We start from the raw sequence: 115,343 nt of genomic DNA on the forward strand, positions 1-115,343 counted from the left end.
TGCTAGCTGGGTTTTATCGCCAAGTTCAGCCAAAAAGACTGTGGTGAATGTCGTTAACAACACCGTTGTGAAACCCATTGCTCCGTTCTCAGGAGCGGGTTTTGCAATTGTGTCCTTAGAAGTTGGTGCCTTAACCATCTTTTTGAAGTGGCAGGCGCAGGCTACGTTCAAAGGTTCGTAGCTCTCGGCTTCTACCGCCATAGACAGATCGAATCTGCTGGCGGCAGCAGTGGATTGCAAATGATTCTGATTTGTCCTGCGGCAGATTGAAAAGTGATGCCAGTAAACCAACCCTGCAGAAATCAGGGCGGGAGTTATAGATGCGACAACGACGTCCACCAGTGTCGTAATGCTTGCACCAGCCGTCGGGGTTGACCATCCCGAAATAAATCTCTTGCTGCCTTTCATTCAGTACTGCGATCGCTTCTCCTCGATCAGTGGGATCTAGACGGCAGCAGGCTCCGCAATTTTGTATGCATTGCCACTTCGTCCAGGCATCGCTCATCCTTCATGCTGTGACAAGGCATCACAGAGTCGGTAATCAGTCACACTTTATGTGAGGGCAATCTCGTATTCTCTACCAGTCAAAAGGGATCATCTCTAAGTCGCTATGGACACTGCCATCCGCATTCTCGAGATCTTTGGGCCACTTGGCGCAGTCGCCCTAGCCGGTCCAGCAATTATATTTCTATGCTTCTATCAAAATCGATTAGGTCTTTGAAGTTCGGCAAGAGCGTGATAGACGGGCTTACGTGCCACCAACCGTCCTATGTAGGCGGCCAGCACTGAACAAAGAATCACACCTGCAAAAAGTTGCTGATCGCCAACTAGTCTCCAGGCGAACACAATCGAGACAAGGGGAAGCTGTGTGGCACCAGCCAAACCAGCAGCCATTCCAAGCGCTAGGCCGAGATGAGTGCTTGAACCAACCAATCCACAGAACGTGTAACCGAGGAGGCCTCCAAACGCAAGTGAAGGGTCAATAAGGCCTCCAGGTACACCAGGTGAAAGTGCAATCATCGGAGCCAAGACGCGAACCAAGGTGATCCATATAGACGTTATTCCTTGTGAAATAGAGCCACCATCAGGGAAATGGTTCGGCATGCCTTCTTGAATCAACAATTGCAGAAGTCCCTCTCCATCACCTGTGCTTGTCCCCCAGCTGGTTAGAGCCAAGGCGCTTAGGCATATTCCAAGCAAAAGCCCAGTGCGGACTGGTCGTTGACGCACCCATGGTTCAAGAAATGAAGAGCACCAGACAAGGCCTCGATTAAAGAATCCCCCCACAAGCCCAGCCAAAATCCCAATTGGAATAGCAATTAAGAGCTGCTCGGATTCTGGAGCCATTACATTGATCATGCCAAGACCGAAGATTGTTTCTCCGCCAACGCTGCTAAACCATGCCGCGGAGATTCCAATCACAAGAGCAGGCCAAATCAAAGTGAGGGAATATTCAGTTGTGAGTTCCTCAATCATGAATATTGGTGCTAGTAGAGGCGTATTGAAGCCTCCTGCAAGTCCGGCACCGCCACCAATAGCGACAATCTGACGCTCATTCAGTGAAGGGAGCCAACGCTTAAAACGTTTGTGAATTGCACGTGCAACAGCTGCTCCTACATGCACCACTGGCCCTTCCCGTCCAAGAGGGAAAAGGGCAACCGTTGCAATAGTCCAGAGAAGGCCACGTTGAATCGTTCTAGGTGCAGCGAGAGCAGGTGCTAGCTGTGAGTGATCTTCAAGAGCATTCATCGTCTGGGGTATCCCAGAGCCAGCTGCATCTCGCCATGGCCCCCGCTGCAGTAACAAGAGGATTGGCATCACTCCTATCGGCAAAAGTGCCAATGTCAGACCAATGGGCCGCCATGCACTTCCTGTTGTTGCTGGTAACTGCTGAAATAGAGACTTTTGAATTCCATCAATCAGGTTGAGTGGCAGGCATGCAAGGCCGATTAGAAGGCCAATAATCAAAAGACATAAAAGATGTTGAAAGAGCTGAATAATCTCAGATTGTTTTCTTCCAATCACTCCTGGGATTAATTGTTCGAGCCGTCGTAGATCAAAACTCATGGGCGAAGTCCCAGACCTATTAATCCCTCTTCGATCAGATTATTAATGTAAGGATGTCTAGCTCGACTGTCAGTGCATTTAAGCTTTCCATTGCTTGTCAAGATGGCTTTTAGAACCTCACCTTTAGGATTAACTAGTACCATTTCACCTTCTTTGTCGATAAGGCAGCGATAGGTTTTATCTTTGCGATGGAGGTTGATTTCAGGGCAATATGCCCGTAGGGCGACAACCTCCATCTGCAGGCGTTCCTCCCCTTGCCAGTGGTTCATGTTGATTCGAAATGCTACGTCAATCCGTTCAGGAACTTGGGCTTCGCTTATCCATCGCCACGCAATTGCCCTTCTCTGGCAGTCACCTTGGGCCAAAATTAGTTGCAGGTGACCACCACGCATTCTGTGCTGGTCAACAACAAGACAATTCCGTGCCCAGAACAGTGGAGCTGGGTGACCAATGCCAAAGGGCTCTAGTTGTTGAAGGCTATTCCATAGATCCAAGTTGATCTCATGAAGCTTTAAAAGTGTTTCTGGTGAAATAGAGACCCCACCACCAACAGTTGCATGCCAATTGCTAGCCAGCTTATTTAATGCTTCATGCAGCGCTCCTACTTTTTCAGCTCGAATCGTAAAACCACCTGCTGCTGAATGGCCACCAAAGCGATCAAGATGAACAGCACAGGCCTTGAGAGAATCATTCACAGCGAACCCAGATGGTGCACGTACAGAGGCACGTAGACGTCCGTCTCCCTCACCAGCAAGTAATGCAGTTGGGCGAAAATATCTTTCCATTAGACGAGCTGCCACGATTCCGATCACGCCATGGTGCCAATGATTCTGAGCAAGCATCAAAAATGGTGGAGGTGTTGCACCCTCGGCCTCAACCAGGGCAATAGCTTCTGCCTCAATGGCATTACAGAGATCCTTACGCTGCCGGTTGAGTTGGTCACATTGACGAGCAAGGGTCATGGCCTCGTCTTCGTTATCGACAGTCAAAAGTTTCACCACGAGCTGCGGATCACCTAGACGCCCTACCGCATTGATCCTTGGGGCTAGCTGGAAGCCAATGTCTTCGGCTTTAAGGGGACGTTCTTCTAAACCAGCCAGCCGTTGGAGAGCTCTAAGGCCTTTACATCGGGTTCGATGCAGATTGGTCAGACCTTCTCTCAAGAAGGCTCGATTTGCACCAGTGAGCGGTGCCATATCCGCTACTGTTCCAATACAGAATAAATCTCTTGCAGGCCCTATAGCTTCTTTGCAATCCATCGCTTCAGCAAGAGATGAAGCAAGCAGGTATGCCAGACCTACGCCTGCCAGGCATCGGTAGGGTGAGTCTTGAGGTGTTACTGATGGATGGAGCAGGCAGAGCACATTAAGAGGTGAGTCTGGGAGCGTGTGGTGGTCGGTGAGGATCACCTCCATAGAGAGGTTTTCTGCCTCTTGCAGTGCCTCTTGGGCTGTTACACCGTTGTCGACGGTGACAATCAGTCGAGTTCCCTGTTCATGAAGCCTTGTCACCATGTCGCGATTGAGACCGTAGCCTTCACTTTTTCGGTTCGGGATCGCAGCTATTGGTTGAGCGCCAAGACACTTCAACGTCACCATTAGCAAGGCTGTGCTGGTCATCCCATCGGCGTCGTAGTCGCCACAGATGGCGACTGATTCTGCTATTTGACAGGCTCCCTGCAGACGCACAATCGCCTTCGCTAGATCAGGAAAGTGATCGCAAGGATCTGGTGGTTTGGGTGGTTCCAGGATCGTTGTAGCTGTAGAGGAATCCAGCACGCCTCTGCGAACCAGCACGGCCCTTAGAGGCAAAGGAAGAGGAACTTCTGGCAGAGGATCAGAGGGGATGGGCCTCGGCAGCTGCCAGCTCCAGGTGGGATGTTCGGATGATGACAATGGTCCTAGGCAACCTTTTGCATTTTTAGCGTTGCTTCAAGCTGTCAGGGAGTTGTATCGCCGCTAGACATGAACAAGCTTTGTTCAGTGTTCTGGGACGTTGATGGCACCCTTGCTGACACAGAAATGGAAGGCCATCGCGTGGCCTTTAATGCAGCGTTTGCCGAGGCGGAACTTGCTTGGTTTTGGGATCGCCACCTCTACGCTGAACTTCTACGAATACCAGGTGGGAGACAACGTGTTGAGACCTATGCTGGGCGCCTGGGAGAAGAGTTCAATGAAGAGTTTTTGGCTCAGTTGCGTAGACGTAAACAACACCACTACATCGAAAGAATACGTTCTGGATACGTCCCTTGGAGACCGGGTGTGCGGCGTCTTCTCACGGAACTCCAACTGAATGGAGTGGAGCAATGGGTGGTAACCACAAGCGGTCGCGACTCTGTAAACGCCTTGCTTGAGGTGAATTTCCCTCATGGTGATTCACCATTCCAGGGATGCATCACCGCTGAGGATGTTTGCCTTGGCAAGCCACATCCAGAGGGCTATCTGCAGGCACTTTGCGCCAGTGGTTTCAACAAGAATGAGGTGATAGTGATCGAAGATTCTGCAGCTGGACTTGCTGCCGCTAGAGCTGCAAATCTGCCATGCCTGCTCACCCCATCCCCATGGGATCAGGAGCTGAAATCACAGTTCCAACAAGCCAATGCGGTGTTCGACCATCTTGGTGACAAAGGGTTGCCCTGCAAAGTGCTCGTAGGCCCCCCTTGTCTTCAAGAGCAGGTCAAGCTGGAGTACTTACAAAGACTCATCGATATGGCTCCTTCATGAGCCTACAAAACACGCGCTTTGCACGATTCCAGCGTCAGCTGTGGGGGCATTTTGCTCAAGCTTGGCTTGGATCATGGCGGCGGCGCAGCATTGCTCTGATCGCTTTGTTGCTTGGTTTTTATCTCGGTAGCAACCTCACTGTCTATTACCTGCAGAAGATTGATATGAGACCGCTTGTTGTCATTGTGATGGTTTTGATCATTGAGCTATTGGTCTTCTTGCGCAGCCGTGTTGAGATTGAGCCTTGGCCGTTGCACTGGTTGGCTTTGGACAACCTGAGGATTGGCGCTGTTTATGCAGTTGTCCTCGAGGCCTTCAAGCTTGGTTCTTGATCATCATCAAAATAATTTTTTAACGCCTTGGTCTGACCCTGCCGACCCCCAGATTCTCTTTCCAATTCAACCTCTTGAACAGTTACTCGTTCAATTGGGTTGGCCTGATCCACAAGCTTGGCTTATCCATTGGCAAAAGCGAGGCGGCATCTCGCTAAAAAGGCCTTTCTGGCACCCATCTACCCGCACCGATTGGATTTGGGGGCTTGGTTTGCCGTTACTCACACTTGTGGAAGGGTGTCTTGGCAAAAGCGATCGATCATTGCTTGGTATAACAGGCCTTCCGGGTTGCGGAAAGACGAGCCTTGGTTGTTGGCTCGAAGCCGCTGCTGGAGAACTTGGTTGGCCGATCAAGGTGATTTCATTGGATGATTTTTATTGGCCATTCCCTGAGCTCGATCGAAGCATGAGCGGTAATCCCTGGAGAGTGCCTAGAGCGCTTCCAGGCAGCCATGATCTCGATTTGTTGGCCAGTGTGCTGGATACATGGCAGTCAACTGGTCACTTAAAAGCACCGATGTTCGACAAAGCGCTCCGCCATGGTCGAGGTGATCGAGATGGCTGGCACCTTTCTGATCCAAAGGTACTTGTCATAGAAGGATGGATCCTTGGTTGCTTGCCTTGCAAATTTGCAGAGGCAGGCCAATTTTCGGATCAGCTCGTACCACCGCTGAACAAGCTTGAGCATGATTATCGCCTTGTTGTCCAAGAGGCGTTGAACGGCTATGTGCCGATATGGGACCGTTTAGATACTCTCTGGCACCTGAAAGCAATCGACCCAAGCTCTACACGAATTTGGAAAGCTAACCAGGAGAGCTTGATGCAACGAAATCGTGGTGTTTGCCTTGATCAAGAATCGTTTGAGGGTTTTGTGCGCATGATCCTTGCCTCTATTCCCTTAACTTGTCTCGATGGGATAGAGGCTGATGTCGTCGCTACCCTTACGCCTGCACGCCAGTTGATGTGGGTCGGTCAGAGGGGATATCAAGACTCATCATCATCAGACTCTTGCATTGGATAAACAAATCCTTGTGCTCGACCACTTAGAACCGATTTGCCGATTGATAGAGCGCGTTGAGCCGCTGTGGCGGCTTTACCTTTCCAGATGGCATGACGCTGATTACGTTTGCCTTTGGAGGTTTTTTTCTTCGGTACAGCCATCTCAGGCAGGAACAGCCAAACGATAATCCTCCCCTTTAGTAAGGCCTTGCGTCAAATAGCTAGGCTCTGGACACCGCAACGTTGCTGTGAGTTCAGGTCCATCGGCACTGCAGGGGTCGCCATCTCTGAAGCGTTCATCTCTGGAAGCAGATCAGTCTCAGCATTCATCTGAAGCTGTATCCTTTGCGCCCTTCAAGCAGAAACCCACAATCAGCTATAGCCAGCTGCTCAATCAGATCAAAGAGAAAAAGGTTAAGTCGTTGGAGTTGATACCAGCTCGGCGAGAAGTCGTGGTGGTTTTCAAGGATGGACACCAGGAGAAGGTGGCGATCTTCGATAATTACCAACAAATCCTACGAGTCTCCGAGGCTGCTGATACCTCTCTGACGGTGAAGGACATTCGTCAGGAACAGGCATTTGCAGGAATGGCCGGCAATCTTGTATTGATCTTGATGGTTGTTGTTGGCTTGACGTTTCTTTTTCGTCGTTCTGCTCAAGTGGCAAACAGAGCAATGGGATTTGGACGTAGTCAACCTCGGTTGAAACCGCAAGAGGATCTACCTATTCGCTTTGATGATGTAGCGGGGATTAAAGAAGCGAAAGAGGAGCTGCAAGAGGTGGTTACTTTCTTGCGGCAACCTGAGAGTTTCATCAAGCTTGGCGCCCTGATCCCAAGGGGTGTTCTTCTAGTGGGTGCTCCTGGAACAGGGAAAACCCTCTTGGCCAAGGCAATTGCTGGTGAGGCAGACGTGCCTTTTTTCTCTATGGCGGCCTCTGAATTTGTGGAATTATTTGTTGGCGTGGGTGCTAGTCGAGTAAGGGACCTATTCCGCAAAGCTAAAGAGAAAGCCCCATGCATCGTGTTTATAGATGAAATTGATGCTGTGGGGAGACAGCGAGGGGCTGGCATCGGTGGTGGAAATGATGAACGAGAACAGACTCTGAATCAACTTCTGACAGAAATGGATGGGTTTGCAGATAATTCTGGCGTCATTCTTCTTGCAGCTACCAATCGTCCAGATGTGCTTGATGCGGCACTGATGCGGCCTGGACGCTTTGATCGTCGTATTGAAGTTTCCCTTCCTGATCGTCGGGGTCGTAAGGAAATCCTGGCTGTTCATGCTCGAACTCGACCCCTTGCTGAGGAGGTATGTTTGCAGGATTGGGCACGTCGAACGCCTGGTTTCTCAGGGGCAGATCTTGCCAACTTATTAAACGAAGCTGCCATCCTCACAGCAAGGCAGGAGAAAGCATTCATTGGCACTGAACAGCTTGAAGCGGCGCTTGAAAGGATCACGATGGGACTCTCTGCAGCACCTCTACAAGACAGTGCAAAAAAGAGGTTGATTGCCTATCACGAGATTGGACATGCCTTGGTTGCAGCTTTAACCCCTCATGCCGACCGTATAGATAAGGTCACACTTTTGCCTCGTAGCGGAGGCGTTGGCGGATTTACTCGTTTCTGGCCAGATGAGGAAATCCTTGATTCAGGCCTGGTCACAAAGGGATATCTCTTCGCAAGGCTTGTGGTTGCCCTTGGCGGCAGGGCAGCAGAGTTGGTTGTTTTTGGACTTGATGAAATCACCCAGGGTGCAAGTGGCGACTTGCAGAGCGTTGCGCATCTGGCTCGAGAGATGGTGACGCGGTTCGGCTTTTCGAGCCTTGGTCCTATCGCTTTGGAGACAGAGGGCTCAGAGGTTTTCCTAGGACGTGATTTGATCCATACACGCCCGAGCTACGCGGAATCGACTGGCAAAGTCATAGACGAGCAGATACGAGCGTTAGCGGTTGAAGCCTTAGAGCAGGCAATTAACTTGCTTTCTCCCAGAAGGGAAGTGATGGATCTGTTGGTTGATGCTCTGATGCAGGAGGAAACTCTCCATACTGATCGTTTTCTGCAATTGGCTGGATTGACTGTTGATCAGTCACAGCCAGTGGGCGTGTAACTAGAACGACTTAGCCTGTGTTGATTGAGTCGATGGGCTTGGCTGGTTTCGCCCGACCCTTGCAATGGTGCAAGAGCCAATGGCTTTGGCTCTTGGTCTCTATTGCAGCTTTCTGGTTCTTGATGCGGGTCCAAGTCGAATGGTTGTGGTTTGGTCAATTTGATTGGCAAGGGATGCTTCTCCGCCGTTGGCTCTGGCAACTGGGAGGACTTGTCCTCGCCCTTCTGGTTGTCGCGACTTGTCAGCTTTGGCAGCGCAACTGGATCAAACTCGAAGGTGCAAGCAACTTGGGAGAGTCATCCCTTTCCCTGCATGGATGGCGTTATGGCTTGGGGCTACTTGGCTGCTTCGTGGTGGTGGTCGGTGATCTTGTATTACTCAGTCGATTGGCGTGGTTAGCTTGTTTCAAGCCATTTGACCTTGGGCATTGGTGGAGTGAACCTTTTGAAGACATTTGGGCGCTGGTGATTCCGCTGTCCTGTGTATTCATCTCAATTTGCGTGATGCTTGGCAATGCCCGAGGGGGAAGGATTGCTCATTTAATGGGTTGTTTTTGCTTCAGTATCTCGATTGCTAGAGGCTGGGGGCTATGGGCACTCGCCCTTGCCATACCTCCTACAGGTATTAAAGAACCACTACTGGGTGGAGATGTAAGTTTTGGGCTCGGCCAATTTCCAGCACTAGCCTTTGCTTTGGTTGTTCTGTTGGCCCAGCTAATCTTAACAACATGTACGACTATATGGATGAAGTTAGCCCAGCCTGAATCGCTTTCGGATTTGGTTTTCAAAGGTTTATCTCCTAGACAGTGCAATTTTTTAAGGCCACTAATCGGCATCATACTTTTAACACTTTCAGCACTTTTATGGTTATCACGTCATGAACTTCTGTGGACGCAGAACGGTACGGTGGCCGGAGCTGGTTGGTTGGATGCTCATCTGATACTTCCTCTACGAAGTTTGGCAAGCTTGGCCATTTTGGTTTTCGCATTTCTGGTAATTCCATTTCCATGGATACAACAAAGGAGTCTGTTGAGATTAATTGCTTCAATTATTGGCGTAGGAGCAATTCTTCTCGAAATAATTTTAGCTCCGTTTGTCCAGTGGATGGTCGTAAAACCTAGAGAACTGAAACTAGAAACCCCTTACATCATTCGAGCAATTAAAGCCACAAGGAAAGCATTTCAGCTTGACTCGATAACAACCACACTTATTAATCCTCAACCTCAGTTAACTCAACTTGATCTTGAACAAGGTGCTAGCACACTAAGGAATATTCGTCTATGGGACAGTCAGCCTCTATTGGCAACCAATCGTCAATTACAGCAATTGAGGGTTTACTATCGCTTTTCAAATGCAGCAGTCGATCGTTATCGCTTTGTGCCTGACGTAGCGAACCGTCAACAGGTCATGATCACAGCACGCGAACTTGATCAGGCTGCACTTCCAAAGCGTTCACGTACTTGGTTGAATCGTCATTTTGTATTCACGCATGGATATGGCTTTACTCTCAGTCCAGTCAATACAAGAGCACCCGATGGTCTACCTGACTATTTCATCAGTGATCTAGGAACCTCAACACGTCTTGAAGGTAGTTCTGAGCTAGGCATTACTCGTGATGAGGTCAAAGAGGCTGTCCCTATTGGGAGAGCAGCTCTCTATTTTGGAATGCTACCCTCTCCTTATGCTCTTGCTCCGAGCAAACTAAAAGAACTGGATTATCCAGTAGGTGATAAGAATATCTACAACCACTATTTGGGATCAGGAGGTGTGCCGGTGGGGCATCCCTGGCAACAACTAGCAGCAGCTATGTACCTTTTTGAACCTCGTCTTCTTAATACAGGGTCGCTAACGATTAATTCCAAACTTCTTATTAGGCGCGAAGTAAGACAAAGAGTGAGGGCAATAGCGCCATTCCTTGAAGTCATTGGTGACCCATATCTGGTTTCTACTTCAGTTGATTCTAAATATCTTGATTATGAAGCTAAGCAAAACCAATACTGGATTGTTGAAGCTTATACAAGCTCACGCACATACCCATACGCAGCAAACCTACCAGATGGTCGCCCGCTGCGATATTTACGTAACTCAGTCAAAGCTATTGTCGATGCATACAGTGGTCGTGTTCACTTGTATGTGAGTGAACCGCGGGATCCGATAATATTGGGTTGGAGGCGATTGTTTCCAGATCTTTTCAAACCTCTTGAGGAGATGCCTTCAAGCTTGCGAGAGCATCTCAAGGTGCCTACAGATTTGTTTAATGTACAGGTACAGCAATTACTTAGATACCACGTTACTGATCCTCGTATATTCTATAGCGGTGATGATGTTTGGCAGGTTCCAAAGGAACTCTATGGTAGGCGGCAGGTTCCTGTTGATCCCTATCACATCACTGCACAATTAGGTACTCAAGAAAGTTCAGAATTTCTATTATTACAACCACTAACACCATTGGCGCGTCCCAATCTTTCTGCGTGGCTCGCTGCTCGCAGTGATGGTGAGCATTATGGAAAATTAGTCTTGCTACGTTTCCCAAGTCAAACGCCAATCTTCGGTCCTGAACAGATTCAGGCCCTTATCAATCAGGACCCACAGATCAGTCAACAGTTTGGTCTTTGGGATCGTGCTGGATCTGAAGTTGTACAAGGGAACCTTCTTGTTGTACCCCTAGGCAAGGCACTTCTTTATGTAGAACCAGTTTACCTAAGGGCACGTCAAGGTGGTTTACCAACACTTACCAGGGTTGTGGTTAGTGATGGCAAAAGGATTGCCATGGCTGATGATCTCGGCGAAGGTCTAAGGGCCTTGGTTGACGGATCAAGCAAAAAAGCAGTGTATTTAAATAGAAATGATCTGCCACCGATTATGGCAGCAGATCAATCAAATTAATGATGTATTGATAGATTAATGATTAGTTTATTGAGGCGAAGAACTCCTTACTTCCAACTGGGTCAGGTTTCATTGTTTTCTCTCCTGGTGTCCAATTAGCTGGGCATACCTCATCTGGATGTGACTGTACATACTGAAAGGCCTGCAGCACACGCAATGTCTCATCCACGTTCCTTCCTACTGGTAAGTTGTTAATTGTTGAATGCATTATGACTCCATCTGGGTCAATGATAAACAAACCACGTAGGGCTACTCCAGCATCATCATCTAAAACGTTATAGGATGTCGAAATCTCTTTCTTGAGATCAGCTATCAGTGGATAGTTGATGTCACCAAGACCTCCTTCCTTACGTGATGTCTGGATCCATGCAAGATGGCTGAACTGACTATCAACTGAAACACCTAATACCTCTGTATTTCGGCTTGAGAAATCAGTGTAACGATCACTAAATGCTGTAATTTCGGTTGGGCATACAAAAGTGAAATCTAGAGGATAAAAGAATAAAACCACATACTTCCCCCTGTACTGGGAAAGGCTTATTTCCTTAAACTCTTGATCAACAACAGCTGTAGCGTTGAAGTCTGGGGCCTGCTGACCCACCCGTAGGCATTCGTTGGTCGTCATGATGGAGAGTTAAGAGTTGATGGCTCTGCAAGAGATGTGCTTAATCAGAGCTAAAATGAAGTCGGTATGACTTCTAGTTGGCTACTCAAATTTATCATGCCATGCCTGTTTTGATCGCTAGCGCTAAGCGTAATCAATATGGCTGAAACGGGAATCATCTAAACTTCTTACATGCTCAAACAAACAACAGCCTGGGACCATGCCTTACTACGTAAGTTCAGTAACACAGGCCATTTTCGACTTCTCAATCAGCTTAGGGCTGAACTTAAGCTCCAACCACTAATTCGCGATCCCAACACTAGAAAGCTAACCCTTCAGGCGATGCCGATTCGATCTGGGAGCCACCGAGGCAATAGGCGCCCCTACACGCCTGAGGTCTCCCAAAGCGATAAAACACAGGTTGTAGAAGCTAAGGAGAACCAGAGTTCATTTCGACAAAGACTTAATGCAATTGAAATGCGTTAGAGTTTTGACTATAAACTATTTAAATTGACTGAGACAAATGCCAATATAAATTGATTCATTCATGATAACCTTATTGAAAAAGCAATTGCCGTCCTCGGATCATGTCAATTATGATTATGGTTTGAGCTAGAATCTGGATCGTCCCCTTATGGTGATCGAATAATGAGAACAGGTATAGTTGTTAAAGTCGGAAAATAATCCTACGAAATATCTTTCACTGTCTGATCAGTATTATGTGCACTTATCTGCTGCTTGAATACAGATTAACAATAGAGACTTGTAAGTGTTAGTTTCCCTATATTTTCCTGATGAAGATAGGATAAGCGCTCTGATTAAAGCATTATATATCTAATCATGCATGATGTTCGTGGAAGGATTTGTGATGATAGCAATAGTGAAGATTGGGCGCTATCGTTACTATTTTGGAGGGTAGGAGTGTTGCTGGATTGATTGCTGTTCCACTCTTCTTCCTTATCTCAAAGTGTAGGTGAGGACCGGTGCTACGTCCTGTGCTCCCCATTGTAGCGATTGTGACTCCTTGGGGTAAGATCTGCCCCTTTTTAACAAGTAGTCGATTGTTGTGAGCATAAAGAGTTGAATCTCCGTTTACATGTGCTATTTCTACAAGATATCCGTAAGCTCCTTTCCAGCCCGCATAGGAAACAATGCCGCCTTTGGCCGAAAGGATAGGTGTATTGACCTTATTCGCGATATCAATACCTTGATGCATTCTTCCCCAACGCCAGCCATACCCTGACGTGATTACACCCTTTGTCGGCCAAATATAAGAGTTCGTGTCACCTAGATCTATCCATCCAACTCCATTACTGATTAGAGATAGGGATTCAAGGTTGTTACTGCCAAGACTTGTAGTTAATGTCCTTTTCTGAGGACGTTTTGCCTTGGCAACTCGAATATTCCCACCCACTTTGAGTTGATTGAATTCAAGACCTGGATTTAGCTGTAGAATCCTCTGATGTGTTTGTCCATGCTGCTTGGCAATTGATGCAATCGAGTCTCCGCTTTGTATTTTGACCACGCTTGAAGGTGGAGCGGGGGCGGTCACTGGCGGTGGGTTGGGGCTCACTGATGCTATGTCTAGATTCTGAGACCGCTTCAGGCGAGATTTGGCTGATACAGGTAAGACAATCCAACTGCCAGGCTTTAGGCTGTTTCCTGATGGCTGATCATTGATTTTTGAAATCTCAGATAAGGAGATGCCAAGCTGACGAGCAATGAATTTAATCGTTGCTGGTTTGTTGATTTTGACCCATATCTGTCCATCAGGCTGAGGGAGAACAGGTGGTGGTAATGGATGGGAGGAGGGATGATGATATTTGCTGGCTTCACCAGGCAGGTGGTTGAGTGTCCCCAGTGCAAGTACTGGCGCGGCGATGGTTGAGATCAGCAACGGCAGCGAGTTCATGGTGGCCAATCAACGTGATGCACCCCTTAGACATTCAGCCTTGAGGAGTTCGCGCGAAAATTAACGTCTGAATTAGAGATCCGCAAGGGGTGCTTGATTGGCTATTGATGATTTGATCTCATAGGGAAGCTAGACAATTTCCCGCAAGGGCAAAACTGAGCGAAACGCGGTTAACCCCTGGAGCTAATCAATGCTTTATAGGAGTTTATACTCACAGGCAGTCGTGGTTGATTTGGCCTGCTTCCCCTTGTCAGGATAAAGCCCTTGATGTTTCATTTAAGGTGAGGGTGCTTCTGAATCTCTTGTAGAGGCTGACACAATGGACATGAGCCTCATGCCTGGCTAATCATCTCTCTCCGGAGGTTGATATCTTTTTTCACTCGACGTCAGTTCGATCTCGATATTTTCGATGATCTTGCCGACATTTACCTGTATTCAATTTCTAATTACCCTTGATTTCCGCTTAGGCCTTGTGGAATGAAATTCCGTTTATTATTTGGTCTTATTTGATTTGTTGTGTGATGAAGGCTCATTGGTTTCTTTGAACAAGGTATAAGTCCTATTCGTCAGCCGTTTACATTTTTGTTATATGAAATCATTGAGATTGAGATTGAGATTTCGTCTCAAGCTATACTTGTTATTTAGATTAAATAACACAAAAATCAACACAATAAATAAATTAGCAGAAGGTTGACTATTTGAGAAGATAAAATGGCTCGGGGGAGACTTGAACTCCCGACCTTGGGGTTATGAATCCCACGCTCTAACCAGCTGAGCTACCGAGCCTTGTCGTTAACAACAATAAACGATGGACCTTCTCTGGTCAGACATTATTCGATGGAAGCAACGTGACTGGATTCATTGCTAAGCCACCCTTCTTTCTGATCTCAAAATGGAGATGTGGACCAGTGCTGCGACCAGTGCTGCCCATCTTAGAGATCGTTGCTCCTTGCGGTATGAACTGACCGGTGTGCACCAAAATCTTATTGTTATGGGCATAGCGGGTTGTGGAGCCACCACCATGTGCAATTTCTACGAGGTAACCGTAGGCCCCTTTCCATCCGGCATAGGTGACGATTCCGTCTTTTGCTGCAAAAACGGGAGTGCCAACTTTATTGGCGATATCAATGCCTTGATGCATTCTCCCCCACCTCCATCCGAAACCAGATGTGAACACACCTTTAGTAGGCCATATGTATGAATCAGAATCAATGCTTCCTAGATGAAGCATATCATTACCTCTGGTGTATAGATCTGCTGGGTTCACTGGTGATTCAACATCTAAGCAGGTGGGGCAGTTGCATGGAGACTCAAGTGAACACTCCTTTTTAAGGATGTTGTTGCTAGTTATTTTTGTTTGGATCTGTACTTGATTTTTATTCGTATTTAGATCATTGAACGAGTAAAACGAATTTTTATTCTTAGTTTCATCAAGTAGTCTATTCAAGCGATTGGTTTTTTTATTTGAGTTGTCGAGCCTTTTACTAGGGTCATGCAGCAGTACCTCATCTGAATCCAGGTAACTGATTCGACCCAAGCGGCCATGAACAGATCTTGGTAAAACAAGCCAACGGCCTTTGTTCAGTTCTGTATCTGATGAATTTTTATTGAGTTTTGACAGTTCAGTCGCTTTAAGTCCGAGCTTGCCTGCAAGTTCCTCTATGGTTATAGGCAGTGCAACTTTGATCCATATCATTTGCTGTGAGGTTGTGCTTGAGACCTTGACCTTCTCCCCTACAGCACTATCTGCATAGCCAGGTAAGGACCCAAGGTTTCCTAAAGCAAGCACTGGTGCTGCAAAGGAAGAGATAAGCAACAACAGGGGCTTCATTCAATAAAGTCGATGTTCAAAACCCCTATCAAGCCGAACTTGGCCGGAGTCCGGGAGAAGTTAGCTGATCTCCCCTCGATTAGGCAAGGGGTCGCAGAAGCAAGCTTGGTTCGGTTTACTCACCACAGCCCCAGTTGCCAGCCAGCCTCAAAGCTCACGATGGCGCAAGCCACAGACAGGTTTAGGCTCCTTACTCCGCCCTGCCCCTGTTCACTTGCTGCTCCAGGCATGGGAATTGTCGTGATCTGATCACACTGCTGACGGATCTTGCTAGGAAGACCGATGTCCTCACGGCCGAAAAGCAAAACATCTCCGGTTTGGAAACGCATCGAACGGAGGGGGATTCCTCCAAATCTGCTGCAACCGATCAGTCGATGATTCAATGGCAGCCACCTGCGAAATGTATCCAGGTCAGAATGAACTGATAAATCGACGTGAGGCCAGTAATCAAGTCCTGCTCTACGTAGATAGCGATCATCAAGGCTGAACCCAAGAGGTTCAATCAGAGCTAGTGGAATGCGGAAGGCTGCACAGGTCCTGGCGATATTTCCTGTATTTGGTGGAATACGTGGCTCGTATAGAGCTACGCGTAATGGTGAGCGTTTATTTGGATCGTTCATGGCACCGCAATACCAAGATGTTTGAGATTCAATGCTCGACCCTGTATGACAAGCCAGCTGTTTGATGCCAACGGTTCCAGTTCCTGAGATAGCTTCCCAAGACGATCTCTAAATAGACCTCCATTGGATGTACTGGGTACAACACCCCAGCCAGTTTCCTCAATGACAATCACGATGGATGCATCATGTTGTTTAATCGTTTGCAGGAGATCGTTCTTCAGGGCTCTCCATTTGCTCGAAGGTTGGTCGAGATGCCATGCAACAAAACCACCCAAGGCTTCAATTAAAACAACATCTGATCTTGGCATTTGAATGATTGCCTTTTTAAGGTCTGGGCCAGATTCAATTACTGACCAGTGCTTTGGTCGACGATTACGATGTTTTTCAAGCCTTTGCTCCCAATTCTGGTCACTAGCTCTTGTCGGCGAGGTGGCGATATAAGTTACATACTTGAATTGTTTGACCAAGTGTTCAGCCCATCGACTCTTTCCACCTCTGCTTGGGCCTGAAACTAGGGTAAGTCCACTAAGTATAGGAATAGTGTTAGCCACTACCATTCATTCCGCGTAGGGTTGCAACAGAAGATGGAGAGACGCGATTGAGATAACGGAAAATCCAGTACTTAAAGATGGTTGCAAGTATCACAGGGAAGGTGGCAATGAATAAAAGTATAAAATTTTCTCGAGCTGGAAATCCAAAATGATTTGCAATTCCCTGCAATAATACCTGCCATCCTTCGGGACTATGGAAGCCTACAAACATATCTGTAAAAAGAATGATTGCGAATGCCTTTGCAGAGTCACTTAAGCCGTAAATTGCTTCGTCTAGGAACCCTCGGAGAACTCTCAACTCTTCCCGATTAATTATACAAACAAAAGCAAAAGCAATCAGTGCTGCGAGATCCGCTAGGACATTTTTTATTGCATGTGTGCTTTCTTTATCAGCTTCATCCTTAAGTTGAATAGCTTTTATTGCCAGAGCCTTCTGTAGTTCGTCTTGACTTGGGATTGAATCACCTTTGAGTAGGGCATCAAACTCTATCTCTGCCTTAAATACTCTAAGTTTTTCAACAGCTTGTTCTTCAAGTTGGGGTTTGGGATAACTCAGAAATGGCAGCTCTAGGGCTAAGTAGTCAATCGCCGGGGTGATGAGATAAGTTCGGCTGATCTGTTGCACCAGTAACGGCACCAGAATTAGCAGCAAGATGATCTTTAGTGAGATCAGAGTGGAATCGCGACGGCGGCGAAAACCTGCAACCAATGTCGCCTCGGATGTTGGATCAAGCTGTCGTCGCACCTTATCAACTAAACCAAGAAGTGATCTGGGAAGAGGGTCGGGTGCCCTGCTTATAGATGTTGATCTTGAAGAACGCTTCGGGGCATAGCGATTAACAATCGTCTCAATTAACTGAAATTTTCGATATTCCTGACTGTCAAGTTGGCTGACATTAGGTTTAATAGCCTCAAACGTTAAACGACAGATATTTACGGCAGTATGAAATTTGCGCAATATGGTTGACTGTAATGATCGAGGAACAGAAAGTTGCAGGTTGGGTCTTATAGGCCGATCGCCGTAGTATTCAAGCTCAAGTGTCTGGATCAGAAGTGCTGCTTCGTAACCATGTTCAAGGTCATTATTGATGTCTATCGATCGAGCTTCCCCAAATGTTCTCATCCAGTCCCTAAGCGTCATGGTGATTGAGTCAGCGAGAGAACACCCACCAAGTGGCCATCGGAACGATGGTGCCTACAACCATCAAGACAACGACAACTAGTGTTGCATTACTGCTTTGTGTTTGTTCTTGTGATGGGATATTGGTTTCCTTAATTGCACTAAACGTTTCGATAGGAGGTCCTGGGTCCTCCCCTCCATCCAATACAACTTGTAAGCGAGCAATTGCATCAAAGGATGCTTGCTGGTAGCGCTCGCCTCCCACCACTGGCTTATTCATTGTCGTACGGCCAGTGCTCTGCAAAAGGGCGTCCGGTAATATGCTTCTTAAACTTGTATCCGCCAAGACAACAGTTTGCTTGGTTTGTGCATCTATCAACATCACTAGCAGGGGCAGCTCTTTTTCACCAGCGTTTGTGGACCATCGATCGATCAGCGAACTACCGAAGTTGGAAAGGGAAACACCATAATCAAGTTTACGAAGTGTAATCAAGCGAGCATCAAGTCTTTCGTTTCCGAGCTCAACAAGACGTCCTTCAATCTGAGAACGAGACACTCTGCTGAGGACATCAGCAGAATCCACAACATGGCCTTCAGGCCTTGCAACAGGAAAATCTTCTGTTGTTATGGCAAAGGCTCCTGGTACAAGGAGAATCAGACCCAGGAGGATGCTGATCAGAACACCGAGAAAGCGGCTTGATCTCAGCACAGGCATCGGTTCAACAACAGCTCATATTGCAGTCTGACGTCAGCTGAGCAAGCTGTCTCGATTCAGAGCAGAAATTGCTTGAATCACAATCCTTGCTCGATCAGAAGGTAAGTCAAGTTTGCAAGCTAGATCCTCCAGGAAAGCAGCTTCCTCCTTTGAGACCTCGCGATCAGAATGGACTAGTTGGGCGGCAACTGCCAAGGCACTTTCCTGTTGAGGCAAAGACAGGGCAGGTAAGGCTTTGCTAATCAGTCCATCTACACCCTCCTGGCGCAACAGGCTTAGGAGTTGATTAAAAAGCTCGCCCATAGCGGCTTCCGAGCTCTCCCGATAGGGGTATCTGAATTCGAGTAGGCGACGAAGGGCATGGGCTTCGTCGCGACCGAGAACCCCGTCACAAGAAACGGCAGCGAGGGCCACTGCTGCAAAGGCTTCAGCGTCGGTCATGAAAGCTGGAACAACACAACCCATTTGAGCAAGAGTGCGTGCATCTGACATCGCTTTTGTTTCGTTCGATGCGACCAGTTGCGCTTATTTCCCTGATTGCTGGGCTGTTGACCCTGTCTTTGGCAGTATTTAATGCTTTGACAGTGGACCTTGTTACGCCGAGCTTTCAGCGTGCTGAGGTCCTGGCTGGCGTTGCCGCCGTGGGGTTGATGCTTATGGCAGTGTTATGGACACAAGCGAGCCCGATGGCTCCCAGTAAGCAGATCCTTGAGGGAAATCAGAGATTCGAATTAGTAGATGGATTGAACGATGGATTACAAAAAGAACTTGCCTGGGGAAGTCATTTATTACTTACAGCAACCCCAGCGGCAGTGATCCTAGTGTATTGGAATAATCAGGTTCTTTTACGTCGAGGAATAAGTGGTAATGGTAAATTCGTTCCAGGTGAAATCTGTCGACAGGCTAGAGATCGAGGCGAATTGATTTCATTAGTTAACACATCATTGTTTCCTGGGAGAATCGAATTTAATCCAATTGTTGAGAACTTGCCTGCTGTTATGGTCTATCCATTAGCATCTAATGGTTGGGTTGTTCTGGGGGGATGTTCCGAGCGATGTTTTAGTCGTTCAGATGAACTCTGGTTGATTGGATGGTCGCAACGTCTTAGAACTGAATTGGAGGAGAGGACTTAGAGGAAAAGATCGATTTTCCTTTGCCTCCTTCAATTGTTAGTTGAGATCTCACTTTAGAATCAGATGACGAGAAAGACACTGTTCCCTCTTCTCCAATTCGTCCTTCTAGTTTATCACTTCGAGTAATATGATTATTTGCTTCTCGCTTTAAGATTACATCGCCAATTGCCTGAACCTCCTCCGTGCTCCAATTCCAAATACATTTTTCAGCCTTGAGTTGTTCGCCAGGTTGACTAAGTTCACACTTCTGAGGAATTTCTACTTCTGTACGGGCAAGATCAACTTTGAAACTGTTTCCGCGATAGGTTGATCTTTCCTGAGTTGCGGTGAATGGTTGATTGCTTTCAATCTTTTCGCTATTGAATTTCCAACGCGTTGTCTGTGCAAGTAAACTTGCTTTTTGTTCTGGAATCGTAAGCGTAACAGGTGTGATTAGATCGAGGTAACCTTTTTTCGTGTTTCCTTGCAAGCTTGTGGCTGTAAGTTGCTGTGGAATATCCCTTTTATTTACAATTCGGTGGCCAAGGATTGGCCCCATAGCATTAAGCTTGCCGCTGTCTAAATTCCAACGGCCATTGCGTCCGCGGATCACAATGGAGGGTTCATGATTGTCATTGCGTTGTTTTTTCCAACGTTCAAATTTTGTTGGCCCTTTAAATTCTATTTCTTGGGTTAGCTGTTGAAACAATAATGTCTTGGCACTAATTCTTGAAAGATTATCAAGAGCTTGGGGTCGTTGCTCAATCACCATCTTCGATTCATTAGGTGTCCAACGCAAACGATCACCAGTGATCAACACTTTTTCTCCTTTAAGCTGCTGAACCTTTACATTTCCTTCAAGCAGCACTGTCTCACCATCTTTTAAAACTGTGGCGGCCTGAGCACTAACTTCAAATGATGGTTTGTTTTCTTTGTAAAGAACACCCTCTGGGTTGCGAGCCCTTACAACTCTGCTACCTAATTCATAGCGAGCTAAGGGGCTGTTTAGGTCCCAGTCTCGTGATCCATCAGCTTGCTTGTGGCGAAGCTCTAGAGATTTAAATACGAAAGGAACTGATGATTTCTTCTGTGGTGATGGGGACTCCTGACATCCCACCATCGTTAAGATCAGCAGCAGACTGCCAAGATGACGTAATGGTAGAAGGTTGAATCGCATTAGAGGGAAGAAGAGAGTTCTAGTCTTTGCATTACGGGTTGAGGTGGTGGCAATAAAGCTCCACTTTGCAATTGTCCCCAAGCTAAACCTTTAGACCAATCGTTGCCATCAATACTTAGTCCCAATTGGTTGAGCAAGCGTTCGCTTAGAGAAGGTAGAAGAGGATTAATTAATAGTCCTACAAGTCGGCATGCCTCCAAAACTGAGTAAAGATCATCAGCAACTTCGGCTTCATTACCAGGCGTCTTCATTCGACTCCAAGGAGAAGTTTCATTGAGGTAGACGTTGGCCGCAATAGCCAATTTAAGGATCGCCTCAGCTGCATCATGAAAAGCCATGGATGGCATTGATTGACGTACGATGGTAATAGTTGTTTCAGCAGTGGTCACTAAGGGATGAGCATAATCTATTTCATTGCAATGTGAAGGTACAGATCCTTCAAACCATTTTCTTGCCATAGTCGAAGTTCGGTTCAGCAGATTTCCGATTGTATTTGCTAAGTCGTTATTGACTAAATCAATAAATCTTTTCTGTTGAAAATCACCATCATGACCGAACTGGATGTCACGCAATAAATACCATCGAACAGCATCTTCACCACACTCTTCAAGCAGTTTCTCTGGATCAAGTACATTCCCTAGTGATTTACCCATCTTTTGACCTTCACGAGTGAGAAAGCCGTGGCCAAAAACTTGTTTTGGCAAGGGTAAGCCAGCTGATATCAGCATTGCGGGCCAGTAGACTGCATGAAAACGGAGGATATCCTTGCCAATTAAATGTACTGATGCAGGCCACCCACACTCTTCAAGACGTTCTATTCGAACCTGGCCACCATCATCTAAAAGAGCACTCAAATAGCCTACAAGCGCATCAAACCAGACATAAAAGGTGTGTTTTGGATAACCAGGTACTGGTAAGCCCCAATCAACATCAACTCTTGAAATTGAAAAATCTCTAAGACCCTGAGCTACAAAATTCTGTATTTCATTCCGGCGACTGACTGGCCCGATGAAATCTGGCTGTGAAATGAGATCTTCGATTTGTGATTGGAAACGAGAAAGTCTGAAAAAAAGGTTCTCCTCATCCCTCCATTCAAGAGGCTTCTGATGAATAGGGCAGGAGGGTGACTGGGCTTGCGGAGGTTCGTCCTTGTATTCTTCACAATCGACGCAATACCAACCCTGCTGCCGACCAAGATACACATCGCCGGAGGTCTCGACACGTTGAAAAAAAGCCTCGACCAGTAACTGATGGCGGTGGCTGGTTGTACGAATAAAGCGATCATTTGAAATATCCCAGCGAGACCATAGATTTTGATAACTGCTTGTGATCTGATCACAATGTTGTTGGGGGCTGATGTTATTAACTTCTGCTGTGCGTTGAATTTTCTGGCCGTGTTCATCGACACCTGTAACAAACATCACCTGCTTACCTTCTAGTCTCTGGAAACGAGCCAGTGCATCACTGGCCATGGTCGTGTAAAGGCTGCCTAGATGGGGCTTGTCATTGACGTAGTAAAGAGGGGTCGTAATGGTATAGGTCATCATTGTGGGGAGTTTCTGCTGCTGCGCAGAGCGGCCGGATCCTAACCAGAACAACTCATTTCAGCTTATTGATCGGCTGCCGTCATCTCTGAGACCAAGCCACGCCTCCCTAGCGTTGTGTTTATCTGCAGCTAGAGCAAGCCGACGGAAATTTTGCCCTCCTCAAGCCTCAACGACTTGCTGAAAACCTAGCTGAGATGCAGCCGGAGGAACCCCTTGCCTGGGATTCTCAAGCAGCACACGATACAAAAAACTCCTCAAGCACTTTGCGGCAGCACCGATTCATTCCGCAGAGATTCTGCGTACAACGATTGTGGGAGCCAATGGTAGATATGGCCATATCAGAACAGAAGAACTGACTATGGTTAAGGTTTTGGCAGCAGCGCTTGATATTCAGATGTTCTCAGTCTTGGCCTGGTGAAAGTGATCAAGACCTTCGACCTTTAGCTTCCATCTGGCACTGGCTTGATAATTTGATCCTGATGACCCCCTTATATCGCCAAATTCATCGTGCACATGAGAGTGGGGCAATGTTCTTTTGAGAGTGACAGCACAATGCTGGGCTGGAGATTTTTCTTATTTCGACGATGATCAAGTCAAATCGCCTCTATCAACAATTTGTTGCGCCTCGCCAGCGTTGTTTAAACAACCTTTGTTATGAAGCTCAATTGCTTTTTGGCAAAGATGATTATGTTTTGGGATGACAGTGTCTGCGAACAAAATTTTTTCCACTTCGCAGGTGCCCTTGGTGGTCTGGGGTGGAGGTACAGGAGGCGTCGCCTCAGCCGTACAAGCTGCTCGACAAGGAATTAGAACTCTGCTGTTAACACCAGGCGCGTGGCTTGGTGGAATGGTCAGTGCAGCAGGCGTTTCGGCTCCAGACGGCCATGAACTCAGTTGCTGGCAGACAGGCTTGTGGGGGGCCTTCCTTCAAGACATCGCCAAAGTTGAACAGGATGGACTGGATCAGAACTGGGTGAGTTGCTTTGGTTTTAATCCCTCTCGCGCAGAAGAGGTTTTGCGGAGCTGGGTTGTAGATCTCCCCAATCTCGAATGGTGGTCTGACGTTCAGCTCAAATCACTGTTACGTGAGGGAGATCGCCTTGTTTTGCTTGAGCTGGAGCTTGAAGGGCGACAGCATCAACTGCGCTTTGACTTATTCATTGATGGAAGTGATTTAGGCGACAGCTTTTCACTCGCAGACATTTCTCATCGCTGGGGTTGGGAATCCCAAGAACTCTGGAATGAGCCAAGCGCCCCTTCGGCAAAACAATTGAATTCCGATCCATTCTTTGCCAGCCAGCCTGTTCAATCCCCTACTTGGGTTGTGATGGGTCAACTCGATCAACATGCACAATCACCTTCATCACCAGGGTGCTTGCCTCGACCATTCGAAGCTGCAACTCAGGCGTTTGGTTTTGAGCGCACCGTTACCTATGGCCGCCTTCCAGGCGGTTTAGTAATGCTCAACTGGCCCCTTCATGGAAACGACTGGCATAAAGGCTTGGAGCGTATTCGCAGCTCAGACGTCAAAATTAAAAACCAGCTTGCTGTTGAAATGCAGCTGTATAGCTTGTCATTCCTACAGGCTCTTCAAACAGTTAGTGAGGGTTGGCTTAATCCTGGCAAGGTGTTTCCAGGGATCAATCAAAGCCTGGCATTGATGCCCTACTGGCGTGAAGGTCGACGCCTTAAAGGTCAATACACATTAGTGGAAAGAGATCTTCTGCCATTAGCCTCTGGTACAGCCCGAGGACCAATCCCCTTAGATAAACAGGGACGTTGCACCAGTATTGCTGTAGGGACTTACGCTAATGATCATCATTATCCTGGTAAAGATTGGCCGTTAGCCTCAAAAAGTTGTAGATGGGGTGGGAGATGGACAGGTACTCCATTCTGCATTCCTTACGGGGCTCTACTTAGTAGCGAAGTGGAGAATATTCTGATAGCTGATAAGGCCTTTAGTGTGAGTCATATAGCCAATGGTGCAACTCGATTACAGCCAATGATTTTCAATCTTGGCCAGGCTGCTGGAATGGCAGCAGCTATAGCCTTGAAAAAGAGGCTTCAACCAGCAGAAGTTGATATTTCAGAACTACAGCATGAACTATTGCATGATATTTATGCCCCAGCCGCTATTGTTCCGATTTGGGATTGGCCTGCATGGCATCCTCACTGGCGTAATGCTCAGAAATTTGTTTTGGCGCAACCAGATTGCCTCAGCAACCATAGCGTGATAGAAGGCTTTAATCTTAAAGCAAATGTAGGAGAAATGCCACTGCCAGATCAAACACCACTCAATAAACATGTGAAAAAGTTTTCAGGTTCCCTTCGTGTTCATTCTGATCAGACATTCTCTCTAGATACCAAGTTTAAATCCTGGCGATTAATAACACTGGAGCCGGCATTAAAGCGGTGGCTAGAATCATGTGAAGACCAGCAGAATGTACACCTTCTAGCAGTTGCTAATCCATGGGGACCATGGCTGAGGTTGATTCGCGTTTTAGATTAATAACAGCTTTTGGTAGTTTGTTTGTTTCTATGATTTGAGAAGCTACGTGGCGACCAGCTCAATCTGATCAGTCAATGGATCAATAACATGAACTCTCATGATCAATGCAAGACCTGGACTAGGGTCGATCAAACCATGGATCTTGCAGGCAAGATCCATAGCCAGGCATTCCACATGCACAAGTGCAATCTGGTCTTGAGGCCTCAACCAGCGCAGAAATAGGGCAGGCCATTGTTCATGGCGATGTTTTAAAAACCACACCTTTTGCCAGTGTCGCTGGTCTTCGCGTTGAATTTGCTGTGCTTGGCGAAGAGGGTCTTCAAGTACATCCAACTGCTCCATGAGAGCGTGCTCGCTTAATGGAACTGAGCCTCCTAAGTGAGCCACCACCTGTCGATGGGCAAGTAAATCTGCATAGCGACGGATCGGCGAACTGGCTTGTACGTAGGCAGAGAGGCCAAGACTGAAATGGGCCATCGGACGAGTACCAAGGACACCTCGGCTAAGGCAACGCTTGATCGCAGCATGTCTTACAGGTCCTTCAATCAACTGTGATAAGTCAGTTGCACTGGGTAGTTGAGTCGGAGGTTGGCTGCGATAGGGCAGAGCAATGTTTTGACGCTTTCCAAATTCAGCAATAACAGTACCCATCAGAATCATGGCTTCGCTGACTAGCCGTCTGGCTGGACTTGACTCAACAACATGAAGTTCAGGCTGATCATCCTTGACTTTGAATCGCCCTTCAGATTGTTCAAGCAGCAGTGCACCTTGTCGCTCACGCCATAATTGGCGTTTTGTGAGCAGGCTTGCGAGTGTTGAAAGATCTTCATCACCATGAGGCGCAAGCTCTATCAATTCATCCCCATCTTCATAAGTGAGCCGATAGCAGGGGCGAATCCAAGTACGACAAACACGAGTGCCGGCAATACACCCTGATTCGTCTAGAACCACAGCAACACTCAACGCTGCACAGCGACGGCCAGCTCTAAGACTGAGAACGTCTGCTGCAACACTCAATGGCAGCATTGGTCTTAGGCCATCAGCCAAGTAGAGGCTGGTTGCTCTTGCACGAGCCTCAAGATCTAAGGGACTGTCCGCAGGAATAAGTCTTGCCGGATCGGCAATATGGATCCAAATCCAGTTTTCTTGATCAACACACTGCAAAGAGATTGCATCATCAATTTCCTGAGTTTGATGATCGTCGAGGGTGTAGGTCCTTAAATCACTCAAATCAATACGATTATCATCGCTTGCGAAGGATAGTTGCTCAAACTTGTTGAGTAATTGGTCCGCTTGAGCTTGTACACTCCCATCAAAAGATTTTGTCCAGATACTGCCTTTGAGAGTTGTTAGATCGTGTGGATCGCGCCAGCCTTTCTTGATCAACCAATAACGGAGGTCGCTCAGCGATCTGCCCAATTTTAAATCTTTAATCAGCTCAAGAGCTTGTTCATCTGCCAAAAAAGCATCCTCTGGACCGTCAGCCAGTTCGATTAAACGGTTGATAGTGAACTGAAGATCCGAGGGTAAATCCTGCCACTGATCTTTGCTCAGAGGTGAATCTGCTATCAGTAATGCAAGAGACTCTAGGCGTTGCTGCGCTCGAGATTGTTGCTTACGGCGCAGCTGGCGGATGCGGCGTAGGTCAATAAGTTGACGTGCTTCAACCATGTGGTCACGTCGAACTCGAAATAAAGGTTGGTCGCTATTAAGCCAAAACCAAAATGCTGCGAGATGGATAGGATCATCATTAGTAAGTAGTAAATCAGCTAGTTCTGTAATTTTGAGTGCTGTTGGTGAAGTCTTACTTTTACGCCTTTCGCCTTCGAGCAATCGCCAACCAGCAATTAAATCGCGTGAATTAAGACTAAGTTTGCGAACTTCACTGATGGTGGGTAGAGATGTCTCCACCTCTACCATGTTGTGATTTTGCTTGAGAACGCACAGCTCTCGACTGGCTAGCTGTTGTTCTCGCCGTGTTCCTGCAACTCTTAGGATTGCTCGGCTGCCCTTCAGTGAAGTTAGCAGTCCAATTTGTGGTTGACCTTTTAAAATAAAGCCAACTAAATCACCTTGCTTTAGAGAAGGTGTCAAAGCTGTTGCAATCAGCCTTCTGGATTAACAAATGGCAAAAGTGCAATAATACGTGCACGTTTTACAGCATTAGTGAGGTCACGTTGTTGCTTAGACGTTAGACCTGTAAGGCGTCTAGGCAGGATCTTGCCACGGTCAGTAATGAACTTCTTGAGAAGATCAACATCCTTGTAGTCGATGGGATCGCCTGGCTTAATTGGCGAAAGACGCTTTTTAAAAAAGGAACTGGACATGATTTAAGAACGCTGGGATGCTTTTCGAAACTGCAAAGTCATTTGATCTCCTTGTGAGTTGTTGACTTGTTGCAGTAACGGCAGAATTTCTTGATTTCCAGCCGTTCGGTGGTGTTTCGACGGTTCTTTTCAGTGGTGTATCGGGACACCCCGTGAGACCGCTTGTCGATGGCGGGATTGGACCGGCATTCGTTGCACTCAAGAGTGATCACGATCCGGACGCCCTTGTTTTTGGCCATAAAGGACGTTGCGCCGCAGATGCGAAGCGTAGTGAAGAACTAAGATCCTACAGGGCAGCCTCACATGACTTGACGCCGTCGTTCACTTGCTTCGTAAGATCTTTGGCTGCATCTAGCTGATCCATGCGGGTTCCTCTCTCCTGGCTGCAGGATCTAGTACAGCTGAATGAGAGCGTCGAGATCCTCGCCGAAGGCCTATCGATGGCTGGATTTGAGGTTGAGGCTATTGATGATTTAGCTAGTCGTGCACAAGGCGTGGTCGTTGGGTTGGTGAAAGACCATCAACCCCACCCCAATGCCGATAAACTCAGTGTCTGTCAGGTGGATGTAGGGTCGGGCGAAGGTCTTCAGATCGTCTGTGGGGCTCCAAATGTGCGGATTGGTATACACGTACCTGTTGCCATGGTTGGAGCAACCCTGCCTGCTGTCGGAATCAAGATCAAGGCCAGTGAGCTTCGGGGGGTTCCTAGTCAAGGAATGATCTGCTCACTAGCGGAATTAGGGCTGGAATCAAATGGTGATGGAATAGCCATCCTTGAAGAGATCGCTGTAAACGTTCCAGACCTCGGCCAGCCTGTAGGCCCTCTGCTCGGACTCGATGACACAGTGCTTGAGTTGGCAATCACAGCCAATCGCCCCGATGGAATGTCGATGGTTGGTATCGCAAGGGAAGTTGCTGCTTTAACAGGCGCAAGCCTGCAGCTTCCGCAACTTGATATGGCACCAATCCATAAGTCTTTTGAGCCTGATTCCACCAGCTCTGCGTCCATGCTGAAGGGTGGTCTTTATGGCTTAACCGCCTTAGAGAATGTGGATGGTGAATTAACTTCGCCAGCCTGGTTAAAGCAACGCTTGGAGCGTTCAGGATGCAAATCAGTGAATGGTGTCGTCGATATTACAAATCTGGTGATGTTGGAGCAAGGTCAGCCATTGCATGCTTTTGATATTGATGCTCTTGAAATGATCACAGGTCAAACAGTTTCCGCAGAATCTTTTGGCCTTCGACAAGCAAGAAATAATGAACTTTTTAATGGCCTAAATGGACATCAACTTGAACTTAACGAAAATTGCCAGATCGTCACCTGCCATGACATTCCAATAGCGCTTGCGGGTGTTATGGGTAGTGCTGAAAGCGGTGTCTCTGCCAAGACAAGGCGAGTATGGCTGGAATCCGCAATGTTTACCCCAACGGCCGTGAGAACTACGTGCCGAGCTGTTGGCTTAAGGACTGATGCAAGCAGTCGCTTTGAGAAAGGGTTGCCTGTTGAAATGACTTTGGCATCAGCCCGTCGAGCTGTGACACTAATGGAGGAACATTTAGGTATTAAATCAAATGGATGTTGGGTATATGGTGAGTCCCCAAAATCAGCTGAGCCTGTAAAACTTCGCCGCGAAGCTATCCATCGCTTACTCGGACCAATAGCTGATGAGAATGCCAACAGGTACCTAGAAGACGACATTATCGAGACTTCGCTGCTCGCTCTCGGATGCGAGTTGTCTCCTTATAACGAAGGGTGGTTGGTCATAGTTCCACCATCACGACGTAGAGATCTCTCGCGAGAGGTTGATTTGATCGAAGAGGTATCTCGCCTTGTTGGCTTTGATCGTTTTAAGGCCAACCTGCCAGATCCGCTTGAACCTGGTGGGCTAACGACTGCTCAAACAGCTGAACGCCTATTGAGGCAGATGTTGTGCGGAGCAGGGTTGCAGGAAGTCACGACCTTGTCGTTAGTTGGTGCTGATAGTGATGAACCACAACGAATTGCAATTAGCAACCCTTTATTGGCTGAGACCAGCCACCTGCGTACCAATCTTTGGAAGGAGCATCTACGTATTTGCCAACGCAACCTCCAGTCATCGCAGCCTGGTTGTTGGTTATATGAAATAGGCAATGTCTATACAGTCACTGACGAGCTCATCAACCAACGCGCTGTTCTTGGTGGCGTGATCTGTGCAGAGCGAAGCTTTGAACGATGGAGTACAAGCGGCAAGATCAAGTCAATGACATATCACCAGGCACGCGGTCAGCTTTCCCAAGTCTTTCATGGGTTGAAGTTGGACATTAACGACCGTCCACTCAAGGACAATCCTTCACTTCATCCTGGGCGGTCTGCAGAGTTATTTGTCGAAGGCAAACTGCTCGGGGATTTTGGGCAGCTTCATCCAGCACTATCGGAACGTCTTGATCTACCTGAAGCAACCTATCTATTCGCTTTGGACTTGCAGTGCATCATCCAAGCTTCGACACGATCTAATCGATGGAACCCTACCTTCCGACCATTCCCGACAGTTCCAGCAATGGAACTTGATTTAGCTGTGATCGTTTCAAAGGAATGTAGTTGTTCAGATTTGATCCAGGCCATCAGAAAAGCTGGTAAACCGCTTCTAGAGCATGTAGAGCTGATTGATCGTTTTGAGGGTGGACAGCTTGATCCTTACTCTTGCAGTCAAGCGTTCAGGTTGCGCTATCGTAGTAAAGACAGGACTCTTAGTGAAGACAAGGTCAACCCGATTCACGAGAAGGTACGTCAAGCACTTGTAAAGCAGTTTTCTGCAGAGCTTAGGAGCTAATACGAATTAACAGTGCCAGACATTCGATATGCATTGTTTGTGGGAAGAAATCAATGGGTTGTAGTTCATCAATCTGATAGGGTCCATTTGGTACGATCAATTGCTTGAGGTCACGAGCTAATGTGGCAGGATCACAACTAAGATATGCCACTCTTTCAGGTTGAATTGAAAGGATTGTTTTAATCACCATTTGATCTAAACCTTTACGCGGTGGATCTAGCACTAACACATCATTACGTTGAAGTTTCTTGGCCAATAATAAGGAAACATCACCGCATAGAAATGAAACATTATCAAGACTATTCCGTAAGGCATTTTTATTTGCTTGAGCAATAGCTTCTGCATGAAGTTCAAGACCTATTACACGATAGCCAGTTGCTGCAATGGGGAGAGAAATTGTACCAATTCCACAATATGCGTCAATTATATTGATGTCGAGCGAAGCAGTGGATAGCCATTCAATTAATTTTGAGACAATCCTTTCTGCCTGAAGAGTGTTTACTTGAAAAAATGTTGTGGTGGACAGCAATAAGGAGAGATTGTAAAAATGCTCCTCAATTTCAAGATCACCAGCAAGCAATATAGTTTCTTGACCAAGAACAAGATTGTTCCTCTGTCGTTGGATGTTTAAAGTTATTCCTCTTACTTCCGGCCACCGACTATACCATTCCTTGGCTTGTTGATGGAGGCCAGAGAGTTGAGTGGTACTACTTACCAGTGTGATCAGCACTTGTTTTGTTTTTTGGCCAATACGAATGCCTAGATGCCGGAGTCCTTCGCCAGAAGATAGGTCAGAATCTGCAGGCCAATTCTGCTGTTGAAGATCATCCTTGATCGAGGCCAGATATTGATCGATTCCTCGATCCAAAACCGGACATCGATTGAGATCAATAATTTGGTGACTGCCTCGTCGGTAATAACCCATATGTAACTGTCCTTCACTATTGCGATATAGAGGAATTAATGCTCTATTTCGATACCCGAGAGCTCTATTATAATCAGTCATGATTGGTTCTATCTTATGATCTATTTGACCTAAACGTAGAAGTATTTCCCTCAGATGACCTTGCTTTAATAAAGTTTGTCCATGATCACTAAGATGTTGTATGGAGCAACCTCCACATTCCTTAGCGATTTTGCATGGGGGCGGTCTGCGACTTGCAACTGTCTCAATTGTTTGAACCTTGCGGGCTAAATACTGGTTTCGATGGCGCCTTACAAATTCTATTTGTGCACGTTCACCAGGTAGAAGGTCATTGACTATCACAACCCAATTGTTCCATCGTGCCAGACCATTACCATGACGATCTAAATCTAAGCATGTGATCTCAACCTTATCACCTGGGGAAGGTATTAATGTCAAATTTGAGTCTGTAGAGCTAGTCATAGCAAGTCTTCCTATTTATTAGGCATAACAATAAAGTCAATGCTGTCTATAAATAAATCATAAGTATCAAAATATGTGGTGTTGGGTTTGTTAAATATAATCTTAGACAGATCCGGAGCCTTTCAAGTGCTCGGATGTAGATTCATTATAGATTGCTAAGAGTGATCTCCATGATTATGAGTCTGAACACCAATTAATAAATTCAACCGAAACAATGGTGGAATATTCAGGAGAAGACTCTCAAGTCTTATTTTTGATGTTCACCTGTAAAAAAAGTGACACTTCACAACAAAGAGTTTTGTTTAGCCAGGATTGTGGCATTGAAATAGTGGATTTCATAAGCACTGTTCACGATTTCAATTGAGATTTTGCATTTTGAGCTTATCGCCACATGCTGGATTATTGGAGCAAATCATTGTGGATCGGGCCTGGCATCCCACTCAATAGGGCATGCAAGCCTGATGGCGCGCTGAATAGATCTGACCATTAGATCTTTAATCTTCGCCTCTTTAGTCTTAGATTAGACTCGTTTATAGTCTGGTAATAAGTCTATAAAAGGATGAATGAGCCATGTTCCGTGTCTTGTGTGTATATTATGCGACTCTCTACTAGTCTCATTCCTAGACCTATTTGATCAGAAGGAGGTGTGGTGTCGTGAAGTCGCCCCCTGTTGCGAGATCGCTGCATGGTTAGTTTTCTTGCCCCCCTCCGCCCCACCACACATACCCCCCATGGGCGGGAGTGCAATACAGGAAAATCCTGCGTACCTGTGTAAAATGCAGTTACGCAGGCTTACAAAGTCTTTGATAGCAGGCTTTTATAAAGAGTAGTACTGTCTTTGGACGCTGCGTGGACCGATGAACAAGGTCACCTTGAGCACAAGTAAACCGGGGTTTTTCCAATAAACTCGTCGCACCGTTCGAGTTATTAGCGAATATTGAATCTGAGAATATTATTTTTTTCACTGATAACAACAGCAATAACCCATCCTTTCTCTACTTCGTCTTTTATGAGTCTTATTGGTAGTCTCGCTGTAAGTCTTTAAGAAAACATATGAGAGTTGCTTGCTTATGGCTTTGCCGTGGCTCATTGGCAGATGGAACTTTTCCCTATAGAGATATTTCAGACCATTTTTTGTATTCGATGTTTGAAGTTGGCTTAACCACAAAAGATTCTCCAAGTCTATCTACTATGTATATACATAGTCCCGCAATTAGACTAATACTGAGTCATAGAGTAGATTGTTGAGACTAATTGGGTTTCTCACGGTAGAGCTCTTTAAGCAATTGATATGCTTCATTTAGCCTTCTCATTGCCTCTGTTGAACCTCCAGCGTCCGGATGGATGGTTATCGCCTGAAATTTGTAGGCCTCTCGAATGGTAGAAAGTGTCATTGGTGCACCAGCATGCGATGGCAGCTTGAGTAGTTTGAGTGCTCCATGAAGTGTCATTGTTGATTCAAGTGTTTGGAACGAGGTGACCTGACGACTTCGTTTAAAGCGATTGACAAATCTGCGGATTAGTGTGGGCATTCTCTCTGAAAGGCTTTTGCAGGCAAACGGATCCTCCAAAATCCCCGCAACCACCATCACCAGCTCAAAGGTCGCCGGTTTAACCTGCCAACTTGAACAGAGTTCTGTCATCAGACGATTTGCTGCACTCCATGTGAACGGCCTTCCATCAGTGCCATCGACATGAAGCCATATGTCCCTTGCTAACCAGATCATTGCAGCTTCAACAACTGTCTCCCCTGGGGGATTTCCATAAAGTGATATCCAGTGTCGATTTGCGGCATTAAGACTTTCAATCACATCAGTCTCAGCAACTGTTGTAACTAAGGGCAAGTCCCTCGAATTCTCACCTGATTTGTTTTTTCCAAGACTTTCTCTAAGATTATCCGTTTGTTTACGCACAAAGCCTGGTAAATCAATCCCAACTGGATGTGTTGTCTTAACTTCATAACTACTTTCTACTTTGTTTCCCTCTGGCTTAACGCCAGGTCTACCTCTATCATTCGCCCCCCGCCCTATTAAAACCAGTGCTTTTGTCTCATCGTATTCGCTAGCTAAAGATCTAGACAATGACCCACTATCATCATTTTCGAGTGGAGCTTGCTCATTTATTTGATATAGTTCTCCAAACTTTTGATCATCTTGACCATTCTCTTGAGGGGTAAAAAGTTCTTCAAGTAAACGTACTAATAGATCCCCTCTAGCTCTTAACCCCCATTCCCTTTTAAGTTCATCAAGTCTTGCGATTAGATGATTTGGTAGTTCAACGGTAATCCGTCGCCTCGAATTGTCTTCGGACGCTTTCACTTGAACCCGATCAGCTGTTGGTAGCCTATTAGTTTTGCAGTTGATGCAACCATTGCTGTTGTGCCTTTATGGCTTCGTTGTAGTGTTTTCTAAGGCTCGAATTGACTCTTTGCGGATTGATAATTGCTGATGGCATAGTATTATTTGTACTAGGATTGGAAATGAGTATTGGTGGCATGTTGACCGGAGAATTGTGACCAATGGATTCATTCGTTAATAATTGCTTTTTGTTTGTGCTCAATTTGTAATTGTCTTGATGTCTTTGTTTCATCGAATTCCTGTTCATCTCAACAACCTTTGTTTTCACTATACGCTTTGGATCTAATGGTTGGGCATAATAATTATTACTTGCTGTCACAGGCAGCTTTACTTTCTTTGCCTTTCCTTCTTTCTGCATAGCCTGAGTATACTGTTCAACTGGAACAACACTTAGCAGATGCCCCGGTGTATTGTCTGCAGGATAGACTAAACTAATAGTAACAGGATTATCCTTTTTTGCTGTCAACTCTAGGTCAGATATAGGAAGACTTTGTCCTGAGCGTAGTCCTACATGAACTTCTTTGTATTTATTCTCAGTCTTGATTCCGATTGAACCACGAAATGCCGTGAATGGTTTCTTTTTTTCTGTTGCTGCAGGGTGGCTTAAAACTAATTGATGAGTGCCTGAGCCTTTTAGATTAAGGGTGATATCAAAACGTACCCCGTAAGTGCCTACATTATTGACGGCAGAATCAATCATGCGAGTTTCCAGTCGGTTGACCTGGATCTCTCTTGTGCCAAAATGATGTTTACGAGTACTGGTAAGAGGTACATGAAGAGCACCATGTTTAAGGTCATGATTTAGTTTAGCGGTATAGTGATCACCAATTGCTACTCCTGCTACACGCGAAAAAACCTTGCCCGTTTCAATTTCACCGATTCTACTGAGATAAGTACGCCCAGGCGCCAATCGCCTTGAATTAAGAATAGCGATCAGATTCTTTTCTGATGTGGCCCCTTCTGCTGCAACCACAGCTAATTGAAAAGGTCCGTTGCTAGTTCCACTAAGCAGTCCGTTGGCAATCCCTCTTGCAGGTATTTGTGTTGTGAATACAATTTTTTTAGTATGAGGTGGAATGACAATATTATCTGCTAACTTTCTGTCCAATTTACCTCGCAGCATCTGTACAGCTGTTGCATCCCCCGGACCTGTATTCCAGGGACGAGGTCCCAGGGGCTTCACACCCATAAGTTTATTCGAATGATAAGGAGCCTCAAAACTATTTTTAACTGAACCTCGATCAAATTTAAGTTCAATTGATGAATCTGTTGGATTGTTTGCTATTGCTGCAACAGTAAGCAATCCACGTTTTCGGCTGTTGCCAAGTTTACGTCTGTCGCGAGGATAATACTTATGATGAATGTGAATCCCGAACTTGCCGTCAAAGGTAAATTCTGCATTTCTTAATTGTTGCCCTGTACGGACGACTACTGCTGAGCCCGGAGCTGTATTAACAAGTATTCCTGAACCAACAACTGTCTCCGGCTGGTTGGAGTGGAGAACGGGAACTTTATTAAAGCTTCCATTGAGTGGACGTGCTGGCTGTCCAGCCATTAAGGGCACGTATGACCATGATGGTTTTGCGAAACCAATCTCACAGGCAAGAGTCGAGAGACTTAATGAGACTAGTAATGAGATCTTCTGTGACACCTTTAAGCCGGATGGATTTGTTACGTTGAGCGGCGAGAGCCTAGAGCAACTCGTCAATTCAAACCTAGTCACACCAGCCAACACCGCAAAGAAAGAAATTTCGCACTCTTGGCAGAATTTCGCGAAGATTCACCCAACTGTAGGAACGGCATGTTCTCTCCCTTTTGCCTCAGCTCAAATGTTGACTCGGCAGACCGTCGTCGTCACTATCAGAACAGGAAGCTTGAAATGCTTCTTTTCCTGCGTGATGGTCTAGAGCGTCGCCTGTCTGCAGTGAAAGCAGCTATAGAGACCTTGGAGCAACAGATCCAGAGGGATCAAAATCCTGCTTCCTGAGAGGGGAATCAGCGTCAGGAGACAACTCAGAGCAATCAACAGCCAGTCGCCGAAGCGCTCGCTTCACACGTCTTTGTACGGTCATGCAGCTGATCCCCAGGTAACTGGCTGTACTGCGAAGGCTTTCTCCTCTTAGTACTACGTGATCAACCACCGCAGACTCTTGGCAATCGAGCTTCTCTAGAGCATTCATAAGCATTCGTTTACGTTCCCTGTTGACCAGTTCACTCCACTGATCTTTATCAGCTGTTAGGAATTGATGATCGAGAGGGTACCAGCGTCCTTTCTGCTTGTAGCTCTCTATGGCTGTTCTATCGACTGCACTGAGCTTTTCAAAAAAACTGGCTCTGTCGATCAAGGTTGAATCTCTGAGAAGTGCCTGAGCTCGCTCCTCAACTCGTCTAGGTAATTTAACTGGTCCTACACTATCCCTGAGGTAGTGAAGGATGGCACCACGTATATGCGGTTTTGCAAAGGCTGAAAATGGTACTGATTTACTGGTTTGAAAGAATTGTGCTGCTCGGATAAGGCCTAGCATTCCGACCTGAGTGAGGTCCTCTTTGTCCTGTCCAGTACGAAAAGCGTAGTGGAGTGCTATTGGCCTAACGAGTTGCAGATGTTCTTCGATCTGCTTATTTCGACGTTTGAGTTTGGGATTCATCATTTGAACCGGAAGTGAAAAGCGGTCTCTTAGCGATAGCCTGTCCCTCTAGAGATCCATGTAATTGCCCTGCAGCACAACCGTAAAATCACTGAATCGTCTTGACCACGCCTTCTAGCAAGGCCTCAGGCCCATGATGATTAAGCCAGTCCAGATCAGATGTTTCTGTGGCTAGAAGGTAACCGGCAAATCCAAGTGCATTAATGCTGAAGCCTGCAATTCCCTCTCGGCTTCGAAGTATCAGTGCCATCCATTCCTTCGTGAGCAGCAAATTGTATGGTTGTCTTGGATGTTGATTCTCTGCCGGATTACCAAGTCCAATCTTTTCGCAAAGGGTTAGATAAGCTTGATAATGAATTTGAGCATCATGATTCTGTGCTCTAGCTGTTGCAGCACAGCATTGAGTAAGTTGACAGCTTTCCCTGGGTGAGGAGTTTACCAATGATTGAAACCATTCCTGTCGAGGACAACTGCGATCGTCGTCGCATCGTCTTAGCAATTGCAAGTGTCTGTGAGGTTGACTAGCTCCAGCCGTTGGAGAACTATTAAAAAACCAAAGCCCCTTGGTGTCCTGATCAACACTTAGCAGTGCCTCCCAGTCATCATAACTAAGCCAACCATGCTGAGGGGCCCATTCACGTGTGATCAACAACATGTGTCCCTTTTGAACCGGATATTTGTTGAGAATTAGCACATGTCTCATGCCAATTTCACTAACCTCCAAGCTTGGGTTCCAAGGTAAAAACGGGTTAGGTTTTGGACCTCTGGCTAGGAGATGAGATGGCGGGTGGCCTTTTAGCTTGCGCAGTTCAAAGGGTTCTCCTTGTCGTGCTCGAATTCTTGTGAGCTCGGTGCTGAGAGGTACCAGTGCACCATTGAGTTGTGCTGCAGTGCTGCGTTCAAGCGCCTGATCCCAGTAATGCTCAATTGCCACGGCTTTGTAGTTTGGCTAGGGAAGCACCTGTGTAATACCTAGCAAGAATTTCATTGAACTTCAAACCACTCCGTGCCAATTTCTGGGCCCCATGCTGGCTCATGCTGGCTCCTAGGTGGCCATGAGCTTGCAAACTGATGTCTGCCGTTGACGCATAAAGGCTTTCAACAATTCCTCCCTTGTAGCGAAGAACAATTCCCTTGGTGGCTTGAGTTGCTTGCGTAGAGCGTGATGTTTGGCTTGCTATCCCTCGGTATGCCTGCCAACGGGTGGTGTCACCGAGATGGAAATCCTTGTTCGCAGGTCTTGCGATATGGGCAAGCGCATAAGAACGTGCAGCAACCGCCTGAGCTTTAAGAGCCTCCATATTCCAAAGACTGGGCATTTCAGCACCAACAACAGAAGCGACATAATCCTCAAGCGAGAGTTGGTTAACCGCAATCCAGCCATTGCTCCGGTTAACTAAATAAACTTTAGATCTATAAGGCTGATTGTTGACTAGGATGCCGCTACTGGTTGTGGCAAAACATTTGATATCAGCAATCTGAGTATTCTTTATCTTCAACATATTATTTAGAGTATGCTCGTTAATAAGCCTCCCAGAGGGAAGTTTACAAAACCCTGAATCCTTTATTTTTATTTGTATTGGTGGATTTTGGCTAATCAGACCAACTTTTAACTCTAAAGACAATGAATCATCATCCTTAGAAGAGTGAAGTGTAGAATAGGTTGGTGTTTGCGAAGAAACGTTCTTCGAATTTTTTGAGAGTGATTTGTCTTCTTTTATGGCTTGCATACCCTCCAGAAATAGGTTCATAAGTTGATTTCTTGCTGTTCTTTGATGGTAACTATGAATTGAGATTAGAAGGATATTAATGACAGCCACGATCAGACCACAAGGTAGTATTACTTTTGAAAAATTGAGAAGATTATGACCTTGATTTTTCACGGAAAATTTAAAATCCTAGAATTTGCCCTGATTGGTAAATTAAAAATAAATTAATAAGATCACTTTTGCAGTTGAATGCGCAACTGTCAATCCTTTTAACAGTTTGATTCCATGATTTGCAGATCAAGCATTGAACACAGCCTAAAGATTGTATTAAAAAATCCATAAAAACTTAGAATTGGAGAAATCTGCCAATATTGTAATGATATTACAGATTAACTGCAAATCAATTCTTTGCCTATGCGAATGATAGCAGAATCTAGCTATTTTAGAGATCATTTTATGTTAAGATCAGAATCTATTTTCCGAAAGAGCATCTGACTATACGAATGCTTTGTTGGATCCACTTAAAAATTACAATAGACCGGATGTTTGAAATCTTTCACGAGCATCTAGTCTGGTATTCCTTAAAGCCAAATAAACTATAGCCGTAATACAACCTCTTTTGATTAGTGAACATTACATATATCTATAATTTATCAATAAAGATAATTTTTTGTATCTAACATGATGATAAGCCTATGCCTGGTTTATATCGGTTAATGTTTAGAGTAATTCACAAGCTGCGCTATTGTTAGTGCCTTTATTGAATATCTCTGCAAAGAAAAACTTTGCTTATGCAGTGCTTGCCTAGTAAATCTTTTTATTTCTGAAAGCCTTTAGAAAGGTTTAGTACAGCACTTAAATTGATCGAAAGGCAATGCTGCATCCAAAAGCCAGATCGAAATTGATTATTTACAGATATTTTTGCGGTTAGTGAGACGTGCTTAAACCAATCATTCAGCAAATGGTCAGAACCATGGTAATCAACGATGAGGCCAATGGTCATCGATGCGCCGCCAACGCCTTCACAAGCGTGTCAGTAGGCATCTATGGGGAATTTGCCGCAACCCCCCTTGAATAGCCTCCCTAGAGGCTCCCAGGGCCAATCTTGCTTAATGGCTATGAGATGTTGCAGGGAGGTCGCAAGCGCAGCTAATGGAACAAATGCCAATAATGCGTCTTGATCCGATGTGACCAAGCTTCACCAAAGATTCCTTGGCAAACAGTGTCAGAAAGATCGCATTGCCTTGCAGATCAATTGCTATCACTGACTTTATCGAGCTACAGCTCCTCCTTTTGAGCATAGGAGTCTGCCGAAGTAGTGGCACATTTTTCTTCGAGATGGTTGACGGATGACGGGGGGCAGGCGTTAAAGGTCAATCAGATATGCCTCCTCAATGGATTGGGAGTTCACAGAAGACGCCGCCTTCCTTGCTCTTTGCGATGCCTTTCGCGAAAGTGGTGAATCGTCGGCTATCGAGTTCCTCGCTAATGGGGAAGGTGCTTTTCACTTCCATGAACTGACCCAAAACGCTGCAGGCGAAGGACTTGACCTCAGCGACTCAGGTTCTCTAGACGATTTTCAACAGGAAGTGATCGATACAATGGAGGCGCTTTGCCAGGATTAGACCAGGCAAAAAGCTCACTTCTCATGGGATATATGATTGTCCTGAAATTGAAAAGCAGGATTCTTTTTTCAAATTGCTGAATAAAGGCTTTGCAGTTTAGGCACTGAAATATCTAGCCTTGCTGTGAAGAGTAACCAGAGCCGTTGTGCTCTGCTCAGGGTGTAGCTGATCATTTGGATCCATTGTCAAACCGATTAAGTCGGCTTTTAACCAATTCAATTGTTGGCGAGAATCGCCAACGTTTGGGCAGGCAGGGTAGCCGAATGAAAAGCGACTGCCTCTGTAGCGCTGTGCAAGTATATCTTGCAAAGTTTTAGGCTCGTCTGATTTAAATCCACACTCACAACGTATTAGTGAATGCGTCCATTCGGCGAGAGCCTCAGCCAGTTGAACTGCAAGTCCATGAAAAAAGAGATAGTCAGTATATGCATCTGATTCAAATAACTTCTGCGCAAAAATACTCGCATTCTCGCCCATTGTTACAGCTTGCATAGGTAAAATATCCTTAGGCAAGCCGCCTTCAAGGTCTCTATAGAAATCAGCAATACAATATCTATTACCACCTTTTTGGCGTGGAAGATTAAACTTGCCAAGCAAACTTTGGCCTTCACTATTGAAAACTAAAAGATCATTATCTTTCCGACCACAAGGGAAATACCCATATGCGACTCCAGGATGTAAAAGTGACTCGTTACGAATTCTATGGAGCCAATGTTGCAATATTGGTTCTATTTCATCATTAATATACTGATCATATTGCTCACGAGATTGATCCTTTCTCTTGCGTATTTGCCATTGCCCTGAAAATAAAGCGTTTCGGTCTAGATATTGAATGATCTCGTCAAGAGGAATTTTGTCTAGTTTCAGATGTTTTGAACCAAGGAATGGAGGAGTGACTGCGTCTTCTTGGCTGACTTTTTCAGAACGATTAGTATTAACTGCTAAATTAATATCTTGGATGTTCTTTTGGTTTTCCTCTTGAGGATCTTCGTCATTGCTTGAGTGAGGTGAATCAGATTCAGTAGATTGCCCTCCTAGTGTCAACCCATCAGGAGTGCCGTCAAGAAACCCACTACAATCATCCCAACGATCATTAGAAAGTGCCTTGACATAGGCGTCCATAAACCTTAGATCTGTAAATGCATCCTTGCCATAAATAAGCTTCCCTTTATAGACTTCGCTGCAATCGTGGTTTACAAATCTAGGGGTCAGAGCTGCACCACCTAATATCACTGGAACGGTAATACCAGAATCATTAAATTCCTGAAGATTGCTCTTCATGAATGCTGTTGATTTTACCAGTAGTCCACTCATGGCAATACAATCTGCCTGGTGTGTAATTTGAGCATTTATAATTGAAGCCGCGTCCTGTTTAATCCCTAAGTTAATCACCTCATAGCCATTATTTGTTAAAATAATATCAACTAGATTCTTGCCAATATCATGTACATCGCCTTTTACTGTAGCAATTAGGAATTTTGCTTTAGATGATTTATCTCCTGCTGATTTTTCCATATACGGTTCAAGGTAAGCAACGGCTGCCTTCATCGTTTGAGCTGATTGAAGAACAAAAGGGAGTTGCATTTTTCCTGAACCGAAAAGCTCTCCAACAACCTTCATTCCATCCAGAAGAAATGTATTGACAAGTTGTAGAGGCTTGTACGATTCCAAACCTTCATCGAGGGCTTCATTCAGGCCAATTCTCTCTCCATCAATAATGTGTTGCTTGAGTCGATCCTCAACAGGTAAATCAGCCAATGAAGGCCCTGAAGCACGCGCTTCCTTAGTGCTAACCCCCTCAAATAGACTCGTTAGCTCTGTTAAAGGATCGTAGGTACAGATCTCATTTTCAAAACGTCTATGGTCATTTATTAAGTCACGACATATCTTTTGTTGTTCATCACTTACTTTATTGAGAGGTAGAATTTTTGCAGGTGAAACTATAGCTGCATCCATTCCAGCATCAGTACAGTCATGAAGAAATACCGAGTTTAGAGTAATTCTGGCAGCTGGAGATAATCCGAAGCTTACATTAGAGACACCTAGAACAACATGTACTGCCTCTAGCTCTTCTCGAATTACTCGTATTGCTTCTATTGTCTCAAGGCCATTTCGCCTATCCTCTTCGATACCAGTTGAAATTGGCAGAGCAAGTGGATCATAGAATATTTCATGAGCAGGTATGCCATATTCAGTTGCATCACGATAAGCTCGTTTTGCAATCGCGACCTTTTGCATCGCTGTTCTTGCCATACCATTCTCATCGATTGTGCCAATGACTAATCCAGCACCATATTTTTTCGCTAGATCTAAAACCTTGAAGAAACGTTCCTCTCCATCCTCGTAGTTTGTGGAATTAAGTATACATTTACCACCTGCAACCTTTAGCCCTGCCTCCATTTTCTGCCATTCTGTTGAATCGAGCATCAATGGAAGATTAATGTTAGTTACGAGTCGGCTAACAAGTTGATTCATATCTTTCTCACCATCACGCCCGACGTAGTCGACATTAACATCAAGAACATGAGCATTCTCTTTAAGCTGCCCTCGTGCAAGACCAACAAGACCATCCCAGTCTTCACTATTCAATAGCTCTCTAACTTTCTTTGAACCACTTGCATTTAGACGTTCACCAATGATCAAAAATGAATTGTCTTGGTGATAGGGAGTAATTCCATAAATTGAAGCAGCTGATGGTTCATACCCGAAGAGTTGGCGTTGCTGTTCGTTTTCACCTTGTCGACATGGCCTTTGAGCAGCACGCATCTCTTTTGCAAGTTCTGCTAATGCAGAAGTGTGTTCTGGAGTTGTACCGCAGCATCCCCCTATGACTTGAACACCAAGATCCTCAACAAAATGCATGAGTTGCATTTTTAGTTCCAGTGGCTTTAATCTGTAATGAGCAACCCCGCCAATATTTTCTGGTAGACCTGCATTGGGGATGCAACTAATTGTAAAAGGTGAGTGTTCTGACAGATAGCGTATATGTTCCTTCATTTGTTCAGGACCAGTAGCACAATTAAGACCAAGAATATCTATAGGGAATGGTTCTAGAATTGTCACAACAGAAGCGATGTCTGACCCCAAAAGCATCGTTCCTGTGGTTTCCATTGTCACTGAAACCATGATAGGGCGACGTTCATTAGCTTTTAAGAATGCACATTCTATTCCTTGCAAAGCGGCCTTGATTTGTAGGACGTCCTGGCAAGTCTCAACAATAAAAAGGTCAACGTCTCCTGCTAATAGTCCCTCTGCTTGTTCTTGGAAGGAGTCACGCATCGTGTCAAATGCGATGTGTCCAAGTGTGGGCAACTTTGTTGTTGGTCCGATGGATCCTGCGACAAAACGAGGTTGATCTTTTGTGCTGTATTGAACTGCCATTGATTTTGCTAACTGTGCAGCTTGTCTATTCAGTTCAAATGCCTGGTCTTCTAATCCATATTCCGCAAGAACAATGGAAGCAGCACCAAATGAATTTGTCTCAATGACATCGCAACCTGATTCAAGGAATTGGCGATGCACCTCCTTAACTGCGTCTGGTCGAGTAACGACAAGATTCTCATTACATCCTTCTAGTAATGCACCACCAAAATCATCAGCACTGAGATTCTGTTTTTGCAGGGATGTACCCGTGGCACCATCAAATACAAGAACAGGACGTTCTGACGAGTGGAGGCGTGCCAAAAAAGCTGATTCTGGTCTGGTGATATCCAATGGTCCTGCTGTCATCCTGTCTCTCATGCTTTGATGCGATCCTAGATAGCCCCTTACTGATAGATCGGTTGCTCTTCTCAAGAATCAGTCATTAGTCATACAAATACGTGTTATCCAGTGCTCATAATCCTTATCACGTCCTTGAGTTATTTCGATTAGACGGTCTCGAAGAGCATTCATAATCGGTCGTTCTGTAGCCAATATGGTTGATTCAATCTGACGTATTGGCGTGATTTTTGCAGCTGTTCCGGTAAGGAACACCTCATCAGCAATAAATAGTTCCGTTTTGTCCACAGGGCGTTCAAGCACAGATAGGCCCATCACCCGTGCCAGTTCAAGGACACTGGCTCGCGTGATCCCTTCCAAAATGTCTTGATCAACACCGGGGGTAATCAACTGACCATCCCTGACCAGGAATAGGTTCATGCCACTTGCTTCACTGATCTTGCCTCTGCTATTGAGCAACAATGCTTCATCGAATCCACTTAAGACCGCTTCCGTTTTCGCGAGAGAGCTTGTGATGTAAGCACCACTGATCTTGCCTCGTAGCGGCAGTGAGCGATCCTCTTGGCGCGTAAAGCTACTGATCCGGCAGCTCACGCCTTCTGGAGATAGGTAGTCGCCAAGTTCTAGACCATAGATAAGGAAGTCAGTTTCAATATTGTGGAGTCGAGGCGCAATGCCTAGATCACTCGTGTAGACGAAAGGTCGTAGATAAATGGGAGTGGTTGGTCGATTCGCCTGCAACATTGCTTCAAGCGCTGAGAGAATTCTTGTCTCGCTGAGTTCCGTCAGCAACAATCGAGCACTTTGACTGAGTCTTTTGGCATGACGGTCTGCCCTAAAGAGCAACATGGTGTTGCTGTTTTGGGGATCAGGTATGGCACGCATGCCTCCGAAAGCGCCTGTGCCGTAGTGCAAAGCATGTGTGGCAACAGAAATCTTGGCCTCTTCGAATGGAACACAAGCTCCCTGGAACCAGGCATAAGGCAGGAACTGATGCATTACTTGGATAGGGCCCTAATGGCCAAATCTTCTCATTACCTCGTCTCATACGTGGCATTTTCCATCAAAGAATGAGCCAATGCATCGTTTAGCAAGCCTGCCAGGTGAAGGACCAGCCGAGGAGGTGCTCCTCGTTGAACAACCACAGGCACAAATCCTTCTACTGACAAGTGCGAGAACAGATATTTCTACTCTTGCCTCTGTTCTTGAATTTCCATCACAGCAGGCATGGAAGGGTCGTATTCGCGCGCTGCCTCTCGCCGCTCTTTCCCATCCAGCTCAGGTTGATCACTATCTCTCTACGACGGCAGCTAAAGCCCAGCTCATCGTTGTTCGCCTTCTTGGTGGTCGGGGTCACTGGAGCTATGGGCTTGAACAACTTGGGATTTGGCAACAACGAGCCTCGCCTCGTCAATTGCTGATTCTTTCTGGCACTACTGATTTGGATGTTGAGCTTCATTCCCTCGGAAGCCACCCCATCCCATTGGCTGATCGGCTCGCAGAGCTGATGCGTGAAGGTGGTGTGGACAACATGGTGATGTTTCTTCGAGTCATTGAGCAACTTCTCGTAGGCACTCCTATCGATCTTGATCAGATCGTGTTGAAGGCGATGGTTGACCCTTCACCTTGGGATTGGCGACATGAAGATGGGCCCAAGGTGGGAGTTGTGCTGTATCGCGCCCTTTCTCAGGCTGGAGATCTTGCCTTTCCAAAAGCCCTTAATACGCAACTTCGTGCACAAGGGTTAGTCCCGCGTGCTCTCTGGGTCAGCAGCCTTAGAGATCCTGCCGTTCAGCAAGGCGTAAAACACCTGCTTAAGCAACAGAACGTCGCTGCAGTGATGACGACCACCTCGTTTGCATCAGTGCAGTTTCAAGAAGCTGGGCTTGGTTCAGATCTATGGGAGGCCTTGGATGTACCGGTTGTGCAAGTACTCAGCAGCGGTCGCACCCGCAATGAATGGATCAACAGCAGTAGAGGGTTAGACCCTCTAGATCTTTCATTGCAAGTCGTTCTGCCAGAACTAGATGGGCGGATCACTTCTCGGCCTGGTGCTTTTCGTTCAACTGTGCAGGCGAATGCCTCACTCGCAACAGCTGTACAGGTCATGGAGCCTGATGATGACGGACTGGCATGGGCGGTCAGTCATGTAAAGGCGTGGATCAAGCTTCAACAATCTCAGCCAAACCAACGACGCATCAGCCTTGTTCTGGCCAATTACCCCGTCCGTGATGGGCGACTGGCTAATGGAGTAGGGCTGGATACTCCTGCAAGCACAGCGTCCATTTTGGGATGGTTACAAGAGAGCGGACATGACCTCGGTTGCAATCCGATTCCTGCCGATGGCCAGGAGTTGATGAAATATCTACTCAGATCGCGAACCAATGATCCAGAAAGTCAAAACCGTCAACCACTGTCATATCTCTCACTTTCACAGTATTTGAAGTGGTGGAAAACCTTACCAGTAGAAGCATGTGAGCCGATTATTAAACGTTGGGGGGTACCTGAACAAGCTGAGGATCTCGAAGCCGATGGTTTTGCTATTCATGGCATGCTTTTTGGCCAGGTCGTGGTATTGATTCAGCCGAGTCGTGGCTACGACAGCAATGAAATTACTGACCTTCATTCACCTGATCTACCACCTCCTCATCGATATCTTGCTCAATATCTTTGGATGCGAGAGGTACATGCAACCAATCTGTTGATTCACGTTGGCAAACATGGAAGTGCCGAATGGTTGCCAGGTAAAGGTGTCGGTCTTAGTCAATCCTGCTATCCAAATCTTGCTCTTGGAGCAGTACCACATGCTTATCCCTTCATTGTTAATGACCCTGGAGAGGGATCTCAAGCCAAGCGTCGTGGAGCTGCTGTGATTATTGATCACCTCACCCCACCCCTTGGTCGAGCCGGGCTTCATGGAGACTTACTTAGGCTTGAGTCTTTGTTGGATGAATATGTCGAGGCTACACAGCTTGGTGCGAAACGAGTACCAAAACTAGAGGAAGAATTGTTGAATCTTTTGCGCTTAAATAATTTTCCTGGGCTTCCCGAAGTCTTCGATAAATCAGAAAGTTGCCGTGATCTACTGATCACAAGTTTTGAACAAGCTGAGGCCTATCTTTGTGAACTTAAGGAGTCTCAAATTCGCACAGGGTTGCATCGCTTTGGTCAAGCACCATCTGATAAGAGTGCTATTGAACTTCTTCTAGCAATAGCACGGTCACCTTCTTCGGATCAGCCAGGATTAACACAAGCCATCGCAAGGCGCCTCGAATTGAACTGTGATCCCTGGTGTGATGAAGAAGGTGAGTTACTTTCTAACCATGACAGTAAAGTTTTAATCAGCTTTGGCCTTGATAAGGCTCGAAGAAAAGGCGATGCAGTGGCCTGGATAGAAGAACAAGCTTTGATGTTTTTAAATGTTCTTCTAGACAAAAAGCAGATTGAAAAGAGCAAGGGCAATGATGAAAACTTACTTGTAAGGCCACTACGAGATTGGCTCAAGTCTGCTAAAAGTGACCCCCTAATTTCACGAATCGAACATGATCTCTGGCCTCGCCTTATCACTAGTCCGAGGAAAGAATATGAAGCACTCCTCAAAGCTGTTTCTGGACGCCGTATAGCAAGTGGCCCTTCTGGAGCACCAACTCGTGGCCGCCCTGAAGTTCTTCCTACTGGCCGAAATTTTTATTCAGTGGATCTACGTGGACTACCTACAGAAGCAGCTTGGGACCTGGGGCAGCGAAGTGCTGAACAGTTGTTGGACTTACATCTACTTGAGCATGGTGAGCCACTAACTCATCTTGCTCTTTCTGTATGGGGAACAGCAACCATGCGAAATGGCGGCGAGGACATTGCCCAACTGCTGGCATTGATCGGTGTTCGACCTGTTTGGGATGGTCCCAGTAGGCGAATGATTGATCTAGAGGTGATCCCTTTAAGCCTGCTTGGACGTCCAAGGGTTGACGTGGTCCTAAGGATCTCAGGTCTCTTTCGTGACGCTTTTCCCCAACTTGTGAGTTGGGTGCATCAGGCTCAAAAACTCATCTCAAATCTAGAAGAAGATGAAAAATTTAATCCCTTGGCAGCAACCACGCGCAAGCACGGACCCCAAGGCAGAATCTATGGCTCTGCTCCAGGGGCATATGGCGCGGGGCTTCAAGCATTAATTGACTCTGGCTCTTGGGAGGATCGTTCCGATCTTGGTGAGGCCTATTTGAGCTGGAGCCAATGGCGATATGACGGTGCATCTAATCCAAGCCTTGATCGAGAGGGTCTTGAGCGCAGCTTGCAGGATGTGCAGGTCGTGCTTCACAACCAAGACAATCGCGAGCATGATCTCCTCGATTCAGATGATTACTACCAATTTCACGGTGGATTAGCAACTGCTGTGGAAGTGATCTCAGGTCAACGTCCTGAACTTTGGTTCGGAGATCATTCTCGACGGGAGCGTCCAAGGCTAAGTCGACTTGAACGGGAAATCGACAAAGTTGTACGTAGCCGATTGTTGAATCCACGTTGGATCGATGGTATGAAACAACATGGATACAAGGGAGCTTTTGAAATGGGCGCAAGTTTGGATTATCTTTTCGCTTATGATGCAACGACTGATCGTATTCCAGATTGGTGTTATAGCGCTCTATGTGAGCAATGGCTAGAAGAAAAAGATATTCAACGTTTCCTCCATGAAAATAATCCATGGGTTCTTAGAGATATGGCCGAACGCTTATTGGAAGCCGCAAACCGTGGCATGTGGGAGTCAGCATCGCTCGACAAGATAGCAATACTCAAACAACTTGTTTATACCAGTGAGGCTCAGATTGAATCAACGCCAGACGACTTTTTGCCGGTTAAATGATCCCCTGAATAATAATCATACTGATTTTTTCTCTAACCATTGTATTTGATGCAAATCCCACTTGACTTTTTAAATTTAAGTGTCAATATTGATAGCAGTGAGAACAATTTATCAAAGGAGAAATTGATGAGTAAATACCTTGCGGCTTATTATTTCCTCGCTAGTCGGCTCACTGCTAAGTCTGTAATGATTTCAAGCTCTGGATAAGCAATGCATCCAGTTGAAAAGGTTTAAGAAACTCATCATCTAACTAAAAGATTTATAAAGCAAGGCCTGGTATCTATTGGAAAATGAAAGCCTATCTTTTGATTCCACGACTAACTATTGAGATTTATTATTAATAAAGTCCATGATTTTTTTTATGTTGGCGGGGGTTATTAATGCCAAGCTAATACTATCAAGTAAAACCTACTTGTTGCCTTATTTGTAATCATGTTTCAGCGATTCTATTTATTACAAGTTCTTATCCTGAGCATGCAAAAAGACCATTGATCGATCAATATTTCCAAGCATAATCTGAAAACTATAGTCATGTTAATGAGCTAGATGGGATTTAGCGTCCGCTGAGGTCAAATCCATGAGTATCAGTGCCACATGTACGCATTAGCCCAAGACCCTTCAACTGATCATCGATTGCTTCACATATGAATGGTGTTGGATGCCAATTAGTCTTAAAGTCATAGTCATACCATGCCTCACCAGCATCGAAGCCAAGTTCAGCGGCTGCATCTATAAGAAGTTCATGCCGCACGCGGTATCGAGCTGGATGGGCTAGCACTGCCAATCCTCCGGCCTCATGAATCGCCTCTTTTACAGCTTTAGCCTGTAATGATCCCCCGGTTGCAGAGTTGTTTTGGCAATAGGTATGAAGAGCACGATGCCCAACCTCAAAGCCAAGAGCCAGGACATGGACAAGACAACCTTTCAACAAGCAACTGATTTCTAAACCACTCCAAAGTCTTGGAACTGGTAATCCTTGATTACTTCGCCTAGCAAGCCATTCCGTCATGGGATGATAGGCCTGAGTGCTGTGGTGATCTGTGATTGCTATATGTTGCAAACCTCTTTGGCTTGCTTGGGCAATTAAAAGCTCAGGCTCAAGGCTGCCATCACTGCAAATAGTATGACAGTGAAAATTCATAATATTTGGACAACTCTCAGAACTAACACCCAAGAGGATTTCACTTAGAGGATGAGGAACATTAGCCATTATTTAGCGGGCTTTCCAATTGTCGGCTAAGTCTTAATCGTCTCCATCGTGCATAAAACTGAATTGAAGCGGCCATAAACAGTACAAGGCCAACGATCAACCAAGTAGCTGCACCTGTTGGAAACTGGTTTTTGAAGACAACCAGCATCACTACTAACACTAAGAATAAAGTTGGAAGTTCATTTAGGGCACGAAGCTGACGGCCGCTCCAGCTGCATTCCCCGCGATTCAACTGACCCATCAGCCGATAACAGAAAATGTGGTAAGCGATTAGCCCAGCCACCAAAGCAATCTTTGCTTGCATCCAAGCTTGATTAAGCCAACTCGGTTGGGTGATTAGCAATCCAACAGCCATGGAAACGGCAAGAATCATCCCTGGAGTGGTGATTATATTTGCCAATCGACGCTCCATTAGCGTGTATTGCTCTTCAAATGCTTTTTTAACAGTTGGTTCCAAGTCAGCGGCTTCCACGTGATAGATAAATAAGCGCACAAGATAAAAAAGACCGGCGAACCAAACCACAACCCCAACAATGTGGAGGGTTTTAAACCACAGGTATGCCTCGGGCGGAAAAGTCATGGATAACAATTAGCAATCTGCTGAGATGAACAAGTAGTGAGAGTTAAAAAAAGTGATCCCTCTTGATCAGGCAACCTCCTCCAACGCCATATCGGCTTCAGGGTGGAAATAGGTCCAAACCTGTAAGGCAAGTGCTGGTCCAAGCCCTGGTGCCTGACTAATTTGCTGGACGCTAGCCAACTGAATAGCATCAATGGATTGAAAGTGGGCAAGAAGGTCACGGACACGCCTAGGACCAAGTCCAGGGATGTCTGTAAGCCGCGATCGGTTCATTCTTACCCCTCTTTGTTGGCGGTGATAACTCACTGCAAAGCGATGTGCTTCATCGCGAAGCCGCCTTAAAAGGACTACACCCAACTGATCAGGATCAGAATCCAATGGTTTGCTTTGTCCAGGTACAAAGATCTGTTCATGCTTCTTAGCCAATGAACAAACGACGAGATCCTCATGAAGGTCAAGCTCTCGTAAAGCTTCCATGGCTGATGAAAGCTGCCCCTTACCGCCATCAATCATCACCACATCAGGCCAATCATTGAGACCATCTGTCTGCAAGGTACTGCCACTGCAACGCTGCAGGTTTTCAAAATTGGATCCTTCTTGCTTCACCCTTGCCCAACGACGAAAGCGACGGCGCATAATCTCAGCCATCGCCATGAAGTCATCGCTATGGCCAGATTTGATACTGCTACTTTTAATTTTATACTTTCGGTAATGCTGTTTAGCGGGAAGCCCATCGATAAATACAACCTGTGATGCAACAGCATCACTTCCTTGGATATGACTAATATCATATCCTTCGATTCTTCTTGGTTGTGTCGTGAGTTCAAGCAACTGGGCTAGATCCTCTGTTGCCAATTCCTGTTGCTGCTGCCCACTCTTCGCACGCGATAGTTCAAATACTGCATTGCGTTCAACAAGTTCTATCAACTCTGCTTTCGCTTGGCGTTGAGGACAACTGATTTGAACACGCCGACCTCGGTGCTCACTGAGCCAATCAACTAGCAATTCTTGCTGAGGTAATGAGTATTGAACAAGAACTTCTGGCGGCACCTCTACAGCATCTACTTGACTGTAATGTTCTTCGATAACTCGCTGGAGTACACTTCCAAGAGTTTGATCGACTGCATCAGCAGTAAAGCCAAGACGATTAACAAGTTTACCTGCACGCATCTGAAAAAGCTGAACTGCAGCAACCCTATGATCACTTGCAATGGCAAGTACATCTCGGCTTACGCTTGAATCTGGCAAGCTCATCTTCTGTCCTTCTGTAAGTTGTTCTAACCCTTTAATCTGATCCCTTATATTAGCGGCTGACTCATAGTCCATTCGATCTGAATAGCGTTCCATTTGCTTCTCAAGCAAAATCTTAAGCTCTTGATTCCTGCCCTGAAAGACCATCGCAACTTTGCGAAGAACTTGATGATAATCCTGTGGTGTGATCTTCTGCTGGCATACACCAGGGCAACGTCCAATTGAATAGTTAAGGCAGGTGCGATCCTGGTGCAGTGGCCGTGGTCGTTGTCTCAGCGGGAACGAACGTTTGACTAGTAATAAGGTTCTACGTAATAGTCCTACATCTACATATGGACCATAGAAGCGATCATTCTTATTCCGGAAACGTCGCCTTCTTGTGATAAAGATACGTGGGTATTCCTCGCTCCATGTTATGCAAAGATATGGATATTTCTTGTCATCTTTTAACAACACATTGAAATGTGGTTGTTGATTTTTGATCAGGTTAGATTCCAGGACTAAGGATTCAGCCTCGCTATCAGTAACGATAAATTCAATTTCAGCAATTTGTCGCACCATCAATCGAATACGCGGCCCATGATCACTGCCACTTCGGAAATAACTTCTGACTCGATTTCGCAAACATTTTGATTTTCCCACATATAACAACCTGTCTTCTACATCACGCATGAGATAACAACCAGGTTCAGCTGGAATCTCCTTAAGCCTTTGCTCAAGTCTATTTTCATCCTTTAGAAGGATGGTGCGCTGAGAAGCGTTGCTCAAATTATTTTCAACCGCCGTATGACCAACCCGTTGAAGCGAGGTTAAGCGCATCCCCATCCTGATTTAGATGGGCTGATTTCACTTCTCCGACGAACACAGTGTGATCACCATGGACGACCTGGCCCACAAGAACACACTCAACCCCTCCAATAGCATCCTCTAGTAGGGGTAGACCCAATTCGCCATAACGAAAGGGGGCTGACTCAAAGCGCCCTCCCATCGCCGACTGAGGCTTGAAGAAAACTGCCGCAAGTTCTTTCTGATCAGCCCGAAGCACATTGAGCGAGAAATGCTTCGTTCGCTCAATGATTCCATGACTGCTTCCCTCTGATCGAACTGCCATAACAACAAGGGGAGGTTCGAACGACCCTTGGGTCACCCAACTTGCTGTAAAGCCGTTGATTTCATCACCTTCGCGGACTCCACAAATAAAAAGACCATGGGGGATTTTGCGAAGCAAAACCTTTTTCGCTTCTAGATCCAGTGCCATTGAGCATCTCATCAGATTTACCAACTCTAAGCAGCACCTCTCTGCATAGGATCGAGAAGTGGTTTGATTGGATCATGAGGGCCCTTTACCCAGGCAGCTTTGACCCTTTAACGCTTGGTCATCTGGATTTGATTGAGCGCGGCTGCGCACTCTTCGGCGAGGTTGTGGTAGCGGTTTTGAGCAACCCTGCCAAAACGTCAACATTCACCTTGCAACAGAGGTTTAACCAGATTCATGTGGCCACAGCACATTGCAAGGGTGTAAGCGTGATCTGCTTTGAAGGCCTCACAGTGAGCTGTGCTCGTCACAATCAGGTTGATCTGATCCTGCGTGGTCTTCGGGCGATGAGTGATTTTGAGTATGAGCTCCAAATTGCTCATACAAACCGCTCCCTGGCTCCTGATTTTGAGACAATCTTCCTTGCGACTGCTGCTCATCACAGCTTTCTCAGTAGTTCTATGGTGAAGGAAGTCGCCCGTTTTGGTGGCAATATTGATCACATGGTGCCTGAGGTGGTGGCACAAGACCTCCACAGGTTATTTAATTGAGCTTTAAAACTAAAACTGTGATGAGCGAGCCTAGGTTCACCGTTCTCGAACAGCTCGACCAACTCGAAGAGATAGTTCTGGAAGGCAGCCGTATCCCCTTTAGTGGCGCTCGCCTAGTGAATGAACAGGAAGCGATCGAAGTGCTTGATGCCGTTCGAGAGACCCTCCCTGGGCAAGTGAACCAGGCCGATCAGTTGCTCCAAAAACGTGATGATTTCATCACAACTGCGCGAAAACAAGCCGAAGAGATCGTTCACCAGGCCAATCAACAGCGCGAGCAATTGGTCAATGCAGCTTCCATTCGTCAAGAAGCGGAAAAACAGGTTGCCGAGCTTCGTGATCAGAGCCGTCAACAATGCGAACAGCTGCTACAAGCAACCAGGCAGCAATCTGTTCAGCTGGAACATGAGATGCAGTCGAAACTTGTTCAGCTTGAGCAGCAGTTCTCTAGCCGTCGACAGCAACTTGAGCAGGAGGCCCTGGAGCGTCGACAACAACTGGATCGTGAAGCCATAGATATCAAGAGGCAGCTGACCGAACAGCACGAACGCAACCGTCAACAAGCAATTCAAGAACTAGATCAGATCAGATCAGAGGGTTCACGACTCCAGAAGGAAGCTCAGAACGAAGCTGAACGGCTACATAACGATGCTCTTCAGTTCAGGCAGCAAACTCACCAGCAATGTGAGTCACTTATTCAGCGCAGTCGTCAAGAAGCTGCTGGTGTCCAGGACGGTGCAAACCGTTATGCCGAACAGACCCTTGGAGAACTTGAGCAGCGCCTCAAAGAAATCGCTCAAGTCATCATTGCTGGTCGCCAAGAGCTGGTGAAAATTCAAACTATTAGCAGTCATGACAGTCGCGGTTCAACTGACCAACACTCAGACAAGGCCGTGCCGATCAACCGGGGGCGTAGAACTACTTCGAAGTTGAGAGCGATGAAGAACACGGGCTGAAGCGTTGGGTAGCCTTCAACAACAAGCCGATTGTTCTATTTGGTGAGCTAGCGCCATTAGCTATTGCACTCACGTAGCGTGGACCATCTTCTGTCTCAAGAATTCCTGAGATAGAACGCACTCCATTGAGAGTGCCTGTTTTTCCCCAGAATTTCCCTTCTAGTGAAGTACCTCTAAACAGTTTGCGCAACGTTCCACGCTGTCCGGCGATGGCCATTGAGGCTTGATAGTAGGGAGCAAGAGGGTGATGACCCATTCGCATCAACAAAGTCGCCAAAGTTTGGCTGCTCATTCGGTTGTTCCTTGAGAGCCCGCTGCCGTCGGCTATGCGTAGTCCTGTCAGAGGAAGATTTTGTCGTTGCATCCAGCGCATAGCCTCCCTGGAGGCAAGCCTCACATCCCAGCTTTTTGCCGCGTGTCGAAGCAGCACCTCTGCTGTGAAGTTATGGCTCTCCGCATTAGCAAGACTCACCAAGGCATGCATTGGTGCGGAATCTTCCTCATGAAGAAGAACGGACTGGGCAGAACTTGTCTTCACCTGGTCGTGGTTGACAAGACTTAAGTGAGCGCTGCCCCCCTGCCGATGTATTTCGCGCTCCAGCAAGCGTTGTAAACGACCAATTGGATTGGTCACAGCCACATCAAGGGCATTGCTTGTTAGTGCAAGACGGGTGATCGGTGCTCCATAGGCATAAATGCGGTCAGCTGGGTGCCAATCACTAGGCCACCAGCGTTGTTGAGGCTCCTCACGGATCAGTAATTGGAGATCGTCATGGGAACGAAAAGTGCGCGAACCACCCTGACCAAGAGCTGCCATCGCAAAGCGTTGTATCTCTGTGATACCTAGATCAGGATCTCCTTCACCACTGATTTCAAGTACCCCATCAGGGCGTCGTAAAAGTTGGGTGCGCAACTTGAAGTCAGGGCCGAGCTTATCGAGCGCAAAGGCAGTTGTAATCAACTTCTGATTGGAGGCTGGAACTTTGGCAATAGTTCCGTTGATGTCTGCAAGGAGCTGACCATGACGATCTAAGACGCTCACGCTCCATGCCGATGAGCCTTGGCCGAGTAAGGATTTGAAACTCCTTTGCAAGGAAGGGCAGAGTCGCCCAGATTGAAGAGAAGGCCAGCCCTGGACGGCAACTGGAGGGGGTGGTGAAAGAACAGTTGGTGCTGCACTCACATTTGAACCGATCAGGATTCCCCCAGCTGCAAGAATTCGGATCAACAATTGAGAATGGTTTCTCTTAGCGATCTCGGAACATGCAGGGAGAATCCTCATTGAACACTGACACCACTCACGGTTCCGTTGATTCGATAGCTGGATCCCTCTAGCTCAACTGGTGTGCCAATTTTGAGTTTTGTTCCAGCTAACACAACTCCCGTCTTGGAGACTGTGCCGTCACCTTCAAGTATGAAGCGAGCATCAAGAACACTATTGGCAGCCAAATTGGGATCCGTTGCGATCACGACAGAGCCGTCTGGCTGGACCGCCACGAGCTTGCTTCTGAGGTCTTCGATGCCCTTAAGTTTCAGTGAACCGGCAGGCTGATTGCGAATAACGATACTGGTGCTGCCCTGGGCCAATGCAGCTTCGATCAGTGCATTTGGCTCAGCTGTAGGCACGTTGCGAACATCGACAGAAACCTTCACAGGCCTCATGACGCCTGTGGCCCTGGCCAATGAATGACTTAACTTCGGACTCCACAACACACCCCCCAGAGCGATGAGTGCCACGATTGCGGCAATCCCATCAATAGGGGTGAATTGTTTCAAAAGGGTTTGGCGACTCATAAAAACTCTTCAGAGCTGCACCATACGGAGACCGATCCGATTGATCAAGTCAACCATTGGTCTCTCAAGCGATGCAAACAATGAACTGATTACTGTTGTTTGCCTCATGTCCGCTTGATCTACTAAGTGGCAATAAGAGCAGCGTCGATGGCTTCAGCATCTGGACGCTGGTCGAAGGTCGTCGTCTCTCGATACCCATCAACATCAGCACGAAACAAGATCCATTCGCCTGGGTGCGAACGCATCAACGCACCAGACTCCAATGGTTCAAGCCAATAGGCCTTACGCCATAAAGATAAAAATCCTCGTCTTCGTTGTCTAGCAACGCCTCCAATTCCAACAGCACTATCTTCCAAACGGCCGTTCAGCATGACAACAGCCCCTGAATGTTTGTTGCAGAGGAGTTCAAACTGCTCGTAATCGCTGGGTTGTGGTGCAACAACCAAAAAGATACGATTATCATCTTTTCCATTCAGGTCACCGAGTAAATCATTGATTGAAGAGATCTGATTAGCAAGTTCAGGAGCATTGTGTTTAGCCAGTGCTGCACCACCCATATCAGGCCAAACAAGAACAATCTCAAACCCATCTTCTTGCAGATTCTGCATCAGGCGTAGAGCCACGGGCATCAATTTCAAGCCCTCAAACTTCAAGTTCACCTCCCATCGCCCCAGGGGTTGATCCTTTAAAGAGGTTTGTAGAGCCTCCAAAACCATGTTCTCGGCAGCGAGGAGGTCAGCGGGAAGAGTTTTTATCACAGGCTGGGGTGGATGATTTAAGGATTAGAAGTAAGGCTCATTCTGGCGATGCTGCTGCAATCATGGCCTGCTGCAGAAGATCAGGGATCTGATCCAACTGTGTTTCGTCTAACCATGAACCCAGAGAGAAACGTAATCCTGACTGAAGCCACTCAGGTTTGATCTGCATGGCCTGCAGGACAGCACTGTTTTTAGGTTGCCCTGCCATACAGGCACTACCGCTACTTGTTGCCACGCCAAGTCGTGAAAGTTCTCGCACAACAGCTCTACCAGAGATGGGCTGGTCATCTCCTGATCCCACAAGCATGGATATATGGTGAGGCAAACGATTGATTGGATCGCCAGTGAAGTGAAGTCCAGGCAAGGTCTGCAGGTTGATTCTTAACGCGTCACGCATTCGTTGAACTTTCACCTGATCGGCCAGCTCAACATCAGCACAGCCTGACCTGGATAGTTTCAATTGTTCGAGGGCCATCGCCATCCCTGCTGCTAAGGCAACAGATTCAGTACCAGCCCGAAGCCCCTGTTCTTGGCCACCACCACCCTGCAAAGGTTGTAAAACATCTATCAATTCAGGTCTTAATAGAAGCAAACCAATTCCCTTAGGACCCTGAAACTTGTGTGCTGATGCGCTAAGTAAGTCTATTGGCAGATCAGCCCAATGCAGTAGTCCCTGACTAAGAACTTGAGTGGCATCAGTGTGAAAAACAATGCCCCTTTCCCTACAAGCTAAGCCAATCGTCTCAATCGGTTGAATGGTACCGACCTCACTTTGCCCCCAGATGATTGAGACCAATCGTGTTGGCGGAGCAAGCATCAGATCTAGATCCTCAAGTTTGACGCGACCTAGTGGATCAACAGGCCAGTAACACACCTCCCAGCCCTCACGCTTGAGGACCTGAGCTGCAGCAAGAACAGCAGGATGTTCTACCGCTGAAATCACTAGACGGCCCGACTGCATGGAACGAGCCATGCCCAAAAGGCCTAAATGAATAGATTCTGTAGCTCCCGAGGTCAAGACCAGCTCGGTTGAGCTAGCCATTAGGCATGAGGCAATCTTCTGACGACTGCGTTCAAGTAATTCAGCAGCGATCAGGCCTGGGCCATGAAGACTCGAGGGGTTACCCCAGGCACTCTCCTGAACTTCAAAGATGCGTTGAATCACCTCTGGTCGAGGCGGAGTCGTTGCACAAGCATCCAGATATATTTCAGATGGGCACGAACTAGAACTGTGCATCCTTTCCTAGACCGATGCGAGTGTGATGCCCAAATGCATCAAAAGCAGGAGCGATCAAGCTCTCTAACAAGATACTAGTTAAACAATCATTCACCGTTTTAAGGGAATCAACCTCAGGACTATTATCTTATCCAAGATAGGAGTCTCTATAAATTCAAGAGCTGTAAATGTTTGTAGACTATTCGATGTCTTCAAATAATCTGATCATCTTGAGGCAAGACGGCATGACTTGGTGCGAGAAGAGGTGTTAAAACCCCGTCAAAGATAGGTTCAGCGGGCCCCGTCATAAAAACAGAACCCCTACGTCCCGGCCAACTGATCTGTAATACACCACCTGGTAAAAGAACCTCCGCATGGTGATCAGAAAGACCTAGCAAACAAGCTGCTACAAGAGATGCACAGGCTCCTGTACCACAAGCCAGGGTTGGTCCTGACCCACGCTCCCAAACGCGAATTTCAAGTTGATTCGGGCTGTGTATCTTCAAGAAATGAACATTTGTCTTGGCTGGGAAGGCGTGATGTTCTTCAAGTCTTTGTCCCCAATTTTCAAACGGAATACTTTCAAGATCTTCAACAGGCACGATCACGTGGGGATTACCCATTCCTACTGCTGCAACATGCAATGATGTACCACCCAAGTGGCAGTCGCCCTGGGGCAATCCAGCAGAACCGATTGTCAGAGTGGTAGGTATCGATTCTGGATCTAAGAATGGAGATCCCATATCGACGCAAATTTGTCCATCTTCCTGCAAAATTGGACAAATTATTCCTGCTAGGGTTTCTATGTTCCACCGCTGAACACACAAATCTCCTTCGATATCAGCTAAGAAACGTGTTAAGCAACGGATGCCATTGCCACACATCTCGGCCAGGCTGCCATCAGCATTGAAAATTTGCATTCTCAGATCACCATCAGCCCTAGGTGGTAAAGCAAGAATCAGCCCATCAGCTCCAATCCCGAAGTGTCGATCACAGATTTTTCGTACCCAGGCTGGATCAGGATTGATCACTTGTTGAGTCAGCTGATCCTCACGCCCATCAATCAGGAGGAAGTCGTTGCCGAGTCCCTGATATTTGCTGAACTGCAACATAACCAGCATGTAACGATCCCAATCCTATGGAGACCCCCCCTCTCAATCCCAGCCTTCCAGGGATTCGTCTGATTCAGAGTTGGGGTCGGGACAAGATCCCTCTCAGTCTTGAATTAGCTGATGGGCTCCGATTGGAAGGCCGCTTGCTTTGGCAGGACCCGGAATTCCTTGCCCTGGAACGGCCTGGATCGAGTCAACCTGTACTGATTAACCGTCGGGCTGTACTGATAATTCGTCCACTGGGCTAACTCAACTCCCTAGCGTCATCTTGTTATGGCACGATCGAAAGTTGGTGAAACTTGTACGTGACGGAGTCTTTCCCCTCAACGTCTGCCTCCAGCCAATCCTCAGCTCGATATGACCCTATTGAGCTTGAAACGCGTTGGCAAAAGGAGTGGTTACGACAAGGATTAGATCGAACGCCAGTCGCAGAAACTAACCAGAAACGCTTTTACGCCCTATCGATGTTCCCTTATCCATCAGGGAAACTGCACATGGGCCACGTACGCAATTACGTGATTACCGATGTGATTGCCAGGGTGCAGCGCATGCGAGGTGATGCGGTACTTCACCCAATGGGATGGGATGCCTTTGGCTTACCAGCTGAGAATGCAGCCATCGCCAGAAACGTAGATCCAGGTGATTGGACAGACCAAAATATTGCCCAAATGAGGGCCCAGCTTGATCGACTGGGTTTGTCAATTGACTGGGACCGGCAACAGGCGACTTGCCATCAGGACTATTACCGCTGGACCCAGTGGTTGTTCCTTGAACTTTTTGCGGGTGGATTGGCTTATCAGAAGGAAGCGACAGTCAACTGGGATCCCGTCGACAAAACTGTTCTGGCTAATGAACAAGTCGATGGCGAGGGTCGTTCATGGCGGTCAGGCGCTCTTGTGGAACAGCGACAACTCAAGCAATGGTTCCTGCGAATCACCGACTATGCCGATGCGTTAATTGATGACCTTGATGAATTGACTGGTTGGCCCGAGCGTGTCCGCACGATGCAAGCCAATTGGATTGGTCGCTCTCATGGTGCTGAGATCAAGTTCAGAGTCGCTGGTGTAGCCAACTCAATCATCACGGTCTTCACAACAAGGCCAGACACACTTCACGGTGCAAGTTATGTGGTTTTGGCACCTGAGCACCCTTTGGTGGAATCCCTAACAAGTCCGGAACAACGTATTGCCGTTACTGCATTCTGTGACCTTATAAGCCAACTCAGCGTCAAGGATCGCACCGCTGAGGACCAACCAAAACGTGGGGTCCCTATCGGTGCACAGGTGATCAATCCAGTCAATGGTGAATCACTACCCGTTTGGATTGCCGATTACGTATTGGCTGACTATGGCTCAGGAGCCGTTATGGGAGTACCCGCTCATGATGAGCGGGATTTCATCTTTGCTCGCAGCCACGAACTACCGATACGCATTGTGGTGCAGCTGCCAGATACAGACGAGCATCACAATGATGGACAAGCCTGGACAGGGGCCGGAGTTCTTGTAAATTCTGGAGCCTTTGATGGTCTCTCCACAGAGGAAGCGAAGGTTGCGATTACAACCCATGGAGCTTCTGAGGGTTGGGCTCAAAGCAAAGTGCAATACCGTTTGCGCGATTGGCTCATTTCTCGTCAGCGCTACTGGGGTTGCCCGATCCCAATCATTCACTGTGCAAGCTGCGGGATCGTTCCTGTTCCGCAAGAGGACCTACCTGTAACCCTTCCTAGGGACATAGATCTTTCAGGAAAAGGAGGGTCACCCTTAGCGCAAGAAAAGGCTTGGGTTGAGGTCAAATGTCCTATTTGTGGTGAAAACGCTCACAGGGAAACAGACACGATGGACACTTTTATGTGTTCTTCATGGTATTACCTACGTTTTGCTGATCCACTCAATTGTCAACGTCCATTTGATAAAGATATTGTTGATGAATGGTTGCCTGTTGATCAATATGTAGGTGGTATTGAACATGCAATCCTCCATCTCCTATATGCACGCTTTTTTACCAAAGCACTCCACGATAGAAACCTGATTGGCTTTAAAGAACCATTTAATCGATTACTTACTCAAGGCATGGTTCAAGGGCTTACCTACCGCAATGCTAAAAATGGCAGTTATATTTCTCCTGAACTTGTTAGTGATGATAGTGATCCGAGGGACCCAGAGTCTGGAGACAGACTAGAAGTCCTGTTTGAAAAGATGTCTAAATCAAAATATAATGGCGTTGATCCTGCCGTTGTAATTGATCGATACGGTGCCGATACCGCTAGAATGTTCATACTTTTTAAAGCTCCACCAGAGAAAGACCTGGAATGGGATGATGCAGATGTTGAAGGTCAATTTCGTTTTCTGCAACGACTTATTCGTCTGATTGATAGTTTTGCATGGCCTAAGACTGATGGTGACAATGCCTCCATCTCTTCGGCAAACTTGATCATAGATTCAGCTGATCTCAGTGAAGAAGAGATCAACATGAGAAGAGCTACTCACAAGGCGATAGAAGCAATAACTGAGGATTTAAGTGGTGACATTCAATTAAATACAGCCATCTCCGAACTCATGAAGCTATCCAACTCGTTGAGTGGAAAACTAGACAAGGTCCGTAATGAAGTGGCTGCAGAGGCTCTTTCAGTTTTAGTTCGATTGATGGCACCCTTTGCTCCTCATCTTGCAGAAGAATTCTGGCTGAAGCTTCATGGGCATGGAAGCATCCATCAACAATCCTGGCCTGAAATCGACCCAAGCGCACTTGTACTCGATACGATTGAGCTGGTCATTCAAGTCAAAGGGAAGGTACGTGGAAAAATCCAGGTTCCTGCTAACGCAGACAAAAAGACATTAGAAGAATTGGCCTTAAACAGTGACATCGCCGTCAAATGGTTAGAAGGTCAATCGCCTAGACGGATCATCATTGTGCCAGGCAAGTTGGTGAACCTAGTGCCATAGAAATGATCAGCCTTTACTGAAACGTAGTGAAGTCGGAATTCCCCAATCACCTTCAGCAACATAACCACGCTTATTCGCAGTTAGATGCCTCATGATCCAAAAGATGGCTTCTTCTGACCCATCTCCAATCACTTGATGGATCTCTCCAGCTGAACGTTCGACACCATCAGCAAGCAAGTCTTCAACTCGAGACTGCAAGTTAAGGATGGCAGCGGCTGCTTTCTTGCCTGATTCAACTCCAGGCTGGTGATACGCATTAATATTGACAAGTTCACCATATAAACCAACTGCCCTCTCAAACAAAGCAACTAATGCGCCGAGTCGACGAGGATCAAATCGACGCATCGAAATAGTGAGGCTCTGACGACCTCCCTGGCTGAGCGCTGCGCGAGTGCCTTGCAGGAAGCCATCGAGAAAATCACCTGGATGCTCATTGTTGATCGCCGGTATGTTGTCAACATCCTCAAGCACCTCAATAAATGTGGCGAAGAAATTGTCAACACCATCGCGTAATTGCTGCACATAAGCATGCTGATCAGTTGAACCCTTGTTGCCATATACAGCAAGGCCTTGATGAACAACATTGCCATCCCGATCTAGACGCTTGCCTAGCGATTCCATTACCAGCTGTTGCAGGTAACGACTAAAGACCTCAAGGCGATCTCTATATGGAAGAACAACCATGTCACGACGCCCAAGCCCATCTCCTGCAACAAACCAAGCAGCGGCCATCAAAGCTGCTGGGTTGCTGTGCAGATCAGACACACGTGTGGCCTCATCCATTTGCGCAGCACCAGCAAGAAAAGCGCGGGTATCACAACCAATCAAAGCTGCCGGCAAAAGGCCAACAGCACTCGTGATGCTTGTTCTACCGCCAACCCAATCGAACATGTCAAAACGCTTAAGCCAGGATTCCTTCTGTGCAAGCTGATCTAACTGGCTATTGAGCATCGTCACGGCAACGGCCTGTCCAGCCCAACGACCTCCCATCGCTTCGAGGCGTTGACGAGCCTGCTCCATGCCGAGGTGTGGTTCAGGAGTTGCACCAGATTTGCTGACGGTGACAACCAAAGTCGTGCTCAGGGCATCTCCAAGATTGCCAAGAACGCGACTCATGCCATCTGGATCCACATTGTCGAAAAAATGGAATCGCAATCCCTGCTCCGCATTCTGAAGAGCACGAATCATTAATAAAGGTCCTAGGCCACTGCCTCCAATCCCGATCCAAAGCACATCGGTGAACTTTTTGCCATTGGGGGCTTTGATGAGGCCATTGACCACATTGCTGCCAAAGGTCTCAATCAGGTCAATTTCCTTGGCAATGTGATCACAGACCTCTTGATCAGGCGCCAGCTGCGGCTGACGCAGCCAGTAGTGGCCAACCATCCGTTGTTCATCAGTATTAGCGATAGCTCCCTGTTCCAAAGCCTGCATGGCCTTGAAAGCCTGATCAAAGCGTGGCCCTAGCCGTTCAAAATCTTCTGCATTGATATGCATTCGGCTGATGTCCAGCCAAATTCCAAGATCGTTGTGATGCCAAAGCAAATTGTTAAAGCGCTGCCACTGAACCTGGGCATCGCTGGCGCTGAAATCCGGGAAACTCATCAGCTGATGCACGTCGCTCACAGCTCGAAACGATCCACGATCAAAATGCCTGCCCATTTTCTCAGACACTCAGGCTAACCTCGCGCGATGATCAAGACTCTTTTCGGACTCCTACAAACACTCAAAAGAGGTCTTCGACTAACCGACTTTGTAGTCCTGGCTTCGCTTTTCTTGGTTCTCATGACAGAGAATTATGGCCGGCAGGCAAGCCAGACACGTCAATCACCACCGCTGAATATTGCAACCGTTAATCACCTTGATCCAACCGATTTCACAGCAGAAGAGCTCAGATATCTTCAAAAACGTTTCGGGGTACATGGCCCTCAGACGCCTTTAGCTCAGTTGTTCACACGAGGAATTGATCACCTCCAGCCACTGCGAGCTCAGACAGTCAATCGACTGGATGAATTAAAACCTGTGATCGTGCGCGAGTCCAAGCGATACCGCGTCAACCCAATGCTGGTCACAGCGATCCTCTTTGATGAAATTCAGCATTCAAAACCAGGCGAAAACATCCCTTTTGTGGCTCATTCCGGTCTGTTGAAGACCCATGGGCCAGCCCAACTAGGCATCTCTGAACTCATCCATCAAAAACGTTTGCCTCAGCATCCAACGGCAGAACAAATTTCAAGTGCACGTAATTTACTTCTCAATCCAGAATCTAATGTTGAGTTACTTGCAGGAAAGATTGCGCGTCTAAAGGATGACTTAGGCTTACCTTCTAATGCCTTAATCCAAGCTAGTCGCTCTTATAAACATGCCAAGGCGATCGCCACACTGGCTTATCTTCATAATGGAAAGCTTGACTATCCCGCAAGAATTCTTCGTTATATGCAAGACCCTGAACTACATGGTCTGATTTATTCCAAACGTTCTTCAGCCCAGCTGCCCTTAATCTGAGGGATTGCTACTTACACAAAGATAACCAATCGCCGCGAGTCTTCGCTGTAGATTTGACCAATCAAAACTACGGGGGTCTGATCGCTCACCTGCTAAATCAACATGCTGATGAGTAGTGATATTTTCTGGGGGAATATTGAAGCGATCCATCCAATCTGCTAAGACTAGAGCAAGAGAATCATATTGTTTGTCGCTATAACCACTATGATTTAGATAGCCATTGCGACCATCCCATGGTGTCTCTAGGCTCAAATGCAAAGCGAAGTTATTGACGGATCCCTTAAAGCGTGGATTTGTCACAACCCACTCACCAAGAAAAGCAGAATTTCCTGCTCCATATGCTCTATTAAGTGGGTCTACAACATCAATGATTCGCCCATCCAATGTAATCAATGTGTGGTAGCTAACTTGATCTTCATCCTTGCGATGATAATCTTTAAATGTATAGAGTGCAGATTGATACGAATCGGTAGTCTCATGTAGAATTACGACACTAGGAGTCGGATCAACGCGACGGCCATAAAGATCCCAGCGATATCTTTTTCCATAATTCGATGAATCAATAACTACATAATTGCGTTCAGTTGCTAATTGCTGTTGACGGTGGTTAAGACGTTTCTTAAGTCCTTGATCGATATCAGAGCATTGCTTAGAAAGTGGAGATGACCATGATAGTGCTCGCGGCGGCTTTTGTTGACTAGTTGATGGCAGGTCATTTGACTTTTGATTGTCTTCTTCAGAGAATTTCCCAAGTCGTTCTAGATGGCTTTGGAGACTTTGATTTAATTTTGACTGATCATCAGGAATGCTATTCTTTGTATGCCTGGTGAATATTATCAAACCACTTATTGAAAATATGATTATGATTATAAATCGTTTAGTTTTGCTCCTAATAGACATAATCAGAGTGGTTAAATAATCTGAAACCATTGATCCCGTAGATTGCTTAACTCAGCTGGTGCCTCAGAATCAATAATAATCTCCCAGTGATCGACTTGGGGCAAACCACTTGTAAGTGCTGTTTCACTAAGTCGTCCTCGCCTTGAAAAAGTGATGGATACAGGCTCTTTATTGGAGATAAGTTTGTATAAATCATCGACCTTTCGCAATCGAAATCCGCCGACGGCAAGCAATTCATCTCCAACTACAAGACCTGCATGATGGGCTGGACTAGATAGAGCAACTCTTGACACGTAAATAAGCCCCTCTCGTTCAACTAAAGTAAGACCTGTTTCTCTTTTGTTTGAATATCTCTCTTCAAACCTCAGTCCAAGATCTGTAACTATCGAAGTCAACGGGAGAGAGTCAGGTTGATCAAGCCATGCATCAACCTCATTAGCAGTATTGGGATCGAACTTGGCGATGGCAGCTTTGATGTCTAACCTGGAATAACCTCGATGACTACCCCCAAACTTCCGCCAAAGGTCACGGAGTACTTGCGTTAATGACGAGTTTTGCTTGCGTAGGCGAACATCCAGGCAAAAGGCCATCGCAGCACCAAGCCTGTAGTAACTGACCTGTGAATCGGCACTGGCCGGTGTTGCTTTATACAATTTCACCCAGGCTTCACGTGAACTGTCTGCCAGGCTCTGTACTTGACAACCTGGGTTGATTAATAGAGGTGAAAACTCTAGAGATAAATCTTTTAGTAATGTTGAGCGATCGCTCAGCCCAGCAAGGAATGGCAGGGTGAGGTCAAGGTAGCTAGTGATTCCTTCGGCAAACCAGAGTCCATCACTTATCACAGCTTGAGAATAATCGTAAGGTCGATATTCCCTGGGTCGAAGACGTCTCACATTCCATTGATGCAAATACTCATGCCCTATCAATTGTAGGAGCTTCCGATAGCCATCAGGCTCAGTTAATTCCCGCCAGGAATAATGCAAAACTGCACCATAATCATGTTCAAGACCCCCATAACCCGTTTCTAACATATGAATCACTAATTGGTAGAGATCTCCTGCTGGTGGAGGTTCATCCATTAGACAACAGGTAGCTTTACAAATAGCGCTGACGTCATTCACAAGGTTGGCTGGCCATCCCATAGGAGGATCACCTATGCAGAGAAGTTGATGAGAGTTTTTTTTGACAACAAAGGGCTGAGAAACGAAACAGCCAGCATGAATAGGAGCATCAACAAGATGATCAAAATCCTTAGCCCAGAGTGGTTCCTCTCCAGCGAGAGGAACGTAGGCATTCCAACCCGCTGGCAGGGCCAAGGTGAGGCAATGAGGAGTCCAACGTTGACCATCGATTTCCATCACAGCTGCCGCAAGACAAAGGGATGCAAACTCCGGATCTAAGTAGCAGGTGCGCACTGTGAGCTGTCGAGCCTCAATCACATAGCCAAGGGTGACAAGATCAAGAGTGTCGAGATCAGCCTTCCAACCACTTGGGCCGATCCGTTGCACTTGACAATCATTTGAGGCTTGAGAAAGGCTCAGACTGTGGAGATACTGAACATGGTCTCTAATGGTGTATGAGCCTGGGGTCCATATCGGCAGAGACCAGCTCTGACGATGTGTTCTTGGCTTCCATTTCAGGCTGACCTTAAAGGTCTGACTTGCCTTGTCACAGAGATCAAGATGGACTTCAACAACCTCGACCACCTCACTCAACCTCAAAAACAAGCTCAGACGTTATGCAACAACTGTAATGGCCCTGGAAAAGGGTATCTTGACGGAAGATGTTCTTGATCATGGCCTTGAGCCATCTGAAGGCTTGACTTTGTCTAAAAAGATCATGGATCACAGCAGGGGTTCCAATTGGATGCTGCACATAGGAATTAAGTTGTGAATTGGATGTGCTTAGAGCATGTAGCTGGTCTTCTCAATCGTCAACAAGATGAACAACTTAGATAAAAAGGAGATTTCTCTGACCAGTGCTGCTTCGAATCCTCTTCAGAACAGTTGTTATGAAAAGGATGCGAAGCGATCGCTGATCTGGCCACCCCTCCAGGCCAGCCCAAAATTCAACCCTCGCTTAAATCTTGGCGTGATGGCATCAGGGAATGGCAGCAATTTTGAAGCCCTGGTTAAAGCCATTCAAAATTCTCAACTTGATGCTTATATTTCCATATTGGTGGTTAACAACCCTAATTGTGAAGCAAGTCTCCGGGCCAAACGGCTAGGTGTGCCTTGTGTCATCCACGATCATCGCGAATTCAGTAGTCGAGAAGAACTGGATAAGGCCTTGGTAAAGACATTCACCAACCATGCTGTAGAAGGCGTGGTGATGGCCGGCTGGATGCGAATCGTCACCCCAATCCTGATTGCTGCTTTCCCGAATCGCCTTATTAATATTCACCCATCTCTGCTTCCTAGCTTTCGCGGTTTAGATGCGGTTGGGCAAGCACTTAAAGCGAGAGTTCCTATCAGTGGTTGTTCCGTTCACCTGGTTACACCTCAAGTAGATGACGGTCCGGTGCTTGCGCAAGCTGCAGTGCCAGTTTTGAGCTCAGACGACCATCAGAGCCTCAGCAAAAGGATCCAGAGCATGGAGCATCAACTGCTTCCATTATCTGTTGCTCTTGCAGGCCAGAATTGGAGAAACGCAGCTCAAAATTAAGGGTAGAAGGTCAGTAAAGACAGTCCTGTGGTTGGTGGTAATCCAGCCATCAGGTTTAGACATTGAACCCCTTGACCAGCTTGGCCTTTAATCAGGTTGTCGACAGCGCTCATCAAGACAAGCCGGCTGTTGCGGTTGTCGACCTGAACAGAAAGAACAGCTTTGTTGGAGTACTTCACCCACTTAGTCGCTGGATACGTTCCCACAGGAAGAACATCGATGCAGGGATGATGTCGATAGACTGCTTTAAGCACAGTTGTGCAATCCTCAGCGGTCAATCCAGGATCTCTCAAACGTCCATAAACCGTCGCTAGCAGTCCACGCACCATCGGTACGAGATGGGGTGTGAACTGAAGCTCAATCGGCTGTCCGGCAACCTCACTAGCAAGTTGTTCGATTTCTGATGTATGTCGATGTCCTACCACGCCATAAGGCATGATCGACTCCGAGGCCTCTGCCAGAAGAAATTGTTGTTTGGCCACCCTCCCTCCACCAGAGGTGCCAGTTTTTGCATCGATAATCAAACCATCGTTTTCGATCAATCCCTGCTTTAGAAAAGGCAGCAAGGGCAACAAACTTGCGGTTGGGAAGCATCCCGGTGCAGCGACAAGATTTGCAACTGCAATTTCAGGTCCCTTCCATTCAGGTAACCCATAAACAGCCTCTCTACAAAGCTGAACATCATCTCGATTGAGGTTTTGAGCTTCATGGACATAAACTTGTTTCCATTGTTCCAGTGAGCGATAGCGAAAGTCAGCAGAGAGATCTACAACCCGAACATTGCGTTTCAGCAGTTGCGGTGCTAAATGGCAGGCAAGTCCATTGGGAAGGCTGAGGACTGCGTAATCGGCGAATTCAGCGATCTTGTCAGGATCGGGAGATTGAACTTCAGGATCATCAAGGATGGGTAAAAAAGGGCAAAGCTCACTCCATCGCCTGCCGGCACTTCTTTCGCCGCCCAGGTAGGTCACATGGAGGTGGGGATGGTCCTCAAGCAATCTGATGGTTTGAAGACCGCCGTAGCCCGTAGCGCCGATAACCGCTACTCGGCTGCCTCGAACCTGAGAAATGTCAGAGGCTGGAGAGCGAGGGGGACTTTCCATTGCCTTCATCGGACGCCGGCTGATCGTACTGGTGTCGATAATGAACCCAGTACGTTCATCCCTAAGGCCCTGAGGACTTCTCCTATTCCCGCTGAATCGGTCGAGATCCACTTCGACGACATTTCTGATGCACTTGCCGCGATTCGAAACGGTGAATGCGTTGTGGTTGTTGATGATGAGCGCAGAGAAAACGAGGGCGACCTGATTTGTGCTGCTCAGTTCGCTACGCCTGAACAAATCAATTTCATGGCCACAGAGGCTCGTGGTCTGATCTGCCTTGCTATGCAAGGCAGTCGCCTAGATCAACTTGACCTGCCGCTGATGGTTGATCGCAACACAGATGCCAACCAAACGGCTTTTACCGTAAGCATTGATGCAGGCCCTGAAAAAGGGGTTTCTACCGGTATTTCAGCGGAGGATCGAGCGCGGACGATTCAAGTGGCCCTACATCCGGAGACTCGTCCAAGAGACCTACGCCGCCCTGGACATATTTTCCCCCTTAGAGCGAGTCAAGGAGGAGTTCTCAAAAGAGCAGGGCATACCGAATCCGCCGTGGATTTGGCACAGCTGGCAGGACTTGCTCCAGCAGGCGTGATTTGCGAGATCCAAAATTCAGACGGGTCAATGGCAAGACTGCCGCAATTGCAAAACTATGCGCGGCGTTGGGGACTCAAGCTCATCAACATCGCCGATCTCATTCGTTACCGTCTTGAGAACGAACGCTTTGTATACCGTCAAGCCACTGCCGAGTTACCAAGTCTCTTTGGCAGTTTTCAGGCAATCGGCTATTTAAATGGTTTGGATGGATCGGAACACATTGCTCTTGTCAAGGGCGATCCACGAAAACTGAAAGAACCAGTTTTAGTGCGCATGCACTCCGAATGTCTTACGGGAGATGCTTTTGGATCACTGCGCTGCGATTGTCGCCCCCAACTTGAGGCAGCCTTAGCTCGCATCGAACAGGAAGGTGAAGGCGTGGTTGTTTATCTCCGTCAGGAAGGTCGCGGCATTGGCCTAATTAACAAATTAAAGGCCTATAGCCTTCAGGATGGCGGTCTAGACACTGTGGAAGCCAATGAAAGTTTGGGTTTCCCTGCAGATCTGCGAAACTATGGGGTTGGTGCTCAAATTCTCACTGACCTTGGCATCCACCGTTTACGTCTACTTACAAACAACCCACGCAAAATTGCTGGACTGGGTGGATATGGCTTACAAGTCGAAAGTCGTGTCCCCCTAGTGATCTGTCCTGGAGATCACAACGCCGCTTATTTAGCTGTTAAGCGGGAAAAACTTGGACACTTGATTGATGCTGGCAAATCAGAGAATCAAGCTCCAGAAGTTGGACCTTTTGTTGTGGTGGCCTGGGACGGTGAGGTGAACGGAGAGACGTTGGCTAAGCTGAGGACCCGTGCACATGATTGGGCCAAAAGCAATGAACTTGAGCTCATAGCAGAAAGCTCACCCCGTCTACTTGCCCTATGGGATCGCCCCCTTTTTGTATGGCGTGTATGTCCACGAGTCAAAACCTCTTATGAGGTTTCATCAGATCCACTTAAAAAAGCATCGCTGGAGTTACTGCTTCAAGAGTTGATTCAATGGTCAGGGAGCCGTCGAATTGGTCTTCTGCGTACTGACCGTGCTGAGCAAGCAATGCATCCTCCTCAGGATCTAAAGAGAGAAGAGCGGTCGTTGGCAACACTATTTAAAGATGATTTTTCCCCACTAAAAGATTGGGATGCGACGAGCTTTCCCAATCTAATCCTTTGGTCGTGAAAGAGACCAACTGTATATTTTCAATTCTCTTGAATGGTTACTTTGTTGATCCTAGAGCCGTTCTTTAAGGTTAAGACCACATCCATGTTGGCAGCCTGACCGAAAACGGTATGCACACCATCGAGATGAGGCTGAGCATCATGGACAAGAAAGAATTGACTTCCACCAGTGTTCTTTCCTGCATGAGCCATAGAAAGAGAACCGGCGAGATGCTTTTTGCTATTTATTTCACAATTAATCGTATAGCCAGGCCCACCGGTTCCAGGCATCCCCTTTGCCCCCTCACGAGTATTTGGGCAGCCACCTTGAGCCATGAAACCATCGATCACACGATGGAAAGACAGGCCGTCATAAAAACCCTCCTTAACCAGCTTAGTGAAATTGGCAACCGTGTTGGGAGCATCATCATCAAAGAGGTCCAACTCAATCAAACCAGCATCAGTGTCCATCAGTGCCTTGGTCACAGTTGGATGCTCAAAAAAATAGTCTAGTCAGTTGAGCCAACTTTCGCGACGTCTCTAGAAATATTAATTGAATCAAAGTAATAGTATCAATTTTATAAACAGCATTCAACAAGGATGGTGCGATTCATGGGAAAGCTGTGTATGCCATTACAAGATATTCAAATCGTTTAGAATCTGTTATTGCTATCGTGTACCTACCGAGTAGAATGATTTTACTATCTTGCTTTTTGCAAAGGCACAATTAAAATCAAGCAATACAATTTTTACACCTCGCCAAAGCTGTTCGCAATTGATTATTATGCTCTATCAGTAGTTTCTGGGCAGCCTCAGCGTCTAAACCGCAAGTATGCATCAGCAGAGCCACTTTTACAGATCCATCGCTTGCTTGAAGCAACTCAGTTCCACGAACTCGATCAACATCAGCTAAATCATGCAGGATTCGCAAGGCACGATCCATCAGCTTGATGTTGGTAGCAGCAACATCAACCATTCGATTACCAAAGACTTTGCCAAGACGAACCATCGCACAGGTTGAAAGAATATTTAGAGCCATCTTTGTTGCGGTACCAGCCTTCAAGCGCGTGGAACCTGTAAGTAATTCAGGGCCAGTCAAAAGACGAATATCGATACTGCATGGCAACTCAGCTTGTTCTATAGGCACACATGAAATTGCAATCGCCAAAGCATTAATTTCCTTTGCGTATGCAAGTCCTCCTTTCACATAAGGAGTCGTTCCCCCCGCCGCAATACCGACAAGACAATCAGCAGGGCTAAAGTCACGCTCCTCAAGATCCTTTTGCCCTAACTGTTCAATGTCTTCAAGTCCCTCGGAACTTTTCAGCAAAGCTGCGCTCCCACCAGCAAGAACACCCTGAACAAGATCAGGATCACTGCAAAACGTTGGAGGGCACTCTGCGGCGTCAAGAACACCTAGACGTCCGGAGGTGCCAGCACCCAAATAAAAAAGGCGACCTCCGCTTCGAAGCCGGTCCGTAATCGCTTCAACTGCCTGAATAAGTTCGGGTATAGCCGCTGCGACGGCGCGCTGTGGCTCTCGGTCCTCTTCGCAGAAAAGTGTCACTAAGGACTCTGTGGTTAGTTGATCCAAACATTCACTTTTGGGATTGACCTGTTCAGTCAACAGATGCCCTCGATTATCTGAAGGATGCAAATTGAGATCTGCAAATACATTGGTCATGATTAAATCAACCCTTCAAGCCGCTTACGAATCTCTTCAAGATCTGTTGATTCAACTTGCTGATCCAATCCATTTCTGTCTGCAACGGAATGATCCTCGTCCTGCCAGTGACTCACATCTCGATTTGATTCTGGTGGAGCAAATAAAAGACGCTCCTCATCAGTTTTTGGCATAAAGCCAACCTCCACAAAACGAGCTTCATATCCCGCCTGGCGGCAGAAATCTTCAATCTCATCACGGCCAATCTCTTCAACAGTCGGTAAAGGAAAGTCTTGAGCCTCAAGAAGACCGGCATAACGCTCGGCATCATCAGCGTTTTCGAACATCAGCACAGCTGTCTTGCCAGCAAGTTCGAGGGAATGAATACCCTCGTTGTCTTTACCGGCGTCATAGAGAAGGACGTACACGCGCATGTGGATCAGGCCAGACCGATGGGATCTCTCACTCGATTATCTAATTCGGCTTTATAGATTTTCCGGCTCAAGAGCCAATTCTTGAAGTCGTCGGTAGAGGGCACGTTCGGCTTCAGCAAGTTCAGCAGGAATAACCACCACAATTTCAACCAATTGATCACCTCTGCGTCCATCAAGCTCAAGTCCCCGTCCGCGAAGGCGCAATAAACGACCACTTGATGATGCTGGAGGCACTTGGAGTGTGACAGGACCAGACAGAGTTGGGACATCCACTGCACAGCCAAGAGCTGCATCAGGTGGAAACAACTCAAGGCGATAAAGCACACGAAGTCCGTCAATCCTCAGTCTGTCTTCTGTTTGAACGCGTAACTGAAGGAAGTGGTCCCGTCCTCCAGGGGCTACGCCCACAAGACGTAACCGCCAGCCATCGCCAGCCAAAGGCGGTGTATCAACCTCTACAAGAGTGCCGTCATCGAGTTCAAGATCCACTGAAGTTCCATAGAGGGCCTGCTCAGGGGTCAACTCGACCAACGTCTCGAGATCATCACTGGCCTGTACGGGAGGAGGAGGTGGTGGTGGAGAAGTCGCAGGCCAGTCGACTTGTTCTGAGGGGAAAGGATCAGCAACGTCAACAGGCTGTTCGTCTGTGCGCTCCAAACCGAGCACCACTTCGAGATACTCATCGAAAGTTGGAAAACCAACTGCGAAAGGATCAGCAATGGCTTGCTCTGTCGACATCGATCCCTGCCAAGCAGCCCGACGTCTTGGATCACTGAGAACTGCATAGGCCTCGTTAACCAATTTGAAGCGTTCTTCGGCGTGGTAATCATTGCCATTGAGGTCTGGATGCCATCGCCGTGCTTCGCGACGAAATGCCCTTTTGAGCTGGGAGGCGTCACTGTCTGGAGAGACACCTAGCAAAGACCAGTAATCCGGTTTAGCGGTAGAAGTCATCGTCCCAGGGATTTAACTCACGTCCCCTGTAGATGCGTCGGCCGTCGGACGACCGGGCAGGGCTGTTCCAAGGATCTTCATCCCAGTCATCATCAGAGAAGAGCTCATCTTTCAACGAGCCAAGAGTGTTACGTATGCCCTGGAGTGGATTGGCGTCAGTACGCCGTTCTGATGAAATGCGTCGATTCAAGCCAAAAAGGGCTTCCTGAAGAGAACCAACAGCAAGCTCAAGTTCCTGTAGATCGTTCTGCTCAAGCAGGTCTTGCACATCGCGCATAGCTGTCTCTACAGCCCGTTGCTGCCGCTCAGCCCCATAGGGGCCCAACTCCAAAGCTGCATCGCGAAGTCTTCGTTCTGCTTGACCAACAAGTGTGAGTGCACCATTACGACGATCAATTGATGCACGACGACGACGATCTTCTCCTGCCTTCGCTTCAGCTTCGGTGAGCAAGGCTTGCAATTCCTCTTCGTTAAGGGTGGAACCTCCCTGAATATTCACAGATTGCTTGCGGCCTGTGGTGCGATCAGTTGCACTCACTTGCAAGAGACCATTGGCATCAATATCAAAAGCCACCTGCACCTGGGGAACACCTCTTGGTGCAGGTGGAATGCCAGACAGGCGAAAGCGACCCAAAGACTTGTTATCTGCTGCCAACTGACGTTCACCCTGCCAGACATGAATTTCAACAGACGATTGGTTGGCCTCTGAGGTGCTGAACACGTCGGATTGGCGCACTGGTATTGGTGTATTTCGTGGGATCAGCACTTTCATCAACCCACCAACGGTTTCCAGCCCTAATGAAAGGGGAGTGACATCGTTGAGCATCAGATCTCGAAGCTCACCGGTAAGGATTCCGGCCTGAACAGCTCCGCCAACAGCCACGACTTCGTCAGGGTTGACAGATTGACACGGTTCACTGGCAACGAGGGTTCGCAGCAATTGCTGAACCATCGGCATTCTGGTGCCACCTCCAACAAGCACAACATCATCAACATCATCAGCAGACCAGCCAGAATCACGCAGAGCTGTCTGCACTGGATTCAGAAGACGGTCGAGAAGGTCGGGGCAAAGGCCTTCAAATGTGGGGCGATCAAGACTGGTCTCGATATGAAGAGGGCCATCAGGCCCCGTTGCGATAAAAGGCAAAGAAATCGGAGTACTAAGCACACCAGAGAGTTCCTGCTTGGCTTTTTCTGCTGCTTCAATCAAGCGTTGCAGTGCCTGGCGATCACGGCGTAAATCGAGGCCATGCTTGGTCTTAAAAGCTTCAGCGAGCCAATCAACAATGCGTTGATCGAAATCATTGCCCCCTAGTTGTGTATCACCACATGTGGCCTTGACATCAAAAACACCATTAGCGACACGCATCAGTGAGACATCAAACGTCCCGCCACCAAGATCGAAGACAAGAACACGGCGAGCGGCACTGCGATCAAAGCCATAGGCCAGTGCAGCAGCAGTGGGTTCGTTGAGGATCCGTTCCACTGTGATTCCAGCGAGCCTGCCGGCATCACGAGTCGCCTGACGTTGGGCATCATTGAAATAGGCAGGTACTGTCACTACAGCAGCTTCAACAGGCTCTCCTAGATATGTCGCCGCATCATCCACAAGCTTGCGAATGATGCTGGCCACAAGTTCTTCGGGTGCATATTCACGCTCCGTCACTTGACAGGAGACACGCACGTTCCCCTGTTCATTGGCCCTTACGGTGTATGGAACAGAGAGACTGCTGTCATCCATTTCATCCCAGCCTCGTCCCACGAAGCGCTTGAGATTGGCAAAGGTATTTCTTGGATTGAGCACCAACTGGCGACGTGCTAATTGACCGACAAGTAGCTCTGCTTCTTTGCTGTAACCCACTACTGAGGGAGTCGTGCGACTGCCCTCCGCATTAGCGATCACTTGAGGGCGACCAGCCTCAAGCACCGCCACAACGGAGTTTGTTGTCCCTAGGTCTATGCCAACAATCCGCCCCATGGCCGCGTTTACTGAAGCTCCAAGGTAACGGCGAAAAGCACCCTAAACCAAGCCTTTTTAGCAATGTGGATGTTGGACTGTTAATGGCCTGTTAATGCAAAAGCACCCCTCTCAGGATTAGGTTTCTTATGTCTGTATTGCAGTGGTATGCCAACTGGTGTGCAGAAAGAGCTGTACGTGCTCAGAAGACGTCCAGCTTATGAAAAATTCGTCGACAGCAGCTTTAGAACTATCGCCATATCAATGGCATCGATGGTTGCACTGATACTTGTAGCGATCCTGATCGTTGTCTTTTGGGGGTCACTTGAATCGATGGGGCGCTACGGGTGGAAATTTCTAGTGACATCAAATTGGAACCCTGTTGATGATGAGTACGGAGTGTTAACCGCCATCTATGGAACAGCAGTAACCTCATTGCTGTCACTGTTAATTGCGATTCCTCTAGGTGTTGGAACAGCAATTTTTATAACCGAAAGCTTTATACCTACAAGAGCTAAAAACATCATAGGAGTAATGATTGAACTACTAGCGGCCATTCCATCTGTGGTACTTGGCCTATGGGCAATCTTTGTAATGGAGCCCTTCCTAAGACCCTTGCTTTCTTTCCTGTATATATATTTTGGCTGGATTCCATTTTTTAGTACTCAGCCAATGGGGCCTGGAATGACCCCAGCGATCTTGATACTTGTTGTAATGATACTTCCTATCATTACAGCTATTTCAAGAGACTCACTCAATCAAGTACCAATTAGCCTGCGTCAAGCAGCTTATGGGGTTGGAGCAACACGCTGGAGCACTATCATTAATATCATTCTACCAGCGGCAATTTCGGGCATTGCTGGAGGCGTACTACTCGCTCTGGGAAGAGCCATGGGTGAAACAATGGCAGTAACAATGATTATAGGAAATTCCAATAATTTTAGCTGGTCATTGCTTGGCCCAGGCAACACAATCGCTGCGATGCTAGCCAATCAGTTTGGAGAAGCAGATGGAACTCAGGTCTCATCACTTTATTATGCAGCATTTATTCTTATGGTGATAACACTTGCTGTAAATATCGTTTCACAATGGATGGTCAAACGCTTAAGTCTTAAATACTAACATGAAATCAATGAATAGCGAAGCGATTTCAACAAGTGGGGATCTACCCTCCAATCTTTACTACAAGCGAGGCTTGATGCGTAATAGAATTAATAGAATTTTTACACTATTATCGGGATTATTTTCATTCGTAGCCATTCTGCCACTAATTCTTGTTTTAACCTATGTAATTTTCAAAGGAGCAACCAGATTAAGTATCTCTCTTTTTACTATGCTTCCGCCTCCCCCAGGACTCGATGGCGGAGGTATTGGCAACGCAATCTTGGGAACTATTATTGTCACCTGCATAGCCGGAATGATTGCTATACCTGTTGGTGTTGGTGGAGGTATCTACCTTGCCGAATATGCACGTGAAGGACCATTCTCTAGATTTATACGTTTTGGGACCAATGTTCTTTCAGGTGTTCCTTCAATTATTACTGGCGTTTTTGTCTACGATATAATTGTCTCTTCACGTGTCATTCTTGGCAGTTCATACAGTGCGATAGCTGGCGGAGTAGCACTCTCAATCCTGATGTTGCCAACAGTGATAAAAACCACTGATGAAGGCCTAAAACTGGTACCAGACAACCTTCGCAAAGGTGCACTTGGAGTAGGCGCCTCTAAATTTGTTACCATTACCCACATTACAGTGCCAATGGCATTTACTCCAATCGCTACAGGAGTCGTTCTTTCAGTTGCTCGGGCAGCTGGTGAAACAGCACCATTGATTTTTACAGCACTCTTTTCATATTTTTGGCCTAGTGGTTCAGATGCTTTCTTCAATCCAATCGCGACACTTTCGGTTTTGATTTATAATTTTTCAACTCAACCCTATCAAGTTCAGAATGAATTGGCTTGGGCAGCATCATTTGTCCTTGTAGTATTTATTCTCGCGATGAATATCCTTTCACGCTGGATTGGCCACTTAACCTCAAAATGAGTCACTTACACAAGTCTATTTTTATCTTGACGACTGAATTGCCTTCATTATTAATCGCGCGCTGATCCATGACAGCCACTTCCTCTCCTCGGCCAAAACAGATTTCAACTGATCCCTGTATATCACTTCAGAACGTCACTATAAGTTACAATGAATTTGAAGCAGTACGACATGTTTACTGCGAGATACCCCGCGGTAAAATTACAGCTTTAATCGGACCATCTGGATGTGGTAAATCAACAATTCTGCGATCTCTAAATCGCATGAACGATTTGATAGAAGGATGTTCTCTTACAGGTCGAGTGATGTTTGATGGAGACGACTTGTATGCCCCAAATATCGATCCAGTTGAGGTACGCCGACGCATCGGGATGGTATTTCAGCAACCGAATCCATTCCCTAAAAGCATCTATGAAAATATTGCATTTGGAGCAAGAATTAATGGATATAAAGGTGATATGAATGAGCTTGTTGAACGCTCACTTCGTCAAGCAGCTGTATGGGATGAATGCAAGGATAAGCTTAAAGAAAGTGGATGTTCTCTATCCGGTGGCCAGCAACAAAGGCTATGCATAGCACGTACAATCGCTATTGAACCAGAAGTGATTTTAATGGATGAACCCTGTTCAGCCCTTGATCCTATTTCTACACTTAAAATTGAAGAGACAATGCATGAGTTAAAAAATAGATTTACGATTGTAATTGTCACTCATAATATGCAACAGGCTGTTCGAGTTAGTGATTTCACAGCTTTCTTCAATGCTGAGGTACAAGAAGGTGGATCAGGAAAAGTTGGTTATCTTGTTGAGTTCAATGAAACAGAGAAAATCTTCCATTCACCTGCTCAGGAGGCGACTCAGAATTATATATCCGGCCGTTTTGGTTGAAGGGATGATGGTATTTCTTAAAGATACAATGTTTATAGCTAGATTTGTAGTTGCAAGTAATAGCTATCAACTATTCTCTAGAGCAAAATAAAATTAAAGCATCCTTTTATACAAGGCATTAATACCAAAGGTGAACGACATCGATTACCTAATTTTGGCGGCCCGTGCATAAACGCCTTGGTCTTCGTGCCGACACGCTTCGCATAAAAAACAAAAAACCAGTCATACCCAACGAGATTGCATCAGACGGAGGACAGCCCGAAAATGCCAGAAAACGACTTCTATAAAAGCGTTCCAAAAGGAAGCCCATACCGAATCAGACGGTATCAGACTTCCTTTGAAACGGAGAGGGAGGGATTCGAACCCTCGATAGAGTTGCCCCTATACAGCATTTCCAGTGCTGCGCCTTCGACCACTCGGCCACCTCTCCAGCGGCTTTCAGGCCCTCGTGAATGTAGCAGGGCTCTCCAGTAGACCCATACATGACACCAAAAAACAGAATCCCAGTCCACTAGCGACAAAGGAGATGACCTACCTTTGTGAGCACAAAGCAATTACTCCACTGGAAACGGAAACGCAGGAACAAGACACGCTCTATGGACTGGGGTTCAGAGGATCATTCAGTCTATAAATTCCTGATGGCATACCAAATTGATGGGTAGTGAAGCTTGAAACCTCTGAACTGCACCCTTGCTGCTGAGCAAGCTGGCTTGAACAATGAAGATCTGGCGCGCCTTGCAGATGTAGCGCGTAAGGCCTCTGAATGTGGTGGTGCCATTTTGATGGACCACTATGGACATCTTGAAAGCATCGAAAGCAAGGGGAGAACTGGCGATCTTGTCACCAATGCAGATCTAGCCGCTGAGAAGTGTGTACTCGAATTTCTCCAGCAGGAAACTCCTAACATTGCCCTTCTCGCAGAAGAAAGCGGATCATTTTCTGGCCAAGGTTCGCTTTGTTGGTGTGTTGACCCACTAGATGGAACAACCAATTTCGCTCATGGCTATCCGTTCTTCGCTACCTCGATTGGCCTCACTTGGCGGCAAACACCAATCCTTGGCGCTATAGCTGTGCCTTTCCTTAATGAGATCTACTGGGCAGCCCCAAGCCTGGGTGCATTTTGCAATCAAAAACCGATCAAGGTTTCATCATGCAAAAGCCTGGTTGATTCATTGCTTGTGACCGGTTTTGCCTATGACAGGCAAAACCGCTTAGACAACAACTACGCCGAATTCTGCTGGATGACACACCGAACCCGTGGCGTGCGACGTGGTGGTGCAGCAGCAGTGGACATGGCTTTTGTGGCTGCTGGGCGACTCGATGGTTATTGGGAACGCGGTCTTGCTCCATGGGATCTTGCTGCTGGAGTAGCCCTGGTGGAGCTAGCTGGAGGGAAGGTGACTGATTACCGCGGTGACACATTTGATCTGAATAGTGGCAGGGTGCTGGCCTGTCCGCCTGGAATGCAGAAACTGCTTGTTGATCAACTCAGCAAAGTAAAACCCCTTGAAGCGGATTCATTTGGCGCTCCCGAACTCAGGGGCATGGGATCCTGAAGTTACTCCGAGAAAATCAGGGATGGCCCTGCAACCGGCAGCGGGTGCTCGCGATCTGAACCCCCAGCAGGTCGAGCTAAACCAAAAACTTAGCCAGCGACTTGCCGAGGTTTATCGACTATGGGGCTACGACGAAGTCTCTCCTCCAAGGGTCGAGCGACTCGAAACCTTGAAAGCTGGTGGTGCTATTGCCAGTCAGGACATCGTGCGATTGGTGGCCGATGAACCCCTTGGTCTACGACCAGAGATGACAGCATCAATCGCTCGCGCCGCTTGTACAAGGCTTAAACAAAGACCTCGTCCCTTGAGGCTATGGGCTGCAGGAACAATTTTTGAAAGCCGTACTGCTGATGAAGGAAGCCTTTGCATCGAAGAAAACCTTCAAAGCGGTGTAGAGCTCTTCGGGGTCGAGCCCATCAATGCGGAAATGGAGCTTCTTTCCCTGCTGTTTTCAGCAGTGGAGACTCTCGAACTGAGTAAACGACACCAGCCACGTTTACTCGTTGGCCACACAGCATTAATGGATCTCATCATGATGCCATTTCAAAACGATCTACGCGAAAAAATAAGAACAGCATTGATCCACTATGACCGCCTTGCTCTTGAAAGCCTGCAACTGCCGAATGATCAATTCGAGCGCCTCCTCCATCACTTGGAGTGCCGTGGTGAACCCCTAGACGTGCTCGAACGCTTATCAGGCCTATTTGGAACTCAACAAGCACTCAATAACCTACAAAGGCTATTTGAACAGATGAGTCCACTGGCCGCTGATCAGGGGATTGACCTGCAACTGGATCCAACCTTTCAGCCCCATTTTGAGCTCTACACCGGGCTGGTGTTTCAGTTGGTATGTCAAAGCGATGCTGCACCTGTCGTGATTGCTCGTGGGGGGCGTTACGACAACCTTGTAGCTCGTTGCGGTGCCAAAGGGCTTCAAGCAGCAGGGGTGGGCTTTAGTTTCGCCATAGACGATATTCGTGAACTGCTGACCAAAGAGATCAAAGCGTCTGACGCTGTGGAAACAACCCTTGTTGCCTACGGCGAGCAAGCAACGCTGGAACATGCACTCAAGCGTCAGCGTCACTGGCACAAGCAGGGCCAGCGTGCTGTTGTTGAACTTGAAGCCTGTCGCGATCGTGAAGATGCCTTCAGCCGTCTATCAGATCGAGGCTGTAGCACACTGGACTGGTTAGATCATTAGGATTTCGAGAGTCTCGTCGTCCGATCTGCAAGGCCATGCCACACAGCATCGTGACAGAAATATGTGAAGGGGTTGCTGACTGTGCTCAGGCATGCCCTGTCGGCTGCATTCAGCCTGGTCAAGGCAAAAACAACAAAGGAAGAAATTTCTATTTGATTAATTTCGACATCTGTATTGATTGCGGTATCTGCCTCCAGGTCTGCCCCGTAGAAGGAGCTGTCCTTCCCGAGGAGCGACGGGACCTACAGCGAAGCAGCTGAATTAATCACTAGGTACGGTCACCCCACCTAAAACCAGCTTGAGAACTCAGGCAAAGACTACCTAAGGTCAAATCCTAAACAGTGAAACCAATGACTGTGCTGGAAGAAGGTCAAATCCAGATTCACACCGAGAATATTTTCCCGATCATCAAGAAAGCCGTTTATTCCGGCCACGAGGTTTTCTTGAGAGAGCTAGTCAGCAATGGCGTCGATGCAATAAGCAAAAGACGCATGGCAGCCATAGCAGGTGACTGCACTGAAGCTGAAGAAGGAGTTATTGATATCAAGATTGACCGAGAAGCAAAGACACTCACTATCTCTGACAACGGAATCGGCATGACAACCGATGAGGTTAAGAAGTACATTAATCAGGTAGCCTTCTCAAGTGCAGAAGACTTCCTTGAAAAATACAAGCAGGAAAGTGACGGAATCATTGGTCATTTTGGGCTAGGTTTTTATTCTTCATTCATGGTATCGAAGCATGTAGAGCTAGTCACTAAGTCTGCTTGTTCCGAGAGTAAAGCTATTCGTTGGAGCTGTGATGGCTCACCAAGATTTAACATCCAAGAAGCCGAACGCAATGAAGCAGGAACCGATGTCATCCTTCATCTTATGGATGAAGAGTTGGAATACATCGAGCCAAGTCGAATCCGTACTCTGATCACAAAATACTGTGACTTTATGCCTGTTGAGGTAAAACTCGAAGGCGAGTCAATTAATAAGCGAAATCCTCTTTGGAGGCGCAACCCAAGAGAAATCACTGATCAGGAGTATATCGAACTCTATAATTATCTATATCCATTCCAAGGTGATCCTCTTCTTTGGGTACACCTAAATACTGATTACCCCTATAACCTTCAGGGTATTCTCTATTTCCCTCGAATTGGTGGTCGCGCAGATTGGGAAAAAGGTGAGATAAAACTCTACTGCAATCAAGTATTTGTCAGTGATTCAATTAAAGAAGTAGTACCACACTACCTTCTTCCCCTAAGAGGTGTGATCGACTCACCTGACATTCCACTTAATGTCAGTCGTAGCGCATTACAAACAGACAGACGTGTTAGATCTATTGGGAATTTTGTTGCAAAGAAAGTTGCCGATCGTCTGCGAGGATTAAAGGCTGAACAACCTCTTTTCTATGCTGAAGCATGGGATGCGTTAGCACCATTCGTCAAAATAGGATCAATGGAAGATGAAAAGTTTGCTGATCAAGTTGCCGATCTAATCCTATTTGGTACGACTGCTCTGGCTTCAAAAGAAACAGATGGGGGCACTCCAGATCCAATTCCTTGTGGTGAAAAAGCCTTCACTACGCTGAGTGGATACAAAAGTCGTCTGAGTACAGAAGCCAACAATCGCATTCTTTACTGCACGGATGAAGTTGCCCAAGCGAGTGCCCTCAGCTTATGGACTTCACAGGGGGCTGAAATTCTTAAAACCGAAACGTTTATAGACAGCCAATTCCTTCCATGGCTTGAAGCGCGTCATGACGATCTCCGATTCCAGCGCGTTGATGCCGAATTGGATGACACTCTTAAAGAGGACAAACCTGAACTAACTGACCAGGAAGGAGAGACCAAGTCTGAAAGCCTGAGAACTCTAATGAAGCAATCACTTAATAACGACAAGGTCACCATACAAGTACAAGCACTTAAGGGAGATAACGCACCTCCCGCAATGATTTTGCTGCCAGAACAAATGCGACGTATGAACGACATTGGAGCTCTCATGGATCAAAGGCTGCCAGGTCTTCCCGAGCATCATGTCCTTCTTGTCAATCGTCGTCATCCACTTGTCGAAGGACTTTTGAAACTCAAATCTGGATCCGTGCTGGTCAGCACTTCAGGTGTGTCTCCAACCGAATCCTTGGCACAAGGCTTAGCCCGTCACCTATACGACATGGCTCGCCTCGGTGTAGGAGGTTTGGAGCCCAATGAACTTGCTGGATTCCAAAGCCGTAGTGCTGTGTTGATGGGACAGCTGATGGATCGAGCTTTTTAAAGGAAAGGTGGATTTGATAAAATATTAGTTTGGGTTAAGCGCCCTAGCTCTGTAGAGGATCAAGACATGTCCCGGGTGTGTCAGCTCACTGGAACTCGCGCCAACAACGGCATGGCTGTGAGCCATTCCCACATCCGCACAAAGAAGCTGCAACAGGCCAACCTGCAACAGCGGCGCCTCTGGTGGGCTGAAGGGAACCGTTGGTTGAAACTTCGTGTAAGTACCCGTGCACTGAAAACCATCCAAAAAAAAGGTCTCGGTGTCTATGCCAAATCGTTAGGGATTGACCTGAACAAGATCTAATCCCTAAATAATTCAGCAAACTAGTTACCATCAAGATGCTGGAGCATGGCATTAAGTTGTCTGAAAAAATGCTAAGCATGCTTAGAAGTCCAGAAAATAACCATGTGATAACTACTGCTAGTGTCGACTCATACGCAGTCAAAGATTGTGGAGAAGAGCAAATGAAAAGTTTGGTTGATAAAATAGAAGCAACGCAGCCATGAAGAGAAGGATATTTACGAAGATAGCTCTTCTATTCTCTTTGAGCAGTGTCGCACTATTTGCAAGTTGGGCCCTGAGTACTCGCCCTATTCAGATCAATATCTTGATGCCAGCTCCATTTGCTGAGTCAACAACTGATCTGGTACAACAATTCAACAAAGATCATCATGGCAGGATCCAACTACGGGTGACTCGAGGTCCACTTGAAACAGAAGCCGTATCTGATTTAGCCATCAGCAGTCTGCTTTTAGGTAAAAGTCCATTCGATGCACTTTTAATTGATGTAACTTGGTTGCCGAAATACGCCGCCGCAGGATGGCTTATTCCCTTGGATCCATGGATCGACCAACAAAAGATTGATTCCATTGCTCCGGGGGCAATGCTTGGAAATAATTTCGACGGGAAACTGTATCGATGGCCGCTTGTGGCGGACATGGGATTGCTTTATTGGCGGACTGATTTGATGAATAAACCACCGCGTACCCCTGAGGAACTTATTAAAGTTAGTCTTAAACTCCAAAAAGAAGGTCGTGTTGCTAATGGCTATGTCTGGCAAGGCCGTCAATATGAAGGCCTAAGTTGTGTATTTCTAGAAGTTCTTGACGGATTTGGAGGGCAATGGCTTGAACCCGAAACCGATAATGTTGGCCTCGACAGCTCCGCAAGTCTTAAGGCTGCAAGTTGGTTGCGTGAACTGATTCTCAGTGGAGCAAGCCCCAAAGCAGTGATCAACTATGCAGAAAATGAAGCTCTACAGGCGTTTAAGTCTGGAGATGTTGCGCTAATGCGTAACTGGCCTTATGCCTGGGGAGAACTTCAGAAGCCTAACAGCGATGTTAGAGGCAATGTTGGCGTAACCACGATGGTTGCTTCCGCTGGCAATCGATCCACATCAACCCTAGGAAGCTGGGGCTTCTCGATCCTCAAGGGCTCATCGAACCCTCAAGCAGCAGCAGAGGCAATTGCCTTCCTCACTTCAACATCTGCACAAAAAACACTGTTCTTGAACGAAAGTTATACGCCAACCAAAGTTGAACTATTCAAAGACCAAGAGCTGCTCTCAAAGTCACAAATTCTTCCGGAGCTTGCTAAAGCCCTAGAAAGCACTGATGAACGTCCATCAACTCCTCTTTATGCACAGATTAGTGATGTATTACAACGAAATCTTAGTTCGATTTTAACAGGCCAATCCATTGTTAGCGATGCAATGGCCAACGCCCAAGCAAACACCGAGAAGATTCTTATGGCGGCAAGAGAAACTAAATGATCCAATTGCTTCTATTGCCGGCAGCTCTATTAATTGCCTTGGTCTTTGGTATTCCTCTACTGCGTTATTCCTGGTTGAGCTTCCATGCTGATTCAGTCCTCACAGGCTTAGTTGCGATTCCTAATCATGGTGCGAATTGGCTTCGTCTACTGCACGACCAACGCTTCTGGCAAGACACCTATCAGACAGCCCGCTTCGCAACAGTTTCAGTCAGCCTAGAACTATTACTTGCTATAGCGATAGCCCTCTTACTCGATCAGCGTTGGCGGGGTCGAGGTGTTGTAAGGGCCATCAGTTTGCTCCCATGGGCTCTGCCAACGACTGTGATGGCTCTTGGCTGGCGTTGGATCTTTAATACACCTTACGGACCTATTGAGCAGTTCACAGAACTGATTGGACTACAACCTCTAAACATCCTCTCGAATCCATATATCACCTGGCTGGCCACGGTTGTTGGTGATGTATGGAAGACCACGCCATTTGCTGCTCTGATTCTTTTGGCTGGCTTGCAAACTATTCCCAATGATCTCTACGAAGCTTTCTATCTCGAAGGTGGCCATCCACGAGCCGCACTATTTCAGATCACCTTGCCGCTCTTGCAACCTTATTTACTCCTTAGTCTTTTATTTCGCCTTGCGCAGGCCTTCGGCGTTTTCGACTTGATTCAGGTGATGACTGGTGGGGGTCCGGCAGGAAGCACGGAAAGCCTTGCTTTATATGCTTATTTAAACGCAATGCGATTCCTCGATTTTGGCTATAGCGCCACCGTAATGATCAGCGGGTTTCTTCTACTTGTTATTGCCTGTCTGCTTGTTTGGCTGATCATCAACCAGGTCAGCCATTGGCGAGAGGCAATGAAATGATGCGTCAGCGAAATCTTTGGATCATTGTTCTCCTGCTTTGGTCTTTAGCACCTCTGCTTTGGCAGCTCTATACATCTTTTTGCACCCATGAAGCTCTTCTACAACCATTGGCTGAGCATAATCAGCGTTGGACACTTGACAACTATCGCCAGGTATTGACAGCCAACCCTCCCTTCTGGCGTTATCTATTGAACAGTGTCATCGTTGGCATTAGCTCAACAGGATTAACCCTACTGATTGCCATTCCAGCCGCCTATTCTCTTTCAAGGGTCTCGCAAAATATTGCCAGAACGGCCAAACTTATACTGCTTGGTGCAGCTCTATTTCCATATGTTCTGCTTTTTTTGGCGTTATTAGAACTTGCAAGGAGTTTCAACCTCGGAAACAATCTGCTTGCGCTCAGTTTTCCCTATGCTGGCTTATCTATGCCCTTGGCTGTGTTGTTGCTTTTATCAGCCTTCCGCGATCTACCTTCTGAACTAGAAGAAGCCGCGAGGCTTGAGGGTTTGGACTTATGGCAGAGATTGCGCTGGGTGTTAATTCCCCTAATCGGTCCTGCAACCGCAAGCACTGCCATCTTGGTCTTTCTCTTCTCCTGGAATGAATATCCAATCGCATTGACCTGGATTAGTCGAGCTGATCTCCTCACACTTCCAGTTGCCATAGCACGAATTGCAGGTTCATCGGTCTACTCAATTCCCTATGGCGCTTATGCAGCTGCCACCGTTCTAGGTGCTCTGCCGCTCTTGTTACTCGTGATCATCTTTCAGCGACAGATCGTTTCCGGTCTGACACAGGGAGCAATTAAAGGATGAATCTTGTTCTACAAAACATCGGTCGCCGTTTCGGTAGAAACTGGATTGTTCGTCATCTAGACCTTGAAGTGGGCGAGGGTGAATGCCTTGCCCTACTTGGACCAAGTGGATGTGGCAAGAGCACCACTCTCAGGCTAATAGCAGGACTCGACCAGCCCAACGAAGGTTCGATCACTATCGCTGGCGAGGATGTCACGAAGGTGTCCCCTGTTGACCGACGCATCGGCATGGTGTTTCAGAGCTATGCATTATTTCCCCATCTCACAGTTTTTGCCAATCTTGCACTTGGTCTTCAGGTTCGTGGAATATCCGCCACTGATCGCAAACAACGTGTGGCATCTGTTCTGGCATTAATGCAATTAGAGGATCTTGCAGAGCGACATCCGGCAGAACTCTCAGGTGGTCAACGTCAAAGAGTGGCACTCGCCAGAGCTCTGCTCAGAGATCCTCTGGTGTATCTACTTGATGAGCCAATGAGCAATCTGGATGCTCAGCTGCGCGAAGATCTGCGACCCCAGTTACGCCATTTAATTCTTCAAGGCAGTCAGCCAGTCATCTACGTCACACACGATCAACATGAAGCCATGGCCATGGCACATCGAATTGCCGTAATGCGAGATGGAAAGATCGAGCAAATCGGTACTCCCCAAGAGCTCTACAAAAATCCATTATCACTCTTTGTGGCCAGCTTTATAGGACGCCCACAGATCAACCTTCTGCCAGCAGAATCAGGCATTATCAAAGCAATTCGACCAGAACATCTTCAACTAAGTTCAGATGGGATTGCTTGCCGTCTTGTCTACAGGGAGTGGCTGGGAACATCCCAGTTGCTCATTCTTGAGAGCAACAGAGGTCCACTAAGGATGCTTTGCGCTAGCGAGATCACAATTCCCGAGACCATTATGCTCAATTGGTCCCCAGAAAAAGAACATCAATTCAATGCCAGCTCAGGAGAAAGATGTTGACAATAGGTTAAAACATTTGATTCGCAATTTTAATTCGCAAAGAATATCGCGAATTGTATTGATCAATAAGTTCATATGTCATTGTCATGTTTAACAATAATCAAAGAAGTGAAACTGAAGCTTGAACATTAATTAAAGACCTTGTCTATTATCTTACTGTGTTGAGAAGCTTGCTTGCGGATTGCTTCGATCTTTCCAAGGTCAGGAGGAACATCTAAGACCTGGCCCCATAGTCCAGCAAGCAAACGAATGTCAGGCAAAGATTGCAAATCAGTAAAGGGCACATTTGCCATCAAAGCTGCAGATGACACCTTCGGGTCGTAGCTGAGTGCCACTGTGGGACTACCAGCCAATTGGGCCAGGATTAGTGCATGCAGTCGCATGGGGAGCACCAATCTGGCCATCGTGAACTGATTCATAACATCTGTTAGTGAATCAAATGCAAAGGAATGACTTCTTGATCTCAAGCTGGAACTGATCAATCCTTGTCTATCTAGTGTTCGGAATAGCTGTTCATCCTGACGTTGATGAAAAGCAAGCCAATGAACTGGAGCATCAATATCTGTAAGGATCATCTCAAGGGCTTGGAGCAAATGCTGCCAGCCAAAGCGATCAAGCATTGAGGTGGAACGCCAACAGAGCACAACTGCTTGGCCACCCTCCCAGCTCCTAGAGGGAAGCTGCCAAACTGGATCTGGTGCCATCAGCATCGGAGAGGGTAGGCACCACTGCTCAGCAAGCTGAAAAGAGTCTGGATCTCTCCAGCTGATCGCCTGCACCCTGCGTAAGACTCTCCTAACCATCCATCGACTCAAGCGATAACGGAATGGCCCCAGGCCCTGCCCCCAAAGCACAACAGGAACGCCACGATGTTGGGCGATCACAATCAAGATCAAGTAGTAGATCAGGCTCTTAAAACTCGTGCTGTCCTGCAGCAAGCTGCCACCACCAAGAATCAAACCCTGAACTTGAAAAAGTGCCCTAATGCTCTCCAGCAATGAGCGTCGGTTAATGACTTGAGCCTTCGGAGCTAAACCCTTAATCACATTTGAATCATTTGCCGTGATCCAAGGCTGCAAACGTGAGGGAAGCTCCTGAAGTAAAACCTGCAAAAGAGCATCATCGCCAAGGTTGTGCTCGCCGTAGTAGCCGCATAACAGCACTGCCTTGCATTGCTTTGCCTGAACTGCCATAGCCAAGCAATAGCTGCATCAAACATTAACGGCGACCAAGCCTCCCTAGGCTGCTGCCATCGAGCGAATCACGTGCACGCCCTATCTCTAGGCACATGGTGGATCCACCTCGCATCCTTGTTCGAATGGATGCTTGCGATTGTGCTGGTGGTGCAATGGGGGAAAAGGAACCAAAACAGGGCAATGTCATGGTTGGCTCTAGCAATGCTCCCCAACTTGGTGAGTGCAATGACAGCCATCACCTGGCATATTTTTGACAACAGCAAAGCCCTTAGTGGAATTGTTGTGCTCCAAGCGTGGCTGACTCTGATTGGCAACTGCTGTTTGGCCGCAGCTACCTGGAATTTGATGCGTTCAGAACGACAGAAATCATGATTTTTGCCACTTCTACTGAGATTCTGAACTCCCTCATTGAGATGGACCCAGGTCCTCTATATGGCCTTTCTTTAATTCCCTATCTCGGTTTCCTGTGGTGGGCGCAACAGAGCAAGAGCTTGCCACGACTATCCATCTGGGGATTCCGGCTCACTCTTCTTTTTGTGTTTATGACAATTATTTTTTCGATCCTGGCTGATCAAATTTATGGACTTGAGCTGGTTGAAGTTGATGCTTTCCATGGGGCGGCAGAAGCCTTTCTAGTGCTAAGCGATGCCCTCGTGGTTTTGGGATTTATTCGTGCTGGCCAGCAACAGGTGGTGAAAAACTCTTAAGAGGTATGGCTTGTATGCCAAGAACTCCTATCAATGTCGGACAATAAGGCGTCGCTTCCACGGTCTAAATGTTCACGCACCTCCTGGCTGCAGCTGCTCCTTCCACATTCACCTGGTCGCCTGCGGTGGGCATGGTGATGATCGCTTGCAACGTGCTCGCATTTGTCATTGCTAAGGCCAACATCGAACACCAAAATGAAGGCTTCGACATGCCTAATAACAAATTCTATGGAGGCATGAGCCACGCCTCCGTTGTCGGATCCCAATGCTTAGGCCACATCCTTGGCATGGGCACAATCCTCGGATTAGCTTCACGCGGCGTTCTCTGAACAGCACTAGGGCTGGCGAATTCATCGCCAGCCCATTAAATAAGGAAGAAGACGGAGTCCGTAGCGCTCAAAGCGGTATTCGAACAACAATCGGCTCAGATCTTCAGCGCTGACTCGCATTGACAGCCCATTAATCAAACCTGACAAGCGTCGATCGCCTTTTTGATCGCACAAACCCCACCATGTTCGCTTTGCCAAGCGACCTGAAAGATTCCAGCGCCAACCCAAACGAAGACGCAGGAGCCGTTCAAATTGCATTAAGACCATGTTGTCTTTGTCTTGATTTGAACTGGGTGGATGACAGCAGGCTTCAACAAGCAAAGGAGTAAGCACCTCTGCACTAACGAGAGCATGACGGATGCCTTCTCCGCCAAGCAAATTGGCAGTACTAATAGCGTCGCCAACTCCAACAATCCTGCCAACAACGTGAGCTTCACTGCGCCTTAAGCTGCTGCGCAAGATTCCGCCATGTCTATCGATAACTGGTAGCTGATCAAGCTGGTTCTTGATAAGCAGGCGGTTCAAGATGCTGCTCATCGGTTCGAGGCACTCCTTCAGTGGAGGAGGCAGACGGCAAACTCCTACCTTCAACTGATTACCAGCCATGGGAAAAATCCAGCCATAACCATGTTGAATCCACTGGCATCCCAAAAAAAAACAAACCCGGTCACGCCAGTGAGCTGTTGTTTTTTGATCACCCTGCAGGATCCACTCAACGCCAGCACCTTCAAGCATGCAATCGGTATCAGAAAGCTTGGATCCTGCAGTTGAACCCAATAAAAGGCGGCGATGACCTGTGGCATCTACCACCCAGCTCACTCTCCTTTTTTGACACAAGCCATTGGGACCAATCAATTCAACGTTTGCGCCGTCATTGACCGTAAGAACGGTATGAACTCTCCAACCCAATAAAAATTCAACACCTGCTTCTATAGCTTGCTGCCAGAGCTGTTGACGTAGCGAGCCGAAGTTGAGAACCACACCAAGGTCATCTTGAGACCACCATTGATGTTGAATTCCATCTGGATCCACCAATTGCCAGCCATTCCAATGGCTGGCAATTGCTTCAGCAGGAATGCAGAGATCAGACACCGCCTGGATAGGGATGGCAGCACTAGAAAAAGCATTTTGATTGGCTTCTCTTAAGCGTTCAACAAGAGTTACAGCAATCCCCTGGCTAGCAAGTCGTTGTGCAAGTCGAGCTCCTGCTGGCCCTGCACCTGCAACCAAAACAGTCAATTGATCAGGTTGACAGGGCCTGCCGTGCTTCCTGCCCTACAAGAGAAGGCTTCGAATTCAAGCAAAAGTGTTCTTGAATTCGTTCAGACATCTGTGTTGGTGTGAGCCCCAGCGCTTCACGGCTCTGTTGGGGACTGGCATGATCTACCAATTGATCAGGGATTCCAATTCGGAACGTTGGAACCAAGACATCTTGATCACTAAGGGACTCAACCACAGCGGCACCAAAACCACCCGCAAGAGCACCCTCCTCCATCGTGACGACACGACCGATACGACGGGCTAACGGATGAATCAAGGCTTGATCAAGTGGTCTTAGGAAGCGAGCATTGATCACAGTGGCCTTGATACCTGCTTCCTGCAACAGCTGAGCTGTGATCATTGCTGCAGGCACCATCACTCCATAAGCAACGATTAAAAGATCATCACCTTCACAAAGCACTTCTCCTCGACCAATTGCCAAAGGCTCCCAGCCTTCATCAAGCAGAGGTACTCCCTCGCCTGATCCTCTTGGAATACGGAGAGCTGCAGGGCCTTGATGTTGAAGACATGTCACCAACATGCGTTGAAGTTCAGCCTCATCCTTGGGCGCCATCACGGTGAAATTAGGAATGGCCCGGAAATAACTGATGTCGTACTGACCCTGATGGGTCGGTCCATCAGCGCCAACAATGCCTGCGCGATCCATCACAAAGGTCACTGGCAGGTTCTGAATCCCCACGTCGTGAATCAACTGGTCGAAGGCGCGCTGCAGGAATGTGCTGTAAATCGCCAGCACAGGCTTGAGCCCCTCACAAGCCATCCCAGCAGCAAGAGTTACAGCATGCTGTTCAGCGATACCTACATCGATGTATTGCTCAGGGACAGCCTTTTGTAGGAGGTCAAGGCCAGTACCTGTGGCCATCGCGGCTGTGATCCCAACGACAGTGCTGTCCTGCTGACAAAGCTTGATGAGCGTCTCGCCAAACACCTTGCTGTAACTCGGTGGTTTCTTTCCTTTTGAGGGAAGAGCTTTCCCAGTACTTAGATCAAATGCAGATTGCGCGTGATAGCCAACTTGATCTGCTTCGGCATAGGGATAGCCCTTGCCTTTGGTCGTAACAACATGAACGAGGACAGGGCCACCAACTTTATGAGCCGTCTCAAAGGTTCGAACCATGCGTTCAATGTCATGGCCATCAATAGGGCCCATGTAGGTGAAGCCAAGCTCCTCAAAAACAGCCCCTACCTTCGGCACGGATAATCGGCGCATACTGCCCTTGAGCAGGTCGAGTTCGGCAGGCAGTTCCCCTCCCATGAAAGGCAGACTCTTGACCCTCTCCTCGACGCTATCCGAGATGAACTGCACAGGCGCGCTGTGGCGCATGCGGTTTAGATGGGTCGACAACGCTCCGACTGGCGGAGAAATCGACATGTCGTTGTCGTTGAGAACAACCAGAAAAGGTGTATTGGGCATATGGCCGGCATGATTAATCGCTTCTAGTGCTATGCCGCCAGTAAGAGCCCCATCACCAATTACAGCTACACATTTGAACGATTCACCACGACGCTCACGAGCAACGGCCATGCCGAGTGCCGCTGATATCGAGGTGCTGGCATGGCCGGCACCAAAATGATCGAAAGAACTTTCACAACGCTTCAGATAGCCAGCGACACCACCCTGCTGACGCAAGGTATTGAAGTCGCCATATCGACCAGTAATCAGCTTGTGTGGATAAGCCTGATGGCCAACGTCCCATACAACTCGATCATGATCTAGATCAAGAGTTTGATAAAGAGCAAGGGTGAGTTCAACAACACCGAGCCCAGGCCCCAAATGACCTCCACTGGTGGACACCACCTCAAGATGGCGTTCCCGTATCTGACGTGCTACATCCTCAAGCTCGGCAATGCTCAAGCCATGAAGCTGATTCGGATGGGTTAACTCGCTCAGACGCATTCGCGTTCCTGTCCCACTCCAACCCATTCAATCTAGGTCTTCTCAGCTATAGAACGACGAAAGCAACCCTGGCAAGTGCAAACAGTTGACGGATCTGAATATTGCAAGACTGTCGTGATGGACGATTATCTACAGAGGATTCTGAGGGCACGTGTCTATGACGTAGCCCATGAAACCCCCCTGGAACTGGCCAAAAACCTCAGTCGCCGTCTTCACAACAAGATCTGGTTGAAACGTGAGGACCTACAGCCAGTCTTCTCATTCAAGCTGCGTGGTGCGTATAACCGCATGTCCCTTCTCAGCCAAGAAGAGTTGCAGCGTGGCGTGATTGCTTCAAGTGCTGGAAACCACGCTCAGGGAGTGGCACTGAGCGCCTCTTATCTCAATTGCAGAGCTGTGATTGTGATGCCTATCACCACACCCGAAATGAAGGTACGGGCAGTCCGTGCTCTTGGCGCTGAAGTCGCACTTCATGGAGAGACCTACGACGAGGCCTACCAAGAGGCCATGCGTCGCAGTGAAAAAGATGGACTCACGTTTATCCACCCGTTTGATGATCCAGAGGTGATTGCTGGGCAAGGGACGATTGCTCTAGAAATCCTGCGCCAGATCCAAGATCCACCAGATGCAATCTATGTCGCAGTTGGCGGTGGCGGACTGATCGGAGGGATTGCCACCTATGTCAAAAGCTTGTGGCCGCAAGTCGAAATTATCGGTGTCGAGCCCTACGACGCTGCAGCAATGAAGCTCTCTCTTGAGGCTGGTGAACGTATTCAGCTGCCCAATGTTGGCCTATTTGCAGACGGAGTCGCTGTACGTCAAGTAGGCAAACTCACCTTCTCATTAGCCCAGATGCACGTAGACGCGATGGTGACGGTAAGCACTGATGAAATCTGTGCAGCGATCAAAGATGTTTTTGAAGATACCCGCTCAATTCTTGAACCAGCTGGCGCACTGGCAATTGCTGGCATGAAGGCAGATATCGCCAAACGTGATCTTCAAGACCGCACTCTTGTGGCCGTGGCCTGTGGCGCAAACATGAACTTTGAACGGCTTCGTTTTGTTGCCGAAAGAGCAGAGCTAGGGGAAGAAAGGGAAGCAATACTCGCTGTGGAAATCCCAGAGCAGGCAGGCAGCCTGCGAAAGCTCTGCAACGTCCTAGCAGGGAAAAATCTCACCGAATTCAGTTACCGAATGGCAGAAGGGGCTAGAGCTCAAATATTCATCGGGGTACAGGTTTTAGACCTGGATGATCGAACCAAGCTTTTAACGCGACTGCAGTCGTCAGGATTCGCATGCCTTGATCTCAGCAACGACGAGCTCACCAAAGGGCACCTTCGTCACATGGTCGGTGGTCGGCTTCCTGCCTCAGCCAAAACCCTTTGCCGAGATGGATGTCGCGAACTGCTCTATCGCTTTGAGTTCCCTGAGCGCCCAGGAGCTCTTATGACCTTTGTTAGTGCCCTTCACCCTGAATGGAGTATCAGCATCTTCCACTACCGCAATCACGGAGCAGATGTCGGCAGGATCGTTGTAGGTGTGTTGGTTCAGGACAACGAAATGGACGATTGGCAGCGCTTTCTTGAAGATCTGGGCTACCCAAACTGGGAAGAAACAAACAACCCCGCCTACTGCTTATTTCTGGGTGCACAGACCGTTTGATCGCGGTAACTTGGCATATTCCATAGCAGGGCCTGCCATGGCCACCGATTCCCCAGCTCAAGAGAGGGATGAGGTCTCCAGCTTCTCCTTACCAGCACGTTTAGAGGCCATTCTTTATTTGAAGGGTCGCCCTGTAACGCTCAAAGAGATGGCAGAGCTAGCCAATGAGACTGAAGAACTGATTGAGCAAGCGCTACTTGCGCTGACGGCAGGCTATGCACAGCGAGATACAGCCTTAGAGATCCAAGAGAACAATGGTCGATATAGCCTTCAATTGTGTCCAGGCCTTGGCGAGCTGGTCCACAACCTTTTACCCGTTGATCTTTCCATAGCAACACTCAGAACCCTTGCCACCATTGCCCTGAAAAAAAGAATTCTTCAATCGGAGCTGATCGATATACGGGGATCAGGCGCCTACGACCACATCAAAGAACTCGTTGCACAGAACTTCATCGAACGCAAACGACAGAGCGAGGGCAGGTCTTATTGGCTCACGCTCTCTGAAAAGTTCCATCGAACCTTCTCAGTACTTCCTGATTTGGGATCAGCCGAACCTTCTCAGGTTGCATAGAGTTCTATAGAAGCTTGAGTGACTCCATGAACGCGCTGGAAATCCTGTCCGAGGTTATACAAGTGCTCGTCCAGGCAATTGGGATTTATTCGTTCGTACTGATCGTCCGCATACTGCTGACCTGGTTTCCCAATGTCGACTGGTCAAATCCAATACTAAGCAGCATCAGCTCAATCACTGACCCATACCTCAATATCTTTCGAGGTTTGATTCCTCCCATAGGTGGCATAGATCTCTCTGCGATCCTGGCAATATTTGCCCTGCAAATCATGCAGGGATTGCTTACAAACACGTCTCAACTCGCTTTTAATGCTGGAATGAGCTATTACAGCTGATCTAGCGGTTGTTCCGAAGGGATCACTGCCTTGGTTCCCCATAAAAGACCAGGGTCTACAGCCTGTTCAAGCGGAAGCAGCTCATCATCGTCTCCAGCACGAGTACGAACAGGAGCCTTGAATCCCTTTACCTTTGCCCCCTTCACTTGTAAAGGCTCTGGAGTTCCTGCCGGAATCGCCAACCGCACTGCAAAAATACTTGACCCGGGTTGCACGTCGCCAATAGAACCAACCCGAGCGCGGTTTGGCAAAACAGGTTCACCACTTGGATCCAAGATCTGAGCAAAAACATCGCTATCAATCACGGCAGAGTTGCCTGGATTGGTCACCTCACCTGAAAGCACATAGCAACTGGCGCCGATAGGCCTAGTCAGACTGGGTTGCGCACCTGGATCCTTTTGATCACAAGCATCGATACTCAACTGATCCACACTGAGGGTTGCCGCTAAGGCTTGATCACTGAAAACCAGATTAAAAACCAGTAAAACAGCAGTGAGCACCACCTTGAAGATGGAGCTTTGCAAAAAATTCTCCTTCATCGTTGATCACCACTTCCTGAGATCTGGCCACGTGATGCCCTGCTAGCCAGCTTATCGAGATTGGCTTGAGCCACATCTTCTAAATCAAAACCCAGCTCACTAGCCAACTGGGCTACATACCAAAGCACATCTCCCAACTCAAGCTTGATTGCTTGGCGTGTATCAAGGTCAAAAACACCTTGTTGATCGCGAAGGACCTTCTTGACCTTGTCCGCGACTTCACCTGCCTCACCTGTGAGCCCAAGGGTTGGATAAATCGGGTTCTGACCCACATTCGGATAGCGGGCCGTAGCTCGAGCTCCATGCTGGTAATGATTAATGTCCATAGAAAATCATTGGCAACGCTGTCAATAACTACGTTTTGAGGCCTGGATGGTAGTTTCCGCGATGTTTCAGGTCCCGTTGATGGCCCAGATTGATCTGACACGACGGACCAAAATTGTTGCCACCATAGGTCCGGCAACCGAGAGCGCCGAACGAATCCGAGAACTCGTTGAGGTAGGTGCTACCACCTTCCGGCTGAATTTCTCACACGGCGACCATGACGAGCACGCCAAGCGCATCTCCACCATCCGTCAGGTTTCTGATGAATTGGGAATGCACATCGGCATTCTTCAAGACTTGCAAGGCCCCAAAATTCGCCTGGGTCGTTTTGATAAGGGGCCTATCACTCTGGCCAATGGCGATTCCTTCGCACTGACCTCCAAACAAGTTCAATGCAATCAGTCAGTGGCAACCGTCACTTACGACAAGCTTGCAGACGAAGTCACGACCGGCAGCCGAATCTTGCTTGATGACGGTCGAGTGGAGATGAAAGTCTTAAAAATCGATCAAAGCGAACAAACCTTGCACTGCATCGTCACGGTGGGAGGGGTGCTCTCAAATAACAAGGGAGTGAATTTCCCTGATGTACAGCTTTCGGTTCGCGCCCTTACAGAGAAAGATCGCCAAGATCTCGCCTTTGGCCTCCAGCAAGGGGTGGACTGGGTCGCACTGAGCTTTGTGCGAAACCCTTCGGACATGAAAGAGATCCGCAAACTCATCCGCGATCATGGGCACAGCACCCCAGTGATCGCGAAGATCGAGAAATTTGAGGCGATTGATCAAATCGATTCAATCCTTCCTCTCTGTGATGGAGTCATGGTTGCAAGGGGGGACTTAGGCGTTGAGATGCCAGCCGAAGAAGTGCCTCTACTGCAAAAGGATTTGATTCGCAAGGCCAACAGCCTTGGAATTCCAATCATCACAGCCACCCAGATGCTCGACTCGATGGCCTCAAGCCCGAGGCCCACCAGAGCAGAAGTCAGTGATGTAGCAAATGCGATCCTTGATGGTACTGATGCAGTGATGCTCTCGAACGAAACCGCTGTAGGAGACTATCCAGTGGAGGCGGTTCAAACGATGGCCACCATTGCCAGACGGATTGAACGGGACTATCCACAGCGTCCAATCGAAACTTATCTAGCCAGCACCATTTCCAACGCGATTAGTTCAGCCGTAAGCAGCATCGCCAGTCATCTCAACGCGGCAGCAATCGTGCCACTAACTGAAAGTGGTGCAACTGCTCACAACGTCAGTAAATTCCGCCCAGCAGCGCCAATTTTGGCCGTAACCAACGAATTGGCTGTAGCAAGAAAACTTCAATTGGCATGGGGTGTTACCCCACTGCTTGTCCCAACCCAAAAAAGTACCACTGCAACCTTTAGTGCTGCAATTGCTGTTGCCCAGGAATTGGGTCTTCTCAAAGAAGGAGATCTAACAATTCAAACTGCAGGAACCCTTGCTGGCGTGAGCGGGTCCACAGATCTTGTCAAAGTAGGAATTGTCAGTGCAGTACTTGGCCAAGGGATCGGTATTGGCAATGGAACCGTTAGCGGCAAGGTCAGATTTGCTTTCTCACCAAACGACTCAACAAAAATTGAACCAGGGGAGATCCTGGTCATTCATGAAACAAGCGATGACTATCTCGATGCAATCAGAAAGTCTGCAGGAGTGATTACAGAACAAGAAGGAGAGGAATACCACGCAGAAATGATCTCAAAACGCCTAGGGATTCCGTTCATCATTGGGATAGCACATGCCACGAGAAACCTGCTTGAAGGAGAGGTGGTAACAATGCAGCTCAGTAATGGCAAAGTTCATCGCGGCACAGGCGGCAAGCTGCCAATGAAGCTCGACTCAATGGACTGAGGGCTCATGAATAGCTCACTTCCGCTCATCGAAACGGTGAGCATGGCGTTCTCAACCCTTAAAGCCAATCGCCTACGTAGTCTCCTGACAATGCTCGGCATTGTGATCGGCAATGCTTCTGTCATCACCCTGGTAGGGGTTGGCAGGGGGGCTCAGAATCTGGCTGAGGCTCAACTAAGCAACCTGGGCGCCAATGTGTTGTTTGTGGTGCCTGGCAACAACGACACTCGTCGTCGCGGTGTGGCCTTCCCGCGAAATCTCGTCATCGAAGATTCAGATGCAATCGCTGAGCAAGTTCCAAGCGTGAAAGAAGTCGCACCACAGATCAGCTCAAGCGAGGTGATTCAAGCGGGTGCCCAAAGTGCTACGAGTTCAATCTCTGGGGTGACCCCATCGTTTCTACCAGTGCGCAACTTCGAAGTAGCCCGTGGAAGATTTATTAGTGATATAGATCTTCGTAGCGCACGCAATGTGGTTGTGATTGGTCCCGACCTTGTCAACAAACTCTTTCCAACGAGTGCTGCAGTCGGCAAGACTCTACGAATTAAGGATAAATCATTTGAAGTAATCGGTGTAATGGCTCCTAAAGGAGCGGTGTTTGGAAACAATCAAGATGAAAACGCTTATATTCCACTCACAACAATGGTTAGCCGACTCACAGGCAGAGATCCAACCTATGGCGTCAGCCTTAGTTTTATCAGTGTGGAAGCCAAAAATGAAGAAAGCACGGGGGCAGCAAAATTCCAGATCACCAACCTGCTCCGTCAACGACATCGAATCCTGAGAGATGACGACTTTGCAGTTCGATCACAGAAAGATGCCCTCAGCATCGTCAACACAATCACCGGAGGACTGACCCTCATGTTGGCAGCAATCGGAGGGATATCGCTGCTAGTAGGAGGAATCGGAATCATGAATATCATGCTGGTTGCGGTCAGTGAACGCACTGAGGAAATCGGACTAAGAAAGGCCCTAGGAGCTCGCAATAGCGATGTATTGAGCCAATTCCTAATCGAGTCACTCGTTCTTGCAAGCTTTGGTGGCATCATTGGCACAGCTGTAGGTGTTGGCGCCGTCACAACAATCGGAGTTTTGACCCCTCTCCCGGCAGCAATCGGAATAAACGTCGTTCTAATCACCGTTAGTCTCTCTGGATCAATTGGTTTGATCTTTGGTGTTTTGCCCGCCAGACGTGCAGCAAGACTTGACCCAATCGTTGCCCTCCGGCGCCTATAAATCCTTTTTGATTTTCAGAGAATAGGCAAATCAAAAAAGGGGTAGCAATCACAACTCCCCAGCTGCGAAAACAATGAGGTCAAGCGCCCAACGCAAGCAAAGCGGGTTGCTTGGGATTGATGACTCAATCAGCCAACGCGTTCTTTCTGTAAAAAACAAAACGGTTTTTGGCTCAAAGATGTTGGTAGCTCAAAGCAGCATCTAAAAGCGGAAGTGGGAATCTGAGCTCAAAAGCTCAGAAAGATGGAGCCAGAAGAGGATCTAGCAGCCAACGATCTAACCATCGACACCGTTACAGTCAGTGAACCATCCCATAGCAGATGAATCAACGCTGGCGTCTCATTGCTCTCTGGCTGCTGCCCATCGGTGTTGCCTTGCTGCTCGCCTGGCAAATTTTAGGAAATGGCAAGCTCACAGGAGAGCAGCCGAGTAACACAACTCTGGCTCCGCGTAATGCTGCGGTTACTCGGATGAGCTACGGCCGCTTCCTCGACTATGTGGAAGCAGGAAGAGTCACCGCCGTGGATATTTACGACGGTGGACGGAATGCAGTAGTGGAAGCCGTAGATCCTGAACTCGACAATCGCGTACAACGGCTAAGAGTTGATCTCCCCGGTCTTGCTCCGGAGTTAATCAACACACTCAAGAGCGAGGGGATCAGTTTCGATATTCATCCTGCTCGTACCACTCCGCCGGCGCTTGGCTTATTAGGCAATCTCCTCTTCCCGTTACTCCTCATTGGCGGCCTAATTCTGCTGGCCCGTCGATCAAGCTCAATGCCTGGAGGCCCAGGGCAGGCAATGCAGTTCGGCAAGACAAAAGCCCGCTTCGCAATGGAAGCTGAAACTGGAGTCAAATTTGATGATGTTGCAGGTGTAACTGAAGCAAAACAGGATCTTGAGGAAGTGGTGACATTCCTGAAGAAACCCGAACGCTTCACCTCGGTAGGTGCTCAAATTCCGAGAGGTGTTCTGCTGGTAGGGCCTCCAGGCACTGGTAAAACACTGCTTGCCAAAGCCATTGCAGGAGAAGCAAGTGTTCCCTTCTTCTCACTTTCTGGTTCGGAATTTGTAGAGATGTTCGTTGGTGTCGGCGCGAGTCGAGTCCGAGATTTATTCAAACGGGCAAAAGAGAACACACCCTGCCTAATCTTTATTGATGAAATTGATGCCGTAGGCCGACAACGTGGTGCCGGAATAGGTGGCGGGAATGATGAGCGAGAACAAACTCTAAACCAACTGTTAACAGAAATGGACGGATTTGAAGGTAATAGCGGAATCATTATTATTGCAGCAACAAACCGTCCTGATGTACTGGATTCTGCGCTAATGCGACCAGGGCGTTTTGACAGGCAAGTCAGTGTGGATTCACCAGACATCAAAGGACGACTTGCAATTCTTGAAGTTCACGCACGTGACAAGAAACTTGAAGAAGATCTTTCCTTAAAGAATGTAGCCCGAAGGACACCTGGATTTACCGGGGCAGACCTTGCCAACCTACTTAATGAGGCGGCAATCCTCACGGCTAGACGTCGTAAAAAGGCTATCAGCCTTGATGAAATTGACGATGCCGTTGACAGAATCATCGCGGGCATGGAAGGGCGCCCACTCACTGATGGACGTAGCAAGAGATTGATCGCTTACCACGAAGTTGGACATGCGCTAATAGGAACATTAGTCAAAGATCATGACCCTGTCCAAAAAGTGACTCTGATACCACGAGGTCAGGCTCAGGGGCTTACATGGTTTGCTCCAGATGAAGAGCAAATGCTGGTGACTCGAGCCCAACTCAAGGCTCGAATCATGGGAGCACTAGGAGGCAGAGCAGCAGAAGATGTTGTTTTTGGCGATGCAGAGATCACAACAGGTGCAGGTGGAGACATCCAGCAAGTAGCATCCATGGCACGCCAAATGGTGACACGTTTTGGCATGAGCGATTTAGGGCCAGTCTCTCTGGAGAGCGGAAATCAAGAAGTATTTATTGGACGAGACCTGATGACTCGAAGCGAGATTTCAGATGCAATATCCCGCCAAATAGATGAGGCAGTTCGGGAAATGGTTAAGCATTGCTATAGCGAAACTGTAAAAATCGTCAAGCAACATCGGGAAGCTATGGATAGACTCGTTGAAATCCTCATCGAAAAGGAAACCATAGACGGAGAAGAATTTCTTTCAGTAGTATCAGAGTTTACATCTGTTCCAGAGAAGGAAAGAAGCATACCTATCCTCCAGAGCCAATAGAACTAGCATTTAAATAATAATCATCCAGGAAATCAAGCATCAGCGAATGGATCCGGACAATCCATCCCCATTCGCTTTAAGATTTAATCTTTAATTTTAGAATAAAAACAATTTTGACACCAAGATTAAGCTGGATAAATATTTTCGTAATTACAAACAAGTCAATCAGTTCCTTCAGGATTAATGGATTGATAACTATCTATTAGAAACTCTTTTGGCTTGCAATGCTTACCTATCAAAAGGCAGCCTTGTCAATTGACTGAATGAACCGGACGCTTATCGATCACACTATCGACAAGTCCATAGCCAACAGCTTCTGCAGGAGACATGAAAAAATCTCGATCGGTATCTTCTTGAATTCTCTCTAGAGGTTGACCTGTACGATCTGCTAATACTCGGTTCAATCGATCCTTTAGGAAGAGAATCTCATCAGCCTGAATACGAATATCACTCGCTTGCCCTCTGGCTCCACCAAGCGGCTGATGAATCATAATTCTAGAATGTTGCAAACTGCTGCGTTTACCCATTGCCCCAGCGCAGAGGAGGAACGCTCCCATACTTGCTGCAAGCCCTACACATACTGTTTGAACATCTGGCTTGACATGCTGCATTGTGTCAAATATTCCGAGGCCATCATATACTGAACCTCCTGGTGAATTGATATACAAATAGATATCTTTTTCAGGATCTTCCGCCTCCAAGAACAACATCTGAGCGACAATTCGATTTGCCGAATCACTTGTCACAGGCTCGCCAAGAAAGATGATCCGTTCACGCAAAAGGCGCGAATAAATATCGAAGGCCCTTTCCCCGCGGCCCGACTCTTCAATCACAATCGGGATCATGCTGCTCTGCTCGGTTTTCACGATCTTAACGGCGCCGTAGCAGCGCTATGGTCAGGTGCGAAAAGGTCGGGCCAAGCACTTGAGTGACCGAAAGACCATTGCTGACAGCAAACGTGCGTTTAATCATGATTTCCCTCATGTCATCCCCTCGCTGTACAGACGTACAACCGATGAACTTCTTGTCGAGCTGCATCTCCTGAGCCACCAGAAGCATTTCCACCCAGACGCACTCTTTGCTATTGGCCTTAGCCAAGTTTTTGATGTCTTCACGCGTGGTTACCGACCAGAAGCTCACATCAAGACCTTGTTCGATGCCCTATGTCGAAGCTGCGGCTTCGATCCAAATGCTTTGCGCAAGCAGGCCCAACAAACACTTGAGTCGGTCCGAGGTCACGATCTTGAGGAGGTCCAAGAATGGATCCAACAACAAGGCAAAGGGGCTCCTGAAGCTCTCGCCAAGGCATTGCGTAATACTGGTAGCACCACTTTTCATTACTCACGCCTAATGGCCGTGGGGTTGCTCAGCCTTCTCGCATCTGCCCAAGGTGATGAATCCCCTGATCCCGAAAAACTAAGCCAAATCGCCCATGAACTAAGTGAATCAGTTGGATTATCCAAAGCCAGAGTTGAAAAAGATCTGAACCTCTACAAGTCCAACCTCGAGAAGATGGCCCAGGCTGTAGAACTAACTGAACAAATTCTAGAATCTGAACGTCGCAAACGGGAACAAAATGAATCTGCAAAACTCAACACTGGATCATCAGAGCAAATGTCTCAGGGGGTTGAAGCTTGTTCCAATATCAGCTGACCTGACAACCACCACCAGTCTGTTTTTTTGAGTTTGGCACCCCGCAAATAACTTAAGTTCGTCGTTAACAACTTAGCCTGTTTAACTGGGGCTGGCCAGGATCCATTAAGTAAACCTAAACGATACAATCCAGCTGTATCAGCGGACATTTCCATAACATCAGGATGGACTAGGTTGATAGTTTTATTAGAGATCTCAGTGAGCAGTGGTGAGTCGCCAATAGCAATACCAAAACGAGTAGGTTTTCCATTTTGTTTTTGCCAAACCCATCCACCAACAACTCTCTCACCATCCGAGCGAGGTTGTCTCCAGAGCGTAAGTCCAGAGAAGTCAGCATCAGTATTTTGATCATTTTTGACAACAGAGTTATCTTCTTTAATGAAGTTTCGTGCTTCCAGACGTTGACTAACAGTATCGATAACTGGTTGCCATCGTGAGGAGCCCTCTGGTAGATCAAGTTGGATTTGAATGCTGGCTTGAAAAGGCCCTTTACGTTGCTTGGCTAAGCTAAGATCAAGTGGTAACGATGCGAGTCTCAACCCTAATTGCTGATTAATGCCATAGTTCTTATCAAGGGAATCCTGAATAATCTGCTTAGAAAGCAAACTGCCAAAAAGCAAGTCCATACTCTTCACTTGCATATTCAGGAGAGCCTGATCTGAATCAGGTCTACCTGGCGATTTGATCGCCATAGGGCGATACTGAAAAGGGCTGGCATCAATGCCAACTGGAGCCAAACCAAAAGGGCGATAACCAACAACTCCTTGCCATTTGAGTTGATTACGATCCAATCGCAGTGACAAACATCCATAACGTGAAATCTGCAAAAGAGGTGCCATTGCTCCACTCACTGAAGCCAAGCCATCGGGACTCCAGCTCACCGCTGGCCCATCTTGTAGAACAGAATTGCAAAAACGCTGTAAAGACGATTGAGCAGCAGAAGAATGGACAAACCCTTCACCAAAGCTTTGAAGTAGCTGTTGACGATGCAAGCCATCTGAAGCGATGACAACCACATCATCAAGACGCTTAAAAGCAATGCTTGAATTAACACTCATCGGCCAAAGGATCTCTGGCAAAAGCAAATAAGCCTCGCCATCATTTGCCCACGCCTGCCACCAGAGACCCCGACCCTGACGTCGCCAAAGATCCTTGGCCAGGTTCATGCCAAGACGGTCCTGCCATAGACGCGGGGCTTGGCCTTGCGGATCTCCTCGAAAACTCTGGATCAAAGTCATCTCTGTCATCAAGCGAGCAAATGTCCCTAACCGTTCTGTGCGGCTAGATGACAAATGCCCCTTTAAAAGCAGGAGAACGATCGTTGGGATTAAAAGCAGCGAGCAAATTCCAGCCGAACTTACAGGAAAGCGACAAGGGATGTAGACAATCTTCTTCAGCCTTAAGAGGCCTAGGGAATGCTGAGACATCCAATCGCCCTTTACCTATGGCAGCTGGGGATCAAACTTTCTCATTTGTCTTTTTGCGACGACGACGATCTAGCCGATCAACGACTGAAAGATAAATAACCGAAATGGTCACAAAGGCCAAAAGGATGACAGCTGCTCCGGCGAGAAGCTGATTGCTCCCTAGGCTTTGGAAAGCCTCAGGCACCTCAGAAGTTCAGTGTACCGTCGCCATTACGTCCCCACACGACCATGGCGATAGAGAAACTGAACACAGCCGCCAGTGAGGCCCAGGCGAGAGTGAACAACATAGAAGACGCAAATCAGATTGACTTAGCCTGGTAAGGCTTCAACCATTTTACACGTCAAAGCCTTCATCAGTCATGACGTTCGCGACTCCTGGTACTACGCCACTTCTTGAACGTGCCAAGCAAACTCAGAGGTATCCACAAGCTCGAGTGATCGTGCTCAACGATGATGTAAACACCTTTCAGCACGTCGTTGATTGTCTGCGAAGGATCATTCCAGGCATGAGCGAGGAGAGGGCCTGGAATCTTGCGCATCAAATCGACGGTCAAGGTTCAGCAGAGGTCTGGTGTGGTCCACTTGAGCAGGCCGAGCTCTACCACCAGCAACTGTCTGGGGAGGGGCTAACAATGGCACCACTTGAACGGTGCTGAAACAAGGCAAAGCTGATCAACCTTCAATACAGCACAATGATCTTGTTGCTTTTTGCAAGACTGACAAAAGGCTTTTCGAGCAGCAACGGCAAAAACATTCAGCGCTCAATGCCTAGGTGAATGTGCATTGAACGAAATCTTTGAAGAGTTAATATAAAAATCACGATTAATCAACTTAAAAGGAACAGATCCTGCTACAAAATGAAAAGGATCGACAGCCTATTGAACATAGACAGTTCAACTTCCATCAACAATTACAAAGAAAAAGGGTTAGACCCCTCTGGGGAACATTGAACACAACCTCGCCAGGGTGGATAGACAACGCGTGAATCTATTCGTCATGAACCTTGCAGGGAGGGCCTTGACCTGGGAGCAAAAGTAGATACTTGGGATCGAAACCACCGCAAGGAAAAATATAGGATTTAAGTATCGCCTCTTAGACAGAGCTGCTTTCACCATGAAACTTTGGCTAGTTTCGATCAATTACACGAAAAAGTTGCGATGGGTCGAGTTGTAATCACGCACAGCACCTACGTAGAGGGTCTAATTCCATGGTTGAAGGCCCTTGCAGAGGAGAAGAACATTCAAACGATTACACCAGCCGTCATCCGACGCGTCAAAGGTCATTGTCCAGAACTTCGCCTGAGAATTACAACGCCGATCAAGGGTGGTTTCAAACTGGTTGCCAGACTTGGCAGCTCAGCTCAGGAGGTTTTTGTTGTCACAAAATTGGACGAAGGGGCATTATTGAAACGACTTAATCACAGTCGTCCAGGCGTTCAAAAGAGGTGAACCGCCATGCCGTGCGAGCCCCAGTGTTCGACCTGGAAGAACCAGAAGGGGAAGCAAAGTGGGGCTTCGTTTCCGGAAGCAAGTCCGGTCTACGTCACCTTCACGACAGCCTCCCCAAATCGAAAGAGAGTCAGATCAGAGCACTAGAAAAAGGCCGTCACCAACACAGCAGTTCAAGCAGAATTTAAGCGCAAACGGTGTCCTGCGTCGGCCAAATTGAGCGAATGTGCTTTAAGGCAGTTTCCGCCTCGAGCTGACGGCTGGGCGCATCAACACCATTAAGCAGCACGGTCACATGACCGAGCTTGCGGCCTGGAGTTTCACAATCTTTTCCATACCAGTGCAAATGGAAGCGATCACAACTGCGCAGCTTCGCTAGGCGCTCATCTAGAGAGGACTCACCCCCTTTTTGCAAACCTAGAAGATTTACCATTAATGCGCCAGGTGCATGGAGATGGGTTTCAGGCACTGGCAAGCCCGCCGCGATACAAAGTTGTTGATCAAACTGGCTGCTGCTGCAGGCTTCGATCGAAAAATGTGCGGAATTATGAGTGCGAGGTGCAACTTCATTGACCTGTAGTCCGTCTGGTCCGTAGAAAAATTCAACAGCAAGCACGCCCACGTAATTGAGCTCTGTTAGAAGAGACGCTGCCATGTTGTAGGCCATCATTTCCACAGCATGATCAACACTCGCAGGTGCAATCACCCAATCACACACCTGTTGGAACTGATGAGTCTCAGCAAGAGGCAGGCTACGAACACGGCCCTGAGCATCTCGACTAACAACAATGGCTAATTCCTTTTCGAACGGCACCCAGCTCTCAAGCAGCCATTGAGTTGGATCCACTGAGCGCAGAAGTTGCGATAAATCCTCGACACTCTTGAGAACCTTGGTTCCTTTGCCGTCATATCCCCACCGACTTGACTTGGCCATCACCGGAAAGTTCCACTCCCTAGGAAGCTCTGGCTGAGCAAAAGAAATCGAACTCAGCAAAGTCCAATCAGGGCTAGGAAGATCTAGATCACGAAGCAACTGACGCTGCGAGATTTTGTCGACCAATGGAGCAAGCGCAGTAAGAGACGGAAAAAAACACACCCCTTGTTGTTCAAGGGGAATCAGAGCTTCAATATCGACCCATTCGTTCTCAAACGTGACGCCACAACACCCCTGCACGAGCTTGCCAGTAGCTTCTACATCCACTGGGTCGGCCAAGACAAGTCGAGTTGCTTCAACAGCAGCGGGATCGATTGCAGATCCAGACTGCACGACAACATCCACAGCGCGGCTTTTTGCTGCTTGCGCCAACATCTGAGCCAACTGACCACCACCGACGACCCCAATCATTGGGCTTTGAACGCTGCTCATGCAGAGAGAATCAACCACGCAATCCTGCAAGCATTGCATCCCAACAAAATTGAGATTTCAGAGCAAGCCCTGATCACCAGCAAAGGCCAAACGCACAGCAGTGAGCAACAGGACCAAAAGGAAAAGCGCCAAGCCCACCGTGCAGGCATAACTGATCTCAAGCTCAGCAAAAGCCTGGTCGTAAACGTAGTAGACAAGGGTTCGAGTGGTGTCGGCGGGTCCCCCCTGAGTCATCAAGAACACTTCTTCGAACACTTTTGTGGCCGCAATCGATGAAACCACCGCAACCAAGGTTACGTAAGGCCGCAACAACGGCAGTGTGATGTCGATGTGTTTGCGCAAGCCATCACTACCATCAAGTTCGGCTGCCTCATAAAGCTCTTTAGGAATTCCTTGGAGGCCAGCAAGAAATATCACCATGTAATAACCAAGCCCCTTCCACAGGGTTACAAGCATCACTGCCGGGAGTGCCAAGAATGGATTCGTGAGAAAGCCAATCGGCACGAAATCTGTGCCAACAAAGGCGGAAAGCCAGCCATTGATAAGACCGTTCTCTGCATAAAGCCAACGGAATGCGATGGCCGCAACCACAATCGACACGAGCACGGGTGTATAGAACGCACCGCGTAAAAAATGAATACCTGGTAAGGAACGGTTCAACAACACCGCCAATGCAAGAGAACCCAAAACAATCGGTGGAACCACCCCAACCAGGTAGATCAAAGTATTGATCAGCACCTTAAAAAACATCGGATCACCAGCAAGACGTCGCAGGTTGGCCAAACCCACAAAGACAAGGGGGTCTGTAACGTCCAGACCTGTTTTGGTGAAGCTCATCAAAAGAGCCATCAGCGCTGGTATCAGCACCGACAAGCTGAGTAGGACGAGCGCAGGCAAGAGGAATACCCATGCCACAAGAGTGGTCCGCCAAGACTGTCTTAATCCCCGAAACAGAGGACCAGCCATCACCACAATGCCTGTACTGACAGGAGATTACGTGGGAGCGTTTGATGCCACCCGGCAAACTGAGATCAGCAGACTTGCTCTTTCATGTCCGCTTTCGTGAATATCGACGCCCAACGCATCCCAGTAGCACTGAGCCACCAGCCCTACGAGGTGGTCATTGGGGGGGAAGGCTTGCGGGGTGTTGGTAAGGAGCTTCGCCGTGCTGGGCTGAAAGAGGGAATCAAGGTATTGGTTGTAAGCAATGCTGATGTTGCTGAGCCATATGGTGATCTTTGCCTCCAAAGCCTTAAGGAGAGCGGTTTCAGGCCCACTCTGCTGGTGATCGAGGCCGGAGAAGATCAAAAGACGCCAGTGAGCGTGGCGTTAATTCACGATGCAGCCTATGAAGCAAAGCTAGAAAGAGGATCCTTGATGGTTGCTCTTGGCGGTGGGGTCGTGGGCGACATGACTGGATTTGCAGCAGCGACTTGGCTAAGAGGTATCTCGGTGGTGCAACTTCCTACAACCCTTCTGGCAATGGTGGATGCCGCGATTGGTGGCAAGACAGGCGTCAATCACCCGGGCGGAAAAAATCTGATCGGAGCATTTCACCAACCAAGGCTTGTATTAATCGATCCCTCAACTCTGAAAACATTGCCAGAACGTGAATTCCGGGCAGGGATGGCCGAAGTGATCAAATACGGGGTGATCGGTGATTCAGCACTTTTTCAACTCCTAGAAGGCATTCAAGAACTAGACACACCATCACAACTCCATCAAGACCTTCTGGAGAAAATTCTCGAACGTTCAGCACTCGCGAAGTCGAGAGTGGTGAGCTCAGATGAACGAGAGGGCGGGCTGCGCGCCATCCTTAACTACGGGCACACCTTCGGGCATGTGGTGGAAACCCTCTGTGGCTATGGAACCTGGCTGCATGGTGAAGCTGTCGCCATCGGCATGGTGGCGGTTGGGGAGCTGGCGGTGTTGCGACAGAGCTGGAGCAGGGATGATGCCAACAGGCAAAAGTCGCTGATCGCAAAGGCAGGGCTGCCGATTGCTTGGCCCAAGCTAGATCCAGAGGAGGTGCTGTATACCCTGCAAGGGGATAAGAAGGTCAAAGATGGAAAGCTTCGCTTTGTGATTCCCACCGGCATTGGCAACGTCGAAATCAAAAATGACGTAAGCAGAGAAGAAATCCGAAAATGCCTATCAGAGCTCAGCTAACTGGGTCCTCTAGGAACCGGCAGCGAAGTTCACCGACCTCAGCATCAAGAGATGGTTTGGGCCTCAACTCAAAAGCCAACCAACGAAACTCTCCCAAGCCGACTGGATCAACAAGACGCAACAGTGCTTCCCTTCTATTGAGGGCAGCAGAGAGCTGACTGGTAGGAAGACTTTGGAGAGCATGAAGCCTCTCTGCCAAGCCAAGTGCCAAGAGTGCTTGCCCCTGTCGAGACTCACCGAGAAAGGTCCAACCCTGCTGTTCGGCCTGGAGTTGAAGAGTTTCGAGACACAGATGTGCAGTGAGATCCCACCGACCGGGATCTTGAAGCAATGCACCACTAGCTCTCTGCTGGCGATAAGCCATCAGAGTTCCGCAGGGTCTCATCGCGCTGTAATAACGACGGGCCTCGAGGGCATAGTCGATGACAAGTAAGGGGCCGCAAAGCAGAGCAGAGGCTGCCTGACTCAACCACGATTTCAGTTCACCATGCCATTCACTGCACCAACCATCAGCAGCATCAGGAGGGGGGATCTGAATGCCCAAACACATTCGGGCCTCAGTTAAAGCTGAATGCAAAGCGTCTGTAAGAGAAAGCTCAGTGAAGCGAAGATGAGCAACCGAATCGACGTTCTCAAGACAAACACCCTGCCGCCATAGACGTTGATCGCGCCACACCAACCGCTCCACCGGCAGAGCATCCAACATTTCATGAGCAAGCATCACGCCGATAGCGGGAGCTTGAGCCAACTCATTAAGACTTCGCCAGTGAATCGGCACACTGGTGACAGATTTCAGTCGCTCTCGTTGTCGTAAGGCCATGGCCTTATTGCTCTCCACCAAAACCAGCTCCAGTCTTGGTATCAGCGCTGGGCACAGATCCTCCAGGGCTGAGATCAGATCAGCACTTAAATCGCCTTCACCAGGCCCCACCTCTATCAACGATAAAGACTTTCCCTTGTCAACACGCTGCTGAAGTTGCTGGAACCAATCAACCAGTTGTATGGCCAAAAGTTGGGCAAAGTCAGCTCCTAAGGAAGGAGAAGTCGCGAAATCACCCTGACGACCAATACGAAGCTGACCGGAGGCATAGGCCCCATAGACTTGGTCATGCAAGGCCCAGTCCATGTATTGATGGAAGCTGATGCTCCCTCCAGCCTGAACTATTCGGTTGACCAACCAAGCTGGACAAGGCACAGAGCAGAGATCCATTCGAGAGAATGCCTGTCACTGAAACAGGCCCATGGGAGCACATCAGAGGCGAAAAATCTTGAAAAACCTGTTGGCATGGTTATTTTGCTTGCTTTGTTGCGCAGGATCGGTTTACGCCTACGACAATCCTGAACTCCTTCCCCAGCAGCAAACACCAGTGGTTGATCTGGCGAAGGTCTTCAGCGAAAAGCAACTCACCAACCTGGAAAAATCACTAGACGACTATGAGACGAGAACAGGCTGGAAATTACGTGTACTGACCCAGTACGAACGAACTCCTGGGCTTGCAGTTCGAGAGTACTGGGGGCTTGATGAACGTAGTTTGCTGATTGTCGCCGACCCACGCGGTGGAAATCTGCTCAACTTCAACGTGGGTGATGCGTTATATGCACTAATGCCTCGTACCTACTGGGTAGAGCTGCAAACCCGCTATGGGAACCAGTTTTACGTGAAGGATCATGGCGAGGACATCGCAATCCTCGATTCACTCAATGCCGTAGAAACCTGTTTGGATCGAGGTGGTTGTCAATTTGTCCCTGGGCTGCCATTGGAGCAATGGTTGTTGACATTCACCACATCGCTACTTGGTGGTTTGGTTGCTGGCTTTGCTTCCTACCCCAGGAAAGAAGGTGAACTGATCGCTTGGCCTTGGTTATTGCTCGCTTCCCCGCTATGGATCATGTTGTTTGGAATCTTCGGGATTGCCCCTGTCGTGTCGCGAACTAGCGATCTTCTACCACTCCTTCGCAACGGGCTGGGCTTTTTGGGAGGAGCTGTAGCGGCATACGTTATTGCTCAAGCAACATTGGGGGGTAGGCAAAAGCGAGAGTCAGAGCCTTAGCTTCAATTGATATCAGCGACTTTGAATGCTGCAAAGAATTGTGGGGGGTTTGCAGACAGGTCTCCTAGCTGCGTCATTACCAGGTGCAGCAAGATCTTGACGGCGCTGATCCCTGATCGACCTGAGCTGCGCCAAGTTGAACTTGTAGAAACCAAGCAAGCTAGAAAAGCGTTTGACAGGCTGGCCGTAGTAACTCCTGCCGCTCAGAGTGGGGAATGAAGCCCATTCAGGCGCAAGTTTTGCTGCTAATAGAGGGGTCATAAACCCTGAATCGGTAAGACCTAAAGCCTTGCGACGTTGAACAAGAAAGAGAGCTCCCTGATCCTGAACTTCTGGACCAAAACCACGCAAACCAAGACTGCGGGTCACCATGTCCCAGGTAAAAGGCATGAATTGATAAGCCCCTGCTGCAGCACTTGCATATCGAGAGGAGTAAATGACTCGATTGGGATGACGATCTAATGAGGCCATGAGACCTCCACCAAACATCACTCGATAACCAAGGTCATGCCCATTCTTCCAAGTACCTTCGGCAAAGCGAATGGTGTTGAGAAGGGCCCGCCGCTCCGGGGTGATCACATATGGCAATGCCGCTGAGGGAACCTGTTCTGGATTACTTAGCGACTGGGAACGTGCTGTTAGCTCAAGAGATGGAAGTGAAGGAGGGAGAGGGATATGGATATGGGTATTGGTTGCTTGCGCTGCTCCAGCTGCTATTGAGAAAGGGAGAAAACCAGCTGCGACTGCTGATAGAAGACGATAGACAGTCGATGCGGGAGCGATCATTCTTTGCATTCAGAGAATAAAAACCCTTGGGATGGGGGAAGGTTTGGGCAATTCCCAGAAGCGAATGGGAGCTGCCGATGAACCAAGGGTGACTATTAAACCAAATTATTTAATAATCGGGTTGACTTTGACGAAGCTGACCCAAAGGGACAGCCCTCGTGTGCCGGTGCGAGGATCGTCCACATGCGGCAATGGTTGAGTTGGGCCCAAAGATCGCTGAAATCCAAGTTGAAGAATCAGCGTTGTGCATATTGAACGATCTAAGATTTTTGATTAGTAATTCTGATTAAGAGACCAGTTCAACTACAGCACTTGCTGCCTCCACGGATCCATCGACAGCCAGCGGTTGCTGAGAAGCTGGTATCAGGGGTTGATCTAACTCCCATTCTCCAAGCTCGAGGGCCTCGCGCTCAAGCAGCCGATGGGCTGCATGGCTTTGTAAGCCGTTGATCAGTGCTACCGATTCTGCAAAGCCTTCTCGAAGAACCACATGAAGGCCGACACCCAAGCTGATGGCTTCACAGAAACTGCTGTAACCAGGCTTCCCAAGGTGCCTAGAGCAGTAAGGAAGAGCATCGACAACTCGAATTGACCTGGGTAGATACAAAACATTGTCAGGTGATTGCCTTCTCAGAAAAGTGTCAACAGATCGTGGTTTGGGCATCAAAAAGAGGTGATCAGGCCAGCGTTGGAACAACTCTGAGTCGAGTGCCAAACCCAGCCCGCCAAATCCCACCATCACGATTGGACCTTGAAAAGATTCAAGTTTCTGCTGGAGTCCTAGCGGTAGTGAACGAGGTGAGGACGCAGTTATGCCCAGGCTCTGTTCAGGTAGCCCCCAGTCCATTGCAAGTGAGAATGGGCAACGTAACAACTTCTGCCCACGTGAGTATTCAGCTGACGCAGCTTCAGCGTGGGTAAGAAAAGAATCTCCTAGAGGGGCGTAGATCTCATCCCAACCAAAGTTGCCCATCCATACCAAAGGAACACCAAGCTGATCAGCCAACTCAGCAGCAGCAGGTGGAATGTCAGCAAGTACAAGCACCGACATCTGTTGAGACTGAATCCAAGAGACCTCAGCCGCAATTTGGGCAGGAATGTGTTGTTCAAGTTCCTGCAAAGCCTTGAGAGTGGCCATTTGGTCAATGGCTAAGGCATTCGCCTGAACCATGCCCACATCCCAGCGCAGTTTGCGGTGTTCGAAAGGGACACCTTGCAGCGCAAGGTTGAGGAATTGGAAGTCCACATCCGTACTCACTACGAATCGCCATTGCGGCTGAAGACGATGCAGTTCTATAAGAACAGCTGCCTGGCGTGCTGCATGGCCATAGCCATGGCTGCTCAAGCAGAGGTAAATCAGCACTGTGTCACCAATGGTGTTGCTCTTTCAAAAAGAATCTGTTCATAGGCCAAGGATGAATCTGGAAGAAACCAACGGTGGCTCACCTGACTGAGCTTTCCATCAAGGAACTCGACCCAGGAAAAGTGACACAACTGACGACCAGAGGAATCACTTCCACGCCGCGGTACACAAGCAGCATTGAGAAAGACAGTGCCAAAGCGATCCTGAACACATGTTTGCCTCAAACCTGTTCCGCGTTTGAGTTCATGATGCATGTGGCCAAAGACAACCAGATCTGGCAAACGATGCTTACGGATCCGATCAAGGGCCATCGCAAGATCCTGATCGCCCCAATCGAGAGCGGGAACTTTCCAATCGCGACCACAAGGGCTCTGAGCATCAGAGCCGAGGCCCGTCGGACCGGAATGAGCCAATATCACTAAGGGCCATTGGGATGGTGCCTGCTTTGCAGCGGCCTCAATCCGGTCAGCAGATTCAATGACCGACATCGGGCCAAAAACCGCCTGAACGGCTTTGGCGAGGTGAAAGCCACCACCAGCACTACAAGGGCGAGCCCCAACGACAGCAATCGGTGGAAACTGCCATTGGCGCAAACTCCAACCGCAATGACGGTCGCCCAATAAGGTCAATTGACGTCTGAGGACTGCGCCGCTGTGATCACGTCCGTGGTCATGATTACCAAGAATGACAGCTGTCGGCAGAGCAAGCTGTTGTATTGCTTT

General features: G+C 47.6%; 104 protein-coding genes, 2 tRNA genes and 1 other RNA gene (2 of these 107 cut by a window edge). 45 read left to right on the forward strand and 62 right to left on the reverse strand.

Annotation, left to right across the window (positions count from 1 at the left end):
* The 4 genes from SIB41_RS04940 to recJ form a co-directional block, all read right to left on the reverse strand.
* Positions 1-78, reverse strand: the 5' portion of a protein-coding gene (locus tag SIB41_RS04940) for a TMEM165/GDT1 family protein (protein WP_011130142.1). 222 nt of this gene lie to the left of the window's left edge; 78 of the gene's 300 nt are visible here — the first part of the coding sequence; its start codon is at positions 76-78; the stop codon falls past the left edge of the window.
* 52 nt (positions 79-130) lie between these two features.
* Positions 131-505, reverse strand: coding sequence for a YkgJ family cysteine cluster protein (locus SIB41_RS04945; protein ID WP_413360923.1), 375 nt, complete (start codon positions 503-505; stop codon positions 131-133).
* A gap of 194 nt (positions 506-699) precedes the next feature.
* Complete coding sequence (locus SIB41_RS04950) at positions 700-2,067, reverse strand: chloride channel protein (protein ID WP_413360926.1); 1,368 nt, start codon at positions 2,065-2,067, stop codon at positions 700-702.
* On the reverse strand, positions 2,064-3,962 hold the full coding sequence (gene recJ / locus SIB41_RS04955; protein ID WP_413360928.1) for a single-stranded-DNA-specific exonuclease RecJ: 1,899 nt from the start codon (positions 3,960-3,962) through the stop codon (positions 2,064-2,066). Before recJ ends, SIB41_RS04950 begins: the two co-directional genes overlap by 4 nt.
* A 69-nt stretch (positions 3,963-4,031) precedes the next feature.
* On the opposite strand from recJ, the gene SIB41_RS04960 reads away from it, so the two are divergent.
* Genes SIB41_RS04960 through SIB41_RS04970 form a run of 3 tightly spaced genes read left to right on the forward strand, consistent with a single transcriptional unit; the run spans position 4,032 to position 6,143 of the window.
* Positions 4,032-4,790 (forward strand): HAD-IA family hydrolase, encoded by a 759-nt coding sequence (locus SIB41_RS04960; protein WP_413360930.1) that lies wholly within the window; start codon positions 4,032-4,034, stop codon positions 4,788-4,790.
* Positions 4,787-5,122: a DUF565 domain-containing protein gene (locus tag SIB41_RS04965; protein ID WP_011130137.1), complete on the forward strand. Its 336-nt coding sequence runs from the start codon at positions 4,787-4,789 to the stop codon at positions 5,120-5,122. Before SIB41_RS04960 ends, SIB41_RS04965 begins: the two co-directional genes overlap by 4 nt.
* Positions 5,112-6,143, forward strand: coding sequence for a kinase (locus SIB41_RS04970; RefSeq protein ID WP_413360932.1), 1,032 nt, complete (start codon positions 5,112-5,114; stop codon positions 6,141-6,143). The genes SIB41_RS04965 and SIB41_RS04970 overlap by 11 nt, the downstream gene beginning before the upstream one ends.
* Here the strand turns inward: SIB41_RS04970 and rpmF are convergent.
* Positions 6,107-6,283 carry a 50S ribosomal protein L32 gene (gene rpmF / locus SIB41_RS04975; protein ID WP_063420239.1) on the reverse strand — a complete coding sequence of 59 codons (177 nt, stop codon included), beginning with the start codon at positions 6,281-6,283 and terminating at the stop codon, positions 6,107-6,109. The genes SIB41_RS04970 and rpmF overlap by 37 nt on opposite strands.
* Positions 6,284-6,369: 86 nt before the next feature.
* Between rpmF and ftsH (SIB41_RS04980) the strand changes: the two genes are divergently transcribed.
* Positions 6,370-8,229, forward strand: a complete 1,860-nt coding sequence (ftsH, locus tag SIB41_RS04980; RefSeq protein WP_413360933.1) for an ATP-dependent zinc metalloprotease FtsH — start codon at positions 6,370-6,372, stop codon at positions 8,227-8,229.
* A 32-nt stretch (positions 8,230-8,261) separates the two neighbouring features.
* Entirely contained in the window at positions 8,262-11,114 is a 2,853-nt protein-coding gene (locus tag SIB41_RS04985; RefSeq protein ID WP_413361396.1) for a UPF0182 family protein, read from the forward strand.
* A 22-nt stretch (positions 11,115-11,136) separates the two neighbouring features.
* Here the strand turns inward: SIB41_RS04985 and SIB41_RS04990 are convergent, their stop codons facing one another.
* A complete protein-coding gene (locus SIB41_RS04990) occupies positions 11,137-11,739 on the reverse strand; it encodes a peroxiredoxin (protein ID WP_413360935.1) in 603 nt (200 codons plus the stop codon).
* A 171-nt stretch (positions 11,740-11,910) separates the two neighbouring features.
* Between SIB41_RS04990 and SIB41_RS04995 the strand changes: the two genes are divergently transcribed.
* Positions 11,911-12,204 carry a hypothetical protein gene (locus SIB41_RS04995; protein ID WP_413360937.1) on the forward strand — a complete coding sequence of 98 codons (294 nt, stop codon included), beginning with the start codon at positions 11,911-11,913 and terminating at the stop codon, positions 12,202-12,204.
* A gap of 352 nt (positions 12,205-12,556) precedes the next feature.
* On the opposite strand, the gene SIB41_RS05000 is transcribed toward SIB41_RS04995, so the two are convergent.
* The 8 genes from SIB41_RS05000 to SIB41_RS05035 form a co-directional block, all read right to left on the reverse strand.
* A complete protein-coding gene (locus tag SIB41_RS05000) occupies positions 12,557-13,630 on the reverse strand; it encodes a peptidoglycan DD-metalloendopeptidase family protein (RefSeq protein WP_413361398.1) in 1,074 nt (357 codons plus the stop codon).
* Positions 13,631-14,342: 712 nt separating this feature from the next.
* Positions 14,343-14,416: transfer RNA gene (locus SIB41_RS05005), tRNA-Met, on the reverse strand.
* 37 nt (positions 14,417-14,453) lie between these two features.
* A complete protein-coding gene (locus SIB41_RS05010; RefSeq protein ID WP_413360939.1) occupies positions 14,454-15,461 on the reverse strand; it encodes a M23 family metallopeptidase in 1,008 nt (335 codons plus the stop codon).
* Positions 15,462-15,580: 119 nt separating this feature from the next.
* Complete coding sequence (locus tag SIB41_RS05015) at positions 15,581-16,081, reverse strand: tRNA (cytidine(34)-2'-O)-methyltransferase (protein ID WP_413360941.1); 501 nt, start codon at positions 16,079-16,081, stop codon at positions 15,581-15,583.
* Positions 16,078-16,638 carry a bifunctional adenosylcobinamide kinase/adenosylcobinamide-phosphate guanylyltransferase gene (gene cobU / locus SIB41_RS05020; RefSeq protein ID WP_413360943.1) on the reverse strand — a complete coding sequence of 187 codons (561 nt, stop codon included), beginning with the start codon at positions 16,636-16,638 and terminating at the stop codon, positions 16,078-16,080. Before cobU ends, SIB41_RS05015 begins: the two co-directional genes overlap by 4 nt.
* Positions 16,625-17,773, reverse strand: coding sequence for a proton extrusion protein PcxA (gene pxcA, locus SIB41_RS05025; RefSeq protein WP_413360945.1), 1,149 nt, complete (start codon positions 17,771-17,773; stop codon positions 16,625-16,627). Before pxcA ends, cobU begins: the two co-directional genes overlap by 14 nt.
* Positions 17,774-17,783: 10 nt before the next feature.
* Positions 17,784-18,467 (reverse strand): photosystem II repair protein Psb32, encoded by a 684-nt coding sequence (psb32, locus tag SIB41_RS05030; protein WP_063406898.1) that lies wholly within the window; start codon positions 18,465-18,467, stop codon positions 17,784-17,786.
* Positions 18,468-18,500: 33 nt separating this feature from the next.
* Positions 18,501-18,908, reverse strand: coding sequence for a tellurite resistance TerB family protein (locus tag SIB41_RS05035; RefSeq protein ID WP_413360947.1), 408 nt, complete (start codon positions 18,906-18,908; stop codon positions 18,501-18,503).
* Positions 18,909-18,976: 68 nt separating this feature from the next.
* On the opposite strand from SIB41_RS05035, the gene SIB41_RS05040 reads away from it, so the two are divergent.
* A complete protein-coding gene (locus SIB41_RS05040) occupies positions 18,977-19,600 on the forward strand; it encodes a cofactor assembly of complex C subunit B (protein ID WP_063421659.1) in 624 nt (207 codons plus the stop codon).
* Here SIB41_RS05040 and lptC read toward each other — a convergent pair.
* Entirely contained in the window at positions 19,572-20,756 is a 1,185-nt protein-coding gene (gene lptC / locus SIB41_RS05045; RefSeq protein WP_413360949.1) for an LPS export ABC transporter periplasmic protein LptC, read from the reverse strand. The two genes, SIB41_RS05040 and lptC, sit on opposite strands and share 29 nt — an antisense overlap.
* Positions 20,756-22,300: a methionine--tRNA ligase gene (gene metG, locus SIB41_RS05050; protein WP_413361400.1), complete on the reverse strand. Its 1,545-nt coding sequence runs from the start codon at positions 22,298-22,300 to the stop codon at positions 20,756-20,758. The genes lptC and metG overlap by 1 nt, the downstream gene beginning before the upstream one ends.
* A 700-nt stretch (positions 22,301-23,000) precedes the next feature.
* Here metG and SIB41_RS05055 point away from each other — a divergent pair.
* Positions 23,001-24,812 (forward strand): FAD-dependent oxidoreductase, encoded by a 1,812-nt coding sequence (locus SIB41_RS05055; RefSeq protein ID WP_413360951.1) that lies wholly within the window; start codon positions 23,001-23,003, stop codon positions 24,810-24,812.
* 42 nt (positions 24,813-24,854) lie between these two features.
* On the opposite strand, the gene SIB41_RS05060 is transcribed toward SIB41_RS05055, so the two are convergent.
* From SIB41_RS05060 to rpmG, 3 genes are read right to left on the reverse strand one after another with little or no spacing between them, the layout of a single operon-like run.
* Positions 24,855-26,906, reverse strand: a complete 2,052-nt coding sequence (locus SIB41_RS05060) for a ribonuclease catalytic domain-containing protein (RefSeq protein ID WP_413360953.1) — start codon at positions 26,904-26,906, stop codon at positions 24,855-24,857.
* Between the two features lie 11 nt (positions 26,907-26,917).
* Positions 26,918-27,139, reverse strand: coding sequence for a 30S ribosomal protein S18 (rpsR, locus tag SIB41_RS05065; RefSeq protein WP_011130118.1), 222 nt, complete (start codon positions 27,137-27,139; stop codon positions 26,918-26,920).
* A 38-nt stretch (positions 27,140-27,177) separates the two neighbouring features.
* Entirely contained in the window at positions 27,178-27,378 is a 201-nt protein-coding gene (gene rpmG, locus SIB41_RS05070) for a 50S ribosomal protein L33 (RefSeq protein ID WP_011826119.1), read from the reverse strand.
* Positions 27,379-27,501: 123 nt separating this feature from the next.
* Here rpmG and pheT point away from each other — a divergent pair, with 123 nt between their 5' ends.
* Positions 27,502-29,949 carry a phenylalanine--tRNA ligase subunit beta gene (gene pheT / locus SIB41_RS05075; RefSeq protein ID WP_413360955.1) on the forward strand — a complete coding sequence of 816 codons (2,448 nt, stop codon included), beginning with the start codon at positions 27,502-27,504 and terminating at the stop codon, positions 29,947-29,949.
* Here the strand turns inward: pheT and rlmD are convergent.
* The 6 genes from rlmD to SIB41_RS05105 form a co-directional block, all read right to left on the reverse strand.
* Positions 29,939-31,336: a 23S rRNA (uracil(1939)-C(5))-methyltransferase RlmD gene (gene rlmD / locus SIB41_RS05080; RefSeq protein ID WP_413360957.1), complete on the reverse strand. Its 1,398-nt coding sequence runs from the start codon at positions 31,334-31,336 to the stop codon at positions 29,939-29,941. The two genes, pheT and rlmD, sit on opposite strands and share 11 nt — an antisense overlap.
* A gap of 1,250 nt (positions 31,337-32,586) precedes the next feature.
* Positions 32,587-33,654 carry a molecular chaperone DnaJ gene (locus SIB41_RS05085; protein WP_413360959.1) on the reverse strand — a complete coding sequence of 356 codons (1,068 nt, stop codon included), beginning with the start codon at positions 33,652-33,654 and terminating at the stop codon, positions 32,587-32,589.
* 28 nt (positions 33,655-33,682) lie between these two features.
* Entirely contained in the window at positions 33,683-35,248 is a 1,566-nt protein-coding gene (locus tag SIB41_RS05090) for a DUF3370 domain-containing protein (protein WP_413360960.1), read from the reverse strand.
* A 379-nt stretch (positions 35,249-35,627) separates the two neighbouring features.
* Positions 35,628-36,344 (reverse strand): sigma-70 family RNA polymerase sigma factor, encoded by a 717-nt coding sequence (locus SIB41_RS05095; RefSeq protein WP_413360962.1) that lies wholly within the window; start codon positions 36,342-36,344, stop codon positions 35,628-35,630.
* Positions 36,345-36,429: 85 nt separating this feature from the next.
* The gene (locus SIB41_RS05100; RefSeq protein ID WP_413360964.1) at positions 36,430-37,275 is read right to left on the reverse strand and encodes an ATP adenylyltransferase family protein; all 846 of its coding nucleotides are present in this window, start codon (positions 37,273-37,275) and stop codon (positions 36,430-36,432) included.
* The gene (locus SIB41_RS05105; protein ID WP_413360966.1) at positions 37,265-38,224 is read right to left on the reverse strand and encodes a SpoIID/LytB domain-containing protein; all 960 of its coding nucleotides are present in this window, start codon (positions 38,222-38,224) and stop codon (positions 37,265-37,267) included. Before SIB41_RS05105 ends, SIB41_RS05100 begins: the two co-directional genes overlap by 11 nt.
* Before the next feature lie 1,220 nt (positions 38,225-39,444).
* Here SIB41_RS05105 and SIB41_RS05110 point away from each other — a divergent pair.
* On the forward strand, positions 39,445-39,675 hold the full coding sequence (locus tag SIB41_RS05110) for a hypothetical protein (RefSeq protein ID WP_011130108.1): 231 nt from the start codon (positions 39,445-39,447) through the stop codon (positions 39,673-39,675).
* 96 nt (positions 39,676-39,771) lie between these two features.
* Here SIB41_RS05110 and metH read toward each other — a convergent pair whose 3' ends face one another.
* Both metH and SIB41_RS05120 read right to left on the reverse strand, forming a co-directional pair.
* Complete coding sequence (gene metH / locus SIB41_RS05115) at positions 39,772-43,416, reverse strand: methionine synthase (protein WP_413360967.1); 3,645 nt, start codon at positions 43,414-43,416, stop codon at positions 39,772-39,774.
* A gap of 57 nt (positions 43,417-43,473) precedes the next feature.
* Positions 43,474-44,394, reverse strand: coding sequence for a branched-chain amino acid transaminase (locus tag SIB41_RS05120; RefSeq protein ID WP_063406875.1), 921 nt, complete (start codon positions 44,392-44,394; stop codon positions 43,474-43,476).
* Between the two features lie 79 nt (positions 44,395-44,473).
* On the opposite strand from SIB41_RS05120, the gene cobN reads away from it, so the two are divergent.
* Positions 44,474-48,253, forward strand: a complete 3,780-nt coding sequence (gene cobN, locus SIB41_RS05125) for a cobaltochelatase subunit CobN (RefSeq protein WP_413360969.1) — start codon at positions 44,474-44,476, stop codon at positions 48,251-48,253.
* A gap of 553 nt (positions 48,254-48,806) precedes the next feature.
* Here cobN and SIB41_RS05130 read toward each other — a convergent pair.
* The 4 genes from SIB41_RS05130 to SIB41_RS05145 all read right to left on the reverse strand — a co-directional run bounded on the left by SIB41_RS05130 (position 48,807) and on the right by SIB41_RS05145 (position 52,552).
* Entirely contained in the window at positions 48,807-49,463 is a 657-nt protein-coding gene (locus tag SIB41_RS05130) for a PHP domain-containing protein (RefSeq protein WP_413360970.1), read from the reverse strand.
* A complete protein-coding gene (hemJ, locus tag SIB41_RS05135; RefSeq protein ID WP_413361402.1) occupies positions 49,456-50,043 on the reverse strand; it encodes a protoporphyrinogen oxidase HemJ in 588 nt (195 codons plus the stop codon). The genes SIB41_RS05130 and hemJ overlap by 8 nt, the downstream gene beginning before the upstream one ends.
* Positions 50,044-50,109: 66 nt before the next feature.
* The gene (gene uvrC / locus SIB41_RS05140) at positions 50,110-52,113 is read right to left on the reverse strand and encodes an excinuclease ABC subunit UvrC (protein ID WP_413360972.1); all 2,004 of its coding nucleotides are present in this window, start codon (positions 52,111-52,113) and stop codon (positions 50,110-50,112) included.
* Positions 52,070-52,552, reverse strand: coding sequence for a flavin reductase family protein (locus SIB41_RS05145; RefSeq protein ID WP_413361404.1), 483 nt, complete (start codon positions 52,550-52,552; stop codon positions 52,070-52,072). The genes uvrC and SIB41_RS05145 overlap by 44 nt, the downstream gene beginning before the upstream one ends.
* A gap of 74 nt (positions 52,553-52,626) precedes the next feature.
* Here SIB41_RS05145 and coaD point away from each other — a divergent pair, with 74 nt between their 5' ends.
* Positions 52,627-53,100, forward strand: coding sequence for a pantetheine-phosphate adenylyltransferase (gene coaD / locus SIB41_RS05150; protein ID WP_011130100.1), 474 nt, complete (start codon positions 52,627-52,629; stop codon positions 53,098-53,100).
* Positions 53,101-53,120: 20 nt separating this feature from the next.
* Positions 53,121-54,056 carry a hypothetical protein gene (locus SIB41_RS05155; RefSeq protein WP_413360974.1) on the forward strand — a complete coding sequence of 312 codons (936 nt, stop codon included), beginning with the start codon at positions 53,121-53,123 and terminating at the stop codon, positions 54,054-54,056.
* Here the strand turns inward: SIB41_RS05155 and SIB41_RS05160 are convergent.
* From SIB41_RS05160 to dapF, 5 genes are all read right to left on the reverse strand, one after another.
* Entirely contained in the window at positions 54,019-55,338 is a 1,320-nt protein-coding gene (locus SIB41_RS05160) for a D-alanyl-D-alanine carboxypeptidase/D-alanyl-D-alanine-endopeptidase (protein WP_413360976.1), read from the reverse strand. The two genes, SIB41_RS05155 and SIB41_RS05160, sit on opposite strands and share 38 nt — an antisense overlap.
* Entirely contained in the window at positions 55,335-55,850 is a 516-nt protein-coding gene (locus SIB41_RS05165) for a DUF4330 domain-containing protein (protein ID WP_063420212.1), read from the reverse strand. Before SIB41_RS05165 ends, SIB41_RS05160 begins: the two co-directional genes overlap by 4 nt.
* Before the next feature lie 122 nt (positions 55,851-55,972).
* A complete protein-coding gene (locus SIB41_RS05170; protein ID WP_413360978.1) occupies positions 55,973-56,608 on the reverse strand; it encodes a DUF1995 family protein in 636 nt (211 codons plus the stop codon).
* Between the two features lie 37 nt (positions 56,609-56,645).
* On the reverse strand, positions 56,646-57,845 hold the full coding sequence (locus SIB41_RS05175; protein ID WP_413360980.1) for a cysteine desulfurase family protein: 1,200 nt from the start codon (positions 57,843-57,845) through the stop codon (positions 56,646-56,648).
* Positions 57,846-58,036: 191 nt separating this feature from the next.
* Positions 58,037-58,945 (reverse strand): diaminopimelate epimerase, encoded by a 909-nt coding sequence (gene dapF / locus SIB41_RS05180; RefSeq protein ID WP_413360982.1) that lies wholly within the window; start codon positions 58,943-58,945, stop codon positions 58,037-58,039.
* Positions 58,946-58,962: 17 nt separating this feature from the next.
* Here dapF and SIB41_RS05185 point away from each other — a divergent pair, with 17 nt between their 5' ends.
* Positions 58,963-59,184, forward strand: a complete 222-nt coding sequence (locus tag SIB41_RS05185) for an Hfq-related RNA-binding protein (RefSeq protein ID WP_413360984.1) — start codon at positions 58,963-58,965, stop codon at positions 59,182-59,184.
* 57 nt (positions 59,185-59,241) lie between these two features.
* Positions 59,242-61,878 carry a leucine--tRNA ligase gene (gene leuS / locus SIB41_RS05190; protein WP_413360986.1) on the forward strand — a complete coding sequence of 879 codons (2,637 nt, stop codon included), beginning with the start codon at positions 59,242-59,244 and terminating at the stop codon, positions 61,876-61,878.
* 6 nt (positions 61,879-61,884) lie between these two features.
* Here the strand turns inward: leuS and SIB41_RS05195 are convergent, their stop codons facing one another.
* Positions 61,885-63,483, reverse strand: coding sequence for a glucose-6-phosphate isomerase (locus SIB41_RS05195; RefSeq protein WP_413361406.1), 1,599 nt, complete (start codon positions 63,481-63,483; stop codon positions 61,885-61,887).
* Positions 63,484-63,570: 87 nt separating this feature from the next.
* On the opposite strand from SIB41_RS05195, the gene SIB41_RS05200 reads away from it, so the two are divergent.
* Positions 63,571-64,383, forward strand: a complete 813-nt coding sequence (locus SIB41_RS05200) for a helicase DnaB (protein ID WP_413360988.1) — start codon at positions 63,571-63,573, stop codon at positions 64,381-64,383.
* Here the strand turns inward: SIB41_RS05200 and SIB41_RS05205 are convergent.
* Both SIB41_RS05205 and SIB41_RS05210 read right to left on the reverse strand, forming a co-directional pair.
* The gene (locus SIB41_RS05205; protein WP_413360990.1) at positions 64,375-65,313 is read right to left on the reverse strand and encodes an N-acetylmuramoyl-L-alanine amidase; all 939 of its coding nucleotides are present in this window, start codon (positions 65,311-65,313) and stop codon (positions 64,375-64,377) included. The genes SIB41_RS05200 and SIB41_RS05205 overlap by 9 nt on opposite strands.
* Positions 65,295-66,992 (reverse strand): PDZ domain-containing protein, encoded by a 1,698-nt coding sequence (locus SIB41_RS05210; protein WP_413361408.1) that lies wholly within the window; start codon positions 66,990-66,992, stop codon positions 65,295-65,297. The genes SIB41_RS05205 and SIB41_RS05210 overlap by 19 nt, the downstream gene beginning before the upstream one ends.
* Before the next feature lie 235 nt (positions 66,993-67,227).
* Between SIB41_RS05210 and purN the strand changes: the two genes are divergently transcribed.
* The gene (gene purN / locus SIB41_RS05215; RefSeq protein ID WP_413360992.1) at positions 67,228-67,950 is read left to right on the forward strand and encodes a phosphoribosylglycinamide formyltransferase; all 723 of its coding nucleotides are present in this window, start codon (positions 67,228-67,230) and stop codon (positions 67,948-67,950) included.
* On the opposite strand, the gene argC is transcribed toward purN, so the two are convergent.
* Positions 67,947-69,053 (reverse strand): N-acetyl-gamma-glutamyl-phosphate reductase, encoded by a 1,107-nt coding sequence (gene argC, locus SIB41_RS05220; protein ID WP_413360994.1) that lies wholly within the window; start codon positions 69,051-69,053, stop codon positions 67,947-67,949. The genes purN and argC overlap by 4 nt on opposite strands.
* On the opposite strand from argC, the gene ribBA reads away from it, so the two are divergent.
* Complete coding sequence (gene ribBA / locus SIB41_RS05225; RefSeq protein ID WP_413360996.1) at positions 68,934-70,826, forward strand: bifunctional 3,4-dihydroxy-2-butanone-4-phosphate synthase/GTP cyclohydrolase II; 1,893 nt, start codon at positions 68,934-68,936, stop codon at positions 70,824-70,826. The two genes, argC and ribBA, sit on opposite strands and share 120 nt — an antisense overlap.
* Before the next feature lie 20 nt (positions 70,827-70,846).
* Here the strand turns inward: ribBA and SIB41_RS05230 are convergent, their stop codons facing one another.
* The 5 genes from SIB41_RS05230 to dnaK form a co-directional block, all read right to left on the reverse strand.
* On the reverse strand, positions 70,847-71,275 hold the full coding sequence (locus SIB41_RS05230) for a peptidylprolyl isomerase (RefSeq protein ID WP_413360998.1): 429 nt from the start codon (positions 71,273-71,275) through the stop codon (positions 70,847-70,849).
* 262 nt (positions 71,276-71,537) lie between these two features.
* Complete coding sequence (murQ, locus tag SIB41_RS05235; RefSeq protein WP_413361001.1) at positions 71,538-72,488, reverse strand: N-acetylmuramic acid 6-phosphate etherase; 951 nt, start codon at positions 72,486-72,488, stop codon at positions 71,538-71,540.
* Between the two features lie 2 nt (positions 72,489-72,490).
* Complete coding sequence (locus tag SIB41_RS05240; RefSeq protein ID WP_413361004.1) at positions 72,491-72,901, reverse strand: DUF3110 domain-containing protein; 411 nt, start codon at positions 72,899-72,901, stop codon at positions 72,491-72,493.
* Between the two features lie 51 nt (positions 72,902-72,952).
* Positions 72,953-73,855 (reverse strand): DnaJ domain-containing protein, encoded by a 903-nt coding sequence (locus SIB41_RS05245; RefSeq protein ID WP_413361006.1) that lies wholly within the window; start codon positions 73,853-73,855, stop codon positions 72,953-72,955.
* A complete protein-coding gene (gene dnaK, locus SIB41_RS05250; RefSeq protein ID WP_413361009.1) occupies positions 73,839-75,833 on the reverse strand; it encodes a molecular chaperone DnaK in 1,995 nt (664 codons plus the stop codon). Before dnaK ends, SIB41_RS05245 begins: the two co-directional genes overlap by 17 nt.
* A gap of 147 nt (positions 75,834-75,980) precedes the next feature.
* Between dnaK and pstC the strand changes: the two genes are divergently transcribed.
* From pstC to pstB, 3 genes are all read left to right on the forward strand, one after another.
* Positions 75,981-76,934, forward strand: a complete 954-nt coding sequence (pstC, locus tag SIB41_RS05255; RefSeq protein WP_413361012.1) for a phosphate ABC transporter permease subunit PstC — start codon at positions 75,981-75,983, stop codon at positions 76,932-76,934.
* Position 76,935: 1 nt separating this feature from the next.
* Positions 76,936-77,856, forward strand: a complete 921-nt coding sequence (gene pstA, locus SIB41_RS05260) for a phosphate ABC transporter permease PstA (RefSeq protein WP_413361015.1) — start codon at positions 76,936-76,938, stop codon at positions 77,854-77,856.
* Between the two features lie 68 nt (positions 77,857-77,924).
* A complete protein-coding gene (pstB, locus tag SIB41_RS05265; RefSeq protein ID WP_413361018.1) occupies positions 77,925-78,743 on the forward strand; it encodes a phosphate ABC transporter ATP-binding protein PstB in 819 nt (272 codons plus the stop codon).
* Positions 78,744-79,086: 343 nt separating this feature from the next.
* Here pstB and SIB41_RS05270 read toward each other — a convergent pair.
* Positions 79,087-79,173: transfer RNA gene (locus SIB41_RS05270), tRNA-Ser, on the reverse strand.
* On the opposite strand from SIB41_RS05270, the gene SIB41_RS05275 reads away from it, so the two are divergent.
* The 10 genes from SIB41_RS05275 (at position 79,141) to SIB41_RS05320 (ending at position 88,175) form a co-directional block, all read left to right on the forward strand.
* Entirely contained in the window at positions 79,141-79,374 is a 234-nt protein-coding gene (locus tag SIB41_RS05275) for a hypothetical protein (RefSeq protein WP_413361020.1), read from the forward strand. The genes SIB41_RS05270 and SIB41_RS05275 overlap by 33 nt on opposite strands.
* A 37-nt stretch (positions 79,375-79,411) precedes the next feature.
* A complete protein-coding gene (locus tag SIB41_RS05280) occupies positions 79,412-80,299 on the forward strand; it encodes an inositol monophosphatase family protein (protein ID WP_413361023.1) in 888 nt (295 codons plus the stop codon).
* 22 nt (positions 80,300-80,321) lie between these two features.
* On the forward strand, positions 80,322-81,500 hold the full coding sequence (locus SIB41_RS05285) for an ATP phosphoribosyltransferase regulatory subunit (RefSeq protein WP_413361025.1): 1,179 nt from the start codon (positions 80,322-80,324) through the stop codon (positions 81,498-81,500).
* 35 nt (positions 81,501-81,535) lie between these two features.
* On the forward strand, positions 81,536-81,760 hold the full coding sequence (locus tag SIB41_RS05290; protein WP_011130075.1) for an indolepyruvate ferredoxin oxidoreductase subunit alpha: 225 nt from the start codon (positions 81,536-81,538) through the stop codon (positions 81,758-81,760).
* 90 nt (positions 81,761-81,850) lie between these two features.
* Positions 81,851-83,761 carry a molecular chaperone HtpG gene (htpG, locus tag SIB41_RS05295; RefSeq protein WP_011130074.1) on the forward strand — a complete coding sequence of 637 codons (1,911 nt, stop codon included), beginning with the start codon at positions 81,851-81,853 and terminating at the stop codon, positions 83,759-83,761.
* Between the two features lie 66 nt (positions 83,762-83,827).
* Positions 83,828-84,064: a 50S ribosomal protein L28 gene (gene rpmB, locus SIB41_RS05300; protein ID WP_011130073.1), complete on the forward strand. Its 237-nt coding sequence runs from the start codon at positions 83,828-83,830 to the stop codon at positions 84,062-84,064.
* Positions 84,065-84,263: 199 nt separating this feature from the next.
* On the forward strand, positions 84,264-85,532 hold the full coding sequence (locus tag SIB41_RS05305) for an ABC transporter substrate-binding protein (protein ID WP_413361028.1): 1,269 nt from the start codon (positions 84,264-84,266) through the stop codon (positions 85,530-85,532).
* Positions 85,529-86,395 (forward strand): carbohydrate ABC transporter permease, encoded by an 867-nt coding sequence (locus SIB41_RS05310; RefSeq protein WP_413361030.1) that lies wholly within the window; start codon positions 85,529-85,531, stop codon positions 86,393-86,395. Before SIB41_RS05305 ends, SIB41_RS05310 begins: the two co-directional genes overlap by 4 nt.
* A complete protein-coding gene (locus SIB41_RS05315; protein ID WP_413361032.1) occupies positions 86,392-87,210 on the forward strand; it encodes a carbohydrate ABC transporter permease in 819 nt (272 codons plus the stop codon). Before SIB41_RS05310 ends, SIB41_RS05315 begins: the two co-directional genes overlap by 4 nt.
* Positions 87,207-88,175: an ABC transporter ATP-binding protein gene (locus SIB41_RS05320; RefSeq protein ID WP_413361034.1), complete on the forward strand. Its 969-nt coding sequence runs from the start codon at positions 87,207-87,209 to the stop codon at positions 88,173-88,175. The genes SIB41_RS05315 and SIB41_RS05320 overlap by 4 nt, the downstream gene beginning before the upstream one ends.
* A 128-nt stretch (positions 88,176-88,303) precedes the next feature.
* Here the strand turns inward: SIB41_RS05320 and csaB are convergent, their stop codons facing one another.
* Positions 88,304-89,368 (reverse strand): polysaccharide pyruvyl transferase CsaB, encoded by a 1,065-nt coding sequence (gene csaB / locus SIB41_RS05325; RefSeq protein ID WP_413361036.1) that lies wholly within the window; start codon positions 89,366-89,368, stop codon positions 88,304-88,306.
* A 72-nt stretch (positions 89,369-89,440) separates the two neighbouring features.
* On the opposite strand from csaB, the gene SIB41_RS05330 reads away from it, so the two are divergent.
* The 3 genes from SIB41_RS05330 to psaK all read left to right on the forward strand — a co-directional run bounded on the left by SIB41_RS05330 (position 89,441) and on the right by psaK (position 90,407).
* Positions 89,441-89,743 carry a DUF2499 domain-containing protein gene (locus tag SIB41_RS05330; protein ID WP_413361038.1) on the forward strand — a complete coding sequence of 101 codons (303 nt, stop codon included), beginning with the start codon at positions 89,441-89,443 and terminating at the stop codon, positions 89,741-89,743.
* Positions 89,740-90,078, forward strand: coding sequence for a DUF3593 domain-containing protein (locus tag SIB41_RS05335; RefSeq protein WP_011130066.1), 339 nt, complete (start codon positions 89,740-89,742; stop codon positions 90,076-90,078). The genes SIB41_RS05330 and SIB41_RS05335 overlap by 4 nt, the downstream gene beginning before the upstream one ends.
* A gap of 68 nt (positions 90,079-90,146) precedes the next feature.
* Positions 90,147-90,407, forward strand: a complete 261-nt coding sequence (gene psaK, locus SIB41_RS05340) for a photosystem I reaction center subunit PsaK (protein WP_011130065.1) — start codon at positions 90,147-90,149, stop codon at positions 90,405-90,407.
* A gap of 21 nt (positions 90,408-90,428) precedes the next feature.
* Here psaK and SIB41_RS05345 read toward each other — a convergent pair whose 3' ends face one another.
* The gene (locus tag SIB41_RS05345; RefSeq protein WP_413361042.1) at positions 90,429-91,646 is read right to left on the reverse strand and encodes an NAD(P)/FAD-dependent oxidoreductase; all 1,218 of its coding nucleotides are present in this window, start codon (positions 91,644-91,646) and stop codon (positions 90,429-90,431) included.
* A 4-nt stretch (positions 91,647-91,650) separates the two neighbouring features.
* Positions 91,651-93,585 (reverse strand): 1-deoxy-D-xylulose-5-phosphate synthase, encoded by a 1,935-nt coding sequence (gene dxs, locus SIB41_RS05350; RefSeq protein ID WP_413361410.1) that lies wholly within the window; start codon positions 93,583-93,585, stop codon positions 91,651-91,653.
* Positions 93,586-93,702: 117 nt separating this feature from the next.
* Here dxs and ilvA point away from each other — a divergent pair, with 117 nt between their 5' ends.
* Genes ilvA through SIB41_RS05365 form a run of 3 tightly spaced genes read left to right on the forward strand, consistent with a single transcriptional unit; the run spans position 93,703 to position 96,153 of the window.
* On the forward strand, positions 93,703-95,247 hold the full coding sequence (gene ilvA / locus SIB41_RS05355) for a threonine ammonia-lyase, biosynthetic (protein WP_413361045.1): 1,545 nt from the start codon (positions 93,703-93,705) through the stop codon (positions 95,245-95,247).
* Positions 95,248-95,284: 37 nt separating this feature from the next.
* Positions 95,285-95,818 (forward strand): SMC-Scp complex subunit ScpB, encoded by a 534-nt coding sequence (scpB, locus tag SIB41_RS05360; RefSeq protein ID WP_063403949.1) that lies wholly within the window; start codon positions 95,285-95,287, stop codon positions 95,816-95,818.
* Positions 95,819-95,844: 26 nt separating this feature from the next.
* Entirely contained in the window at positions 95,845-96,153 is a 309-nt protein-coding gene (locus SIB41_RS05365) for a YggT family protein (RefSeq protein ID WP_231901311.1), read from the forward strand.
* Here the strand turns inward: SIB41_RS05365 and SIB41_RS05370 are convergent.
* Entirely contained in the window at positions 96,144-96,692 is a 549-nt protein-coding gene (locus tag SIB41_RS05370; RefSeq protein ID WP_063403948.1) for a hypothetical protein, read from the reverse strand. The genes SIB41_RS05365 and SIB41_RS05370 overlap by 10 nt on opposite strands.
* The gene (locus tag SIB41_RS05375) at positions 96,689-97,018 is read right to left on the reverse strand and encodes a nucleoside triphosphate pyrophosphohydrolase family protein (RefSeq protein WP_011130058.1); all 330 of its coding nucleotides are present in this window, start codon (positions 97,016-97,018) and stop codon (positions 96,689-96,691) included. The genes SIB41_RS05370 and SIB41_RS05375 overlap by 4 nt, the downstream gene beginning before the upstream one ends.
* A gap of 79 nt (positions 97,019-97,097) precedes the next feature.
* On the opposite strand from SIB41_RS05375, the gene pyk reads away from it, so the two are divergent.
* The 3 genes from pyk to ftsH (SIB41_RS05390) all read left to right on the forward strand — a co-directional run bounded on the left by pyk (position 97,098) and on the right by ftsH (SIB41_RS05390) (position 102,358).
* Positions 97,098-98,882 carry a pyruvate kinase gene (pyk, locus tag SIB41_RS05380; RefSeq protein WP_063420350.1) on the forward strand — a complete coding sequence of 595 codons (1,785 nt, stop codon included), beginning with the start codon at positions 97,098-97,100 and terminating at the stop codon, positions 98,880-98,882.
* Between the two features lie 6 nt (positions 98,883-98,888).
* A complete protein-coding gene (locus tag SIB41_RS05385; RefSeq protein ID WP_413361048.1) occupies positions 98,889-100,118 on the forward strand; it encodes an ABC transporter permease in 1,230 nt (409 codons plus the stop codon).
* 320 nt (positions 100,119-100,438) lie between these two features.
* Positions 100,439-102,358, forward strand: coding sequence for an ATP-dependent zinc metalloprotease FtsH (gene ftsH, locus SIB41_RS05390; RefSeq protein WP_413361051.1), 1,920 nt, complete (start codon positions 100,439-100,441; stop codon positions 102,356-102,358).
* Between the two features lie 251 nt (positions 102,359-102,609).
* On the opposite strand, the gene clpP is transcribed toward ftsH (SIB41_RS05390), so the two are convergent.
* A complete protein-coding gene (clpP, locus tag SIB41_RS05395; RefSeq protein ID WP_071818070.1) occupies positions 102,610-103,224 on the reverse strand; it encodes an ATP-dependent Clp endopeptidase proteolytic subunit ClpP in 615 nt (204 codons plus the stop codon).
* 58 nt (positions 103,225-103,282) lie between these two features.
* On the opposite strand from clpP, the gene psb29 reads away from it, so the two are divergent.
* The gene (gene psb29, locus SIB41_RS05400) at positions 103,283-104,011 is read left to right on the forward strand and encodes a photosystem II biogenesis protein Psp29 (protein ID WP_413361412.1); all 729 of its coding nucleotides are present in this window, start codon (positions 103,283-103,285) and stop codon (positions 104,009-104,011) included.
* Here the strand turns inward: psb29 and SIB41_RS05405 are convergent.
* The 3 genes from SIB41_RS05405 to petN form a co-directional block, all read right to left on the reverse strand.
* Positions 103,978-105,258 (reverse strand): hypothetical protein, encoded by a 1,281-nt coding sequence (locus SIB41_RS05405; RefSeq protein ID WP_413361054.1) that lies wholly within the window; start codon positions 105,256-105,258, stop codon positions 103,978-103,980. The two genes, psb29 and SIB41_RS05405, sit on opposite strands and share 34 nt — an antisense overlap.
* Positions 105,259-105,469: 211 nt before the next feature.
* Positions 105,470-105,622 (reverse strand): hypothetical protein, encoded by a 153-nt coding sequence (locus tag SIB41_RS05410; protein ID WP_167523912.1) that lies wholly within the window; start codon positions 105,620-105,622, stop codon positions 105,470-105,472.
* A gap of 1 nt (position 105,623) precedes the next feature.
* Entirely contained in the window at positions 105,624-105,725 is a 102-nt protein-coding gene (petN, locus tag SIB41_RS05415) for a cytochrome b6-f complex subunit PetN (RefSeq protein ID WP_006041398.1), read from the reverse strand.
* 72 nt (positions 105,726-105,797) lie between these two features.
* Between petN and clpS the strand changes: the two genes are divergently transcribed.
* On the forward strand, positions 105,798-106,094 hold the full coding sequence (clpS, locus tag SIB41_RS05420) for an ATP-dependent Clp protease adapter ClpS (protein WP_011130051.1): 297 nt from the start codon (positions 105,798-105,800) through the stop codon (positions 106,092-106,094).
* A 501-nt stretch (positions 106,095-106,595) separates the two neighbouring features.
* Positions 106,596-106,886 carry a DUF2103 domain-containing protein gene (locus tag SIB41_RS05425; protein WP_413361414.1) on the forward strand — a complete coding sequence of 97 codons (291 nt, stop codon included), beginning with the start codon at positions 106,596-106,598 and terminating at the stop codon, positions 106,884-106,886.
* Here the strand turns inward: SIB41_RS05425 and ssrS are convergent.
* The 3 genes from ssrS to SIB41_RS05440 all read right to left on the reverse strand — a co-directional run bounded on the left by ssrS (position 106,881) and on the right by SIB41_RS05440 (position 109,218).
* A non-coding RNA gene (gene ssrS / locus SIB41_RS05430) (6S RNA) lies at positions 106,881-107,064 on the reverse strand. The genes SIB41_RS05425 and ssrS overlap by 6 nt on opposite strands.
* Positions 107,065-107,070: 6 nt before the next feature.
* A complete protein-coding gene (locus SIB41_RS05435) occupies positions 107,071-108,252 on the reverse strand; it encodes a 5-(carboxyamino)imidazole ribonucleotide synthase (protein WP_413361056.1) in 1,182 nt (393 codons plus the stop codon).
* Positions 108,253-108,309: 57 nt separating this feature from the next.
* Positions 108,310-109,218 carry a carbohydrate ABC transporter permease gene (locus SIB41_RS05440; protein ID WP_063415307.1) on the reverse strand — a complete coding sequence of 303 codons (909 nt, stop codon included), beginning with the start codon at positions 109,216-109,218 and terminating at the stop codon, positions 108,310-108,312.
* Positions 109,219-109,302: 84 nt separating this feature from the next.
* On the opposite strand from SIB41_RS05440, the gene aroB reads away from it, so the two are divergent.
* The gene (aroB, locus tag SIB41_RS05445) at positions 109,303-110,421 is read left to right on the forward strand and encodes a 3-dehydroquinate synthase (protein ID WP_063415063.1); all 1,119 of its coding nucleotides are present in this window, start codon (positions 109,303-109,305) and stop codon (positions 110,419-110,421) included.
* Here the strand turns inward: aroB and SIB41_RS05450 are convergent.
* Positions 110,414-111,631: a class I SAM-dependent methyltransferase gene (locus SIB41_RS05450; protein ID WP_413361058.1), complete on the reverse strand. Its 1,218-nt coding sequence runs from the start codon at positions 111,629-111,631 to the stop codon at positions 110,414-110,416. The genes aroB and SIB41_RS05450 overlap by 8 nt on opposite strands.
* Before the next feature lie 31 nt (positions 111,632-111,662).
* On the opposite strand from SIB41_RS05450, the gene SIB41_RS05455 reads away from it, so the two are divergent.
* Positions 111,663-112,472 carry a TPM domain-containing protein gene (locus SIB41_RS05455; RefSeq protein WP_413361060.1) on the forward strand — a complete coding sequence of 270 codons (810 nt, stop codon included), beginning with the start codon at positions 111,663-111,665 and terminating at the stop codon, positions 112,470-112,472.
* A gap of 12 nt (positions 112,473-112,484) precedes the next feature.
* Here SIB41_RS05455 and SIB41_RS05460 read toward each other — a convergent pair whose 3' ends face one another.
* From SIB41_RS05460 to SIB41_RS05470, 3 genes are all read right to left on the reverse strand, one after another.
* On the reverse strand, positions 112,485-113,267 hold the full coding sequence (locus SIB41_RS05460; protein WP_413361063.1) for an endolysin: 783 nt from the start codon (positions 113,265-113,267) through the stop codon (positions 112,485-112,487).
* 277 nt (positions 113,268-113,544) lie between these two features.
* Positions 113,545-114,621: a hypothetical protein gene (locus SIB41_RS05465; protein WP_413361065.1), complete on the reverse strand. Its 1,077-nt coding sequence runs from the start codon at positions 114,619-114,621 to the stop codon at positions 113,545-113,547.
* On the reverse strand, positions 114,615-115,343 hold the 3' portion of the coding sequence (locus tag SIB41_RS05470; RefSeq protein WP_413361416.1) for a TIGR04168 family protein. The gene runs 117 nt beyond the window's last position; 729 of the gene's 846 nt are visible here — the last part of the coding sequence; its start codon lies beyond the right edge, outside the window — the gene reads right to left on this strand; it ends in the stop codon at positions 114,615-114,617. Before SIB41_RS05470 ends, SIB41_RS05465 begins: the two co-directional genes overlap by 7 nt.

Origin of the sequence: Prochlorococcus sp. MIT 1201, from assembly GCF_047303415.1 — a bacterium.
GTDB classification, from domain to species: Bacteria; Cyanobacteriota; Cyanobacteriia; order PCC-6307; family Cyanobiaceae; genus Prochlorococcus; species Prochlorococcus marinus_D.

What these genes read in the sequence shown, in the direction of transcription:
- SIB41_RS04990 (WP_413360935.1), bottom strand. Translation starts at nt 11,739, where the DNA reads ATGACGACCAACGAATGCCTACGGGTGGGTCAGCAGGCCCCAGACTTC.
- SIB41_RS05110 (WP_011130108.1), top strand. Translation starts at nt 39,445, where the DNA reads ATGGATTGGGAGTTCACAGAAGACGCCGCCTTCCTTGCTCTTTGCGAT.
- SIB41_RS05305 (WP_413361028.1), top strand. Translation starts at nt 84,264, where the DNA reads ATGAAGAGAAGGATATTTACGAAGATAGCTCTTCTATTCTCTTTGAGC.
- dxs (WP_413361410.1), bottom strand. Translation starts at nt 93,585, where the DNA reads ATGCGTCTGAGCGAGTTAACCCATCCGAATCAGCTTCATGGCTTGAGC.
- SIB41_RS04945 (WP_413360923.1), bottom strand. Translation starts at nt 505, where the DNA reads ATGAGCGATGCCTGGACGAAGTGGCAATGCATACAAAATTGCGGAGCC.
- SIB41_RS05095 (WP_413360962.1), bottom strand. Translation starts at nt 36,344, where the DNA reads ATGATGAATCCCAAACTCAAACGTCGAAATAAGCAGATCGAAGAACAT.
- rpsR (WP_011130118.1), bottom strand. Translation starts at nt 27,139, where the DNA reads ATGTCCAGTTCCTTTTTTAAAAAGCGTCTTTCGCCAATTAAGCCAGGC.
- SIB41_RS05240 (WP_413361004.1), bottom strand. Translation starts at nt 72,901, where the DNA reads ATGCGCGTGTACGTCCTTCTCTATGACGCCGGTAAAGACAACGAGGGT.
- pheT (WP_413360955.1), top strand. Translation starts at nt 27,502, where the DNA reads ATGCGGGTTCCTCTCTCCTGGCTGCAGGATCTAGTACAGCTGAATGAG.
- SIB41_RS05315 (WP_413361032.1), top strand. Translation starts at nt 86,392, where the DNA reads ATGATGCGTCAGCGAAATCTTTGGATCATTGTTCTCCTGCTTTGGTCT.
- rpmG (WP_011826119.1), bottom strand. Translation starts at nt 27,378, where the DNA reads ATGGCCAAAAACAAGGGCGTCCGGATCGTGATCACTCTTGAGTGCAAC.
- SIB41_RS05455 (WP_413361060.1), top strand. Translation starts at nt 111,663, where the DNA reads ATGGGAGCACATCAGAGGCGAAAAATCTTGAAAAACCTGTTGGCATGG.
- SIB41_RS05000 (WP_413361398.1), bottom strand. Translation starts at nt 13,630, where the DNA reads ATGAACTCGCTGCCGTTGCTGATCTCAACCATCGCCGCGCCAGTACTT.
- SIB41_RS05435 (WP_413361056.1), bottom strand. Translation starts at nt 108,252, where the DNA reads ATGAGCAGCGTTCAAAGCCCAATGATTGGGGTCGTCGGTGGTGGTCAG.
- pstA (WP_413361015.1), top strand. Translation starts at nt 76,936, where the DNA reads ATGAAATCAATGAATAGCGAAGCGATTTCAACAAGTGGGGATCTACCC.
- petN (WP_006041398.1), bottom strand. Translation starts at nt 105,725, where the DNA reads ATGTTGTTCACTCTCGCCTGGGCCTCACTGGCGGCTGTGTTCAGTTTC.
- SIB41_RS05320 (WP_413361034.1), top strand. Translation starts at nt 87,207, where the DNA reads ATGAATCTTGTTCTACAAAACATCGGTCGCCGTTTCGGTAGAAACTGG.
- SIB41_RS05090 (WP_413360960.1), bottom strand. Translation starts at nt 35,248, where the DNA reads ATGGCTGGACAGCCAGCACGTCCACTCAATGGAAGCTTTAATAAAGTT.
- hemJ (WP_413361402.1), bottom strand. Translation starts at nt 50,043, where the DNA reads ATGACTTTTCCGCCCGAGGCATACCTGTGGTTTAAAACCCTCCACATT.
- metG (WP_413361400.1), bottom strand. Translation starts at nt 22,300, where the DNA reads ATGACCTATACCATTACGACCCCTCTTTACTACGTCAATGACAAGCCC.
- SIB41_RS05160 (WP_413360976.1), bottom strand. Translation starts at nt 55,338, where the DNA reads ATGAGGATTCTCCCTGCATGTTCCGAGATCGCTAAGAGAAACCATTCT.
- SIB41_RS05010 (WP_413360939.1), bottom strand. Translation starts at nt 15,461, where the DNA reads ATGAAGCCCCTGTTGTTGCTTATCTCTTCCTTTGCAGCACCAGTGCTT.
- lptC (WP_413360949.1), bottom strand. Translation starts at nt 20,756, where the DNA reads ATGCGATTCAACCTTCTACCATTACGTCATCTTGGCAGTCTGCTGCTG.
- psaK (WP_011130065.1), top strand. Translation starts at nt 90,147, where the DNA reads ATGTTCACGCACCTCCTGGCTGCAGCTGCTCCTTCCACATTCACCTGG.
- csaB (WP_413361036.1), bottom strand. Translation starts at nt 89,368, where the DNA reads ATGGCAGTTCAGGCAAAGCAATGCAAGGCAGTGCTGTTATGCGGCTAC.
- SIB41_RS05055 (WP_413360951.1), top strand. Translation starts at nt 23,001, where the DNA reads ATGACAGTGTCTGCGAACAAAATTTTTTCCACTTCGCAGGTGCCCTTG.
- pyk (WP_063420350.1), top strand. Translation starts at nt 97,098, where the DNA reads ATGGCCCAGATTGATCTGACACGACGGACCAAAATTGTTGCCACCATA.
- SIB41_RS05155 (WP_413360974.1), top strand. Translation starts at nt 53,121, where the DNA reads ATGAGCGAGCCTAGGTTCACCGTTCTCGAACAGCTCGACCAACTCGAA.
- SIB41_RS05035 (WP_413360947.1), bottom strand. Translation starts at nt 18,908, where the DNA reads ATGACCGACGCTGAAGCCTTTGCAGCAGTGGCCCTCGCTGCCGTTTCT.
- SIB41_RS04950 (WP_413360926.1), bottom strand. Translation starts at nt 2,067, where the DNA reads ATGAGTTTTGATCTACGACGGCTCGAACAATTAATCCCAGGAGTGATT.
- SIB41_RS05440 (WP_063415307.1), bottom strand. Translation starts at nt 109,218, where the DNA reads ATGGCTGGTCCTCTGTTTCGGGGATTAAGACAGTCTTGGCGGACCACT.
- rpmF (WP_063420239.1), bottom strand. Translation starts at nt 6,283, where the DNA reads ATGGCTGTACCGAAGAAAAAAACCTCCAAAGGCAAACGTAATCAGCGT.
- cobU (WP_413360943.1), bottom strand. Translation starts at nt 16,638, where the DNA reads ATGGTAGTGGCTAACACTATTCCTATACTTAGTGGACTTACCCTAGTT.
- SIB41_RS05290 (WP_011130075.1), top strand. Translation starts at nt 81,536, where the DNA reads ATGCCACACAGCATCGTGACAGAAATATGTGAAGGGGTTGCTGACTGT.
- pstC (WP_413361012.1), top strand. Translation starts at nt 75,981, where the DNA reads ATGCCAACTGGTGTGCAGAAAGAGCTGTACGTGCTCAGAAGACGTCCA.
- SIB41_RS05245 (WP_413361006.1), bottom strand. Translation starts at nt 73,855, where the DNA reads ATGACTTCTACCGCTAAACCGGATTACTGGTCTTTGCTAGGTGTCTCT.
- SIB41_RS05145 (WP_413361404.1), bottom strand. Translation starts at nt 52,552, where the DNA reads ATGGCACTGGATCTAGAAGCGAAAAAGGTTTTGCTTCGCAAAATCCCC.
- htpG (WP_011130074.1), top strand. Translation starts at nt 81,851, where the DNA reads ATGACTGTGCTGGAAGAAGGTCAAATCCAGATTCACACCGAGAATATT.
- SIB41_RS05285 (WP_413361025.1), top strand. Translation starts at nt 80,322, where the DNA reads ATGGCCCTGCAACCGGCAGCGGGTGCTCGCGATCTGAACCCCCAGCAG.
- aroB (WP_063415063.1), top strand. Translation starts at nt 109,303, where the DNA reads ATGTCCGCTTTCGTGAATATCGACGCCCAACGCATCCCAGTAGCACTG.
- murQ (WP_413361001.1), bottom strand. Translation starts at nt 72,488, where the DNA reads ATGACCAATGTATTTGCAGATCTCAATTTGCATCCTTCAGATAATCGA.
- clpS (WP_011130051.1), top strand. Translation starts at nt 105,798, where the DNA reads ATGACGTTCGCGACTCCTGGTACTACGCCACTTCTTGAACGTGCCAAG.
- SIB41_RS05365 (WP_231901311.1), top strand. Translation starts at nt 95,845, where the DNA reads ATGAACGCGCTGGAAATCCTGTCCGAGGTTATACAAGTGCTCGTCCAG.
- SIB41_RS05450 (WP_413361058.1), bottom strand. Translation starts at nt 111,631, where the DNA reads ATGGATCTCTGCTCTGTGCCTTGTCCAGCTTGGTTGGTCAACCGAATA.
- SIB41_RS05185 (WP_413360984.1), top strand. Translation starts at nt 58,963, where the DNA reads ATGGAGACCCCCCCTCTCAATCCCAGCCTTCCAGGGATTCGTCTGATT.
- SIB41_RS04995 (WP_413360937.1), top strand. Translation starts at nt 11,911, where the DNA reads ATGCTCAAACAAACAACAGCCTGGGACCATGCCTTACTACGTAAGTTC.
- SIB41_RS05120 (WP_063406875.1), bottom strand. Translation starts at nt 44,394, where the DNA reads ATGCATCAGTTCCTGCCTTATGCCTGGTTCCAGGGAGCTTGTGTTCCA.
- SIB41_RS05385 (WP_413361048.1), top strand. Translation starts at nt 98,889, where the DNA reads ATGAATAGCTCACTTCCGCTCATCGAAACGGTGAGCATGGCGTTCTCA.
- SIB41_RS05405 (WP_413361054.1), bottom strand. Translation starts at nt 105,258, where the DNA reads ATGACAGAGATGACTTTGATCCAGAGTTTTCGAGGAGATCCGCAAGGC.
- purN (WP_413360992.1), top strand. Translation starts at nt 67,228, where the DNA reads ATGAACAACTTAGATAAAAAGGAGATTTCTCTGACCAGTGCTGCTTCG.
- SIB41_RS05175 (WP_413360980.1), bottom strand. Translation starts at nt 57,845, where the DNA reads ATGCACAGTTCTAGTTCGTGCCCATCTGAAATATATCTGGATGCTTGT.
- psb32 (WP_063406898.1), bottom strand. Translation starts at nt 18,467, where the DNA reads ATGCCTGTGCTGAGATCAAGCCGCTTTCTCGGTGTTCTGATCAGCATC.
- SIB41_RS05460 (WP_413361063.1), bottom strand. Translation starts at nt 113,267, where the DNA reads ATGCAAAGAATGATCGCTCCCGCATCGACTGTCTATCGTCTTCTATCA.
- rpmB (WP_011130073.1), top strand. Translation starts at nt 83,828, where the DNA reads ATGTCCCGGGTGTGTCAGCTCACTGGAACTCGCGCCAACAACGGCATG.
- ftsH (WP_413361051.1), top strand. Translation starts at nt 100,439, where the DNA reads ATGAATCAACGCTGGCGTCTCATTGCTCTCTGGCTGCTGCCCATCGGT.
- ribBA (WP_413360996.1), top strand. Translation starts at nt 68,934, where the DNA reads ATGGTCCTCAAGCAATCTGATGGTTTGAAGACCGCCGTAGCCCGTAGC.
- SIB41_RS04965 (WP_011130137.1), top strand. Translation starts at nt 4,787, where the DNA reads ATGAGCCTACAAAACACGCGCTTTGCACGATTCCAGCGTCAGCTGTGG.
- dnaK (WP_413361009.1), bottom strand. Translation starts at nt 75,833, where the DNA reads ATGGGGCGGATTGTTGGCATAGACCTAGGGACAACAAACTCCGTTGTG.
- rlmD (WP_413360957.1), bottom strand. Translation starts at nt 31,336, where the DNA reads ATGACTAGCTCTACAGACTCAAATTTGACATTAATACCTTCCCCAGGT.
- uvrC (WP_413360972.1), bottom strand. Translation starts at nt 52,113, where the DNA reads ATGCGCTTAACCTCGCTTCAACGGGTTGGTCATACGGCGGTTGAAAAT.
- argC (WP_413360994.1), bottom strand. Translation starts at nt 69,053, where the DNA reads ATGGAAAGTCCCCCTCGCTCTCCAGCCTCTGACATTTCTCAGGTTCGA.
- SIB41_RS04960 (WP_413360930.1), top strand. Translation starts at nt 4,032, where the DNA reads ATGAACAAGCTTTGTTCAGTGTTCTGGGACGTTGATGGCACCCTTGCT.
- dapF (WP_413360982.1), bottom strand. Translation starts at nt 58,945, where the DNA reads ATGCTGGTTATGTTGCAGTTCAGCAAATATCAGGGACTCGGCAACGAC.
- SIB41_RS05015 (WP_413360941.1), bottom strand. Translation starts at nt 16,081, where the DNA reads ATGAACGATCCAAATAAACGCTCACCATTACGCGTAGCTCTATACGAG.
- pstB (WP_413361018.1), top strand. Translation starts at nt 77,925, where the DNA reads ATGACAGCCACTTCCTCTCCTCGGCCAAAACAGATTTCAACTGATCCC.
- SIB41_RS05130 (WP_413360970.1), bottom strand. Translation starts at nt 49,463, where the DNA reads ATGGCTAATGTTCCTCATCCTCTAAGTGAAATCCTCTTGGGTGTTAGT.
- ilvA (WP_413361045.1), top strand. Translation starts at nt 93,703, where the DNA reads ATGGACGATTATCTACAGAGGATTCTGAGGGCACGTGTCTATGACGTA.
- SIB41_RS05040 (WP_063421659.1), top strand. Translation starts at nt 18,977, where the DNA reads ATGCGACCAGTTGCGCTTATTTCCCTGATTGCTGGGCTGTTGACCCTG.
- SIB41_RS05195 (WP_413361406.1), bottom strand. Translation starts at nt 63,483, where the DNA reads ATGAGTTTCCCGGATTTCAGCGCCAGCGATGCCCAGGTTCAGTGGCAG.
- SIB41_RS05425 (WP_413361414.1), top strand. Translation starts at nt 106,596, where the DNA reads ATGGGTCGAGTTGTAATCACGCACAGCACCTACGTAGAGGGTCTAATT.
- SIB41_RS05335 (WP_011130066.1), top strand. Translation starts at nt 89,740, where the DNA reads ATGATTTTTGCCACTTCTACTGAGATTCTGAACTCCCTCATTGAGATG.
- SIB41_RS05375 (WP_011130058.1), bottom strand. Translation starts at nt 97,018, where the DNA reads ATGGACATTAATCATTACCAGCATGGAGCTCGAGCTACGGCCCGCTAT.
- cobN (WP_413360969.1), top strand. Translation starts at nt 44,474, where the DNA reads ATGCATCGTTTAGCAAGCCTGCCAGGTGAAGGACCAGCCGAGGAGGTG.
- scpB (WP_063403949.1), top strand. Translation starts at nt 95,285, where the DNA reads ATGGCCACCGATTCCCCAGCTCAAGAGAGGGATGAGGTCTCCAGCTTC.
- SIB41_RS05370 (WP_063403948.1), bottom strand. Translation starts at nt 96,692, where the DNA reads ATGAAGGAGAATTTTTTGCAAAGCTCCATCTTCAAGGTGGTGCTCACT.
- pxcA (WP_413360945.1), bottom strand. Translation starts at nt 17,773, where the DNA reads ATGACGCTTAGGGACTGGATGAGAACATTTGGGGAAGCTCGATCGATA.
- SIB41_RS05310 (WP_413361030.1), top strand. Translation starts at nt 85,529, where the DNA reads ATGATCCAATTGCTTCTATTGCCGGCAGCTCTATTAATTGCCTTGGTC.
- SIB41_RS04985 (WP_413361396.1), top strand. Translation starts at nt 8,262, where the DNA reads ATGGGCTTGGCTGGTTTCGCCCGACCCTTGCAATGGTGCAAGAGCCAA.
- SIB41_RS05200 (WP_413360988.1), top strand. Translation starts at nt 63,571, where the DNA reads ATGATCAAGACTCTTTTCGGACTCCTACAAACACTCAAAAGAGGTCTT.
- SIB41_RS05165 (WP_063420212.1), bottom strand. Translation starts at nt 55,850, where the DNA reads ATGAGTCGCCAAACCCTTTTGAAACAATTCACCCCTATTGATGGGATT.
- coaD (WP_011130100.1), top strand. Translation starts at nt 52,627, where the DNA reads ATGAGGGCCCTTTACCCAGGCAGCTTTGACCCTTTAACGCTTGGTCAT.
- SIB41_RS05230 (WP_413360998.1), bottom strand. Translation starts at nt 71,275, where the DNA reads ATGGACACTGATGCTGGTTTGATTGAGTTGGACCTCTTTGATGATGAT.
- SIB41_RS05205 (WP_413360990.1), bottom strand. Translation starts at nt 65,313, where the DNA reads ATGGTTTCAGATTATTTAACCACTCTGATTATGTCTATTAGGAGCAAA.
- metH (WP_413360967.1), bottom strand. Translation starts at nt 43,416, where the DNA reads ATGAGAGACAGGATGACAGCAGGACCATTGGATATCACCAGACCAGAA.